The sequence below is a fragment of the Shewanella spartinae genome (genome assembly GCF_019457555.1).
Taxonomy (GTDB): domain Bacteria; phylum Pseudomonadota; class Gammaproteobacteria; order Enterobacterales; family Shewanellaceae; genus Shewanella; species Shewanella loihica.
Map to the genome: position 1 here is coordinate 1,032,847 of NZ_CP080418.1, position 115,343 is coordinate 1,148,189.

Sequence of the window (115,343 nt, forward strand, 5' to 3'; positions counted from 1 at the left end):
CTCAATGACGCGCTAGCTAGAGTGGTGATCTGGTTAAGCATTGGCCTGACACAAATAAGAAGTGAATATAAGAAGTGAATAAAAGTTAACCTGACTTTCCTTCGGCCAGGCTTTAGAGTCCAATAAAGCCTTTAGCTAAGGAAAGCTGATGATGACCTCCCCAGACTCTACCCGTAAGTCTCAGGCGCCTATGGAAAATATGGCAAAGACTAAGCCAGGTAAGCTAGTGCATACAAGTGCCGAGACAACCAAGACAACGAAGACAGCCAAAACGCCTGCTAGCTCCTCCTTGTTGCAAGACTTGGCCGAGATGGACACGGGTTTCGCCCTGCTGCAATCCATGGCACGCTCCAAGACGCTCACCATTATGGTGATCATCTTTCTGCTCGCAGGCGCGGGTTTTGCGTTGTTTCTAAGCAAGATGGCGGGGTAATACTCATGTTAGCGGCTAGTCTCACCGAACTCTTTATCTGGTTTATCTGGGAGATCTTACTCTCGTTTGTTCTCTATACCACGGGCGCCGTGGTGATTGGGCTAGTGACCTTTGGCCGGGTGCAGAAGCCCTTGTATTGGCCTGCCTTGTTTCATCAAGAGAAACGCCTGGCGAAAAACGATTTTTACGCCGTCTATATGGCAGGCTTTTTCTTCTATCTCTTGCTGTTTACCCTGCTGGTCTATCTGGGATAGGCCCGGATATCAAAGACAGATAGACCTATCCCCTCGCATTTTTGCTAATGCTTCGCAGCCGCTATCAAGTGTCGTAGCGGTTACGCTGCTCTGGCAGGTCACTGAGATACTGCACAAACTCCACTTCATAGCCGTTGGGGTCGATAAAGTAGACGTTGCGGCGGAAGGGATCTTCTTGTCCGGCTTTGTCCACCTCGAAGCCCGCCTTACCGAGTCTGGCGATCACGCCATCGAGGTCTTGGGTCACGAAAGCAAAGTGAGCCAGGCCTACCTGGTGTCCGCTTAAGTCGCGGTTTTCGCCTTCGCCATCATCGTTGAAGGCCAGGTATTGATAGTCATCGCCGAAGTGAACCCAGTTGCGTGGCTTGCCATACCAGGTTCCCTGACCGCCGCCACGTACCGACCAATGGGGGAAGGCGGCACGGTAGAAATTAAGAGCCGTTTCTATGTCGGTGACGACGAGATTTATGTGTTCTAAATGGATCATGATGCAATTCCTTCTCTGCTGGCTTGGTGTTATTCCGTTAATACGCTCAATCTAGTGCCTATCTGGGGCTAGCGCATGACTTGGGGCTGGCGCATGACTTGGAGTGAGCACTTAGGCGGCACTACATGCCGTATACATATTCCTGTTGTTTGGGGTAAGGCTGATCCCTGTGGCGCTGGCGTATGGCGCCGAGGGCATCTGCATACTGGCCGAGCATATGTAGGCTGTAGTCGATGCGCGCTCTTAACCCTTGCTCTCTGGCATCTATCTCACCCTCTCCCAGTACCTGCTCCACGTTACGAATGATCAGATGATCGGGAATGGGCACCAGCTTGTTGTTCTTCAAGGCATTCATCTTTAACTCGGCGATCGGGTAGGCGCCGCTGATGCCGCTGGTAACCGCGACCAAGAGGGCGGGCTTGTGGGCCGTATCCTGGTTGTCACACAGCAGCAGAAAGTTTTTCAACATGGGTGAGGCCATGCCGCCCCATTCTGGGGTGATCATAACCAGAGCGTCGGCTTGTCTTACCAGCGGGCTTATCTTGTGCCAGTCGCTCGCCTTAAGCGCTGCGCCGTTTCTGTCGCCATCCCAGAAGGGCAGGTCATAGCGGCACAGCTCAATATGTTGTATCTCACTGAATTGGTTAGCATGTTCGCTAAGGTAGCCGGCGACTCTGGCACTTTGAGAACCTGGACGTTGACTGGCACTGACGATAAGAAGTTTCATTATGTAAACCTTTTTATTTATTTAATGTTTTATACACTAAATGCTTTATTTAATTTTGTAAAGACTAAAATAAATAAAAAAGTTTACTTAATCTTTGGATCGGTAATAATGGTCCCATAGAAGTCCAGAGGAGACGGCGGGTGAGTAAGAAGACCAGCGACAAGATCATCGACCATATCAAGATTCACGGCCCCAGTACCGCCAAGGTATTGGCCGAGCTGTTTGCGTTGACCACCATGGGGGTTAGGCAACATCTGCAGGCCTTGGAAGAGGAAGGGATCTTGAGTTTCGAAGACAGAAAGGCGAGTCGCGGTCGTCCCGCCCGTTACTGGGGGCTTACCGAGAAGAGCTACAAGCTATTCCCAGACCGACACGACGATCTCACCAGTCAACTGATCGACTCGGTGCGGGTAGTCTTTGGTGACCAGGGGCTGGATCAATTGATCGATCACCGAGAGCAGGCGAGTCGGCGTTTGTATCAGGAGGCGCTGTCGCAAGCGACGGGTCTGGCGGATAAGTTAGCCGCGCTGGCCAAGCTCAGGACCCAGGAGGGGTATGTCGCCTCGGTCGAGGAGCAAGATGGCGTCTTTTGGCTGCTGGAAAATCACTGCCCCATCTGCGCCGCCGCGAGTCGTTGCGCCAACTTCTGCCGCTCAGAGCTGCAGCTGTTTCAAGAGCTGTTTAGCGAACTGGCGAGCATCAGCCGCGAGGAGCATATCATAGCGGGGGCCAGACGCTGTGCCTACAAGCTGGTGCCGCTCGCCTCTCACGCACCGACACAACAAGATGTCCGCTAAACGCGCCAGGCTGGATCGTTTTATCAGCCAGCATTGTCAGATCCCCCGCAAGCAGGTGCGCCTCATCCTGGCAAAGGGCCGGGTGAGTGTCGATGGTCAGGTGGTGCGCGATGCAGACTGTCAGATAGATCAATTCTCTCAAGTGATGCTCGATGGTCAGGCGCTGAGGCAGGAGCAGCCCATCTATCTCATGCTGCATAAGCCGGTTGGTGTGGTGAGCGCGACCAAGGACGATGAGCATAAGACGGTGATGGATCTCTTGCCCAACTATCAGGACAAGGGGCTGCATATCGTCGGGCGGCTGGATCTCAACACCTCGGGTTTGGTGCTACTTACCAACGACAGCCGCTGGTCGAAGCGTATCATGTCGCCGGAGCATAAGGTGGCCAAGCAGTATCTGGTCACCCTCAAGGCTCCCCTCACCCAGGCCTATGTGAAGGCCTTTGCCGAGGGCTTTTACTTTGCTTTTGAGAATATTACCACTCAGCCGGCCTTGCTTGAGATCCTCGAACCCCATCTGGCCAGGGTCACTCTGCATGAGGGGCGCTACCATCAAATCAAGCGCATGTTTGGCCGTTTTCGCAATCAGGTGATGGCGCTGCACAGGCTCTCCGTGGGTAACCTAACCCTGGATAAAACCTTGGCTGTAGGGGAGTATCGTCCGCTGACGCCACTGGAGGTGGCTAGCATATTCGGCTAAAAGCCAGCCATGCTTAGTACAAGATTTTGGGTTTGCCGCTTCACCTAGCACTAATTTCTGAGTTCAACAAGCCAAGTGCAAATGTGTGACTAATGGCTATATCGTTTGATGCAAATCATGTGTTATAAATATTAGATTACTAATATAAACAATAGTATCGATGAGCAATCAAACACTTAAGAAAATCAGCGAACTCGATGTGTTTTGTTTGATGGTGTTTAAAGTCATTTTTCAAACCGGACATGCCAACATAGCGGCTAAGCAACTTAATGTGTCAGCCCCTAAAATTAGCCGCTGTTTGAATATGTTACGTGCCACCTTCGACGACGAACTCTTCTACCGTCGTCAGCTCGGGCTCAAGCCGACGCCTATGGCGGAGTTTCTCTACGAGCCCGTGTGTCAGTTCTGTGAAGCCGTCCTGAAAATAGAACAGTCTATCAGCGAAAAGAGCAGCGAGCTGGCCAGTGAACGCCTGAGAGTCGCGGTTACCCCGAGTATCATGGCCAGCCTCTCTCTGGCTTTTTCCCGCAGCAACGCCAGAGATGCCTTTAGTCAGTTACAGTTTGTGATCTGGGGCGACGACTCAGCCGATCAGATCCATAACGGTGAACTGGATATGGGAGTGACGTTCGACGCCTGCAATGAGCATCCGCTGTCGGTCGAGGCGTTAGGCTGTCTGAGCGGTGTCTGTCTGGCCGCCAACGAGGAGCATGCCATCTGGTCCCAGAGCGAGCCTTTGACCCTGGAAACCGTCTGTCGTCACCGCTTTCTCTGCCTGGATGGCAAGGGCTTTAATGACAAGATTGACCCCCTTGAGGTGTTCGCTCGTCAAAACGGTGCCGACATCGACAGCATAGAAAGAGTCAGTTCGCGAGACGAGTGGTACAGCCATCTGCTGACCATGAACTCTGTGGCTTTCCTGCCTTGCTCTGAGGCCGAGATCTGCGGCGCCCTGCCGGGGATCCGCGTGGTGCGCCTGTCTGACCAGGAGGTGGGGCGACTTCACGGTGAAAGCATGTCGCCTCAATACCTGTTGCTGGAGAATCCGGCCGAGTATCGACGCTACTCGCTGGAACAGAGAGAATTAATTATTCAGCTTATCAAACAGCTACTCGTTAAATGTTAATTTCAAAATTTGAAATTTACGCTTTCAAATTTTGAAATTTCTGTTAATGAATCTTTAAATTACAGTCACAACTTGGACTCAATTATCTAACAATTTATCGTCACTCCCTTATATTTGAGGTACTGCAATAGCAGAAAATACCTATAAAGGGATATGGCGATGAAAAAAAATAAAATTACCTTATTAGCCATGGCACTCTTCTGTGCCATTGGTGTGAGCGCGTGTAGTGATGGTGAAGATGGTAAAGATGGAGCACCGGGTGAACCTGGTGTTCCTGGTACTCCTGGAACACCCGGTGCACCAGCGGGATCTACCGTTGATACTGTAGCCACTGCCGCAGACTTCAAACTAACTCTACAACCTGCCGATATCGTAGTAGTAGGAGCTGATGACTTCTCTATTAAGTTCACCGCGACGGGTAAAAATAGTAAAGGAGATGATGTTCCGTTTACTGGCCTAGAGAAAGTTGCCCTATATGTGACTAACCAAGTGGCTAACACCACTAGTAGTGGCGCTCCTATGCTCTGGTCGAACAATGCCCTGGCTAACGAATTTGGTTCTAGCATGTACTGTACGCCTACTGGTAAGGCTGCAGCGCGTGGCGGCGCCGAAGTCGATGCATGTACCTTGGTAGAAGATGCTGAAAATCCTGGTACTTACACAGGTACTTGGGAACATGATGGTAACGCACCTGTTGTGGTAGCCGATGGCGATCCTAACAGCATGTTCCGTGTCATGATCCGTACCTATGATGTGACCGACGCAACTGGCGTATCGATTTCCGACAAACTACTCTCTACTCCGCTCGATTTCATTCCTGCGACCGGTGAGATGGCCGTATCGGCGAAAGATTCGGTATCAAGCGCTGCCTGTATTCAGTGTCACAGTGAGTTGATGGGCTATGATGATGGCGACAAACGTATTGCTAACATCGGTGCTCACCATAACTATCAGAAAGTTGAAAACTGTATCGCGTGTCATAACCCTGCTTATGCCGCCGATCAGAACGATCCAGAAAAAGGCTTTAACCCTAACTTCAACGCAATGATCCACACCATCCACGCCGGTGGTCATCTTGCCGAGTGGGGCGTGTTAAAAGGTGATGCAGAAGAGTTTGCTGGCGTTCACTTCCCAGCAGAGCTGAATGAATGTACTACCTGTCACGACAATGGCAACCAGTGGAAAGAAAACGTTTACCGTGAAGCTTGTGTAGGTTGTCACGTAACCGTTAACTTCGAAACCGGTGAAGGTCACTCTGACTTCCAGCTACCACAGGCTGATGATTCTCAATGTATGAACTGTCACATTGGTAATCTGAGCCCAGAAGTGGTGCATAAGGTAGGTAACAGAGCGGTTGAGCAGGAACAAGTCGTCCTTGATTTCCAAGGTGTGACAGTGACTGACAACGGCGACGGTACCAGTGCATTGACAGTAACCACTAAGGTGACAGTCAATGGTGCGGCACCAGCCGATGGCTCTATGCTGGATCCTTACATGCCACGTCTATCTACCGGTCTGCTGATTGGTAATGTTGAACAAGGTGGTGCGCCAATCCGCGGATTAGGTATGCCAGTTAACGGTGTAGCGATCACAGGTGGCATTCTGACCACGACTAAGAACTTTGATTCAGCGCGTCTGACTGGTTCTATCTACGTGACTGCAGAAGTGATGATCTGTGGCGCGGGTGGTAAGGCTGCAATGTGTGCAGATGGCGATTACACAGAAGTATCTGCCAGCGCACCTGTTAAGTACTACAACCTGGACGACCCAGCCGTTGCACCTATGCAAGCCCGCATGAGCGATGCAGATCGCGTCACTGTGAGCGAAGCTAAGTGTAATAGCTGTCACGGCAACCTGACTCATATCAAGGCGCCACGCCATGGTGTGAGCGAGTTTACTCAGTGTATGGATTGTCACAACAACAGATACCCAGGTTCTTACCATGGTGCTGTTGAATATGACACAGGTGAAAAAGACGCCGACGGCAACCCAATCATGGCGCCAGTTGAAGGCCTAACCTTCGCCAACCGTGACCTGATGACTGTTGCTCACCGTTTCCATACTGGTACTTTCGGTGGTGGTATCTACCTAGATAAGAACCTGGAAACAGTTGGTTACCCAGCCCTTGCGACAGACTGTCAAGCTTGTCACAAAGATGGTGCAACCTTCTTCGCGGCCGACGGTGGTTTGACTTCTGGTAAGCGTTCAATTCAAGTGACTGCGACAGAGTACATCTCTCCAGTGGCTGAAACTTGCCGTACATGTCACATCAGTGCCTCTGCACTCGCTCACTTCGAGAGTAATGGTGCGACTGTACATGGTAAGCCAGATACAACTGCTGACCTGCCAGTCGAGTCTTGTGCAACCTGTCACGCCGAAGGTAAGACATACGGTGTTGATAAAGTTCACGCCGGTGGTGCTCACTAGACGCCAACAATAATAATTCTCGCTAATTGGGCATACCCCTGCTAAATGCCCAATGAGATAGCAGTAATCTTGGGGAACCTGATTTAGGTTCCCCTTTTTTATGCCCGGCTTTTGCTGTCATGCTTTGTATCCGTTTTGTATCCGTTTTGTATCCGTTTTGTATCCGTTTTGTATTCATTTTGTGTTGGCTTTCTCAGTCGCTCGCGCTGGACAGTCTAAATTCAATATCTTGGTCTATGCGACATCTTGGTCTATTCAGCATCTTGGACTAACTTAAATAGAGTCCATCAGCAGATCTCGGGGGCCGTAATTTGGCGGTCAAAGATACCTCTTCCAGCCTGTTCCTCATTGCGATAAAAGAGTCTTTTATTGCCCTCTTGCCCTTTATCTTCGTTAACTCGCTGTTGGCACTGATAGTCGCCCTGGTGGATGTGTGGCAGCCCAGCTGGCAGGGCAGTGCCGCCTACGCCTGGCTGAGTCAGTTTGGCCGTCTCCTGTTTAGTTTCTTTCCCTTGATGGCGCTGCTCTCGCTATCATTTCATTTTGCCAAGTATCTCCACGTCTCGGCTGTGGTGGTGGCGTCACTCTCCATCGGAAGTCAGATTGCCCTGCATATCCATGGCAGCGAGGCAATCGACCTTAGCAACGGCTTCGACTTTCTGTTTGGCGATGCCAGGGCGATTATCACGCCGATTCTGGTTGCTTACCTGCTGCAACGCCTCATGGCGATTAAGGCGCTGAACTTACTGCAAAGCACCAGCCTGAGCAGCTATCTTAAGCTGCACCTCAACCTGTTTATTCCCTTGATCCTCTGTTTCGTGCTGGTGACCACCGGCATCTACTGGGTGGGGGAGCTGCTGGACATGGTGCTGAGTCCGCTGGTGGATTCCCTTGCCGCCAGCAGCACACTGTTTCAGCTGTTTGTCAGGGTGCTAGCCACCCATGTGCTTTGGTGCTTCGGCGTCCATGGGGATATCGCCTATATGTTGGTGCTTGGGGTCGACAATGGATTGCAACAGGTCGCGCCTAATCTGACACTGTCTCAGTTTACCGATCTCTTCGTGTTGCTCGGCGGTAGCGGCGCCACTCACTCGCTGCTGATCGCCCTGTTTATCGCCTCCAAGGATAAGAACGCCGTCAATGTGGCCAAGTTGGCCTTGCCCTTCGCCCTGTTTAACATCAACGAGATCCTCATCTACGGTCTGCCAATCATCTTTAATCCCAGGTTGATGCTGCCCTTCGTGTTGGTGCCCCTGTTTAACACCCTGATAGGCACCCTGTTGATCGTCAGCGGCTGGGTGAGCTTCGCCGGTAACGACTTTGCCTGGATCACCCCCATCTTTCTCAATGGCTATGTGGCGGGTGGTACCCTGGCACTGCCCCTGGTGCAGCTCTTGTTGGTGTGCGCCGGGGTCTTTATCTATCTGCCTTTCGTGCGCCGCTATAGCCTGCTGGTGGGCAATAAGGGATTCGAGCGGGATCTGATCAAGCGGGTGCAGCTGCAGCAGGATATCGAGAAGATCAGTGAGCGAAACTATGCCCGTCAGCAGTCCGAGGATCTCGCCGCCAACCTTAACCTGGAGAAGACCATCAAGGCGGTGCTCAACGGTGAGTTGCTGCTCTATTACCAACCTAAGATCAGCCTGAGTGACAGGCGGGTCGTCGGCTATGAGGCGCTGCTGAGGCTGAGAAACGAGCGTGGTCAGGTGGAGGGCCCCTATTTTATTCCCGCCTTCGATCAGGCGGGGTATTCCAATTTGATCGACAGCTTCGTCATCCGGCGCCTGCGAGACGACCTACAGGCCTGGGCCAAGCAGGGCTTCTACCCCAGAGTCAGCATCAACCTCAATCCCAACAGTGTCCTGAGTCAGGATGTGCAGTCTATGCTGATCGAGCTGCTTGGCGACATGGCGGACAGAGTCGATATCGAGGTGCTCGAGTCTATGTTTGTGGCGGACCTCAATGCTGTCGAGGCCAGCATGGCTCACCTGCGCCAGTATGGTTTTTCCTTCGTACTCGATGACTTCGGCACGGGGTTTTCCAGCATCAGCCTGCTGAGCAAGATCACCATAGATGGAGTAAAGCTAGACAGGTCGATATTGGAGAATACCGGGCATCACAAGGGGCAGGTGCTCTATCGTCATACCTGCATGTTGTGTCGCAGCCTGGGCTTTAATTTGGTGGCCGAGGGGGTAGAGACCAAGGCCGAGGAGGCCTTCGTGGCCTCAGCCGGGGTCTCGACGGTACAGGGGTGGCTGTATGCCAAGGCGATGCCGGCCGCCGAGGCCAAGCGCTACGCCCTGCTGCAGGAGCGTTTCAGCGAGCAGGCTGCTGATTCAAGGGGAGACTCGAAGGCTGAGTTAAAGACAGAGGTAAAGGCAGGGTTAAAGGCCAATTCAAAGACTGAATAAAAGATTGAATAAAAGATTGAGCCAAAGGCTGAATAAAAGGCTGAATAAAAGACTGAGCCTGACGCCGAGCGGGCAACAAAAAGGGAGCCTAAGGCTCCCTCTCTTTATTAGGCGCGGGCGCGCTGCAATGTCAGCAACCACTTGCCGTAGATGAAGATCCCCACGGCCGAGATGGTGCCTATGGCAGCGATGATATACCAGGCCATGCCTATGTTGTGGCTGTTATAGAGCAGGGTCGTCAATGACTGCGCCGACTCACCCGTGTAGCTCACCAGGGTAGTAAAGGCTTCACCCTGAGGAATGGCGGCGATATCGCTGGCGCTCATGCCACGATCGAGCAGCAGCTCGCGAGAGAAGATCTCTTTCGAGGCGTACATCTCATACAGCTTAGGACCGAAGTAGCCTTCCAATCCCCAGCCTATCCCTTGTGGCAGCATCACAAAGCCCAGGTACATGGCCTTCTTACCCTTAGGGGCGATGTTACCCATAAACTCGTTCTTCTTGGGGCTGATCATCATTTCGCCGAAGGAGAACATGGCAATCGCCAGCACTATCATCCAGGCGGCGTTGGTGGCGCCGATAAGCACGAAGGCGATGATACTCAGCAGACAGCCCGCCAGCATGGCGGTGGTGATGCGGTATTTGGCGGTAAGCGCGGCAACCAGAAAGCAGCTAGTCATGATCATGCCGGCGTTGAGGTTTAGCATCCCCTCTGGCATCACCTTAGTGCCCGAGTTATCCAGGCCGAGCCAGAACTGCAAGATGCCGTTTGAGGTGCCCTCACTGCCAAACAGGCTGGTGACGATCACGCTGGTATCGACCCACTCGGCGATATGAATCGGCAAGACATCGAACAGGGAGTTAAACAGGAACCAGAAACCGGCGAACACCAGCATGTAGTAGATCACAACAGGCTTCTTCAGTTCATGCAGGGCATCTTTCCACAGGGCTTCTTGGGTGATCTCACCACTCTTGATCTTACGGTTGCGCTCGATGCGCTCCTCCTTTCCCGGCTCCTTGTAGGCGAGCAGGAAGAGGAAGTTGAGCGAGATGATGGCGGCGCAGGCGTAGAAGACATTGTCCCAGGAGAGCTGGCGCATATGCACGGCCACCAGAGGACCGAGGAAGCCGCCTATGTTGACTACCTGATAGAAGATCCCCCAGGCCATAGAGGTGTTTTGTCGGCCGGTGGAGAGTACCAAGGTGCCCTGAATGCCAGGCTTGAAGATACCCGTGCCGCCTGCCAGTAGGATGGCGCCGAAGAGGAAGCCCCAGAAGTTAGGGAAGAAGGCCATCACCAGGTAGCCGGAGATCTTGATCAGTGTCGAGGCGAAGATGGTTTCCTTGTAACCGACACGGTCTGAGATGCCGCCGGTAAACACAGGAATAAAGGTCTGCATCAGGGCCCACACCGAGATGATGACACCATAGTCGTGTAGGCTGATCCCCAGGCCGCCCTGAGAGACGGGCGCCTTGGCGTAGAGGCCGGCACTGGCTTTCACGCCATAGTAGGCGATACGTTCGACCAGCTCCATGCCGCCGACGATCCAGAAAATATAACTTAGGCTAGCAATGGAGGCCCACATTCCCAGCTGCTTAACTTCACGCAGATCATTATCTGCGTAAGCATCATTGGCGTCGCTCATACCCTTCCTTAATTTATCTTTTTTGTTGTGCTGCTTGGCTGCAACATCTCGTGTTGGTTTGTGATAAACACTCGCTATTGGGGTGATAGCTCGTCATTTGCCAGCACACTTTACCTAAAAATGACCTTAAAGACCAAAATCATTCACTGTGGGTCACACTGGTGTGAGCAGCAGGTAAAAAGAAGGCGAGCACTCCGGCTCGCCAAAAAGGGTGTGACAACTATGGATTTAGTTCAGGGTTAGGCTTTAGTGGTTCGGCTTCTGTGGTTATGTTTCGTTTAACAAGGCTAAAGAGGCCAGGCCTGCTCGCCATCGACGGCAACCGCTTGCAGATCCAGACCATAACAGTAATCTCCAGGGGCGTAGACATAGATGCTCTTTGGCACCGCTGGGTAGGCGAAGCTGGCGACCTGGGCCTTGGCGGCATCCGAGGTGGCCAGTCCCCACATCTGGTAGAAGTCGCGATAGTCGAGCCCGGTAGAGAAGCTCATGGCGATCATCAGAAAGTCGTTGTTGCTTAGCGCCTTGGCCGAAGCCAGGTCGAAACTGCCAAAGCCCAGTTGGTCGCGCTTGGCCAGCCAGCTGGCCTCGTCGGCCTGGGCGCGCTCGAATTCGCGCAGCAATATGTGCAGCCTGGCCAGCAGATGCCAGCCGTTTTGCAGCGCGCCCTGTTTCTGGGCGGCAATCATGGTCTGTAGCATGGTGGCCATGCCGTTCGACCAGCTGGTGAGCTTAGCCGCCTGCACATAGGCGAAGGGATCGGCTTGGCGTTGACTGGCCTGCAGTACATCGAACTCATCCTGAATCGACAGCCCCTGGCACTCGGGCAGCTTGCCGATTTCCAGATAGGCGCGGGACTTAGTGTAATAGGAGTAAGGGTTGGTGGAGGCGTGCCCTTCGTGACCGTCGAATCTCAGGCGTCCCCGCTCCAGGCCGTGGCCCAGCTCGTGGATGTCGCCATGGCCGGTTGGGCTGAATGACCAGGAGGCGTCGTAGGGGTTACCCGAGCAGCCGGAACCACAGGTGGGTTGGTCGGCGTTCATGTGTTTGACCATGTCGAGTTGATCCAGCTGCCAGCCCTTACTGGCGGCAAAGTTGGTTATCTCATCGACGCTGTCGATCCCCGGCCCCTTAAAGCCTGCCAGCAGGTGCGGATAGTTGTGGACAAAGGTGCTGATAGCCTCGCTCATCTTCTGCGGCGTTTCCCATCTGGGCTCATGGCTCATGGTCTCTTGCATCTTATTGAGCCGCGAGTGGACCTCGAAGTGCTCGGTTGCCAGCTCGGCCCAGTCGTAGTCGCCCTTGGCGAGTCCCTGAATGAAGGCCTGATCGTCCTTGTCGCTGCGCCAGAAGGGGTGCAGACCCACATGGCTAAAGGTAAATTCCACTGGCAGATCGTTAGCGCTAAATCTTATCTGCACCGGGCCGCCATAGGGAGAGGTGAGTGTGATAGTTTCCCCCGGTTTTATCGTTATGGCTGGCGATTGCAGATACTTGGGGCGGTTATAGCCCTTGCTGGCATATTCCTGGGTCGAGCCAGAACGCTGGGTATTGATGAAGACCTTGGTCTCTACCTGGCTGTTGTCGGTGCGTGTCACGCTAAAGGTCTGTCCCGGCAGGGCGTAGACGCCTGCGGCGCGAAACGGCGCCTTGCTGCTTAGTGCGACAGTCTTATCCACCGGCGTCACATGGGAGAAGTCGGTGCGGCTGAAGTTACCCAGATCCGCAGGCACAGGATTGAAGCGGCGGCTGTTGTATACGCTGCTGTCGGCAAAGAGCGCCTTAAGGTAGCTCATCGGCGCCGTGGTGCTGACATCCATGGGGTAGTCAATCTCGCTGCGATAACGATCGCCAAGCAAGATCAGGTACTTGTATAGCTGATACTCTGGGCTGTCGAAGATGGCCGTCTTCTCCGTGTCCAGGCGGTTGATGCTGCTGCGAATATGCGCCAGGGCGCTGCGGTACTCTTCGCTAAATTGGCTGTCGCAGGTGTCCGCGCAGTTGGCCAGGTTAAAGCTTGGGTTTTCGCTCTGCAGCAGTTCGAGCCAGAGGGCTTCCTGGCTCAGCGCCGGATTAGCCGCCTGCATGGCGAGATAGTCACTCCAATCCGCCTTGTCTGGGCTGAAGTAGTTGCCCGGGCCGCCTGGGCCCTGCATGGCAAAGCCCATGGCGCCCAGCACGGTTTGAGTCAGCGGCACGCTGTTCCAGGCGTGCATGTGCAGATAAAGCAGTGGGATCTTGGCCTGCTGTAGCGCCTCGAGTCTTGCCGTCACCTCGGCTTCATCGAACGCCTCGATGGAACCTGTGATCACCAGCTCGGCCTCGCTTAGGCAACTGGCCAGCTCGCTGGCGACATCACAGCGGCTTACCTGCCAGTTGGGGTAGTGACTGGTGAGCCAGTTTGTCACCCGGCTCTTGCTCCAGTCGCTGATGAGGAACAGGCGCACCTGCTTGGTCGCCGCCAGATTCGCTTGTGCTTCACCCGTCAACCAGGAAAGCAGACGCATCATGCTAGGCTCGAAGCCCAGGTTGTTGCCGCCCTGCATGCTAGAGATGATGTCTGTGCCGAAGGCGGCGTTGCGCTGACCACTTAGGTCGCTCGCCGCGGCAAACAGGCGCCCCTGATTGCCCCTAACCAGCTCGAAACTCTGCTTGAGGGGGAAGCCCTTGCTGGCTAGAGGCATCTGGATCATCTGTGAGTGTTGACCCGAATCATAGCTGACTCTGTCTGCCTGATAGATGGTGTTTAAGAAGCTCTTCTGGGCGCCGCGATAGTCTTGAATGAGCTTGAGGCCGCGGGCGATCACCTTAGGCTCAAGGCCCTCGATGAGGCTGGCATCGCCGCTCTGGCTGGCGGCGCTTATCTTGTCCTTGAGCTTGAGGGTTAGGCTGTCCTCACTGCTCAGGCCGGCCGCGTCCGTGACCTTGAGCGAGAGGACAATATCTTCATCCTGCAGCAGGTCACTGGCGTCCAGGGTGAGGGTGTCGCTGCTTAGCCCGCCGAGTTTAACGCTCGGCCCACTAGTCTGCTGCCACTGGTAGCTGGCCGTGCCCGGATTAAACAGGGTAACGCTTGCCGTGAGGGAGAGGGTTTCATGATTCCAGGTTTGTTGATCCGGGCCGAGCTCGACACTCGGGGCCTGGGCCAAGGGGGGCGTGACTGCGCCGCCGTTACCCGCATCCGTGTTGCTATCCTCTGAACCGCCGCAGGCCGTCAGCCCTAGGGCGATACAGGCGGGGAGTATCCATGGTTTCATTGTTACACCTCATTTTCAATTTGCGACATTCTGATAGCAAACGTCGCCGAAATCAAATTAAAATGAAAAATTATTCAATAAAAACAATGGTTAAGTCGATATTTTGACGTCTGCAATTTTTTGACACCAAGGTGCGGAACGGCATGAGCGAGGCAAACGTGATATCAAGCGAGCGGCTAAAGCTATACCTGTTTCTCGCCACCGCTTTCCATCTATCTCGCTTGACCTAAGTGAGGCCTAAGTCAGGCGTTAGCGAGCAGATGGGCCAAAAAGATGGGGCAAATGTGATCTACCACTAATTGGGTAAAGATATCTGCTGGCACTCTGCTGCAATAAGGGTTATTAGTTTAAGTATTATTAAGTTAACTATCTTTGCCCGATTCATCCGGCGTAAGTCTGGGGCGCAATTTTTGGTGGCCTAAATTAGGCCTGTGATTTTAGGTGCCATGGCTTTAGCAGCCGTGATGCCGCCTTGCCTAGATGCAATGAATTGGCAATAAAAGGAAGCGATTATGTCTGAATACAAACGCCAGGAGGCACATGAGATGACGGCAGCGTCCACCCAGGGAGCAGGCTTGATGGAGCGGATCAAGTCGGTAAGATTTCAATTAAAACTCAATATCTTCTTAATCATCTTCGCCTTCATCTTCCTCGGCTATAAGGGGATCACCGGTATGTTGGATGCGGGAGATGCCATAGGGGACCTCTACGGTCAGGGGATGCAGCATAGCATCCGGGCGGGTAAGGTGCTCAACGAGCTGGAGAAGGCCCGCAGCGGATTGCTGCTCGGCTTTCAGCATGATCCTGCCAATGCCTTTGCCGACATGCACAACCACCCCCTGAGCTTCCATATCGATGCCAGCCGCGCCTCGATTAAGACGTTGCACGACATCATAGATAATCAGATCTTGGCGTCGGATCTTGCCGATGATGAGCGCGCCGAGGTCAATCGCCTGGTGTCGCTTTTGGACAAGGTGACTCAGGAGGGCTTTAATCCCGCCATCCAGGCCTTGAGTCAGGGAGAATATAAACGCTCCAATCAGTTGCTGCTTGAGAAGATCAACCCGCTGTTTAAGGATATCACCGACCAGGCCCAGGCCTTCCTGGATATGCAGATCGCCGAGGCTAAGACTAGCTATCAGGCCTCACAGGAGACTGTCTCCCTCTACATCTGGCTGGTGGCCATCTTCTCCGGCGTCGCCATGCTTGCCATCAGTGTCAGCTCGGTATTTATCATTCGGCGGGTGAGCCTGTCTGTGGTGCAGCTGGAAGAGACGGCGGTGGATATTGCCGCTGGCGATCTCACCAAGCGTATTCGCCTCGGCGGCCACGATGAATTTGCCCATATCGCAGAGCATGTGAATCGCATCGCAAGTGATTTCCAGCAGGCGGTGACCAATACCCACGCCTCGACCTCACGCCTGGCCAGCGCGGCGGAAGAGAATGCCGTGGTATCGACTCAGACCCAGCGCAATGTGCTGGACCAACAGCAGCAGACTCAGCTGATCGCCACCGCCATCCATGAGTTTACCGCCACTGTGCGTGAGGTAGCCCAGAGCGCTGCCTCGGCCGCTACCGCTTCCCAGGATGCCAACGGCGCCGCTCACGGCGCCCAGGGCGTGGTGGATGAGAGTATCGCCGTGATTGAGGCGCTGGCCCAGGAGCTGAGTCGGGCCAGCGAGGCGATGACACTACTAGCCCAGCATTCCAATGAAATTGGCACTGTGGTGGACGTCATTCAGGCGATCTCCGAGCAGACCAACCTGCTGGCGCTCAACGCGGCCATCGAGGCGGCGCGGGCGGGCGAGCAGGGCAGGGGCTTTGCCGTGGTGGCCGACGAGGTGCGCTCTCTGGCCAAACGTACCCAGGATTCCACCGAGGAGATCCAGAAGATGATCCAGCGTCTGCAACAGGGGGCGCGGGACTCGATGCAGATGATGCAGAGCGGGACAGAGCAGGTGAAACTCAGCGTGGATAAGTCGCTTATGGTGCGCGATGCCCTGCAGCAGATCTTAAACAGCATAGAGGAGATCAACGCCCTCAACGCCCAGATAGCCACAGCCTCGGAGGAGCAGAGCTCGGTTACCGAGGAAATTAACATCAATATCACCAACATCAGCGAGATCTCGGATCAAACCGCCGAGGGCGCCAGACAGAGTAGCGATGCCACCGAGGATCTGGCCAGGCTGGCGGAATCCATGGAGGCGGATATCGCCCACTATAAGGTCTAGCTGAGGCGTTAAACGGCCCGGAAGAAAATCGCGGGTAAGAAAAAAGGCAGTCAACTGACTGCCTTTTTAGTATCTCAAACCGGATTAGCCTTCCAGCTTAGCCAGCTCGGATTTCTGCTCGCCTAGCTTGTCCATATCCCGTTGGAACTCAGCTAGCTTGGCGCGCTCCTTCTCGATAACCGCTTCCGGCGCCTTGGCCACGAAGCCCTGGTTATTGAGCTTGCCTTCGATACGCTTAGCTTCACCAACTAGCTTTTCAAGCTGCTTGTCGATACGCGCCATCTCGGCGGCCACATCGATAAGGCCTGCCATAGGGATCAGCAGCTCCATCTCGCCAACCAACTGAGTGGTCGACATAGGCGCAGTTTCACCGTCGGCCAGAATCGTCATCGACTCCAGCTTGGCCAGGGTGGCGAAGAAGGTCTGGTTTGCTTCGACGCGAGCCTTGTCTTGCGCGCTGACGCTGCGTAGCAGGGCATTGAGCGGCTTGCTTGGGGCGATATTCAGCTCGGCGCGGATGTTACGCACGGCAACGATCACCTGCTTAACCCACTCGAGATCCGCCATGGCGGCTTCATCTACCTTGTCCGCCTGATATACAGGGAACTCGGCCAGCATCAGGGTGTCACCCTCAACGCCCGCCAGCGGCTTAACGCGCTGCCAGATGGTCTCTGTCAGGTATGGCATCATAGGATGCAGCAGACGTTGCATGGCTTCCAGTACCGTCACTAGGGTGTGACGGGTACCGCGCTGCTCGGCCTCGGTGCCGTTTTGCAGTACCGGCTTGGTCAGCTCCAGATACCAGTCACAGAACTGGTTCCAGGTGAACTCGTATAGCGTGTTGGCCGCCAGGTCGAAACGGTAGTTTTCCATGTGCTCGTCAAACGCCTTAACCGTCTGGTTAAACAGGCCGACGATCCAGCGATCCGCCAGTGACAGCTGCATCTCGCCGTCAGCTTTTCCGTTTGGCGATTGCGGGCCACAATCTTGCTCTTCGGTGTTCATCAACACATAGCGCGACGCGTTCCAGATCTTGTTACAGAAGCTGCGGTAACCGTCCAGACGCTTCATGTCCCAGTTAATGTCACGGCCGGTAGAGGCCATGGCTGCCAGGGTGAAACGCAGGGCGTCGGTGCCGTGGGCCTCGATGCCATCGGCAAACTCTTTACGGGTGCTCTTCTCGATCTTGGCTGCCAGCTGAGGCTGCATCATGTTGCCGGTGCGCTTCTCAACCAGGGCTTCGAGATCGATACCGTCGATCATATCCAGCGGATCTAGTACGTTACCCTTAGACTTGGACATCTTGTTGCCCTGCTCGTCACGGATAAGGCCGGTCACATAGACCGTCTTGAACGGTACCTGCGGCTTGCCGTCTTCGTCTTTGATGAAGTGCATGGTCATCATGATCATGCGCGCCACCCAGAAGAAGATGATATCGAAACCTGTCACCAACACATCGGTCGGGTGGAAGGTCTTGAGGGCCTCGGTATCGTCTGGCCAGCCTAGGGTTGAGAAGGTCCACAGCGCAGAGCTGAACCAGGTATCCAGTACGTCTGGGTCTTGGCGCAGCACCACTGAATCGTCCAGGTTATGCTTGGCGCGCACTTCGGCCTCGTCGCGGCCGACATACACCTTACCGGCCTCGTCGTACCAGGCCGGGATACGGTGACCCCACCACAGCTGACGCGAGATACACCAGTCTTGAATGTCGCGCATCCAAGAGAAGTACATGTTTTCATATTGCTGCGGCACAAACTTGATGTCGCCATTCTCAACTGCTTCGATAGCCGTCTTGGCCATAGGGGCCACGGCCACATACCATTGGTCTGTCAGTAGGGGCTCGATCACTACGCCAGAGCGGTCGCCATAAGGCACCTTGAGGGCGTGTGGGTCAATCTTGCCAAGCAGGCCGAGTGACTCGAACTCGTCGACGATGGCGGTACGGGCCTTGAAACGGTCCATGCCGGCGAAGCGCTCTGGCAGGCTACCGTCGAGCTCATTGTTGGCGGTGCCGTCTGAGTTGACGACTTCTGCCTGGCTGCGGATGGCCGCGTCTATGGTCAGAATGTTGAACATAGGCAGGTTGTGACGCTTACCTACCTCATAGTCGTTGAAGTCGTGAGCCGGGGTGATCTTCACACAGCCGGTACCGAACTCCATGTCCACATAGTCGTCGGCGACGATAGGGATACGACGGTTAACGATTGGCAGCAGGATGAACTTGCCGATCAGCGACTGATAGCGCTCATCGTCTGGGTGCACCGCAACCGCGCTGTCGCCCAGCATGGTTTCTGGACGCGTGGTAGCCACTTCAAGGTAGTCTTTACCGTCGGCTGTAAGCGCGCCGTCGGCCAGCGGGTAGCGGAAGTGCCACATGCTGCCCTGTTTCTCTTTGTTCTCGACTTCGAGATCTGAAATCGCTGTGTGTAGCTTAGGATCCCAGTTAACCAGACGCTTACCACGGTAGATGAGGTCGTCGTTGTACAGGCGCACAAACACCTCTTGTACCGCGGCCGACATGCCTTCATCCATGGTGAAGCGTTCACGATCCCAATCGACCGAGGCGCCCAGGCGGCGCAGCTGCTTGGTGATGGTGCCACCAGATTGGTTTTTCCAGTCCCAGATACGGTCGATAAAGGTCTCACGGCCCAGGTCGTGACGGCTCTTGCCCTCTTCGGCCTCTACCTTGCGCTCCACCAACATCTGGGTGGCGATACCCGCGTGGTCGGTACCTACCTGCCACAGGGTGTTCTTGCCCTTCATGCGCTGGTAACGGATCAGGGTATCCATGATGGTGTCTTGGAAGGCATGACCCATGTGCAGGCTACCGGTCACGTTTGGCGGCGGGATCATGATGCAGTAATTGCCGTTCGACTCATCGCCGTGGGGCTTAAAGTATCCTTTCTCTTCCCAGTTCTGGTACAGAGCCTGTTCGATTGACTGTGGGTTGTATGTCTTTTCCATAGGAGCGTGTGCTTCTCAAACTAATTAATTTGGTTGTTGGGTCGTCAGGGGGATCCCTAACTCGCGATACTGGCGATAACGATCGCGCGCGGTCGCTTTCATGGCAGCATCGTTGGCAACGAAGTCGATAATCTGGCCAAAGTTTACCGCAAATTGCGGCGCTTGGTCTGCAAGATTAATCAGAAGGTGACGATTTTTATTTGGGCCCAATTTATCGAAGCCTATCTCCACCGGCGCGCCACCCGTCGGCCCTTCGCCCTTGAGGTTATGGGGCACAAATGCGCTGGGTTCAAATTGCCATAAAATTTCGTCAACTTCATAGGCCTGCTGCTGGTCGTTGCAGTGGATATACACCAGCTGTTGACCACGATACGCCTGCTCGGCGAGTCGGCAGGCGAAAAGATAGACACTCTCTTGCTCCGCCTTGGCAACATGGGTTGCGGCAGAACTGGCTTGTGGCATCAAGTAAAACAAGGCGTTAGGCATTATTTGGCTCTATGTCGCTCGTGTCTGGCTAGGCGTTGACGAAAGAGAGGATTTTACACTAAAAGTGAGTTGTTAAACCAGAGGGGGAGGGGATTTGTCGAATAACAAATTGGGTAATATTTTCGTGGTAGCGGTTAACTTTGATTGGTGTTTACCAGTTACTGGTAGCGTTAACCTTTATTTCAACCTATCACCTGCGGTGGGCTCATGTGTAAGCATCGCTTTTGGCCCAGTGAGAGAATGAGTTACTTCATTTTATTGTTTAAGCATCGCCCGATTTAGGTACTTGGATAGGCGGTTTTGAACCATAGCCTTATGGTTAATCAATTGCTTGGCAGCAGGCCTTTCGTGCAAACATTCTTTTGGCACGCAGCAAGTCCGTCCATGGATGCTCTGCGAAATCATCCATGATTTCGAAGGCCAAAAGCATGTTTACACCGAGTTATCTATCTCTTCGATTTGACCTTGTGAGCAGGTCTAGCCGTAAAATCATTATGGGAATGAGTATTTGTTGAATGTTTACTCTGCCCCCACTAATTTTATTAGCTGTGCGCAACGTGCTTGCCTTTGATTTCAATTTTGAACTCTGTGGCATATACCTGCCATTGGGCCCATGGTACCCGATTAAGGAAACCACCAAAATCAAAAAGCACCCCATTAAACCCCAAATTGGTGATTTCATCTAAGGGCCGCTCCGGTGATGGATGAGGCTTACCTTCGATGTTGTTATACCAGAACAACGCCACCTCTTTCGACACATTGCCAAGGTGCAATACCCCCTGATCAATGATCCAATCAGTATCGCTGGATTCAGCGTGCTCTTTGCTCATGAAGGCACCTTCGAACTCAATTGAAATTGAACTATCGCCTCTAGTAATCTTAATCACTGCGGCATCATGAAAGCTAAATTTATCGAATTCTGATGTGATCATAATTTTACAGCTAACTTCTGACTTCAGCGGGCAGCCGCAGGCTGTCCGCTGGAAGGATTTGTTAGGGCTGGCCGCAGTGTCGCGTGCAACATTGAAATGGTTTTTTCGTGTTTGTCTTTCCAGGTCCCGCACGAAGCGGCTTCCCCTGGACCAGCATCAGAGAACGCCATCATCACTCGCTCTGCCCACCCGCCACGAAATGCAAACCAATTGAATGACGCGATTTCTCGACCAGTTGATATTTCAATCACACTCGTTCGCGTTTTGAAAAAGTACGTCGAATCTTGTCTAGGACCATCCTGTAACAAGTAGGATGCTTTGGGAATTACCTTCTTTTTGACCTGAACCTGACCAGATACTGGGTCTGGTTCTGCTCTTTCAAACATCCAAGGTGCATCCTTGTAGGCGTAGCCGCCTTCAACGAATTGATATCCATAGTAAGACGGGGAATCTGGAAATACACCGTATCCGACGCCGATTCCTTCAACCCCCTGAATTGACTCCAGCACCACCACAGAGCCTTGCTGGCTACACTTTGATTTCAACACCGCGCGACCAGCCACGGCATCGACAAAGGGCAGTATCACCAGCAGCAAGGAAACCGCGAGAGCTGCTAAGAGTGGCAAATTGCGGTATGCCCATTTTCCGATAGCGCTAGCTAACCAGATATACGCAACGAAAACGAGTAGTAGACCAAGTCCGCCCATAGAGCCCTAACGCTTGCCTAACCGGCGCGAAATAGCAGGCTAAAATTAGCGACGAAGGAGCGCAAGCCTGCTGTTTTGCGTCCTTTGGTTTAGGCACTTGTTATAATTTTATTTTCGATTAAACCTTTGCAACATTACATCAAAGTCGACTACTGAGGTACCTGCAGATGTCGACGATAGATTCATAGACCTTGCCGATTCATTTACAACCCAGCTAGCACCACCTTTAGGTAATTGTGTTGAATAAAATTCGTAAATTTTGCGATAACCATACTTTGTCTCAAGCTCCGATATTACCGCCATAATATGATTATAAACGACCTTACCGAACCCAATAGCTTCATCTACTGGTGGAATATATCCTTTATGGATTACCTTATTTCTAAAACCTCGATCTTTGCTACTTAGTTCTGGTGGTAATTCACCAAGTGATGATAAGTAAAGGTACGTAAAGGCACCAAGTTGACGTTCTGATTGATTTGAAATTGTCTTCCACGCTTGGTCTGATAACTCTGATGTAATATTGGCATTCTGCATTTGGAATTTAATAAAGAACTCATAAAATCGCTCTAACGAGCTAGCAAACGACGATACTGACTCTCTTGTATAACCGTCACTTAAAGCATTCATACCCAAGTCATACAAAATTTCGTATTTTGCTGCACTCAACACTACCGAATACTCGTGACCTTTAGGACACCTGATTTCATGCACTCCGCTATCATGAAGCATATGGGGTGTCAGTCTAAAACTAAGAGACTGCCTTCCAGTACTATCGAATGCTTCTTGCATACAGTAAGGGCAAACATGATTTATCTGCACGAGGAGCCTCCCAAATTATAACAATTTATTAGTGAGACCTTGCAAGGTATTCTACCTTGTAAGGTAGGAGACCAAGCATGTAAATAAACGGGGCAGAGTAAACTTTTTAAGGGAGTAGATTGGCGCATGATGGTTGGCTTTTTCATTCCCTGAATGGCGTGGTCGATGTTTGATTCGATTTGGCCTAGCTCTGTCCTTGATTGGTAATACTTTAATGTATACGGTTGGTTGTAATCAACATGTTATGTCACATATTTGCCTGTTTTCTCTTGAAAATTAATAGATTTTATCAGGGATGATTCAGTGAGGTTAAATCGAAGAGATATTAGATATCGGGTGTAGATACGCCGGTGAGCTTCCGAAACAGGGATGTTTCGGCAGAGCCTACACGGACGTATTCACGGCGTCTCACAGGTGTATCTGCACCCTCCCCCGCCGGGCAGGCGTTAGGTTACAGCGAAGGTGCGACCTTCAAATCCACTAAACCAATGATAGTGACGCTCAGTGATACCAATCTAAATAGGGAATATTAAACCTTGAGGTGTTGTCACATATCCCCGCCGGGCAGACGTTAGATTGCCATTAAGGTGCGACCTTCAATTTCACTTAGCCAATAGCCACAACGCTATGCACTAACCTTCAGTTTCTGACATTAACCACAATGTCCTCCATTCCCGCTGGGTAGGCGGTTAGGTTAAATCGAAGGGCGTTGTTGAATTGACGGCTTTGTTGACGGGAGGGGGAGGTGAACTACACTTTTTAGGTACAGTTTCAGGTGAAGCGTAAACATAAAATTATAACGTTAAATCATGTGGTTAGTTAACGTGTCAATTAGCGTGTTAGCAAGCAATGCCCCTGTTATGGCGGGCATCAGTGTGATGCTTGAGTGCCTCACCCTACTAAATACCAATGAGGTCACTATGTTACTCAAGAAGATGATGATTAGCCTGCTTGTTCTTTCGGCCACTGTGTTAGTAGGCTGCGCAACCAAGAATCCGCCACAAGGCCTTGAGGCCAATGTCATGCAAGCCGACATGGTGTTCACCAATGGCAAGATCTACACAGTCGATGCCAGCAACTCCTGGGCCGAGGCAATTGCCATCAAGGGCGACAAGATAGTCTATGTAGGCAGCAATGAGGGAGCCGCGCCCTACGTGGGGAAGTCGACACAGGCAGTCGATCTTGCGGGTAAATTGATGTTACCAGGTTTCGTTGAGGGGCACTTTCATACCACCACCCAAGGGATCATATTGCATGGCCCGGATCTACAGACTGACTCCATGGAGGATATGTTGGCCAAGCTAAAGGCCTATGCCGATGAGAATCCTGAGCTTAACTTTATCAATGGCTGGGGCGTTCGCCCCAACACCTATGGCCCTGGGGAGCCGACGGCGTCCATGCTCGATGCCGTGATACCCGACCGACCCGTTTATCTATGGCAGGTGGATGGTCATTCCGCCTGGGTAAATACCAAGGCGATGGAGATGGCGGGCCTGAACAAGGATACGCCGGATACTGTGCCAGGGGTCTCCTACTTCGAGCGTGATAAGGAGGGCAACCCTACTGGTTATATCGTCGAGGTACCGGCGCAAGTTCAGATATTTAAGCATTTTGTCACTATCAATGATGCCTATATTCGCGAGGGGATGGCAACTTGGTTTCCTGAATATACCAAGGCGGGTATTACCGCCGTCCATGACTTTGGTTGGGCCGGGGTGGACCAGGATACCGCCATAGGCATTCTCAAAGATTTCGAGCAAGACGGCAGGCTAACGATTCGGGTATACGGCAGCTTCTATTGGAACGATGCCAGTATAGACCCTGTCCCCATCGCCAAGAAAATGCGCGATGAGAATCAGACGGGGCTGGTGCAGGTGAGCGCCCTTAAGATCAACATGGATGGAGACGATGATAAATACAGTACTCTGTTGGTCGATGGATATGCCGATGACCCTAAGGCAAGTCCTCCACCTGTGATCCCTTTCGATGTGATTAACGATGCCGCCGTGCGGGCTGATAAAGAGAAGCTAAATCTTATCTGCCACTGCTTCGGTGACATGGCGGTGCGTAAGTTTCTTGATGCGGTCGAGCTGGCGAAAAACAGCAACCCTGAGTGGAAGCGGCGCGCGGTGGCGTCCCATGCCATCTTAGTGCATCCCGATGACTATCCGCGTTTCAAGGCTCTTGATGCCACCTATGACACTACGGGTCAATGGATGGCGCTCGATCCATACACTGGGGTGATAACGCCCCAACGAATTGGCGAGGACCGGATGCAGCGACTCTTCCCCATCAAGGCAATACTCGAAGCCGGCGGTAACGTGTCGCTGGGCTCGGATTTCCCAGCGGCATCTTATGTGGCAGATTTTAGACCACTCAATGCCATCACCCAGGCGGTGACCCGGCAGATGCTGGGCGAGCCGGATATGTCAATCCTAGGCGGTGAACAGATGCGCCTCACGGTTGCTCAAGCAATCCGCGCCAATACCTATGGCGCTGCCTACGGCATAGGTAAGGAACAACTCTTGGGGTCACTGGAGACCGGAAAGCTGGCGGATCTTATCGTGCTGGATCAGAACCTGTTCGAGATAGACCCACACGAGATCTATAAGGCTAAGGTGCTGCTCACCATCATGGATGGTAAGGTGAGGTATAGAGACGGCATTTAGTTTCTTAGATAGCTCGTATCAATGCGCTCCCTATCGATAGCAATGAAGCTAAATCGAAGAGACGTTGGATACCGAGTGTAGATACGCCGGTGAGCTTCGAAAGCAGGGCCGAAAATGTTCCCGACATTTTTCGGCATTCCCTCCATCCGTGGAGGTCAGATGTCATCGACGAGCCTACAGGGAAGACTCTCGATATAAAGAGTTGGCGTGTAGCAGATGTATCTGCACATAAGCGCACCGCAGGTGATAGGTTGCCATGAAGGTACGGCCTTCAAATTCCCCGCAAATACAATTGTGGCCAAATCTTCCTCATCAATGGGCACCCAATGAGGTCAAATCGAAGAGACGTTAGATACCGAGTGTAAGCACACTTTTGGCTCTCGGCGGCATGGACGCCGCCGTGAAGCCTCCAGGGATGGAACCTCGGCGTGCCAAAAGAGTGCTTGCACAACCCCCGCCGGGCAGGCGATAGATTGCCATGAAGGTTCGACCTTCAAATCCACTTAGCTAATGACCGCGACGTTAACTGCTAACACTGATTTTTTCTCACATTAATTACAATGTGCCTCCCTTCCCGAATAGGCAATTCGCTAGATGCTAACCCCACGCCAACTGCTGCTTGGCCAAAGCCGCGCCGCTAGGTGTAAATCCCCAGCCGCGTATTGCAGCAAAAAAAATCCCCCGGGGTGGTGGGGGACTTGGGTGCCATTCAATCGTGGCAAAGGGAGCGCCTCTAACCTGATGAGTGTCTTGCCATCGAGCTAAAGGCCAAGGTTAACCATTAATGGAATTTTCTGCGGATGGCTAATGGGAGGAGCAGCAAGACCAGGTACCCCAGGCTACCGCCACCTGAACTCTCTTCTTTGACCTCGATTGAGAGGTTTGCGCTAGTGCTCAGTCCCATGGTGTCGGTAGCCGTGACCACTACGCTTGATTTACCCGTGACCTTGCTGCTACCGCTAAGTTGGCCTTGTGCACTCAGACTGATACCCGATGGTAGGCCAATGGCTGAGAAGCTAAGGGCATGACCATCCGCATCGGCAAATGCGCTAGCTAAATCGCGAGTGACCGCTTCGCCAGCTTTGAGTGACACCGCACCTAGGCCAGAAGCTGTTGGGGCTGAATTCACCTGGACGGTAGCAGACACAGAGGCTTTGGCACCTAAGGTGTCTGTAACTGTGGCGAGTACCTGATGTTCACCTGCCTGGGTGAGTTGCCCGTAAGCCATGCCGAGGGCATTCACCTCAAGCGCCGAGCCTTCATCCTTTGTAAAGCTGAAGTCTTGGCCCTCTGAATCGCTTACCGCATCGGCGAGGTTAAAGGTGATGTTCTCTCCTGGATTGATCCAATAGGTGTCTATGGCTTCAACGACTGGTGCCCTGTTAGCCAAGAAAGGCAAGCTTATGCTGAGTGTCATGTCATTACTGTCGGTCACCAGGATATCGAGTTCACCCGAGTCATGGCTTGTCGTGTCATAGGTGAGCACGCCCGACTCAGTTAGCTCGGCATCAGAAGGCAGGTTGGCAGAACTAAAGATGAGTTGATCATCATTGTCGGCGTCAAATACAAACTCGCTGATATTACGTTCGACTTTCTCACCTTCATTCGCTAGTAGGGGAAAGAGCGCAGAGGTCAAAACGGGGCTGGTCGCGAGATCGGCACGCATTAGTATGTTGGTGGAGTAATTAATGTTCGCGTTAAAGATCAGGTTTTGTTTTACCGAGTCGCCATAGGCTATCTTGCTGGTATTTAAGCCTGACACACCTAAATCCTCAGCCATGATGCTCTCTAGCTTTTTCCAGGCGCCGCTCTGTCTGTCGATAGCATAGCTGTTCAGACTATTATAATTGGCGTTTACGACGTAATCTTCAGATATGAAGGTTAAGTCATTGGAATAAAGCCCTGAAACAAAAGAGGTCGACATAAATGACAGGCTGAGATCGTCATTGATCTTATAACTCGATACTGCGGAGTCGTTTATAAAATAGATGTTCTTGCCGTTTGTGATGATCACTGCGTCGTTGGGGACCGAACCCGAAAGATCTATGCCATCTCCAAGATCGACGTCCTTGTTAGCTACATCGACATCGACATCGACGAAATAGAATTTAGCGTTTTCTCTGTCCCAGACATAGGGTTTTCCGTCGACGAAGCCTATGCTCCTATAGTAGTAATAGGTGTTAAAGAGGGCTGAGTCTAAGGTGTCGATAAAGGTTGGATTATTGTCCGCATCCAGGCTAAAAAATGCATAGCCGCCATCTTGTGACAGAAATGCCGCGACTCCACTGCTCGGGTCAAACTGGGCAGAATTGTTGTTACTTTGGTAGTAAAATGGATTTCCCGATACGGTCAGTGGTTTCACCTCTGTCGAAATGACCCCTTTATCATCGACCTTAAGGGCCATAAAGCGGTCATTTTGCGAACTCGGTGTAAAGTTAAAATATCTCCCCGCGAGGAGTATGTTATTGCCTTTAACGACGACCCTATCTATGAACGGCGATGCATTAATATCGAAACCCAATTGTTCCCATGTCGTAGAATAGAGTGGGGTTTGAGCGCTTGCGTCGGCGAGCATTGAATAGATGCCTTGTCTATCAATAGCAACAATGATATCGAGTGACTCGATAAAGGCGATTTGGGTTCTTGAATTACCAAATATTGGCATATTTTGTTGACCATCGGCGAGGGTATCTTTTTTGACAAAGTCATAAGCCGTGGAGCTGTTGGCAAAGAGTTCGGCCTTTTCATTCATCATTCTCCAGCCGAGTCCATCTGCGATTGCCAGTTGATTCAAATAGACACTGGTGGTGACTGTGTCTTCCAGTGAAAAAGAGGGTGAAGTACCGCCATTAAAGCGATAAATTTTGGCAAGATTATTACTTTGCTGAACAAATAACTTGCCGTCAATTAACCTGACTGACTTACTGCTTACATAGGTATTGAAAGTATTGTAGGTAGAATCACTGTAGCTGGTCGTTAACGTGTTATTGGTTTCATCTAAGTGGTAGACGTTAATATTACCACTCTCAGTGATAAATATATTCTTGGTATTAGGATCGAATTGGATGTAATCAATATTTTGGTAGGTGCCGCTCAGTGGAAGTCGGGCAATTTCGGTTGCCGATCCATTTATTGAGTCGATTTTGAGTGCAATTAATGCCGAGGTCGAGTCATAGGGACTGCCTTGGCCAAAAATGAGCAAAGTCTGGTTGGCTTCATCATATTCAACTCCTTCCACTCTTGAGGGGAGTTTATCGCTTTTGACCAGTATTAAAGGGCTAAGCTCGCCAGTAACTTTATCTCTCTTCGCAATAGATAGATTTCTTTGATAGCTACTCCACATAAAGAGATAGTTTCCATCGTCAGAGATCTGGCTCTGGGTACCATAATCGATAGACTGAGTACCTATGCTGGTATAGGTAAACTTGGTTTGCCACTCTTTATTCTCAGAATCTAAGGTCATCACCTCGATCTGATAGATATTGTCTTTTCTTTTCTTTAAATACATAAACTTAGCATCAGGACTCAAAGAGATATTGTCGCGGTTGCTATAGTAGTCCTCTTCACCGATGCTTTGCTTACCCATATAGCTTATGGTGTTGTCATCCTTTGCAAAAAAAGTATGCAAGTAATGATCGTCTATGCCTACTGCTAGCTTATTCGATGCATAGAATTGATAAATGTCATGAATATGACCTTCATTAACTATGCCTGTATTTTCAACGGCCAGTGCATGCTGCATATTTTCGGTGATAGCCGCCGTTTGAGCTTCGCTATAGACAACGCCGTAAGATTGAAATGAAGACAGTAGGCCGAGAGCAGCCAACCAACAGAGAGGTTTAGTGGTGATCATATGGGGCAACATCCATTTAAAGTAAAAATTCCTAAAGCACACCCAAAGTCATTGTGCTATTTATTCGCCGCTTATATTAGCGTTAGCGATTATTTTGAGCATTTCGCTTTATTGAATTAGTTGAGGAAATGAACAGAATAATTGAGCGAGAAAAATACATACTTATAAACAAAAGTGCAACATTTTTAATTAAACTTGTTAACTTTAGTATTAGCTTAATTGTATTCGAAGGTGAGTTCGATATGTGCCAAATGCCCTTGTTGCTGGATCTGCAATCGAACTTATTAAATTATCATCGCTCTGATTGGTTGAATTTTGTACACGCCAAAGAGGGATAGAAATTTATAAGTAATAAGGAAAGTCGAGAAAGTCTGAAAGGTGTGAAAACTAAACATTGGAGAGCATTCAATCCTTCACCACCTGAGTGGTAAACCTCTGCAGCGTGATGGTGTCACGCCAATAATCTTGGGGCCAGCCGCCTTTCTGTTTGAGGGCGGCGACGAAGTCCTTGGGATCTGACAGGCTCTGCCATACCGAGGGCAGAAACAGGGCGCGGTGGTGGCCATCATCCATGAGTAGGCCGTCGATGTTGGGACGCAGGCTGGAGCGCAAGGCCGCTTCCCCCTGGTTTACCATAGGCGTAAGCGGCGAGAGGATAGAGATATCTAAGGTGAGCGACTCGCGCTCTTCACTCCGCAGTGGGGCGAAGCGGCGATCCTTAAAGGCGGCGCCATAGGCGTTTTCGCAGGCGCACAGCCACAGGGGCTCACAGGCATCTACCCGGCCGATACAGCCCCTGAGTTCACCGGAAGAGTGTAGGGTGACGAAACAGGCGGCGGGGGTGAGCAGGGCCTCACTCTCGGGAGCCTCTGGTAGCGTCAATCCACCCTGTGTTAACCCGGCATCTATCACCTGCCACACTAGATCCAGCAGGCAGGCCTTGTCGCTGGCGGTCAGTTCAATAGAGGGCGAAGCTGGCATAGCCGACCACCTCCTCATCATCCCGCGGGCGGCGGGCCTGGGCGCGCGCGGTCACGTCCCCCGAGTTAGTGTGGGTAACGCATTTTATTCTCCAATTCATTAGCTTGGCATAGGCCAGCAGGCCGTTGAGGGCGTGACAGCCACAGGCCTGTTCCGGCGCCAGGTGTGGGTCGAGTGCCAGTATGTGGCTACGGGTGTCTGTGTCTATCCGGTTGGCATCCAGGTAGGGGTGATAGTGGCTGAGATCGCTGCTGACCACGATCAGGGTATCGCTATCGGCGACCGCCTGGATCAGCTGGCACACGGCCTCAGGGCTGGCGCCGCCCACCACCACGGGCAGCAGGATGAAGTCGTCCAGACAGAATTGCAGTAGCGGCAGTTCCACCTCCAGGGCGTGTTCTCTCTGATGGGCCATGTCGGAGGTGATGGCGAGACGGCGGTTGAGCAGCAGCTCTATGCCTACTCTGTCGATGGGGATCTCACCCAAGGGGGTGATGAAACTGTCGCTGCGGGGCAGGGCGCAGCCGTTGAGGCCCACATAGTGGCTGGGGCCTAACAGGACGACGCGCCGATAGCCGTCTGGGCGGTTGCGCAGCAGGTTTACCGCCTTGGCGGCCACCTCGCCGGAATAGAGATAACCGGCGTGGGGCAGAATGAGGGCCTTAGGGATAAGTTGAACGCTGGGAGCCTGGCCGAAATAGTGGGTAAGTTGCTGTGTGAGTAGTCCTGGTTCGGCCGGATAGAATCGCCCGGCGACGGCGGCTTGTCGGTACTTCATCTCTCTCCCCTAGCAGGGCGTCAACTATACTTTCAGTGTAGGTCAACGACAGGCAAACTCCCATGTTAACTGCACCACCGGCATACTTTCCGACCCAATATTGGCATGCCCTGGACGACGGGCGGGTGTGCTGCGACGTCTGCCCGCGCAAGTGCACATTGCGCGAGGGCAAACGCGGCGCCTGCTTCGTGCGCATGCACCATCAAGGCGAGATAGTGCTGACCAGCTATGGTCGCTCCTCGGGTTTCTGTATCGACCCTATCGAGAAGAAGCCGCTGAACCATTTCTACCCCGGCTCAAGCGTGCTGAGTTTCGGCACCGCCGGGTGCAACCTGAGCTGTCTCTTCTGTCAAAACTGGGACATGAGTAAGTCGCGCCAGATGGATACCCTGTGTGACAGCGCCATGCCTGACGAGTTGGCGGCTACCGCCCGTCGCCATGGCTGCAAGAGCATCGCCTTTACCTATAACGATCCTGTGGTGTTCATGGAATACGCCATCGATGCAGCCCAGGCGGCCCATGAGCTGGGGCTCAAGAGCGTGGCGGTGAGCGCGGGTTATATCTGTGAGGCACCCAGAATTGAGTTTTATCGCTATATGGACGCGGCCAATATCGATCTCAAGGCCTTTAGCGAGTCGTTTTATCACAAGATCTGTCACGGCCAGCTGCAACCTGTGCTGGAGACCCTGCTCTATCTCAAGCATGAGACCCAGGTATGGTTTGAGATAACTACATTGTTGATCCCCGGCGAGAACGACAGCGATGAGGAGCTCAATGCCATGTGTCAGTGGCTGGTGGAAAACCTGGGGCCAGATGTGCCGCTGCATTTCAGCGCCTTTCACCCCGACTTTAAGTTGCTGGACAGGCTGCCGACACCGCTGAGCACGCAGCAAAGGGCGCGGCGCATCGCCCTCAACCACGGCCTGCATTATGTCTATTGCGGCAACGTACATGACCCAGATTCCGACGCCACCTACTGTGTTAGCTGCCACAAACGCCTGATCGAGCGTGACTGGTATCAGCTCGGGCAGTATGCGCTGGATGAGCAGGGTGCCTGCCGATACTGCGGCGCGCCGCTGCCGGGACGCTTCGCCAGGGTGCGGGAGGATTTCGGCGCACGGCGGATCGCTGTGCGGATCCATCACGACTGAGGTGAATGGTTGAGATGATGCTTGTGGCTTGCTTGCGGCTTAGCTGGGGCTTAGGGCTCAGATGGGGCTAAGGGCTTTCGCGCCACACCGCGAATCGTCGGCCTGGCCAGGGGCATCGCCTTGCGCATGCTCTCCCGGGTGATCGACTCTATCTCGAAGCCCGCGCGGCGGATCTGCGCCTCCGTCTCGCGGTTGAGGTGGCAATTGCCGGCGATACGGCGCCAGATGAAGTTGAGCCTATCTTGCCAGCGGCGCCGCCTGGTACCCTTTTCTGCCGCGACATGCTCGAGAAACAGCAGGCGACCACCGGGTTTGAGTACCCGCCAGATCTCCGCCAGGGTCCCCGGCAGGTCATGGACCGTGCAGCACACCAGAGAGACAAACACCCAGTCGAAGCTTGAATCCTCACTGTCGATGGACTCTGCCGGGCAGTCCAGCAGGGTGATATGGCTATCTGTCAGTTCGGCGACGGCCTTCTCCAAGAGGCGCATCATGTCGATGTCGGGCTCAGTGAGCACCAGCTCCAGATCTGTGCGTTTCGGATAGAGGGGTAGGCTGGCACCGGTACCGGCGCCAATTTCCAGCACCCGGCCGCTGACCTGGCTAAGTAAGTTCCGGCGCCAGTCTATGAGACAGGCCTGCTCGGGCCCGCGCATGAAGCTGTCGTAACAATAGGCGATGATACGTGACATATCGGCCTCCCGTTCACACGCCGCGCCCACAGGCTCACGGCGGCATATGATGAATGGCTTATTTAAGTATGGGCGTTAGCGGCGAAAAGGGACACCCGCGCCGCTTAGCGCTAGGGAGGAGAGTTCTGCAGGTGTCCTGCGTCAGTTAGCTCTCGCTGGAGGAGATCAGTATGTCGAACCTGGGGTTGCTTCTCAGGTTGCTGAAGTCATCCTCGTTGGCGGCCACCTCCTTGAAGGAGACGCTGTTCTCGATAGCCTGCTCAAGATCCGACAGGGCGCGCTCCTCCTGGCCCAGACAGGCGAAGGCGCAGGCGCGCTGGTAGAGGGCGTGGGCATTGCTGCCGTCGACCTCGAGCACCCGGTTACACAGACTCAGCGCCCAGTTAAACTCGCGCATCTCCATGGCGGCATCGGCCTTGTAGGTCATGGCCTCGAGGTCACCCGGGCGTATGGTGAGGATCTCGTTATAGACGGCGATCTTCTGCTCTGGGGTCTGGGCACTTTGGGCGTGTAGCCAGAGGGTGTGGATCTCGTTGATGATCTCGATCTCGCGGTTGTTTTTGGTGATGATGCGGCTCTTACGCTTAAGGTCTTGCTCCAGTACCTTAAACTTCTCCTCGTATTGCTCTGTGATGGATTGCAGCTGCTCGGCCGCCAACTTGGCGGTGTTGGTCTTGATCTCTCTAAGCGACTGCCAGCCGATGAAGGCTATCAAGGATGCGACGCCCGCGATGATGTAGAAGAAGTAGGTTACCGTTACGTTGGCATAGTTCAGCGACTTGTCGGCCACCGCCAGCTCACGGTCGGTGATCTCCACCGTCAGGCGGCGCTCGAGATCTTGCTGCTCCATCCTCAATGCCTTGAGCTCATCCAGTATGTAACGTTCAACCAAAGGGCGGTCGAGGATAGGCGTCTGGGAGTGGGGCAAGGCTTCTTGTTGGGTTAAGGGCACTTGTTGCTTAGCCGCAGGTTCTTGTTTAGGCGCAGGCGCTTGAGCGGCGGCGAGATGAAAGACGGGGGCGAGGAGTAACAGCAGGCAAACGGTCAACGAACGTAACATAACAGAGTCCTTTGGCAGTAATCATATCTAATCCGGCACTTAGGCCGCGCTACCACACTAACAAGATATCGATGGCTATGCGAATCTGTAGCCGAATTAGTTGCCGAACTTGGTAGAGAATTAGCTGGTGAATTAGCTGGTGAATTAGCTGGTGAATTAGCTGGTGAATTAGTCGCTGAGCGATTTGATGAGTTAGCCACCGAATTTGCTGATGACTGCCAATATCGACCGCCGAGAGGATGGGAGAGGAGATTCGGTGTTAAGGGAAACTTGATGAGCTAAAAAAACCGGCAAACGTCCCTGTTGCCGGTGGTTGGTTAAACGACTGCGTTAGTCACCACTCGCCATTAGCGCTGGCGGCGTCTAAGGCCTGAGAGGCCAAGCAGTAGCAGGGTGAAGTAACCCAGGCTGCCGCCACCACTCGATTCACTCGGTGGCTCGACAGGTACAATTGGCGCCGCTGTCACAGCGACGGTAAATAGCGTCTCTGTGCTGAGCTCCCCATCGCTGGCCGAGATGACGATTAGGTATTCGCCGCTGGCGGTAAAGTTCATCTCAAGCTGAGTGCCATCTAAGGTGAGCCCTTCGACACCGGTCGCCGATAGCGTGAGGGTATCGCCCTCGGCGTCGCTAAAGACCTGGCTGAGATCTAGGCTGACCACTGCGCTGCCCTGTTCGCTTAGCTGGGTCTCAAGGTCGGCAATCGGATTGGCCAGCACGGGCGCGGTGTTTTGCGGCACCTCAACCGGCTCTAGGCCTTTTACCTTGATCAGGGTGGCGCCTATGTTGCGCTTAAGCTCGCTTGTGGTGCCCATCTCGAGCAGGCCATAGTAGGTCTCGCCGGCTTCAAGCGGCTGCAGACTTAGGCTGTCATCCAGATAGCCGTTGACCGACAGGCTCACGTCGAAGCGCTCATCCTGCGCCACCTGGCTTGGGGCCGTGATGTCGAAGCTCGCCTGGTTGCTGTAGTTCACGTGAGTGATCTCCAGAGTCACCTCGTCGGCCTCATCTTCGACCCTGCCCTCATAGTTGTGGGCAAATATCCAATAGTTGCCGGTTGGCGGGTTTTCTAGGACGCAGCGCTCCTTAGAGTCCACCTCGCCGCTCAGACAGAGCAGTGAATAGTACATCTCATAGGCATCAGGCATGCCGTCACCGTTCTCATCTATGCCGACATAGAGATCCATGTCGGGTGAGGTGGTGTCGGTTATCTCTACCACCAGGCGTTTGGTGTAGGGCTTGACCACGGTCGGCACGCTGAAGATCACCTCAGGATTCGAGTGTGGGCTGCCACGCTCGGCATCGTTAGAGGAGCCAATCGCGCTGCCGGTGAAGGACTGGGCCTTATACAGGCCGAAGCCCTTGACCTGGAGAGCATTACTGCCCGAGGTGAAGATATCTTCGATCACCAGCTGGTTGTCGACATTGTTCATCTCGGCAGAGACTTCCTCGGCCACCTGACCCGCCTTGAAGCCTATGGTGGCCTGCAGGTGGGTGTCGCTCATGCTGGTGTCGGCATTGTTAAGCTTGATGTAGCCGTGCACCCACTCATCCACCAAGTTGATGTTGGCGGTCGCCTTGATGGTGAGCACCTGAGATTCCCCCGCGTTGAGGGAGAAGCTCGACGGAGTGATCTCCAGGGTGAAGCCTGGGTTGAGATATTCATACTCGGCGCTCCAGCTGCTGGCCTGGGTCGCGGTGACGGTGCGGGTCCAGCTGCAGTTGGAGATACACTGGTTTTGCACCATGGAGCTGGTGTTGAGCGCACTGGGATCGCCGCCCATCTCAGGGTTGGCCGCCAGGTATCCAGCCTTGTCGATATCCAGCAGCAGGCCCGCCTTCAGCGCCTGGTTGATACGCAGGCTGCCCGCGCCCTGGTCGAAGAAGTCGGAGCGTTCTAGGGTGCCATCATAGTCATCGTCCTTGTAGGTGGTCTGATGGGCGGTGCTCATGAAGGCCGATTGTGCCTGAGCCGGTGTCCAGTCTGGATGCGCGGCCTTGAGCAGGGCATAGGCGCCGGTCACATGGGGCGTGGCCATAGAGGTGCCGGACAAGCTGGCGAATGGAATATGGCCAATCTGCCCTTCGAACAGCCTGTCTTCGGCGTTGGCGGCGTAGATATCGACCCCAGGCGCGGCGATATCTGGCGAGAAGATATTGGGATAGGGCAGGTTAGGCCCGCGAGAGGTGAAGACCCCGGCGATATCCCCCAGGCTGGCGTTTCTGGTGGTTTCCGTGGCTTCAATTGTCGCCTGGTGCCCTTCACCGCTGGCCAGCCACTGGGTCAGACGCTCGCCATCGGCGGCACTGAGCTGAATGGCAGGCAGAACATGGTTGTCATTGTGCAGCGAATCTACGCCATCAGGCATGTTTATCAAGATCATGCCGCCGGCGCCGCCTTCCTTAACATTGATCCCCTTGCGTACCCGCGCGTTGGTTCCGCGTTCACAGACGACGATCTCACCGTCGAAGCTGCCGGCCTCGAAAGGGTCGGTGCACTGGGCGTTGTCAGAATCGATGCTGGCCGCCAGAACCACCTTGCCGCTCACCCCTTTGGTCACGCCAAAGCCCATCATGTCGTCTGGCGGCGTCTCGCCGCCGCTCATGTTGGTGAGGGATTTCTGTTTAAACTCGAGATCGTGGGTATAGGCGGCGACCGTCGTCACCCAGGGGGCGTTTCCCGGCGAACCTATGGTGCTGGCGCTTGGGCCCGCATTCCCCGCGGCCACGGCCACATGAATTCCCGCCTCGCGGGCGTTGAGGAAGGCTTCGGCGTCGATGGAGGACCAAGGGTCTTTGGCCGAGCCGCCCACAGAGTAGTTGAGCACCTGTACTCCGTTTTCTATGGCATGTTCAATCGCCTTGAGGGTAAATTCCGGATAACAGGAGCCGGCATCGTCACACACCTGGTAGGACACTAAGTTGGCATGGGGAGCTACGCCGCTGATGGCGTCAAATTCGAAGGCGCTCTTTTCGGCGATGACTGTGCCATCTTCCTCCTGCACCTGCAGATAGAAGTTGACGTCGTGCAGTATATTGCCCGACGCGGTAGAGGCCACATGGGAGCCGTGTCCGTTGAAGTCATAGCCCACCTTGACCTTGTTGGCGAGATCCTCATAGGCGGGATCGTCCAGGCTGTCGGCCGTATCTTGACGATATTGGATAAGCTCGGGATAGCTGATGATGCCTATGAGTTTGCCGTTACAAAACTGGCTATACTGCTGGCAATCCCCTAGGTATTGACCGTCGCCTAGGGGGTTCTTGTGCTGGTAGCCATCGGCGCCCACCTCGGCAAAGGAGGGGTGATTGGCGTTGATCCCTGTGTCCATCACGCCGACGATAACCCCTTCCCCTTTTGTTGCCTCGACGGTTTCATTGCCCTGCCAGACCTGCTTGGCGCCGATGAACTCGGGCCCGGTGGAGGTTTGAATAAAGTGGAGGCCTATGGGCTCGACACTCAGAACCTCAGGGTCTTTGGCTATGATGTCGGCCTCACCCGGCTTAAGCTTTACCGCCATGGCGTTGACGATCAGCTGGTATTCCTGGGTCGGGGTCAGAATACGTTTGAGTTTGCCGTTTAGTCTCTGCTTGACCTTGGCTTGCTGCTGTTTCAGGTAGCCTCTGTATTGCAGGCTGGCCTTAGACTGGCTGTTCAGCAGACCAGATGCCTGCTTGTTTGACTGGTTGACTTGAATATTGGTGGCGGCAAAGCCCGCCAGCGAGCCATCATAGCTGGCGACCGGGGCCTCTTTGAAGCGGACGAAGTACATGCCGTCGCTGCGTTGTTTATCGGCGCGTTCGAGTTTGAGTTTTTCTTGGCCGGGAATAATGGTTTGCAGTGGCTTGGTATCATCGCTAAAGCTTGCGGCGCCAGGGTTGGCATAGCAAGCGCTGGCGATGGCAACCGAGAGTGCACTCAGTAACAAATTTCTACGACTTGATTTCATTTGAATACCTTAATAGTGGCGAGAAGCGGGATAGCCAACATTGGCTATCCCAATCATGTGAAGACTCAGGAGCTGCCTAGCGGCGGCGACGAACCATGGCCGTCAGTCCCAGCAGTAGCGATAGCCAGCCCAGGGCGCCACCATCGTCGCTTTCCGGTGCCTGGCTCGCCTCAATCTGCAGCGTGTGGCTAACCTCATGCTCACCGTCGGAGGCAATGATGGTCAGAGGATGACTGCCTTCGCTGTCGACCTGGCCGGTTATCTGGGTGCCAGAGATGCTCAGGGCGGCGAAGCTGCTGCCTTCGACCTGGTAGCTCAGGCCATTGCCTTCCATGTCGGTGAACAGGCCGCTCACATCCAGATTGAAGCTGGCTGATGAGCCAGATTTGAAGCTCAGTGGTGCGACTTTCAGTGACGCTGCAACTGCTTCATTCAGCTCGGGTGCCATGTCATTGATGTCCTGTACCATGACGGTCAGGGTCTCGGTTTCGCCTATGCTGTTCCCGCGCTGAGAGGTGACCTTGACTTCGAACTCGCGGTTGTTCTCGAAATCCAAGGCCTCAGGATTGGCCACATAGAGCTCGAAGGTCTCCTGATTGATGGCAAACGGTGTACCGACAAGGGTATTGGTAATATGTAGTTCGAAGGCCGTATATGAACTCGAGCCCGAGGTAAAGAAGCCCTGGGTATCGAGGGCTATCTCGCCGACGACTGTGCCAACCTCAGCATTTTCCTCTACGCTAAACACCTGTCCGGCTTTGGCTTTTGCAATTGCCGAACCGTCATCGTCCACCAGGGCGTTGTAGCCTATCTGCATGAAGTCGTCGTTAAGGCTCACCACCATGAAGCCCTTAGGCTCGGGCAGCCTGCCAAAACCACCTAGCTCAGAGGTACCCACAGAGGCGATATAGACTTCCTCACCAGGCTGAGCCGTATAGGTCTGCTCGAAGGCCAGATCGCCGACCACCTGGTCGTCCGCCTTACCGGCGAAACCTATCTTGAGCGAGCGATCGAATACGGTTTCAGAGCACACCTCTTCGCCACTGAACCAGTCAAGGTAGCAAGATTCTTCCGTGGTGTAGCTGCCGCCCTTGATGGGGTTGAACTGAGTGATAGGCTCATATTGCGCCTTGCCTGTGTGACGGTCGGTTTCGATATGGAAGCCAAAGTTTTGGTCGAAATCTTCGACGCTATCCAGCTCGTGGTGGAACATATCTTCCAGACAGACCTGCGACACGATATTTCTCCCGTTGTTGGCAAAGAAGGTCGGCAGTGTCGATTCCTTATAGCGGCCTGTTGGGTTTGTATAGTCGTAAGGCAGGTTGAGATCGATCACATAGGTAGTGGGTTGTCCCTTGTCGTTGAGGGCGACAAAGGGTTGGTTCACCTTCTGTGCGTCATCATAAATGTAGGCGCCTTCGAAGCTCTTGTCCCAGCCGTTCTCCTTGACCGTGGCTTCATAGAAGAGGTCATAGGTAAACAGGCGCGGTCCACGCTCGAAGAAGTTGGGCAGAGCCACATCCGCTGGTTGAAACAGGCTGACGGCAATATTGAGTTTCTTACCGGTCACGCTGCACTGGGCGTCATCATAGATAGCGCCACCGACCGCCTTTATCATGTGCCCCTTCAGCCCCTGTAGCTTCTCGGGCAGGGTCGGGTTTTGCAGCAGCAATGGGTAGGCCTGGTAGGTGGTTGGCGTGTTCGACTCGTTAACGAACGACGCCACATAGCCCTGATAGTTCAGTGAGCCAGATTCGGTATCTGGATAGAGTTCGCGGCCCCAATTCAGGTGCTCCCATTCTGTCTGTCCCAGATCTGGGTTGTAGCCCAGGTAGTTGGGGTACTCGATGGCGTTGGGTTTCTTGGTGATGCTGGTGTTGCTGCGCGCCTTCACCATCCAGCCCAGGTTGATCTCGGGCTGATCATCTGCGCTCAGACTGATGTAGCCGTTAAGCTCGGTGGCCTTGAGGTTGGCATCCACATGGTCGCCTGTACCCATCAGTGGCCACTGGGGCAGCTTGTCGCCCGCTATGGTCAGGGTGAGCGGAAGGATCACGCTCGAGTGCGCCGGAATGTTCACGCTCTCGGGCAGGCTCAGAGTCAGTGCCTGGTAGCCGGCCTTGTCCCCGGTCATCTTGTAGGAGATCTGGTAGGTTTGCGCCGTATCTGAGAGGTTTCTCAGGGTGATGCGCTTATGCAGCGTCATGCTTTGGGCGACCTCATGCATGCCGAACTGCACATAGGGCTGGTTGCTGCTGGTTTCCCAGGCAACGATAGGCGAGGCGATGGCGTTGGTGAGGTTTTCGACACCATGGCCCATGGCATAAAGCTCTGCTGGGGTCACGCCGTCACTTTCCAGGATTGAAGAGATGTCGGCGGTATTGGCCAGCAGGGCCTTGATCTCGGCGGGGCCGAAGCCTGGATGTTGGCTCTTAATCACGGCTGCCGCCGCCGCGATGCGCGCCGCACCTGTGAAGGCGCCGCTACGACTCCCCAGCTTGGCGGCGGTCTCATCTGGGTTAGAGATCTTGGCGACTGGCTGCTCATCGGTAAAGGTGACTATCTCAGGCTTAAGGGCCTGGGAGCCGCGCACTGGGCCCATAGGTGCCCAGTCTGGAATGACCTTGCTCACGCCATCTTCGCCATGGTTGACGGCGCCGACGGTAATGGCCGAGGTGGCGCTACCTTCGCTGGAGATCCAGTTGCGGTGTTTCGCTTCTGCATTGCCAAATAGCGAGTAGAGGCCAAGGTTTCCTGCGTGGGTCACTACCGTCATGCCTTGAGCCGAGACGCGTTCGATCAGCATCTGTAGCAGGCTAGGGGAGGCGTTGCCGTCGATGTCGAAGAAGGCGCCCGCGCCCGCCGCGTCGATCAAGACGATATCCAGATGGTCGCTGGTGTCGCCATCCTGGTTAGGATCCATGGCATGTTCGAAGGCCGAGACAATGGAGTTAAGGCTGGGGCCAGAGGCCGATACCCTGCCGTTCTTCTCCATCACGTTATACACCTTGTAGGCGTGTAGTTTGGCGCCCGGCGCGAGCTGATGCACTATACTGGCGATCTCAGTGCCCGTGCCTGTGGGGTAGACCCAGCCATTATAGGCTTCATATTCTAGGTTTTGATCGATTGGGTTGGCATCGTTGCCATAGTTCTCGCTGACAAAGTCCCAGCCCCCGGCCACCACCTTTGTGGGGAAACCTGCGTACTCGATGGCCCCATTTTCAAGGGCTTCAAGGTAGCTGCCAGCCGGTGGCGGCGTTTCGGGGTCATTGTCTTCACCATAGACGCCAGAGCCGCCGAAGATTGGCAGGGTATAGTCGATACCAGTAGAGATGATGGCGATGCTGACGCCTGTGCCTGCGGTCTCTTTACCTGTGTAGGGGCTCATCAGCTCGATATCTTGTTCGCTGAGACTGCTGCCGTCTTGGCTGGCGGTGCGTGTGCGAGCCTGGGCTGTCGAGGCCTGCTCGCTAAAGAGCTGCTCGCCGTGGAAGGTTTGGGCGATGGCATCCAGCGCACGGATCTTGGCCAGTGCATCTTGCTGCACCTCGACGGTGACCGTATTGGCCAATAGATGGCTGCTGCCCACTAGGCGTGCCTGTGGGTCTATGGCCTGGATCTGCTTAAGCAGCTGTGCCTGTTGGCCGAGTGCTTGCTGGGCGCTAAGTTGGCCAGCGGCTTTTTCTGTCTGTGCCAGTGAGAAAGTGTAGGTCGCCCTGGTCTGCGCCTGATCCACGCCAAAGGCTGAGATCGATTCTGTCTTGGCCTGTAGGGCGCTGGAGAGAATGGCGGTCGAGACGCACAATGCTAGGGTGCATTTGGTAAATTTCATGTCCTTTCCTTCTTGTTATTGTGTGCTGTCGAGTCAATGGATTTTGACTGTCACAATTTAATAACGTGAAGGTAATAAGCGCACAACGAAGGGCGTCTCGATTATTCGCCGTTTTTTGCTCTATGAGGGCATTTTTTATCTCTTTAAAATATCTAATCCAAATTAGATCAATTAGTTAAATCTATTCTGTCACCAGCTTGTAACCGAAGACATCGGCCTCGTTGGCCAGTTTTAGGGTGACCAGAAAGGAGTGGCCATCCGCCGGCGAGAGGCCGAAAAACTTGCGCACCGCATCTGGGGCAAAACTTTGCACTAACTCAGGCTTGTGGTTATTGTCGGCAAGTGAGATACGCATGATGGCGTCGCGCTCGGCATCGCGACTCAAGAAGTAGAGATAGCCCTGCTCATAGTAGAAGGCGCCATAGTCATACTTGGCTAACTTGTCGGTGATCAGCGTCATCTTGTCTGTAGTGCGATCCAGGTGCCAGATGCCGTTCTGATCGAACTTGGACAGATAGAGATGGTTGGCGTCCTTCCCCTCGATGGCGTAGACACCTTGCTGCTGGGTGATCTTTTCAAGCTCGCCAGATTTGACATTCAGCTTATAGATGCCGTTTTTTTCCTTAGCGAAGCCTTTGAAGTAGAGGGCTTCACCATCCGCCGACCAGCTCAAGTTATCGGCCTCGATCCCCTGGATATCGATGGCGCGAAAGCTCTCAGATTCTATATTGCCTATGTAGAGGGTGCGGCCCGTGTCGGAGATGATATTGACCGCAAAGTCGCTGCTCACGGGGGAGATGGCCGGCACGCCGACATTACCGAGAGAGTGGGTGATGTTCTTGCTGCTCACCTTATTGTTGCGCCAAATCGACCAGAGGGCGGAGCGGTTGGAGAGAAACAGGATATCGCCAGTGGCCTTGGCATACTTGCCATACATGTCGCGGGAGGAGGAGGAGATGCGCCTGAGCTGCTTGCCATCACCGTAAGCCTGCTGGGTGATGTACTCCTTGGAGATATGTTCGGTCACATAGAGCATGGCTTGTGTGTCAGACAGGCTGATGCTGCTGGGGAGGCCAGATTGCGCCAGCGGTGCCAGCTGGCTGCCGTCCTTATGAATTCGGGAGATGATGGCCGCCGCGCCGTCGAGATTGTTGACGTAAAACAGCTGCTCGCGGGCCGAGTAGTCGAAATCGACTATGCTGGGACTGTTTTGGATAAGCTCTCGTTCACTGCCATCCGCCGTCTGTAGGATCAGGCTGAGCAAGTTGGAGGCCGCCCGCTCGCGAATAAAGGCCAGCTGGGTATCCTGGTCCAGCCATTTGGGGGCGTAGTCTATCTCGTTCTTGTCGGGAAAACTCACCTGCTGATGCTCGGCCGTATCGAAGTTGTAGGCCATCAGGGCCACGCGGTCCTGCATCTTCTTGGCGTAGAGCAGGCGCTTGTCGTCGACTCCGGACCAGGAGACGATGCGCTTATAGGGGATATAGAAACAGTCGGAGGCGATGAGTTGGTCTGTGTTATCCAAAAGGTTTCTCACCCTGACCTGACAGCCTCCGGCCGGGTCGAGACGCACATAGGCCAGCTTCTCATCGGAGCGTGACCAGGCGGGGGAGGCCTCTTCGTTGTTCTCGAAGGAGATCAGGGTCAGCGGCGCATCGACCTGACTCAGCTCTTTGATATAGATCTTGCCGCTCAGGGAGTTGTCGCGCCACTGCATGGCCAGTCGCTGGCCGTCATGGGACACAGCGATATGCTCCTCGACCCCGCCATAGTTGGTCACCTTTAGCTTGGTGGGAGTAGTGACTGGCCGTAGTTGGCTGATCTGCACGGGTTGCTCGTCGGTAACCTCGCTCAAACCCAGCCAAAGGAGCAGAGCTGTTATGAGTGAAATCGCGATAATGGCTGCGTAGCGAAAATAGCGTGTATACGAGCGAGTCGGGCCTGAGGTCGTATGGCTGTCGATGGGCTGCACCGTCAGGGTGAGTTGATAGCCGAGTTTAGGCAGGGTATTAAACACCTCCTCTTCGACCCCCAGATCCTTAAAGGTTTTTCTCAGTACCCAGATGCCGTTGGTGAAGCCCTTCTTGCCGACCCCTTCGTTGCCTAGCCAGATGGTGTCGATCGCCTGTTGGCGCGAGACGACATTGTCTGGACTGTCGATGAAGAGCATCAGGAGTTCGAAGACTTTGGAGGAGAGTTTTATGCTGCTGTTTGCGTGTTTTAATGACATTAACTTGCAGTCTAATTCGCATCCGCCTATCTGGTAGCTGAGCTTGGTCATTAAATGAGGGTCCGTACATTATTGTTATTCTTATGTGAACATCATAGGGGGAGAGTCGAGTCTGGCTCAAGAGTCCTTGAATAGTTATTATTACAGAATCTTCTAACATACTGTTTCTTAAATGGTTTAAAAGGTTACAATTTGCTACAAAGCGCTAAAGCGGCCGCCAGTCGCCATCTCAGAGCCAGGCTGACCTACACTGAGTAGATAGGTTTGCTGGGCATTTGGGCCCCAACGGAGTGACAGAGATGGATAGACGATATCTTTTAACGGCCTTTAGCTACGCCCTGCTGGGGCTAGCCTTGGGCCTCTACATGGCGGCCTCCCACGACCATGGGCAGCTGGTGACTCACGCCCACATCATGATGATAGGCTTTCTGATCTCCTTCAGTTATGCCCTCTGTTATCGCCTCTGGCTAGCGGCCTCCTCGGGGGCGCATTCGGGGAAACTGGTCACGGCGCAGTTCTGGTTGCATCAGCTGGGTACCATAGGGGTCGCCATCGGCCTGTTCCTGCTCTATGGCGAGTTTGTGGCACTGGAAGTGGTTGACCCTTTCCTGGCGATCGCCTCCTTTAGCGTGTTCGGCGGTGTCTTGTTGATGATGGTGCAGCTGCTTAAGGCCAGGCAGTTGGACTAAGCAGGCGGGCTAAGCAAGGGGCTAGACTTCTAAACAAACCCATTTAGGAAGAGTCAATCCCATAAAAAAAAGGTGAAGCAGTGCTTCACCTTTTTTGCGTTAAACACAGTCTTATGCCGTGTTTAGAAGAGTGGATTACTCGCCCTGTTCAACGCCTGCACGGTTGATCAGGAACTGAGTCAGTAGCGGTACGGGACGACCCGTTGAGCCCTTGTTGGCGCCACTGTTCCATGCGGTACCGGCCACATCAAGATGCGCCCAGTTGTACTTCTTGGCGAAGCGTGACAAGAAGCAGGCTGCTGTGATGGCACCGGCAGGACGACCACCCAGGTTAGTCATGTCGGCAAACGGGCTTTCCAGATGCTCCTGGTACTCGTCCCACAGCGGCATGCGCCATGCACGGTCGCCACTCTGCTCGCCGGCGTTCAGTAGCTCGTGCGCCAGCGGGTTGTGTGAAGAGAAGAGACCCGAGGCGTGTTTACCCAGTGCGATCACACAGGCACCGGTAAGGGTTGCCGTGTCAACGACCAGCTCAGGGTCGAAACGCTCTACATAGGTGAGCACGTCACACAATACCAGACGGCCTTCGGCGTCGGTGTTGAGCACTTCGACTGTCTGGCCCGACATAGTGGTCAGGATATCCCCTGGACGGTAGGCGTTGCTCGACGGCATGTTTTCACAGCCCGCCAGGATGCCCACTACGTTGATCGGCAGCTTCAGCTCACACAGGGCCAGCATGGTACCGATAACGCCTGCGGCGCCGCCCATGTCATACTTCATCTCATCCATGGCTTCGCCAGGCTTGAGTGAGATACCGCCCGAGTCGAAGGTAAGACCCTTACCCACGAGCACGATTGGCTTCTCAGTGCTGTCTACCGCGCCCTTGTATTCCATGACGGTCATGACCGATTCGTTATGGCTGCCGCGGCCGACGGCTAGGTAAGAGTTCATGCCCAGCTTGGCCATCTGCTCTTCGCCTACCGTGGTGACGGTGAGGTTTTCATGGTTTTCGGCAATCTGACGTGCCTGAGAGGCCAGGTAAGCCGGATTACAGATGTTTGGTGGCATGTTGGCCACGTCACGACATAGCTGGGTACCGGTCGATACGGCCATGCCGTGCTCGATGGCGCGCTCACCCACAGTGAGTTCGCGGCGGGTCGGTACATTGAAGACCAGCTTGCGCAGCGGACGACGGGTTTCGCCCTTACGGGTTTTGAGTGCGTCGAAGCTGTATAGACTATTTTGAGTCGATTCAACGGCTTCGCGTACTTTCCAATAGGTGTCACGGCCCTTAACGTGCAGTTCGGTCAGGAAGCAAACGGCTTCCATTGAACCTGTGTCGTTTAAGGTGTTGATGGTTTTAGTGATGATCTGCTTGTACTGGCGTTCGTCTAGTTCTCGTTCTTTGCCACAACCTACAAGAAGGACGCGTTCACTCAACACGTTGGGCACATGATGCAAAAGTAGCATCTGACCCGGCTTACCCTCTAAGTCGCCGCGGCGAAGTAAGTTGCTAATGTAGCCTTCACTGATTTTATCCAGTTGCTCAGCAATACCAGAGAGGCGTCTAGGTTCATAGACACCAACGACAATACAGGCCGAACGTTGTTTTTCCGGGCTGCCGCTCTTAACGCTAAACTCCATGAGCTCTCCTAGATTCTTAAAGACAAATATTATTATTTATTAGATAATGTCTGCTTGTGTCCAAAACGGACCTAAAATTGGTACACCAATGTTAATTTTTCAGGTGTTTTTCTGCCATTTTTAGTTAAAGGCTGGTCACAAAACTACCAAAAGTAGACAGTCTACATGAAAAGTGGGCTGATACCAGCATAAATATAAGTTTAGGGACTGGATCCTGCCTGTGATTGTATTTAGATACTTGATTCGTGAAGTTTTAAAAGCGCAGATGGCAGTGCTTTTAGTACTGTTAGCTATTTTTATTAGCCAACATTTTGTTCGTGTACTCGCTGATGCATCCGATGGCGAGTTTCCCGCCTCTCTGGTGATGACCCTTCTAGGCCTTAATCTTCCCTATCTTGCCGTGCTTGTGGTGCCTCTGAGTCTGTTTTTGGGGATCCTGGTGGCCCATGGCCGTATGTACGCCGAAAGCGAGATGGTGGTCTTCCACAGCGTCGGCGTGAGTGAATGGTATGTCACCCGGGTAACCCTGCTGCTCGCCGTCGCCAACATGCTGTTTACTGGCTTTTTAGCCATCTATGTCACCCCCTGGGCAGAAGAGACCCAAAACCGTGTGCTTGAAAATGCCCAGTCGGAGGCAGGCCTGGCGGCATTGACTCAGGGACGCTTCCAGACCAGTCCTAACGGCCGCGCGGTACTCTTCGTTGAGCGTATCGGCCGCGACAATCAACTGGATAAGGTGTTCGTGGCACAGCTGCCAGACCCGGAAGATGGCGCCAGCCAGTCCAATATCGTTGTGGCCCAAGGGGGCAGCGTGATCGAGGATGAAAGCGGCGAGCAGCGCCTCAAGCTCAACGATGGTATCCAGTACCAGAGCAAGCAGAACCAGCTCGATTATCAGGTGGTGCAGTTTGCCGGCTACGAGATGCAGATCAAGGAGCAAGAGGTGGATCAGCGCCGCCGCAAACTGTCGGCCTTGCCAATCGACCAGCTGCTGGATACCGAGGGACCCGAGGCCGTGGCCGAGTTCCACTGGCGTCTGGCCATCCCGCTGGCGATCCCTTTCATGACGCTGATCGCCGTGCCCATGGCGCGGGTGAATGTGCGTCAGGGCAAGTTTGCCAAGATGTTCCCGGCGATCTTGCTCTATCTGGGTTATTTCGGCTTGATGATCGCCGGACGTAAGGCGCTCGAAGATGAGGTGATTCCAGCCTATCTCGGCATGTGGTGGATCCATGCCTCGGCGCTGTTTTTAGGGATGTTGCTGCTGAGTAAGGAGCGCCCCGCGGGGGCTAAGCTTTCTGGCTTGCTAAAGCGTAAGAAGGTGGCGGCATGAGAATTCTAGATTTATATATCGCCCGTGTCCTGCTGAGCACCTCGGCCCTGTGTCTGCTGGTGTTAACTGGCCTGTCAGGCATCATCAAGTGGGTGGATCAGATTCGTCTGGTGGGACGCGGTACCTACACCATGGTGGATGCCGGCATCTATGTGCTGTTTCTGATCCCGCGGGATATCGAGATGTTTTTCCCCATGGCGGTGCTCCTCGGGGCGCTGATCGGCATGGGCATGCTGGCGTCGAACTCAGAGCTGGTAGTGATGCAGTCGGCGGGCCTGTCTCGCTTTCAGATCACCCTGTCGGCGATGAAGACGGCGGTGCCGCTGATGCTCTTGGTGATGGCCCTGGGGGAATGGGGCGCGCCGGTGGCCGAGCGTCACGGCAAGGAACTGCAGGCGGTCAAACTCTCAGGCGGTAGCCTGTTTAAGTCGAGCCGGGGGATCTGGGCCAAAGATGGTGACCTGTTCGTCAACATAGGCGAGATAGAGGATATCAACAGCCTGCACAATATCGTGCTCTATGAGTTTGACGATAAGCTGAATCTGGTGGGCACCATAGAGGCGCGCCGAGGCGTCTACTCTAAGGACCATTGGCGCCTGCTCGATGTGCGTCAGACCAAGATCACCCCAGAGCAGGTGAGCCTGACGGATCTCACCCTGTATCGCTGGGAGTCGACCCTGACCCCGGATAAGCTGAGCGTAGTGTCGGTAAAACCCGAGGCCTTGTCGATTCAGGGGCTGGTGGATTATCTCGAGTACCTGAGGGTGAATAACCAGGATTCGGGCCGCTATGAGCTGGCACTATGGCGTAAGATCATGCAGCCGATCACTGTGGCCGTGATGATGCTGGTGGCGCTGTCATTCGTGTTTGGTCCGCTGCGTACCGTGACCATGGGGGCGCGGGTGCTGCTGGGTGTCGTCGCCGGTTTCAGCTTCTATATCTGTAACGAGATCTTCGGCCCCATGACCCTGGTTTACGGCTTGCCGGCCGTGCTGGGCGCCGTGATGCCGCCGCTTATCTTCAGTAGCGCGGCGATCTACTATATTCGCCGCTAGGCTATTTCTATTAAAGATGAGCCCAATAAAAAAGGACCCTTAGGGTCCTTTTTTAATGTTTGCGATGAAATTACACGCCGTGCCAGTTGCGCATCTGGTTGGCTTCCTTGGAGAGCACCACCACTTCCGAGCGGGTCATCATATCCTGTAGTGCCAGCTTGTCGCCGTTGATCAAGATCCACAGGTTACCTATGCCAAGCAGCGACCAGACGAGACGGGCGGTGGCGGTGATCATGCTCAGGCTCTGGCCGTTAGGGTGTTGGATCTTCAAACGCCAGGCGCGCATGCCCAGGGTCTGGCCGCCATAGCTCCAAAACAGCACATAGAAGAGACCGACGCAGAAGGCGATCCAAAGCTGATATACACCCTTGTAGAGCGGTGTGCCGTTCAGCAGATCTGAGACATGTTCGAAGCCATTCATGGCCAGCAGGCCACTGCTGGTGAGGGCGGTAAAGATACCGAAGCCTATGGCTCCGGCCACCATGTAGACGGCGACCGCCAGCAGCAGGTCGTACACTATCGCGCCCAGGCGGCGAAAGAAGCCGGCTCTGGGAAAATTGGCATGTTCAATATTAGACATTCAGGGCCTACATCATCTGGTAAAAGGCGAAAATGGGTGGCTTATTCTAGCGAACTTGGCCTTAGCTTTCATCCTGTGCGCTTTCATCTCGAATAAAGTGGATGTCGCTAAAGCCGAAGCGGGCGAACTCCTTCTGGCGATAGTCTTTCACCGCCTGGGAACCCTTGGAGGTCATGGCGACCTGAGCCTCCATGGCGAGGTAACGGGTCAGATCGATTCCCTCGGCCGCGGCCACGGCTTCATAGATGTCGTGAAACTTGTCATAGACGAAGTTGATCTCTTTGTATTGATTCTTAAAGGTATAACCGACTCTGCGGGCCATAGCATTCTCTTAAAGTAGCATTTTCTTAAATAGGTATTCTTTTAAAATAGTTTCTTTAGTCCTGATAGGCATAGCCAAGGTTATCTGCGTCGATGGCATACACCATGTAGCAGGCATCTTCCGGGTAGCTGCCTAAGGATTTGTCGATTATACGCGATTTAAAGCCCAGACGTTGCCAATATGTGTGGGCGCCACCCACGGCCACTAGCGAGATGCTATCCAGCGCCTTATCTTTGGCCTGTTCGATGAGGCGATTAAACACGGCCGCGCCGGCCCCCAGGCCCCGCGCCTTGGCGGAAAAGGCGATATCGTGCAGGTAGAGGGTCTCCTGCTTGGGCGCCGCATCGAGTACCTGCTCCAGACTCGGCGGCAGGTCGCGCTGCCAGGGGTGCGCCAGGCAATAGCCTATGACGGCATCATCTTGCGTGACCACAAAACAGGTTTGGGGGGAGAGGCGGGCCTTGCTCTGCAGGGCGGCGAGGGACTCGGGCTCGATGTTGGGATAGCACTCATCCTGAATGGTTAATATGGCTGGCCAATCCTGGGCCTGTATCTCTCGTATTTGCATTACTAATGTTTCTAATTTCGAGGGGCTGGAGCCCTTAAGGGGGCGTTGGGACAAAGGATAGATGTTCGCACAGCTTTTAGGCCTTATCAATGGCGTCGGCAAGGGGGTTAAGATTAGTAAAAACAAATGTGAATATTGGCTATTTACTCAATTATTCAGTCTGTTATTCTCTAATCTCGGTGGCTCGCCTGCCTTGGCAAGTCGTATCTTGTCTGAGCCGCCCATCTAGGAATACTAGCAATATCCGTTTAGGACTATCAGTTAAGAACTATTCGTTTAGGACGAGCTGTTTAAAAACCGGCGTATAGCAATATACGTGCGCGATATTAAGCGGGCCTTAAATCCCCACGAGGGGTTTTGGCATTATCTCATGGAGAGAGACAGTGGATTTTTTACTGCTTACCGATAACTTACCCTACAGCCTAGCGCTGGCCTTGGTGATCCTCTTGGGCCTGGTAGAAGGCTTCTCTATGGTCTTTGGCCTCAGCCTGTTTGGCCTGCTGGACGATCTGACGCCCATGGAGGTGGACGCCGACGTCGATACCGGCGTGTCTGGCGTCACAGGCGTAGCCGGCTGGCTCTGCCTGGATCGTCTGCCGTTGCTTATCTGGCTGGTGCTGGCGCTGACCAGCTTCGCCATCGCCGGCTTTGCGATCAACTATCTGGCAATCTCGTTTCACGGCGCTTTGCCGGCGCCCCTAAGTATTCCGCTGGCCATAGTGCTCGGCGCATTTTCCTGCCGTATCCTCGGCGCCCGTCTTGCCAATCTGCTGCCCAAGAATGAAACCTCGGCTGTCTCGGTAGACGAGCTCAGCGGTCTGGTAGGCGTGGTGACCTTAGGCTGTGCCCGCAAGGGATTTCCCAGCGAGGCCGTGGTGAAAGATACCTATCAGCAGAAGCATTATGTGTTGGTGGAACCCGAACTGGCGGGCGAGGCCTTCTCTCAGGGCACCTCTGTGGTGCTGCTCAATCGCAATGGCCAGGTCTGGTCAGTGGTGCAATTTAACGATGAAATTTAGGCAGCCTTGTTGCCGTAAAACCTGCTTATAACAAGCTTAGATTAAGGATGAAACATGAACGAAGTTGAAGGAATAGGCGTGTCATTGGGTGGCAGCTTTGTGTTTATTGCCGCTGGCGCTGTGTTAATCGGTATCTTGGTGATCGGCATGATCTTCGCCAAGTTGTATCGACGGGCCTCGAAAGAGACCGCCTTTGTGAGGACAGGTTTTGGCGGCGAGAAGATCATCAAAGATGGTGGCGCCATAGTGCTGCCCGTGCTGCATGAGACCATAGCGGTCAACATGAACACCCTGCGTATCGAGGTGGAGAAGATGCAGAAAGATGCGCTGATCACCAAAGATCGCATGCGGGTGGATGTGCGCGCCGACTTCTATCTGCGCGTGGCGCCGAGTGTCGAGGGGATCTCCATGGCCGCGCAAACCTTAGGTACCCGCACGACCCGGGTCGAAGAGGTGAAGAAGCTGATGGAGTCTAAGTTTGTCGACGTGCTACGTGCGGTGGCGGCCGAGATGACCATGACTGAGATGCATGAGCAGCGCGCCGACTTCGTGCAGCGGGTGCAGAACAACGTCGCCAACGATCTGGAGAAGAACGGTCTGGAGCTGGAGTCTGTCTCTCTAACAGGTTTCGATCAGACCGACTTACAATTCTTCAATGAAAATAATGCCTTCGATGCCGAGGGGCGTGCGCGCCTTGCCAAGATCATCGAAGAGAAGCGCAAAGAAACCAACGACATCGAGCAGGAAAACCGCATCAAGATAGAGCAGCGTAACCTGGAAGCCGAGAAGGAGTCGTTGGAGATCGAGAAGGCGGAAGAGGAAGCGCGTCTGGTACAGCAACAGGCGCTGGAATTTAAGCGCGCCGAGCAGAAGGCGGAGATCCTCAAGAAGCAGGAGCAGAAGAGCCGCGAAGAGCGTGAGGCGGAGATCGCCAAGGAGCGCGCGGTAGAGACGGCGCAAATTGAGAAGACCAAAGATATCGAAACTCGCGAGATCGAGAAGCGTAAGGCGATCGAGCAGTCACGTATTCAGCAGCAGCGCGATATCGAGGTGGCTGAGCAAGACAAGCAGATCGCGGTGGCGCAGAAGTCGGAAGAGGAGTCTGCCGCCCGCGCCAAGGCGGCCGAGGCCGAGAAGCTCAAGGTAGAGAAAGAGGAAGCGGTTATTACCGTGCGTCAGGTGGCCGAGGCTAACCGTCGCAAGGAGATCGAGGTGATCGATGCCCGCAAGGAAGCCGAGCGTGATGCGGTGGGCGTGACGGTCGAGGCGGAAGCCGAGAAACGCGCTGCCGAGGATAAGGCCAGCGCGATCCTTACCGAGGCGAAAGCGGCGGCGGATGCCAAGAAGCTCAAGGCTGAGGCAGACGAGAAGGTGTACGCGGTCGAGGCGGCCGGTAAGCAGGCATTGCACGAGGCGGAAAACGTGCTCAGCAGCGAACAGATCGAACTGCAAAAAGCGCTGGCCATGCTCAAAGCCTTGCCGGAAGTGGTGGCTCAGGCGGTCAAGCCGCTGGAGAACATTGAAGGGATCAAGATCCTTCAGGGCTACGGCACCTCGGGGGCGACTCAGGGCAATGGCGAGACGGTATTGAGCCAGGGCGGTATCGCCGAGCAGGTGACCTCTGCGGCGCTGAATTACCGCGCCAACGCACCAATCGTCGATGCCATGCTCAGAGAGCTGGGCATGGTGGATGGCAAGCAAGGCGGACTCAACGACCTGCTTAAAGGCCACAACATGATCACCCAGGAGATGCTGGGCGCCGGCGAGATTAGCGACGAGGGCCAAGGGGCGCACTCTCCCTTGAACGGTAAGACGCCGCGCGAGGGCGATGCCGCCAACTAGGCGACATGACGATGACGAGTCAGCTTGCAGAATAAAGCTGTCGGTAATAGAAGGAAAAAGGCTAGCGCATTGCGCTAGCCTTTTTGTTTGTCAGGTGGTTTAACCTAACTTAACTGCACTTAACTTAAGTAGCGCTGCTCCAAATGACGCTTGAAATGAACCGGGTTAAGCACCTCGCCGGTCACTTGCGTCACCAGCTCATCTGTGGTCAGGAGCGATCCTTGAGACCAGATGTTTTGGTTGAGCCAATCCATAACTTGGGTGATATTGCCCTGCTCAATCAGGCTGTCGATATCGCCCTGCGCCTTGACCATGCTCGCCTTAAACTGGGCCGCGTACATGGCGCCCAGGCTGTAACTCGGGAAGTACCCTAGCTCGCCTACAGGCCAGTGGATATCCTGCATGCAGCCGTTGCGATCGTCCCCGCGGGTGGATAGCCCCAAAAGGCTCTGCATCTGATTGTCCCAGAACTCGGGAAGGTCGGCGACCTGCAGACTCTTGTCGATTAGGCCTTTCTCCACCTCATATCTCAGCATGATGTGGCAAGGGTAAGTCACCTCGTCGGCATCGACCCGGATAAGACCAGGTGTCACACGCTGCACCAGGTGTGTCAGGGACTCCTGAGTGAGTTGGCTGCCCAGATGATGATTGATCTTCTCGGCAAGCAGGGCGATCATCGCCGGGCTTCGGGCGAGCTGCATCTCGAAGAACAGGCTCTGACTCTCGTGAAGCGCCATGGAGCGCGCCAGCCCAACAGGTTGGCCGCGCCAGTCGATGGGCAGTCCCTGCTCGTAGCGGGCATGGCCTACCTCGTGGATGGTGCTGTAGAGGGAGGTGATAAAATCGGCTTCATCATAGCGGGTGGTGATGCGCACATCGCCGGGCACCCCGCCCGAGAAGGGGTGGCTGCTGGTGTCCAGGCGCCCCTGATTGAAATCGAAGCCTAGGAGGCGCATCACATCCAGGTTGAGCGCCTGCTGAGACGCCGCGCTGCTGTGGGGGATGACCACTTTCTGCCAGCTCTGCTGTTTGGCTTGCACCTGCTGGATCATCTCGGGCAGCCAGGTTCTCAGCTCGCCAAATACCTTATCCAGCGCCGCCGTTTGACAACCTGGCTCAAACTTATTGAGCAGGGCGTCATAGGGGGAGAGTCCCTGAACATCGCCGAGGATCTGTGCCTCTTCGCGCACCAGGGCGATCACCTTCTCCAGATTTGGCCGAAAGCCCTGCCAGTCGTTGTCTTTGCGTTGCTGACGCCAAGCATGCTCACAGGCGTAGGTGAGCGCCGTCTTCTGCTGCACCAGCTCGCCGGGCAGGGCGGTGGCCTGCAGCGTGTGATAACGCATCTCTCTCAGGTTGGCCTTCTGCGACGCGGTTAAGGCCTCTTCGCCTGCCGCGGCTAATCCATCCACCAGACCTGGGGCGGTCTTGAGTGTGTGAATATGCAGAGCCAGCTCGGCCATCGCCTCACCCCGTCCTTGGCTGCCGCCACTTGGCATCATGGTGGCCTGGTCCCAGTCGCCCAGGGCTTGCAGGTGCTGGAAGTGATGGATCTGTTTAAAGGCGGCGCACAGGGCGTCGTAGTGCGGCGTCGCCGAATCTTGCTTGTTTGCTGTCATAGTGGCTGTCGACCTTAAGTAAACCTGGCTGACATGCTAACACGAGAATGGCCGAAAACGAGTGTTGATATGCGAGTGTCGATAAGCAGGGCCGTCCTGGTTAAGACGGCCTGTAACAGAAGGCGAGCTAAAGCGTGTTTAGGCTTGCAGCAGTGCCAATGCGGGTTGGCGGTTGCCCGGATAGAGGCGATAGGCCTTATGGTGTTTGATGCAGCTGGCTTTCTTGTCGCCCTGGCTCAGCAGCAGCGCGTGCTTAACTGCATACTGGGCGATCAGCTGCTCGTCGGCGCGCATATAGAGGGTGATGGACTTGATAAGCTTACCCTCGACCAGATGCTGCTCATACTGCTCGACCGAGATCACCAGGCTGTTTTGACCGTCGCTGTCGAGCCTGAGCTTGCCGCTCACCTCACAGTCGAGGATGACCAGCCAACCCTGGGCTTCGAGGTCGGTAATCAGCGCAAGCAGCGACTGACCTACCTCGGCGTTTTCCATGGCCGGTAGGTATTGGGTTTCAATTCGTTGCAGCAGCTGGGGGAGCTGGGCACCGGCGCCCTTGCTGCGTCCTTCTCGGATCCAGCGGGTCAAATCATCGGCCACCAACTTGGAGAAGCGTCGCTCCTTGAGTGATTGCACCATCCAGTTGCAGAGGAAATGGCTCTCTGCCGCCGGGGTCTTGATGCTGCCTGGATTGGCGTTACGCGCCGCCAGGTCGGCGAGGCCCGCCTGGGCTAATGCCACTAGGGCCTGGTTGTAGCTTTGCTCTGTCATTGCGTCTCCACGCAAAAGAAAAAAGGGATGCGGCGCTGAGTATACCCTATCGGCGCGCTTATCAATATCGGCAGCATAAAGAAAACCGCTGCGGCTTGTGGCTACGCGGCGGTTTGTCTAACTGCAAGCCCTGGTATTTGCTTGGGCTGTCGGCACTAATATTTGCTAGCGCTGTAGGGACTAATCTTTGCTGGCGCTGTTGGCACTTTTGCCTACTGGGGGATGAGGCTCGCCGCGGTAAGGATCAGTTTAGGCTCGGCGCGCACCTTGTAGTTAGGGTTGATGTATTGAAAGTGCACCAGTCCCGTCTTGTCCGTGATGTAGACCGCGGGCACCGGCAGCACCAGGCGGGACTCGCCGGCGGCGTTCCTCCACAGCTTGTTTTTCAGTTGCATCTTGGCCATGTATCTATCCGAGATGGTCTGACTGGTGAAATAGGCCAGGCCGAAGGCGCGCATGGCGTTGAGGTCTGCATCCGAGACCAGGGTGTAGTTGAGATCGTTCTTGGTCATGGAGGCGCGCAGCTCATCCGGTGCATCGGGCGAGATGCCGATTAGTTGAAAGCCCATCTTGAGGAGATCGCCTTCGATCGCCTGCAGCTGACCCATCTGGGCGTTACAGAAGGGACACCAGCCGCCGCGGTAGAAGAAGAGCACGCTGGGCTTCCCCTGGAGCATCTGCTGCAGATCCACAGACTTGCCCTTAAGATCCTTTACCTGAATCGAGGGCACAGTCTGTCCATTCAGTAGCGGCGAGATAGATGTCGGGCTTTCAGCTATCGGCTTAGCTGATGCGGAGGGGGTGATGAGCGCCAGGCTCATCAGGGTAAAGAGTAGGGTGCTCAGCAGGGCGCCAGCGCGTGAATTTAGTGTCTTGGTCATAGGGTGGCCTTCTCGTGATTGTTTTATCTGTCGAACAGACCCAGGCGGCGGCCGTAAACTTTCACCCTGATGTGGAATTAATCGATGCGAACAAAAAAGGCACTGTTAAGTGCCTTATTTGATTAGATAATAATTCTGTGACCGTACGTCGATTATTTTTGCTTCTTTATTTTCGCGTTGGATGAGTTCTTCACCTTTACCCGGCGAGACCCCATGTTCTTCTCGGCGATCACCTGGGCACCCACGTTGTCGCTGCGCTGCTGTTTCTTGGCGAAGCTGCGACGCTTCTGCAGCTGTTTGATCAAGAGATCGCGACTGCCCACCTCATAGCCTGGGATGGTGATGCGGCGGATCTTATTGCCGATCAATTTCTCGATGTCGGCTAAGGTACGCTCCTCCTCACGGCTCACCAGCGAGATGGCGACGCCAGTGCGACCGGCGCGGCCGGTACGACCGATACGGTGAACATAGTCCTCAGCCAGGAAGGGCAGGTCGAAGTTGACCACATATTCCAGCTCGGGGATGTCCAGGCCGCGGGCGGCGACCTCGGTGGCAACCAGGGCGCGCACCTTGCCCTCTTTAAATTCTCGCAGCGCGCGGCGACGATTGCCCTGGGCCTTCTCGCTGTGAACCACGGCAGAGGGGATGCCGTCCAGGTTGAGTTCCTTCACCAGGACGTCGGCGGCCTCACGGGTGGCGGTAAATACCAATACCTGTTGCCAGTTCTTCTTGCCGATAAGCTCAGAGAGGAGTTCACGCTTGCGGCGCTGCTCCACTGGGTAGACCACCTGGCTGACGGTCACCGCCGTGGTGTTTTGCTTGTCGACGGCAATCAGCTTAGGCTTGACCAGCATCTCGTTGGCCAGCTGCTTGACGGCGCTCGAGAAGGTGGCGGAAAACAGCAGATTCTGACGGTCGCGATTAACCTGCTGCAGGATCTTCTGGATGTCTGTGATGAAGCCCATATCCAACATGCGGTCGGCCTCATCCAGTACCAGGAAGTCGACGTTAGACAGGTTGAGGTTACAGGCTTGCAGGTGCTCCAGCAGGCGACCCGGGGTGGCCACTATGATGTCGGCGCCTTTCTTTACCTTAGCCGCCTGGGTATCCATCTTGACGCCGCCATAGACGGTCAGCACTGAGATAGGCAGGTAACGGCTGTACTGCTTGATGTTGTCGGCCACCTGAGCCACCAGTTCGCGGGTGGGGGCCAGGATTAGCGCGCGGGTGTTGGAGCGCTGAGTGTCGCTTGGGCTATCGAACATCTTCTGCAGGATAGGCAGGGCGAAGGCTGCCGTCTTGCCGGTACCCGTCTGGGCGCTGGCGAGCACATCCTGTCCGCGACGGATCGCCGGGATGGCCTCTTTTTGAATGGGCGTCATTTTTTGGTACCCACATTCTGAGATGGCGTGCAAAATCTCGGGAGCAAAACTGAAAGATTCAAATCTCATGGGATATCCTGTTGTTTACCTTTTAAAATAACGACATATCAAATTGAGTTTAGTCCAGACTCGAGCTGTACCTTAACCCATTACCACCCTGGGCCACAAAGGCGGCCGCGGAGTATAGCAAAATTTTCGGTTAAAACCTGCACTTTTATCTGCCGCAATTATCGCCGATGCCGACAATTTGGGTCAATTTGACACTTAAGCGCGCTGAACTAACCTTATTAAGTTAACGTTTGGAGGTTGTCACAGGCATGGAGGCTTAGGTGTATATTTGGTATGCCCCAACTGCGAGGCAGCATCCTGCTTTGGATGAGGGGATGTCATGTCGATAAATGTCTTGATCGTCGATGATTCACTGAGCGCCTGCCGCGTGCTCAGTCGTCACTTTTTGCTGCTGGATGTGGACAAGGTGGAGTTCTGCCGCGACGCCCGCAGCGCCATTCGAACTTTAAGCAAATATAGCGATGACTACCAGATAGTGGTGGTAGACCTGCACATGCCCGAAGTCGACGGCATAGAGTTTCTGATGCGTCTGAGTAAGATGGAGTTTAAGGGGGGGATCATCATTGCCTCTGGCATGGAGTCGCGTATCGTCGAGGCCGCCTCCCAGCTGGTGGAGGCCTCCAAGCTCAGGCTGCTGGGCGCCCTGATGAAGCCAGTTACCACAGAGCAGCTCAGGGTCTGTGTCGAGCGTTATCGCCTGATGGCCTTCCAGGGCAACGGCGTGCGCCACAAGGGATTGATGAGCATCGACGAGATCCGCCGCGCCATCAACTCCAATAAGATCATTCCCTATTATCAGGCACAGGTGGATATCGCCAGCGGCAAGATAAAGGGGTTCGAGGTGCTGTGTCGTCTGCAGCAGGGCACTCGCTTGCAGTTGATCACTCCAGATAAGTTTATCGATGTGGCCGAGTGCAACAACGCTCTCAACAGCCTGACCACTAAGCTGCTGAACAATGCCATCCCTGAGTGGGCGCTGATCAGCCAGTTTGAGTCGTGCAAACAGTGCCACCTGTCGATCAACCTGACCCCCAAGCAGCTTAATCAGAGCGGCTGGCATACCCGCCTGATGCAGTATTGCGAGCAAAACCTCTTGTCACCGTCGCGCCTGACGGTGGAGATCACCGAAAATCAGGTGCTGGATAAGCAGCGTCAGCACTCCACCATCAGCCAGCTGAGGATGAACCGTATTGGCGTGGCCATAGACGATTTCGGTACCGGTTATACCAATCTCTCCCAGCTGTGCACCCTGCCTATCAGCGAGTTGAAGCTGGACCGCAGCCTGGTTCATGGCATACATAAAGATCCTGTCTCCCAGACCATACTGAAATCTATGCAGGCGATCAGTGGCAAGCTCGGCATTCATCTGGTGGCCGAGGGAGTAGAGGATATCCATGACCTCAACTATCTGGAGCAGATCGAAGATATCTCCTTGCAGGGCTATCTCATCTGCCGTCCTAAACCCTACAGCGAGCTGGTGCGCTGGCTAAAGGCCCGCGAGCGCCTGGTTCAGGCCTAAACAAAAACAGCACCTTAGGGTGCTGTTTTTTTATGGGGCAAATGCCCCTGTCTTAAAAGGCCAAGGCTTTAAATGGCCTAAGTTTTAAATGGACAAAGCTTTATATAGCCAAAGTTTTATATAGCTTTGGTCGCCTTGAGTAGCCAGTCGAGCTCAGCGCCCTGCATCAGCGGGCTCAGGGTCTCTCTGACTCTCTGATGGTAGCCATTGAGCCAGTTGATCTCGGCGTCATTCAGCAGCTGCTTATCGATAAGACGAGTGTCGATCGGGATAAGGGTGAGGGCATGGAACTCATACATCTCACGCTCGGCGCCGGCCAGAGCCTCGCAGGCCTGCACTGTGATGAGGTTTTCGATACGAATACCAAAGGCATCGGCGCGGTAGTAGCCCGGCTCGTTCGACACCACCATGCCCGGCAGTAGGGCGACTGCATTGCTGTTCTTGGCGATGCGCTGTGGCCCCTCATGGACGCTGAGGAAGTGGCCCACGCCGTGGCCCGTGCCGTGGTCGTAATCGAAGCCGTGTTGCCACAGGTATTGACGGGCGAAGCCGTCGAGCTGTTGGCCCGTGGTGCCCTTAGGGAATCTGGCCTGATCCAGGGCGATATGGCCCTTCAGTACCAGGGTGACCATCTTACGCTGCTCGTCGGTGACCTCGCCGATGGCGATGGTGCGAGTGACGTCTGTGGTGCCATCCAGATACTGGGCGCCCGAGTCCACCAGATAGATGCTGTCCATGGTCATCATAGCCGGGGTGCCATTGTTGTGGTTGTAGTGGCACATGGCGGCGTTTGCACCGGCGGCCGAGATGGTATCGAAGCTTGGCTCGCGATACTGGGGATCTTCCAGGCGGAAGCTCTCTAGCTTGTCGGCCAGGGTGCCTTCGTCGTAGAGACGCTGGGCGGCCACCTCGACGTCGAGCCAGGCGAGGAAACGGCTCACGGCCACGCCGTCGCGAATATGACAGGCGCTAAGACCGGCGAGTTCGGCCGGATTCTTCTGTGCCTTGGGCAAGGCAACCGGATCTTGCCCGGCGATCAGCCTGGCCCCGGCTTGCTTTGCCGTGAGCTGCATCCAGGCGTTGGCGCTGTCTGGGTCGGCCAGTAGCTTGATGCCATCGAACTTAGATAGCACGCCTTCGAGTTCGGGCTCGGCCATGAAGTTGACGCCAGCACCCACATGGGCCTGGATCCCCTCTGGCAGTTTGGCGAGATCGGTAAAGAGTGTCATCTCGCCATTCTTATACAGCAGGGCCGTGCCTAAGACCACGGGCAGACGAGGTACGTCGTTGCCGCGGATGTTCAGCAGCCAGCAGAAGGAGTCCAGCGCGCTGATGAGCGCCACATCGGCACCGGCTGCGGCCACGGCTTTGCCAATCTGCTCACGTTTCACGGCGCTGCTGACGCCGGCGCTCTGCTCACTAAAGAGGGTGATTGGGGCGCTGGAGGCGGCGGGACGCTCTTGCCAGTGGCGATCGATAGGATTGTCTGTCACCGCAACCAGCTCAATACCGGCGCGCTGACACTGGGCCTCAGCCTGTTGTTGCCAGCTCAGGGTATGCAGGCGTGGGTCATAGCCGATGCGAGCGCCTTCGCTTAGCTGGGCGATGAGCCAGGGGATCTGCGGCGTGTCGGTGAGACTCTGATAATCGAACTGAGCACTGTCTACCTGCTGCTTGACCTGAACCGTATAACGGCCATCGACGAAGATGGCGGCGCTTTCTTTGAGCACTATGGCCATGCCCGCCGAACCGGTAAAGCCGGTGAGCCAGTGGAGTCTTTCGTTACGCTCGGGGACATACTCGCCCAGATATTCGTCGGCCCGGGGCACGATGAAGGCATCGAGGGTTTGGCTGAGCATGTCACTTCTTACGGCGTCCAGACGTTGTGCGGTTACAGATGTCATGAAGTCTCCTTTAGTACCCAATTACGGGGCCATCTAAGCGTGGCCTTCTGGGCTTGAGCGAATAGGCTTGGCCCTATCTTCAGAGGTGAGATATTGGCTGAGTTGCCGCCGATTATCGCAGCTCGGCGGGTGAGTTGGAAGGGAGGCGCGAAAAAGCTGAGCAAGGGCGGCGTAAAGTCTGGTGTGAGTCGCTAGGTTTCCTGTGGATATTGAATCAGATAGCGCTGAGGGGCAGAGATACAGCGCGCAATATCCGCCAATATCCGCTTTCCAGGCTGGTAAAGTTCGCCGCGAGTCAGTATTTTGCTTATAAGTGAACGATTTGTGATTAGGGGCAGTTGACCTTTTGAGCACAAATTTTGTTTTCAAGATGAAGCCTAGGGGCAGCGTCTGTATCATATTTCTACTGGGTTATCGCTTATTTAATTAGCGTACTAGATTGCAAGTGCTCTGCCTTGCCTAGAATGAATACAGAATGCTGCAAAATGAACACAGAAGATCAGTAGATCCTAATTTTATGCCAAGAAATGTATGGGTATTAACCCTGGCTCAGGCCTTTGCCATGAGTGCAACCCCCATGATGATGTTGCTCGGCGGCCTGATTGGCGCTGAATTAGCGCCAACTCCGGCATTGGCCACTCTGCCGATTGCTATCATGGTGATAGGTGTGGCCGTCTCTGTGGTGCCTGTTAGTCGTTTGATGCGTCGCTTCGGCCGCAAGAAGATCTTTCTGCTGGGCAGTGGCTTGGGGGCAAGCGGGGGGCTCCTGGCGGCCTTCGCCACCCAGGCACAGCTATTTGTGCCTTTCTGTCTCAGTGGTTTGCTCTTGGGCTCTGCCGGGGCGATAGTGCAGCAATACCGCTTCGCGGCCATGGAGTCGGTGGCAGCGCTCGATAGTGCCAAGGCGGCCTCCCGGGTCTTGGTCGGTGGGCTGGTGGCCTCCATCATGGGGCCGGAGCTTGCGGTACTGGGTGAAAACCTGTTCGCCACGCCTCATGTGGGTGCCTTCCTGTTTCTGATCTGTGTCTGTCTGATGGCGGGGCTGGTGCTCTGTTTCTATCAGGAAAATCGCCAGGACAAACCGGCCCATGCGGCATCCCATCAGACCGTGCGTCCCCTTGGCAACATCTTGCTGCAGCCTTCAATCTGGACCGCCATCGGCGCGGCGACCATAGGCTATGGCATGATGAGCTTCATCATGACGGCCACGCCCCTGCATATGCATCACATGGAGCACTATTCCCTGGCCGATACCAAGTGGGTGATCCAGAGTCACATCATCGCCATGTATTTTCCATCGCTGTTTAGCGGCTATCTGGTGGCCAAGTTTGGCACCAGCCGCATGATGCTGGTGGGCCTGGCGGCCTATGGGGTGACCATTACGGTCGCCTTGCTCGGGAGGGAGCTGTTGAACTACTGGGTGGCCCTGGTGCTGTTAGGCGTCGGCTGGAACCTGCTGTTTGTGGCCGGAACCGTCTTGTTGCCGCGTTATTACCACAGTGAAGAACGCTTTAAGGTTCAGGCCTTTAACGATGCCTTCGTCTTTGGTTCCCAGGCCCTAGCCTCCTTGAGCGCCGGCTGGGTGCTGCACTGGTTAGGCTGGGAGGTGATGCTGCTCACCTGTATCCCGCTGCTGGCCATTCATCTCCTCCTGATGGCCTGGGGGCGGGTGCCCCTGAGGCTGGCAAATGAGCAGAAAATCGATGAAACCTGATAGGCCTTGATGGAAATTCAATCAAAGCAAGGTGTTAGTCGCATTTTATATAGCCTTAGTTGATGGTTTTTGTGATAAAATTTAGCGATACACAACTCTTCTACTCATCGCGCCGAGAGGCTCTCGCTGTGATGAGCTAGTCGGCTACGGAGCTCGTTATGCAATCCCTGACCATAGATATTGGCGCGACTACCGCCCTGTTCGAAATTGAGACTCAGGGGCGCACCGAGCAATATAAAATCGCCACCGGCGAGCACTTCACCCTGGCCGACCTCAACCGCCATATCGCCGACATCGAAGCCGACTATGGCCTGAGTGACTATGCCTTAGGGGTGGCGGTGCCCGGACTGGTGAAGCAAGATACCTTGATCGCCTGCAAGGTGGCACCCAAGCTCAACGGCCTGTCGCTGGCCAAGCTCAAGACTCAGGCCCGCTTTAGCCTGCTCCACAACGATATCGATGCTGGCATGCTGGCGGTCTGCGACCCTAAAAATGCCTGCGAATTGCTGCTGATGAGCGGCGCCGGCATAGGCATGGCGATCGCCATTAAGGGCGAGCCGTTTCTCGGCGCAGGCGGGGTAGCCGGCGAACTGGGCCATTGCCGAGTGATGAGTGAAGGGGGCGAGTACAGCCTGGAGCAGCTTGCCAGTGGCGAGTCGATTCGCATACGCGGCCTCAAGAGTCCGCAAGAACTCTACCGCGCCGGTAGCTATCTGGGGATGGGCATCGCCTGGGCCATCAATCTGCTGAATCCTAATCGTATCTGGCTTGCGGGCCCTATGATGAATCAGCCGGACTATTATAAGGGCTGTGTCGAGTCCCTGAGACAACTGGCGCTGACGGCGCCGCTGGGGGATGTGAACATCGCCCGGGTCGATGATATGGAGACCCTGGTGTGCCGCGGCCTCAAGGTACTGCTAGCCCAGCACGCCGAGTGAAGACCTAACTCATAACGTCATAGCTCCTAAAGCCAACAGAAGTAAAAACATTATGAGTAAAAGCATTGCGAGCAAAATCAGAACGCACTAATTCGATTTAGTCTTTATTCAGCTTTTACATTTGTCGATTAGATTGCGTTAGCTCTTGAGTCCCCCCTAAGCCTTGCCTGCCTACCTTGAAGATTTTTCTTTCTGTTAGCTACTGCTTTTTTGTATACATTATGCTAAAAAGGCTGCCTATCATTCTTCTTTTCCATGGTGGTTGCAGGCATGCCCAGGCGATCGTCATCAAAGGTGTTAACTATGAGTGTAAATACCACAGGCTTAAATTCTACGATGGGTGTTGGCGGCTCGACGCCCGAGCAGGAGCTGGCCAAGCTGTCCGATATGACCCAAGGGGTCGAAGGGATCTCGGCGCAGGAGTACCGGGCGCGCATCGACAAGGCGCAGCAGCTGATGCGTCAGCAGGGCATTGCGGCCATCTATCTCAACGCCGGCACTAACCTCTACTACTTTACCGGCACGCGCTGGTACGCCAGTGAGCGTATGGTGGGGGCCATATTGCCCGCCGAGGGTGAGCTTGAATATATCGCTCCCGCGTTCGAACTCGACACACTTAAGGGCTACATGGTTATCGAGGGGCGGGTGAACTGCTGGCATGAGGATGAGAGTCCCTATGGCTTGTTCGTTCAGCGACTCGGTGAACTTGGCATAAGCCAAGGCAAGCTGGCGATGGATGAGTCGGCGGCGTTTTTCATCTTCGATGGCGTGCGTCAACTGGCGCCGGCATTTGAATTCGTTAACGGTAAGACGGTTACCGCCGCCTGTCGCATGATCAAGTCTGAGACAGAGCTAGCCCTGTTGCAGCGCGCCAAGGATTTGACCCTTGAGGTGCACAAGGCCGCCGCACGCATCCTGCATGAAGGGATCACAGTCGGCGAGGTGGAGAGCTTTATTCACCAGGCCCACAAAGCCGTGGGTGCTCCTGCAGGCTCCTATTTCTGTATCGTGCTCTTTGGTGAAGACTCGGCCTATCCCCATGGGGTTAAGTCGCCTAAGGCGCTCGAGCTTAACGATACCGTGTTGATCGACACCGGCTGTCAGCTACACGGCTATAACTCAGATATTACCCGCACCTATGTCTACGGCACGCCGAGCGAGCGTCAGCGTCAGCTGTGGCAACTGGAGCAAGATGCTCAGCTAGCCGCCTTCGAGGCCGCTAAGGTGGGGGCACCTTGTTCAAGCGTAGATCGCGCCGCCCGCGACGTACTCGAGCAGGCGGGTTTCGGCCCAGGTTATGACCTGCCGGGTCTGCCCCACAGGACGGGACATGGCATAGGCCTAGATATCCATGAGTGGCCCTACTTGGTGCTGAATGACCATACGCCGCTGGCCCCAGGCATGTGTTTTAGTAACGAGCCCATGCTGTGTGTGCCGGGCGAGTTTGGGGTGCGCCACGAGGATCACTTCTATATGACACAGAGCGGCCCGAAATGGTTTACCCAACCGGCTCACTCTATCGATAACCCCTTCGGATATTGATATCAATCGTAGTAAATAACTGAGCATGCTAGCTTGTTAAAACGTTCGATAACTGCGTTACTATTTTTGATTGTAGAATAACTACTTATCGAAAAATTTCGCCTTGTTCTCGAACGTTTTTGCTACGCTATTTCTGATCACTTATTTCCGTGATTGGTATGATACAAAAAACGCGCCCTAGGGCGCGTTTTTCATGTCGTAAGTCACTGTCTCTACCTATCTATGCTAATCAACTCAACATCGAAGATAAGCACTGAACCGCCGGGGATCTTGCCTGCGCTACGGTTGCCATAGGCCAGACTGCTGGGAATAAAGAAGCGGGTCTTTTCCCCTTCGACCATCAGCTGTACCCCCTCGGTCCAGCCCTTGATGACGCGATTAAGCGGGAAGGCGATAGGCTCGCCGCGCTCGACCGAGCTGTCGAACACTGTGCCGTCGATTAGTGTGCCGTGGTAGTGAACCGTCACGGTATCGCTGGCCTTGGGATGAACGCTGCCGTCACCCTTTGCCAAAATCTTGTACTGGAGCCCCGAAGCGGTCTCGATAACCCCTTCTTGTGTCTTGTTCTGGGCTAGAAAAGCTTCGCCCTTGGCGATATTCTCCTTGGCCGCCTTCTGATTGTTCATGCTGGTAAAGAAGTAAAACAAGACGCCGGCGATCACCACGACTGCTAATATCATTCTCATCTTTGATTTTCCTATAAAAGTTCGGCCTTCATCATAGCCAATTGTGCCCTATGGGTAAACGAGGAGGGCTCATCTGGATCAATAGGCTAGTTAACCCCTAGCTGTGTCAGCAGGGCTTGCCCTTGAGGTGATACCAGAGCGCCTAACAGGCTGAGGTTGATGATCACCGTCAGCCAGAGCACAACGCGAAAAGCACGCTTACTGGACTTGTGTCTCAAATGCTGCTGGCCCAGCATGGCCCCCGGCCATCCACCCAGTAGGGATAACCAATGCAGACGACTCTCTTTAATGCGCCAAGTGTCTTGCCTGGCGGCACGTTTGTCGATGGCGTAGCTGGTAAAAGTGATGAGGCTTATGACGACGTAATAGATGAAGACTGCTATTGGTAGTCGTTGCAACAGACTAGCAAGTAGTAGGCCGATAAACAGTGCAATCATCAGCAGGAGGCGTAGTTTATCGGCTAGGGTCCATCTCGTCCCTTTTTGTCTGATCTTTCCCCCATGAGGGCGCTTGGAGCTTGATGTCTTGGGGCCTGTTGTTTTTCCAGGCCCGCTTATGCTTTGCCTAGGTGTTGCACTGTGACTGTTAGGACGATTTTGTCTCATTGATGCTCTTGCGTTAATTTGGGCAGTGGGTTTTATATCACTTAGAAATAGGTGATCTCCAGTTCGTATAGCGTCGCGTCGTCATCATAAGAGTCATATTTCGCCACCAGCGAAAAGTTTTTTTCATAAATATCGACGCTGTCGAATTCATCGTTAGCCTGTTCGAATTGCGCAAGCAGCTTATCCTTTTGCGATGGAACCGCCATCTTATCGCATAGCACGGCAAGATCCGCATCGTCTGCTTGTGGATAAATACCTGAAGCTAGTCTAACCCTATGTAAGGTGTCGCCGTCGAACTTAAGCTGCAGATGGTTACCTAGCAACCACCATTCGCCATCGCTCGAGATAGCTAATTTCGCCATGCTGGGATAGGCCTTTTGCAGTTGCTGCAGGCTAGGACGCTCACCGACAAACGAAGGGGTGAGCTGTTTTAGCAATGGCTGGAGCGCCTCCTTGTTGGCTTGTTTTCCTCGCAGCGTCAGCTTCGTCTTGTCTTGATAGAGGCTAAAGCCGGTCAATTGAGATTCGGACGTCGCTTCGCCGCTCTGGAGATAGGTATCAAAGTTAAGGGTCAAGCGCTGCTTGCCATCACTGAGGTTGAGGTGGTCGCCCTGTCGCTGGGCTTGGTTGGCGCCCATGGTGCGAATGACTTGTGAGATGGGCGTGCGATAGGCGATCTCACCGTTAATTAACCAAGGGGCACCGTCGAATCCGTCGCGATAATCGATAAGGTTCTGGCCGGTATTGTTCAGTGGGCTGAACTCTGTCGAGATGGCGACGAGCCGCTCTTTGGTAAACACAAACCAGAGCTGCCTACCGTAACCCCAGGCAAAATCTTGCGCGCTAAGCGGTAACTCTATGCTAGCGGGGCCGAGTAAATCATAGAGGGCTTCGGGACTTATGCCGAGTTTGGCGCCATATACGCCATTGTCTAACGATACTAAAGCGGGAGGCAGGCTCTTCGCCGCCGCGAGTTTTGCGACCGATTGAGGTTTGGGGGCCTCAAAGGTGTACTCGAAGCGAGACTGGTGAATTTCATAGCCCTTGCTGTCATAGGCGGCTGCTGTTTGTGACAGGCTTTTATCATGCTCACAGAGACGATATAGCTGTGCTTCGAGATGGGTCTTTAACTGAGTGACCTTAACCATCTCCTGGCTGGAGCGTTGAGAAAGCTTCTTCTCCTTCATCTTGCTGACAATATGGTTGGTCACCTGGGTGAGAACAATGACTTCGGCGCCTCTGCCTGTCGCTTGTTGAGTTAACTGATTCAACGCTGATTTAAAGGCTTCGCTCTCCAGAGGTTTAGTCTCTGCGGGATACTTTTTACTCGTAAGAGTCAGCGATATCGGTGCTAACGTCGTCTCGATACAGTTAGGCTGCTTGTCTAAGATGCGGGCACTTTTATTGCCATCATTATCTGAGGCTGAGGCGTTAGCCGTGAGGCAAAGATATCCCAATAAAAGGGTGTAGCTAGATATTGTCCTTAATGTCGCTCCCATGTGGCGCTTCCCTGATGCCAAAGTATGCCACTAACTTGAGAGACAGAGGCTAAATTGTCAAGTTTTCATAGGATTATCGACAGTGCCATGCGTTTGCTTGCTGGGTGGCGTAGGTAAACCACCCAGCAAATCTGTGTTAAAGCGTGGCTAGGCTTTTGAGGGTTTGAGGGAGATCCACAGCTTGATGTGGCCCTTGACCACCACCACATCGTTCTCATCCAGGGCGGTAACCTTGACCAACATGTCGCCCTCGACCCACTGCTCGGGCGTGACTTCGGCGATGCAGCGGATGTCGCTGCCGGCCTTGGCGGTGTAGTCGACGCTCATTCCCTTGGGGATCCAGCGCAGGTGGGCAGGAATTGACGCCTCGGCCATGGTGCCCATGGCCATCTCCAGGCCATTACAGATGGCGATGACGTGCACTGTGCCTATGTGGTTCTGCACCGCCTTGCGCTTTCGCACCAGCACCTGGCAGTAGTTGGGTCTCAGCTCTGTGACCAGGGGCTTAACGGTGGCGAAGTAGGGCGCCATGCGTGACACCATGAGGGAGAAAAACTTATGGCCCAGTGGCCACTTGGTCAGGCGGTGGTAGAGGGCCATCACTCGTGTCGGTTTGTTATTCATTGGCTTACTCGTTATTAAAATGCTTTGCTGGTTTAAGAAAAAGCTTGTCTGGTCAGATGAGTCGTTAGACTAGCCGAATAACAAGTGGTTAACAATAGCGCCGTGATTTGACCGTCTAAACCAAACTTCATTTTCCTTTGGCTGCGCCGGGCGCGTATAATCGGGCGCTAAGGCTTTTGGCTTAAAGAAAATCATTAACTTAAGGATCTTGAGTGAAATATCTGCTGACTTATTTCAAAGGGATGGCCATGGGGGCCGCCGATGTGGTGCCCGGCGTTTCCGGGGGCACCATTGCCTTCATCACGGGGATCCTCGACCCCCTGCTCAACAGCATACGTAAGGTTAATCCCAGCCTCATCGGCGTGATCCGCCAGCAGGGGCTGAAGGCCGCCTTTATGCATATTAACGGCCCCTTCCTGATCGCCGTGTTCGGCGGTATCCTCACCAGCATCTTTACCCTGGCCAAGCTGATCACCTATTTGCTGCATAGTCATCCGATACCCGTGTGGTCCTTCTTCTTCGGTCTCATCATCATCTCTGTGGTGCACATGCTCAAGCAGGTGAAGGGCTTCTCTGTGGGACGCCTGGCCCTGTTTGCCCTGGGCGTGGCCTTCGCCTGGGGGATCACTGTGCTGCATCCAATCGATATGCAGATGACCTATCTGAATGTCTTCATCGGCGGCAGCATCGCTATCTGCGCCATGTTGCTGCCGGGGATCTCTGGCAGTTTCATCCTGCTGCTACTCGGCCTCTACACCTCGGTGCTGGGCGCCGCCAAGAGCCTGGATATCCCCGTGTTACTGACGTTCGCCAGTGGCTGTGTGGCAGGCTTGCTTTCATTCAGCCATCTGCTGTCGGCGCTGCTGCGTAAATATCATGATGCGACGCTTATATTCCTCACCGGCTTGATGCTCGGCACCCTAGGTAAGATCTGGCCCTGGAAGCAGGTGCTCACCTGGCGTGAAAACTCGGCGGGCGAGCAGGTGCCGCTGCTGGAACAGAACCTGTCGCCCATGAATTTTGAGCAACTGACCGGGCAACCGGCACAGCTTGGGCTGGCCATCTGCGCCATGTTGGCGGGTATCGCGCTGGTATGGGCGCTGGAATATTTTGCCGGTGACAATGCTGCTAGCACTAAAAGTAAGAATACCGCTAAAAACTAGGTGTGGGGGCGAGAGATGAATAAGTGGATACTGCTGATGGTGCTTGGTTTGAGCGCCTGTTCGACCGGGATAAACATGAGTGTGACGGCTGAGCCAGAGCCTCAAGGGGATCCGCTGGAGGTCAAAGACCCCATGTCACAGGATAATCAACGCATCATAGACGATGCCAAGCAAGATGGCCGCCTGGATCAGTACCTGAATCCGTAATCTGTGGCGGCCCCTGCTTAGGCTAGATTTTAGTTTAGGCTAGGTTTAGCTTTGGGCGGGCCTAGCCTGCCTGACGCGAGTTATCGACGGTTTTCTTGTCGTAGTATTCGAACGGAAATTGATTGCGGATGCGCTGTATGATGGCATCGCTGACGTTAGCCGACACATGTAGCCTGACGCTGCCACTCTTCTCTGCACGTACTACACAGGTCAGTTTCTCACTCTTGGCGATGGCTTTACATTCCCGCTGAAACTTCTCCGGGATCTTGCCCTTGTGGGAGATGAGACGGCCATCTTTAAAATGCATTTCAAAAAGGCTTAAGCCACGTTTGCCTGAGAAGATCAGCTTGTAGATCAGAAAGAGGCCCACCAGGATAAAGGCGATTTTCAATAGGGTTTCAGTCATAGTCACTCCTTAGCGTTATAGTTTGAAGATACTCCCGGCTAAGGGTTTTTCCTAGCGGCTTAGATCAAATTTTTAATAAACTGGCTATACTCTTCGAAGGAGTTTAATACGTTAAGGAAAACACTATGCACCTGTCTAATGCCCGCCGCTGGGAAAAACTCTGTCATCAGCAAGCCAATATTTTGCAAGGGTTGTCGCAAACCTTTCCCGAGCGCGCACAGGCGCATCAGGAGCTAGTGAATTACTGGCGCGCCCTGGCCGAGCGAGTCCGCCGGGGTGAGAGCCTGAAGCTGTAATGTAAGAGATTGTCGAGTTTAGGAGTAGATTGACCTTAAACTCGCAAATATACCCCTAATAAAAAACCGCCGATGAAGGCGGTTTTTTTACAATCACTTGGTTGGGGAGGAAGGGGTTAGAAGGCGTAGCTGGCGGTGGCCAGAATGGTGCCTTCGTTCTTCCATGGACCGTCCTTGATCTCGTTGTCGCTGCTCAGATTAGTGTCTAACCAGGCCAGCGATAGGCCGACACCGCCGATCTCGGTGGAGACGCCGATGGAGTAGTCGACATAGTTCTCACCCCAGTCTAGGTCTGCACCGTCGCCATAGTTGTAGCCCACGTGAGCATCTATGCTCCAGTTCTCGATAAACTCGTAGGAGTAGTTCAGCTCGCTGTAGTGCAGAGACACATCGGCATTGGCGTAGTCGTTGGTGTACCACTGGGCGAAGTGGAAGTCGGCAAAGTAGAAGCCCAGTGAGGCCTCGAGGTACTTAGTGCTCTCATCCTGTCCCGGATAGGTGTAGTAGGTCAGGGTGAAGTCATATTCCACCGCATCGTCTTCACCGAAGGCACCGGCGTAACCGGCATAGAAGTCGACTTCGACATCGGCATCATAACTTTCATCATCGACATTACTGCCCCAGGCACCGATGAAGAAACCACTTTCCATGCTGTAATCTATGCTGGCTTGAACGGCAAAATCGCCTGCGGTTTGTGAGATACCGCGGAAGCGGTAATCGTTGGTGACGCCAATTTCTCCCGAGACTTCAGCCTGTGCCAAAGGTGTGATTAGCGCGGTTGCCAAGGTTAAGCCAGCTAGCTGGGCTATCCGTTTCTTATTAAATTTTTTATACACGGTGGTTTCTCCATTTCACTTGGTTGACACCGATCCGGTTAGCGAGCTATCCGGATCAGATTAAGCCAAACAACAGCTAGGTAGCTGAGACTACATGGCAATGATTTTTGTTATTTTTGCTCAAATACGACGTAAATCTTGCGACAGTCCTGCAGCACTCGCCATACGCCCTTAAAACCGGCGGGGATGACGAAGCGATCTCCCTTGCTGACCGTCAGGCTGTTGCCTGCTTCATCAATGATCTCGCTGCTGCCCGATAGGATCTCGCAATACTCATGTTCGCTGTAGTTGACCTTCCAACTGCCGACCTGGCCCTGCCAGATCCCGGCGTGAAATTGATCGCAGGGGCTGGAGTAATGGTTCTCCAGTTGCTGCTTAGGCTCCCCGCTTAATACCTTTTCCGGTGCCACCTCATAGTGTTCCGTCTTAACCTTATGCTGGCCAAAGTTGATGATGGCATCAATAGTCTGTGTCATTTCTGCTCCAATTTACAGATAGACTTAAGGCGCAGCGAGGCGCCTTAAGCTTAGTTTATTTCATGGTCGGCATGACAAATTCTGCCTGACTGCCCTTGCCCTTGGGCCAGCGGGCTGTGATCGCCTTGCGCTTAGTATAGAAGCGTACGCCGTCTGGACCATGCATGTGCAGCGGGCCGAAGAGGGAGCGCTTCCAGCCGCCGAAGCTATGGAAGGCCATAGGCACAGGGATGGGCACATTGACCCCAACCATGCCGACCTGCACATGGTGGCAGAAGTGTCTCGCCGCCTCGCCGCTCTGGGTAAAGATGGCGGTGCCGTTACCAAACTCGTGTTCGTTGATCAGGGTCAGCGCCTCGGCATAATCCTTCACCCGGACGATGGCCAGCACAGGGCCGAAGATCTCTTCCTTGTAGATGGTCATCTCTGGGGTGACGTGGTCGAACAGGCAGCCGCCGAGGAAGTAGCCCTGCTCGTGATCGGCTACACTCAGTTGACGACCATCGGCCAGCAGGGTCGCCCCTTCGTTCACGCCTCTGTCTACATAACTGCGTACCTTGTCGAGATGCTGCGCCGAGATCAGTGGTCCCATCTCCATCTCGCCTTCCAGGCCGTTACCGACCTTGAGCGCCTGGATCTGTGGCAGCAGTTTCTCTACCAAGGCATCACCCACTTCGCCGACGGCCAGCACGACAGAGATCGCCATGCAACGCTCGCCGGCACTGCCATAGGCGGCGCCCATCAGGGCGCTGACCGCCTGGTCGAGATCCGCATCTGGCATCAACAGCATGTGGTTCTTCGCGCCGCCCAAGGCCTGTACACGTTTGCCGTGGGCCGCCGCCGTCTGATAGATATATTCGGCGATCGGTGTGGAGCCGACAAAGCTCACCGCCTGAATGTCCTTGTGTGTCAGCAGGGTGTCGACCGCTTCCTTGTCGCCGTTGACCACGTTAAATACGCCATCCGGCAGGCCTGCCTCGGTGAGGAGTTCGGCCATGCGCATCACAGAGGTCGGATCCTTCTCCGATGGCTTCATGATAAAGGTATTGCCCGCAGCGATGGCGATGGGGAACATCCACATAGGCACCATCACAGGGAAGTTAAAGGGGGCGATGCCGGCTACTACGCCCAGGGATTGGTTGAGTGTCCAGGCATCGACGCCGCCACCGACCTGCTCTGTGTGCTCGCCCTTGAGCAGATGAGGGATGCCACAGGCAAACTCCACCACCTCGAGGCCGCGGATGATCTCGCCCTTGGCATCGTCGAGCACCTTGCCGTGTTCGCGGGTGATCATGGCGGCCAGCTCGTCCATGTTGGCTTCCACCAGGGCCTTAAACTTAAATAGAATGCGTGCGCGGTTTAGTGGGGTCATCTCTGACCAGGGGCCGTGGGCCTTCTTGGCCAGTTCGATGGCCGCATCTACCTCGAGCGCGCTGGCCAGGGAGACGTTGGCCTTGTGCTCGCCGGTGGCGGGTTCGAAGACGGCGGCGCTGCGGGCGCTGGGCTGTGTGTGCTGGCCGTTAATGTAGTGGTTTATCTGCTGCATAGCGCGTAATTTCCCTGCAAAAATCTCTAATGTGTCTTGGTTATTCTGGGTTAGCCAACTGTGGTGATGGCATCGCTTAGGGTGTTGACCATCTGGTCTATCTGGGCCTCGTCGACGATCAGTGGCGGCGATAGGGCGATGGTGTCGGCGGTGGCCCTGACCAGGGTGCCGTTCTTGAAACAGGTCTCGAAGATGCCGAAGCCGCGCTTGCCTATGCCTTTATCGCTCGGGTTGAACTGGATACCGGCTACCAGGCCTGTGTTACGAATGTCGATAAGGTTCGGCAGTCCCTTGAGGCTGTGGACCGCTTTTTCGAAGTAGCCTTCCAGCGACTTGGTGCGCTCGAACAACTGCTCCTCCTGATAGATATCTAAGGTAGCGATGGCGGCGGCCGCAGCTACCGGATGGCCCGAATAGGTGTAGCCATGGTAGAGCTCGATGGCGCCCTCTGGGGCATCCATGCTGGCATCATAGATGGCATCGTCGATCAGCACGGCGCCCATGGGGATGGTGCCGTTGTTGAGCGCCTTGGCTGTGGTGATCATATCCGGTGTGACGCCCCAGCGCTGGCTGGCGAAGGCGTCGCCCACACGGCCAAAGCCGGTGATCACCTCATCGAAGATCAATAGGATGCCGTACTTACGGGTGATCTCTCTCAGACGCTTGAGATAGCCCTGAGGCGGTAGTATGACCCCGGCCGAACCCGACATGGGCTCGACGATCACCGCGGCGATATTCTCGGCGCCATGTAGGGCAACGAGCTGCTCCAGTACCTCGGCCTTTTCTGCGCCGGTTTTCGGCAAGCCCTTACAGAAGGCGTTTTGCTGGATATCCAGAGTATGGGGCAGGTGGTCGACCCCCTGCAGTAGCTGCTGGCTGAAGGTACGGCGGTTACCGCCTATGCCACCGACCGAGATACCGCCGAAGCCGACGCCATGGTAGCCAAGTTCACGACCGATGAAACGGGTACGGGTCGCCTCACCACGGGCTCTGTGGTAGTTGAGGGCGATCTTCAGCGCCGTGTCGACCGACTCAGAACCTGAGTTGGTGAAAAATACCTTGTTGATCCCTTTGGGGGCGATGGCGGCGAGACGCTCGGCCAGTTCGAAGGCCAGTGGGTGGCCCATCTGGAACGAGGGTGCGTAGTCCATCTCGTGGATCTGTTTGCTGACCGCTTCGGAGATCGCCTTGCGACCGTGTCCGGCATTACAGCACCAGAGACCGGCAGTGCCGTCGAGTACGGGACGGCCGTTTACATCCTTGTAGTACATCCCCTCTGCCTGTGCGAGGAGGCGGGGACTTTGTTTAAACTGTCTATTGGCGGTAAAGGGCATCCAATAGTGTTCCAGCGTGCCTGTTGCTACCTGGTCAGCTTTATTAAAATCTTCCATATCATCTACCCTGGTTCTGTGTAATTGTTGTTTTAGTGAGTGGTTGATATTCGCTATGCTATGTCAGAAATAATGAACATGAAAGCTTTTTGTTCATTATTTATAGCAAAAAATAACTTTTTGTAAAAAATATTGAAATTGATTGAGGGTTGAGCGTAATCTAGGGCAGGCACAATCGCGCCAGAGAGGGCGTGGACGTGCATTAGCATTGACGCTAGAGCAATTATCACCCGTTAAGAGGTCAGAATGAGTACTCCACAAAATCGCGAACAATGGCAAGAGATGGCGGACAACCTGGTGATTCAGGGCCAGGCATTTATCAATGGCGAATACTGCGCCGCCGATTCGAATGACACCTTCGACTGTATCAGCCCTATCGATGGCAGGGTGCTGACCCAGGTGGCCAGTTGCGATCTGCTGGATGCCAACCGCGCCGTTGCCAATGCCCGCGAGGTGTTTGAGCGCGGCGACTGGTCACAGCTGCCGCCGGTAAAACGCAAGCAGGTGATGATTCGCTTCGCCGATCTGCTAGAGGCGAACAGGGACGAGCTGGCCCTGCTGGAAACCTTGGATATGGGTAAGCCTATCCGTTATTCCGGCGCCGTCGATGTGGCGGGCGCGGCTCGCGCCATACGCTGGTCGGGCGAGGCGGTGGATAAGATTTACGATGAAATTGCCCCAACGGCTCATAACGAGATCGGCATGATCACCCGTGAGCCCGTAGGTGTGGTGGCGGCTATCGTGCCCTGGAACTTCCCACTCTTGATGGCCTGCTGGAAGCTGGGCCCTGCGCTGGCCACAGGTAACAGCGTGGTGTTAAAGCCCTCAGAAAAGTCACCGCTGACCGCCATTCGCATGGCGCAGCTGGCGATAGAGGCGGGGATCCCTAAAGGGGTGCTTAACGTGTTGCCAGGATTTGGCCATACCGTGGGTAAGGCGCTGGCGCTGCACATGGATGTCGACACCCTGGTGTTTACCGGCTCGACCAAGATAGCCAAGCAGCTGATGATCTATGCCGGCGAGTCCAACATGAAGCGTGTCTGGCTGGAGGCCGGGGGCAAGAGCCCGAACATCGTCTTCAACGACGCGCCGAACCTTAAAGAGGCGGCGATTGCCGCGGCCTCGGCCATCGCCTTCAACCAGGGCGAGGTCTGCACCGCGGGCTCGCGTCTGCTGGTGGAGTCGGGGGTGAAGGAAGAACTCATTAACCTTATCGAAGCCGAGATGCAGGCCTGGCAGCCGGGACACCCGCTGGATCCTGCCACCACCTGTGGCGCCGTGGTGGATCAGCAGCAGCTGGAGAATGTGCTGCGCTATATTCGCGCCGGGGTGGCCGAAGGGGCGCAGCTGCGTCAAGGTGGTCAGCAGGTGCTGGCCGAGACAGGCGGTGTCTATGTGGCACCGACCATCTTCGCCAACGTGAAGAATGAGATGACCATCGCCAAGGAGGAGATCTTTGGCCCTGTGCTGTCGGTGATCACCTTCGATGGCATGGAGGAGGCGATTCGTATCGGTAACGATACCATCTATGGGCTGGCGGCCGGTGTCTGGACCTCAGATATCAGCAAGGCCCACAAGACGGCCAAGGCGCTGCGTAGTGGCATGGTGTGGATCAACCACTATGACGGTGGCGACATGACGGCGCCCTTTGGTGGCTATAAGCAGTCGGGTAACGGCCGCGATAAGTCCTTGCATGCCTTCGACAAGTATACCGAGATCAAGGCGACCTGGATCGCGCTCTAGGAAAGCCTTTCAGGGAAAGCCCCTGTCTTAGCGGCAAGCAACCCGCTATACAAAACGCTTTAATCACAGCCCTTTAGCAATAAAGGGCTTTTTTTATGCCAGTTTGTTAGCAGGGTTAAAATAAGTCACTTGTCCTTGGCCCCTCCCATCGTATATTGTCTTTACAGATAAGCGTCATACTATTGATAAGAGGGGTGGGCAGATGCTGATTAGCCCCCACATTGGGAGTCATTATGGAATTGGAATACCCGTTAGTTACCACCGCCTGGCTTGAGGCGAATCTGTTTGAGGGTAATCTGGTGTTGCTCGACGCCAGTATGCAGAGTGTGGTGGGCAAGGAACCCATACTCTATGAAGAGTTTGTCTGTATTCCCCGGTCGCAAAAGTTTGATATCGAACAGGTGTTTTGCGATACCACTTCATCGCAGCTGCACGCCATGCCGACCCCTGAGCAGTTTGAGCAAGGGGCCACGGCGCTTGGCATAGACAGAGACAGCCTGGTGGTGATCTACGATAACCAGGGGATCTACAGCGCGCCGCGCGCCTGGTGGATGTTTAAGCTGATGGGCCATGAGAATGTCTATGTGCTCGATGGTGGCCTGCCCCAGTGGCTCAGCGAGGAGCGCATGACCAGCGAGAGCTATCAGCCCACGGTAATAGATGAAGAGTCTGTGCCCTATGTGGCGGATTTCCAGCCGGGCCTTATCTGTGACGCCAACTATGTGCTCGAATCCCTGGGAGGCGACAGCGTTATCTTGGATGCGCGGGCAGCGGGGCGTTTCGCAGGCGAAGTCAGCGAGCCTCGACCCGGCGTGCGCTGCGGTCATATTCCCGGCTCGGTAAATCTGCCCTTTGGTGAGCTGCTGCGCGAACATAGGATGAAGCGGGTCGAGGACCTGCAGGCCATGTTTGAGCAGCTGGTGGGCGAGCAGGAAGCAGAGCGGATCTTCAGCTGCGGCTCAGGCATTACCGCCTGTATCCTGATCTTAGCCTCTGTGGCCTCGGGACATGACAAGGCGGTGCTCTACGATGGCTCCTGGGCCGACTGGGGCAGCAATGCCGATTTGCCTATTGAGCAAGGGGCGTAGTCGTTACTAACAGAAAAGGTGCCTAGGGCACCTTTTTTTATGCTGACTATTTTAGGCTTTAGGCTAAAACAGGTCTTTCAGCCTGTGATACAGCATGCCCGCCGCCAACATGGGGGAGCGAAATCTCGGCCCGCCGGGGAAGGTCATGTGTTGTACCCTGTCGAAGATATCGAACCTTTCGGCCTGAGCCGTCAGGGCTTCGCCGATGAGCCTGGCGGCCATATGGGTGGCATTGACGCCGTGGCCGGCATAGGCCTGGGCGTAGAGGATGTTGGGGCAGTCTGGCAGCCGGCCAATCTGTGGCAGGCGGTTGGCGCCTATGCCTATCATGCCGCCCCATTCATATTCTATCTTCACCCCCTTGAGCTGGGGGAACACCTTCTCCAAGTTGGGGCGCAGCGCCGCGTCGATATCCTTGGGATCTTTACCCGAATAGGTGCACAGGCCGCCAAACAGCAGGCGATTGTCTTGGGAGAGGTGGAAATAGTCGAGATCGATACGCATGTCGGCGAAGGCCATGTTTTGCGGGATAATCTCATCGCACATCTCCTGGGACAGTGGCTCGGTGGCCAGCAGATAACTGCCGGCGGGCAGCACCTTACCGCCTATGTAGTCGTTGAGTTCATGGCCGATATAGGCGTTACCGGCGAGTACCAGGTAGCGACAGTCGACACGGCCATGCTCCGTATGTACGCAAGGGCGCTCGCCCTTGACGATTTTGGTGGCGGCGCTGTATTCGAACATCTTGACCCCCAGGCTGCGAGCCACCTTGGCCTCGCCCAGTGCCAGATTGAGGGGATGCAGATGGCCGCTGTTCATGTCGACCAGGGCGCCGCAGTAGAGATCTGAGCCGATCACCTCGCCAAGCTGGTGCTTCTCCAGCAGCTTAAAGCCCTCGCGTCCCTGATGGAGCATCTCCTGATAGTCGGCGGCGAGCTCCTTCATGTGTCTGGGCTTGGTGGCCAGGTCGCAGTAGCCCATCTGCAGGTTACAGTCGATATTATGTTTGGCGACGCGGTTACGCACTATCTCAACCGCCTCGAAGCCCATCTGCTCGATGGCCGCGACGCCTTCGGAGCCTATCTCGTTGCGAAACTGTTCGACATTATGGCCTATGCCGCGGATCAGCTCGCCGCCGTTACGGCCCGACGCCCCCCAGCCGATCCGTTTCGCCTCCAGCAATACCACCTCGAAGCCTCTCTCGGCCAACTCGATGGCGGTATTGATGCCGCTGAAACCTCCGCCGACGATGCAGATATCGGCGCTGATCCGCTCGGTGAGTTGCGGCAGGGCTTCCAGGGCATTGGCGGTGGCATGATAGAAAGAGTCGGGATATTGGTCACTGTGGACAGGGCGCTTGGTGGTCATTTGGGCTCCGAGTGAGGGTTTTATTCTTGTTATTCGACTAAATTGGCCAGAGTAAGTATACTTTTGACCCTTGAGTTGGTTATAATTCACACCTGTTGATTATATTTAACATGCTTTTTAGTTTGATACAAACTAGTATGGAAAATTGTTTCTTCCTGAGTCTTGTTGGATAGGAGATGTTTTTTGGATATAGGCGCAAATCTCAAAGCTGTTCGTAAAATGAAAGGGTTATCGCAACGCGAGTTGGCCAAGCGTGCCGGCGTGACCAACAGCACCATCTCCATGATCGAGAAGAACAGCGTCAGTCCTTCGGTGAGTTCCCTGAAGAAAGTCTTGTCGGGTTTGCCTATGTCTCTGGTGGATTTCTTCTCTATCGAGGAGAGCATGCCTACCGAGCAGAAGGTGGTCTACCGCTCCGGCGAGCTGCTGGATATCGGCGATGGTAACCTGGACTACAAGTTGATCGGCAGAGATTACCCCAACCGCGCCATGTCTGTGATGAATGAGGTCTATCCACCTGGGTCGGATACCGGTGAAGAGATGCTGCAGCACGAGGGGGAAGAGGCGGCCATGGTGATCGAGGGTCAGCTGGAGATCACCATAGGCGATGAGGTCTATGTGCTCAGCGAGGGCGACAGTTACTACTTCAACAGCGAGCTGCCCCACAGATTCCGTAACCCCTTCGACAAGCCGTGTCGTATCGTCAGCGCCACCACGCCGGCAAACTTCTAACTAAGCTTTCCTGTTAGGCTGGGCATCGCCCGGCCTCTGCAAACCCCTTCCGCTTTACTGAAACTCCAGTGACACTGCCTGCGCCGCAGCATGTGCGCCTTTTCCTATGGCCGCGAGGCTGAGTCGCCTCCTGTCCCATTTTGTAAATAATTTTGTCCATTAAGGCCGCCGAGCCAAAATCTCAAGCGGACTTTTCTGTGGGAGCTGGTTCACAAAAGCCGTGACCTGATTTTCGCCTATTTTTGGCTTTACATTAATTTTAATTGCCTTTTAATGTTGTTTTAATTGGCTTTTATTCTAATTGTTATTCTATTGTATATTTTGTTTTCAGCGGCCTATTGCCTCGTTCATTATTTCAGTGTAGTGTGTGAAAAAATGAACATTGATTGAAGTCTGTTCATTGCTATAACTATAAGAAGACGCAACAAAGCTAAAGGTGAACTATGTCCGATGAAGGACTTGCTGTTATCGGTGTCACGGCCTGTAATCAACAGATAGGCCTGCACCCATTCAATATCGTTGGCGAGAAATACCTGCTGGGTATTGCCGATGCCACCCAAGGCTGGCCTTTGGTGATCCCCGCGCTTGGCCATTGTCCGGCCGAGACGATATTGCCCAGACTCGATGGCCTGCTGTTCACCGGTTCGCCCTCCAATATCGAGCCCCACCACTACGACGGTGTGGCGAGTGACCCAGATACCCTACACGATCCCAAGCGCGACGCGACCAATCTGCCACTGCTAAAGGCGGCGATTGACGCCGGCGTGCCTGTGCTGGCCATCTGCCGGGGATTTCAGGAGATGAATGTGGTGTATGGTGGCAGCCTGCATCAGAAATTGCATGAAGTTGGCGACTATATTGAACACAGAGAAGACAAGACGGCTGACGTCGAGGTGCAATACGGCCTGTCTCATCCGTTGAAGATAGAACCGGGGGGATTGCTCCACGAGGCTTGGGGCCGCAATTTGGCAGAGGTGAACTCTGTGCACACTCAAGGTGTTGACCGTTTGGGTGTTGGATTGCGGCCAGAAGCCTATGCCCCCGATGGATTAATCGAGGCGTTTTCGGTCAAAGATGCGAAAAATTTTGCGCTGGGGGTGCAGTTCCACCCCGAATGGAAGGTGTTAGAGAACCCTTTCTACCGCTCGATTTTTAGCGCCTTTAGTCAAGCCTGCCAAGCCAGAGCAGCTCAACGCAAGAGATAGTGAAGCATGAAGAAGTTAATCGATTATTTGAAAGCCAATAAGATCACTGAGGTCGAGTGTGTCATCAGCGATATGACGGGTATCGCCCGCGGCAAGATAGCACCGGTCGATAAGTTTATCGACGAGAAGGGGATGCGTATGCCCGAGAGTGTGCTGCTGCAGACGGTGACCGGCGACTATGTGGATGACGACCTGTACGACAGCCTGCTGGACAAGGCGGATATCGACTTCGTCTGTGTGCCCGATGAAAATGCGGTGTTCATGTTGCCCTGGACGGTCGAGGCCACCGCTCAGGTGATCCACGACACCTTCGATAAGATGGGTAACCCCATAGAGTTGTCGCCCCGTAACCTGCTCAAGAAGGTGCTCAAACTCTATGAAGATAAGGGCTGGAAGCCGGTGATCGCCCCCGAGATGGAGTTCTATCTGACCCACAGAAACTCAGATCCCGATATGCCATTGATTCCACCTGTTGGCCGTAGTGGTCGCAAGGAGTCGGGCCGTCAGTCGTTCTCTATCGACGCCGCCAACGAGTATGACCCGCTGTTCGAAGATATGTATGACTGGTGCGAGGCCCAGGGACTGGATATCGATACCCTGATCCACGAAGAGGGCACGGCCCAGATGGAGATCAACTTCAGCCATGGCGACGCCCTGTCGCTGGCGGATCAGGTGTTTGTGTTTAAGCGTACCCTGCGTGAGGCGGCGCTCAAGCATGACGTTTGCGCCACCTTTATGGCCAAGCCAGTCACCGACGAGCCGGGCAGCGCCATGCATATTCACCAGAGTGTGGTGGATATCAAGACAGGCAAGAACATCTTTACCAATGAGGACGGCACGAAAAGTGCTAAGTTCCTGTGCTACATAGGCGGCCTGCAGAAGTATATTCCCGAGTTGTTACCGCTGATGGCCCCGAACGTCAACTCCTTCAGACGATTCCTGCCGGGCACCTCTGCGCCGGTTAACCTGGAGTGGGGCGATGAGAACCGCACCTGTGGTCTGCGGATCCCCGAGTCGTCACCTCAGAACCGTCGTATCGAGAACCGTATCGCAGGTGCCGATGCCAACAGCTACCTGGCCATCGCCGCTACTCTGTTGTGTGGTTACATGGGCATGGTGGAAGATGTGAAACCATCGACGCCGGTACAGGGACGCGCTAACGAGAATCGTCAGGGGATCAGCCTGCCGCTGACGCTGGAAGAGGCGCTGGCGGTGATGTCGGAAAGTTCGGCGGTCAGGGAATATCTGGGTGACACCTTCACCTCAGGTTATATCGCGGTGAAGCAGGCGGATCTGGAAAACTTCCGCCGGGTGATCAGCTCATGGGAACGTGAGTTCCTGCTGCTGACCGTTTAGCCTTTTTGCACCAGATTGGGGCAGGGCCGGCGACAAAATGAAGCAAGATTGCCGGGGGGATTAACCCCCTGGTGGAGTCATGGGTAACTAACCGGTGTAATTAGATATAAATTCATATTGATGGTGAAATTATTCGATTTTACACTAGCGATGAATGTTAAACAGGTTCGATGCAGTTGTAAGCTGTAGCATTGGCAATAATAACAATGAAAGCCGTCACAAGCGGCAATGCAATGGCAGTAATCATCAGACTACTGGCAAGCTAACAAGGAGATAGCATGAAGCTTTTAAAGAAAATGACAACACTCGCTCTGGTCACCGCCGGGGTATTTGCAAGCTCTGTCGCCAGTGCTGAAGAGGTGGTTAGGGTCTATAACTGGTCTGATTATATCGCCGAAGACACCTTGGCTAATTTCGAGAAAGAAACAGGCATCAAGGTTATATACGATGTGTTCGATAGCAACGAAGTGGTCGAGGCCAAGTTGCTATCGGGTCGTTCAGGCTATGATATCGTGGTGCCGTCAAACAACTTCCTGGCTAAGCAGATCAAGGCGGGCGCCTTCCAGAAGTTGGATCAGTCACAGCTGACCAACCACAAGAACCTTAATCCAGAGCTGATGAAGCAGCTGGAAACTGCCGATCCACGTAACGAGCACGCCGTGCCGTATCTGTGGGGCACCACAGGTATCGGATACAACGAGGCCAAGGTGAAGCAGGTTCTGGGTGAAGACGCGCCAGTCGATTCTTTGGAGCTGATCTTCAATCCTAAGTATGCCGAGAAAATTGCTAAGTGTGGCTTCTCGCTGCTCGATAGCGCCGACGAGATGCTGCCGATGGCAATGATCTACCTGGGGCTGGATCCTAACAGCACTAAGAGTGAAGACTATGCCAAGGCAGGCGAGGTGATGGCGAAGATCCGTCCCTTCGTGACCTATTTCCACTCATCACGTTACATTACCGATCTGGCCAACGGCGACATCTGTGTGGCATTCGGTTACTCGGGCGACGTCTTCCAGGCCGCCGCGCGCGCCGAAGAGGCTGAGAACGGTAATGTGATCGGCTATGCCATCCCGAAAGAGGGTTCTAACCTTTGGTTCGATATGTTGGCGATCCCTGCCGATGCCAAGAACGTGAAGAACGCTCACACCTTTATCAACTACCTGCTGCGCCCAGAGGTGATTGCCCCTATCACCAACTATGTGGCGTATGCTAACCCTAACGTGCCGGCCCAGGAGCTGGTGGATGAAGAGATCCGTAACGACGCGGCTATCTATCCGACCCCTGAAGTGCTGTCACGTCTCTATGTGGCCGATGTACGTCCGATGAAGGCCCAGCGCGCCATGACTCGCGTATGGACCAAAGTCAAATCTGGCATGTAATGCCTACACTTGAGGGCAAGTTCGCTTGCCCTCCATTTCTTAGATCATCTTAACTATTGCAGTAGGTGCCTTAGCGGTGCTTTTTGTGGAGAAGTATTATGGCTAGCAATTCGGGCGTCACCAACAAACCGACAACAAAGACGCAAGGAGAGGTGTTGCTGAAGATAGAGAGAGTCAGCAAGCTATTTGACGATGTTCGTGCAGTGGACGACGTCTCGCTAAATATTAATCGTGGGGAAATTTTTGCACTGCTTGGCGGCTCAGGTTCGGGGAAATCGACGCTGCTTCGCATGTTGGCCGGCTTTGAGAAGCCGACCGAGGGACGCATATATCTCGATGGGCAAGACATCACCGACATGCCGCCCTATGAGCGTCCTATTAATATGATGTTCCAATCTTACGCCCTGTTCCCACACATGACGGTGGCGCAGAATATCGCCTTCGGCCTCAAGCAGGACAAGATGCCCAAGGCCGAGATTGAGCAGCGGGTGAAGGAGATGCTCAAGCTGGTTCACATGGAGCCTTATGCCAAGCGTAAGCCGAACCAACTCTCAGGCGGTCAGCGCCAACGTGTGGCCCTGGCCCGTTCACTGGCCAAGCGTCCAAAGCTTTTGCTACTGGACGAGCCCATGGGGGCGCTGGATAAGAAACTCCGTACTCAGATGCAGCTCGAGGTGGTGGACATTCTCGAGGCGGTTGGGGTGACCTGTGTGATGGTAACCCATGACCAGGAAGAGGCCATGACCATGGCCGAGCGTATCGCCATCATGAACGATGGCTGGATCGCCCAAACCGGTTCGCCAATGGATATCTACGAGAGCCCGGCTAACCGTATGGTGGCCGAGTTTATCGGCAGCGTTAACCTGTTCGAGGGCGATATTGTCGAGGATGAGGTGGATCACGTGGTGATCAATGTGGCCAACATTCCTCAGCCCTTCTACGTGGGTTACGGGGTGTCGACCAGTGTGGATACTACCCAGGTGTGGGTGGCGATTCGTCCCGAGAAGACCCATATCAGCCGCGAGCAGCCAGAGGATGCGCGTAACTGGTGCGCCGGTAAGGTGGAAGATATCGCCTACCTGGGGGGCATCTCGGTTTACTACATACGCCTGTGTAATGGACAGCTCATTCAGTCTGTGATGACCAACAGTGACCGCCGCGCCGACTCGCCCACCTGGGAAGAGGATGTCTTCGTCAGTTGGGAAGCGACCAGTGCCGTTGTACTGAGATCTTAACGGGGGCGTTATGAAGAAGTCATTGAAGTTTCGTTTGCCTAAGGGGCAGTGCTGGACGATAGGCGTGCCCTATTTCTGGCTGCTGATGTTCTTTGCCTTGCCGTTTGCCATCGTATTGAAGATCAGTCTGTCGACCCCGGCCGTGGCGATTCCGCCCTATGAGGCGCTGTATCAGTATGCCGACGAGTCGCTGCAGATCATGCTCAATCTGGGCAACTATATTCTGATCTTCGAAGATCATCTCTATATCAATGCCTATCTGGGCTCGCTCAAGATGGCCTGTGTTACCACCATCGGCTGTCTGCTTATCGGTTACCCCATGGCCTATGCCATTGCCAGGGCGCCTAAGCAGCATCAGACAGTGCTGATCCTCTTGGTGATGTTGCCATCCTGGACCTCGTTCCTTATCCGGGTATATGCCTGGATGGGCATCTTGAGTAACAACGGGGTGATCAATAACCTGCTGATGTGGCTGGGGGTGATCTCAGAGCCGATTCAGATGCTTAACACTAATTTCGCCGTCTATATCGGTATCATCTACACCTATCTGCCCTTTATGATCTTGCCGCTGTACGCCAACCTGTCACAGCTCGATGGCAGCCTGCTCGAGGCCGCGGCGGATTTGGGGTCACGTAGCCTCAATACCTTCTGGAAGGTGACGCTGCCGCTGTCGAAAGGCGGCGTGATTGCCGGGTCTATGCTGGTGTTTATTCCTGTGGTCGGGGAGTTTGTGATCCCTGAACTATTGGGCGGTCCTGATTCGCTCATGATAGGTAAGGTGCTATGGCAGGAGTTCTTCAACAACCGTGATTGGCCGGTCGCTTCGTCGCTCGCCATCGTGATGTTGGCACTTCTGATCATCCCTATCACCCTATTCCATCGTTATCAGTCCAGAAGTATGGAGAAGACGATATGAGCAACAGACTAAGAAAATTGAGTTTCTCCACCCTGATGCTCTGGGGCGGGATGTTTTTCCTCTACGCGCCCATGTTCATCCTGGTGTTCTACTCGTTCAACGAGTCTAAGCTGGTGACGGTTTGGGGTGGCTTCTCGGCCAAGTGGTATGGCGAGCTGTTCCGCGACGACCAGATCCTCGATGCGGTGGCGACCAGCTTAAAGGTGGCGTTCTTCGCCTCCACCATGGCGGTAATTCTCGGCACTATGGCGGCCTTCGTGATGACACGCTTCGCTCGCTCCTGGGGCAAGATGACATTGTCGAACATGATCACCGCGCCCCTGGTTATGCCAGAGGTGATTACGGGTCTCTCGCTGTTGCTGCTATTCGTGCATATGGCGGATCTACTGGGCTGGCCCGCCGAGCGTGGCATGTTGACCGTGTGGATCGCCCACTCGACCTTCTGCGCGGCCTATGTGGCCGTGGTGGTCTCATCCAGGTTGCGTGAGCTGGATATGTCTATCGAGGAGGCGGCTCAGGATCTGGGCGCGACGCCGCTCAAGACCTTCTTCCACATCACAGTGCCTATGATCTCGCCGGCGCTGATCGCGGGTTGGCTGCTCTCCTTTAGCCTGTCGCTGGATGACCTGGTGATTGCCAGCTTCGCCTCGGGACCGGGGGCGACGACCCTGCCTATGGTGGTCTTCTCCTCGGTGCGCATGGGGGTCTCGCCTAAGATCAACGCCTTAGCGACATTGATCATACTGATTGTCTCGCTAATCGCCTTCATCTCCTGGTATCTGGCCCGCCGCGCCGACAAACGCAGCCGTATGGTCAGCGACTAGGCTCGCAGCGTTAGCTCAAGACGACAGGCGGCTGCGCCGCGGCGCCTGTCAACCCAAGCCATTATTATAACGATTCAGGGTGAATGATATGACCTGTACACCTCATGCAAATTCCTATTATGCGGCGTCAGCCAACACCAAGGCGCTGCGCGACAAGTTAAGCGATAACATAGAGACCGACGTCTGTATCATAGGCGCCGGCTATACCGGCCTCTCTTCGGCGATCCATCTGCTGGAGGCGGGCTTTAAGGTGACGGTACTAGAAGCCGCCAGGGTTGGCTTTGGCGCCTCAGGGCGTAACGGCGGTCAGATAGTCAACAGTTTCAGCCGGGATATCGACACCATAGAAAAGGTTGTGGGCACAGAGCAGGCCAAGTTGTTTGGTCAGATGGCCTTCGAAGGTGGCCGCATCCTCAAGGGGATGGTGGCTAAATACAACATCCAGTGCGATCTGAAAGATGGCGGCGTGTTTGCGGCGCTAAACAAGAAACAGATGGGCCATCTCGAGGCGCAAAAAGCGCTGTGGGAGAAGCATGGTCATCTGGGGCACCTAGAGCTGTTGGATGAGCAGGGCATTCGCGACGTGGTGGATACCGAGCGTTATGTCGGTGGTTTGCTTGATAAGAGCGGCGGTCATATTCATCCGCTTAACCTGGCGCTGGGTGAGGCCGATGCGGTGGAATCCTTGGGTGGACAGATCTTCGAAGATTCGGCCGTTGTTCGTGTCGATCAGGGCGAGAATCCTGTGGTGCATACTCAGGAAGGCTCGGTGAAGTGTAAGTTTGTCATCGTCGCCGGTAACGCCTACCTCAAGGGACTGCTGCCTGAGCTGCAGGCCAAGTCTATGCCCTGTGGTACTCAGGTGATCACCACAGAGCCGCTTGGTGAGGAGCTGGCGCACTCGCTGCTGCCCCAGGACTACTGCGTCGAAGATTGTAACTATCTGCTGGATTACTTCAGGCTCTCGGGCGACAAGCGTCTCATCTATGGCGGCGGCGTGGTCTATGGCGCGCGGGATCCTGCCAACATTGAGGCGATAATCCGTCCCAAGATGCTGGCGACCTTCCCGCAGCTTAAGGATGTGAAGATAGACTTTACCTGGACGGGTAACTTTTTGCTGACCCTGTCGCGCCTGCCGCAGGTTGGCCGTATCGGCGGGAACATCTATTACTCTCAGGGCTGTAGCGGCCATGGGGTGACTTATACCCATTTGGCGGGGCAGATACTGGCCGAGACCATCAATGGCCAGGCGAAACGCTTCGACGCCTTCGCCCAGTTGCCCCATTACCCCTTCCCGGGCGGTCACCTGCTGCAGGTGCCGTTCTCGGCTATCGGCGCCTGGTACTACACGATGCGCGACAAGCTGGGCGTCTAGCCAAGTTATAGCCATTAAAAAGCCCGCTCGATGCGGGCTTTTTTGTGTAGGTTCATGCTTGCTTGAAAGAGCAATCAGAGTGCCGATGACTGTTTCTAGTTACTGCTTCTTGCTGGTCATGTTCCACAGCACGCTCTGGTCGCTGCCCATTATGGTGGTAGGCATCTGGCCGTTCCACTGCTGGGCGCGTACATAATCCACCAGAGTCTGAGACTCTCTCAGCGCCTCGGCCTTCTTCTTGATAGCCTCTGCTTCGGCGATACCCTTGAGGCGAATCGCTTCGGCTTCGGCAATTGCCTCGGTCTGAATGGCGTAAGCCTTACCGTCGGCGGTGGCCTTGGCGGCGTCACGCTTGGCGTTCGCCGTGTTCACCTCACGCTGGGCCTCCAGGTTCTGCCGCTCCAGACGGTGTTTCTCGGCGGCTGCGAGGTTTTTCTCTGTCTGTTTGGTCTCGATCGACTGGATATATTTCTGAGGTAGGCCAAGGTTTTCCAGCTGGGCCGAGTCCAGCTTGACCGGGTACTCTTTCATCTCTTCGACAAGAAAATCTTCTATCTGGGCGATCACTCGGCTGCGGTTTTGGATGATCTCCTCGGCCTTGTAACGCGCCAGGGCATCCTTAGCGGCGGATCTCAGCTTAGGGTCCAGGATGCGCGACTCGAACTGACTCAGGCCGCCATAGCTCTTAAACAGGTCGAAGGCCTGGTCGCGATTGACCGTCCAGTTGATGGACACCTCGGCGGTGACCGGCATCTGTTCGTGGGTCGAGGCGTTGAGCTTTTCGACATTCTTGCGGGTACGTATCTCTAAGACCTCGACCTTGTCGACGAAGGGGATCTTCACGTGTAGGCCGGGATTGACCTGTTCTGTGGCCTGGCCGAAACGCTTGATGATGCCCACATGGCCCTCATCGACCGTGTACATGGTCTGGCTGAACAGGACGAGGGCGAAAAGCAGGCCGGCGATTAACACCAGGGCGCCTTTGCCTTTGGTCTTTATCGTCGATAGGTTGGCGATATCCTTAGGTAGTGTGGTCATTATCTCTCCTTGTGACTGTGTCTCTTGGCGGCAATCTTGGGTTGGCGATAGGTGTTACGCCTAGGTTGCGCCAGAGTTAAGGTGCTGAGGATATTACGTTATTTACCCTTTGAGTCAAGGGAGAGGAGGGCGTTAGTGACTGAGGAGCTGGTCGAACTCTTTGAGGGGGAGCGGCTTGCTGAACATATAGCCCTGGCCCTGTTCGCATTCCAGCGCCACCAGTTTTTGCAGCTGCTCGGCATCTTCTATGCCTTCGGCGATAAGCTTGAGCTTGAGGGACTTGGCCAGATGGATCACCGCCTTGACGATATCCAGGCTCTGCTCATCCCCCAGCATATCCTTGACGAAGGATTGATCTATCTTGAGGGTGTTGACCGGGAAGAACTTGAGATAGCTGAGGCTGGAGTAACCTGTGCCGAAGTCGTCGATGGCGATGCTTAGCCCCAGGGAGGAGAGGGTATTGAGCACGTTTAATGCCTCGTCGAAATCATACATGAGGGAACTCTCTGTCACCTCGAGCTCGAGGAAGCTGCTATCGAGCCCGGTGAGCTCCAGCACCTTGGCCACCGAGTCGCAAAACTCGGGATTGGTGAACTGTTTGGCGGCGATGTTGACGGCTATCTGCAGCGGCCGACCTCTTTTCTGCCAGGCCTTAGCCGCCATACAGCTCTGTTTGAGGATGATCTCACCCAACTGATGGATGAGGCCTGTCTCCTCGGCAAGGGGGATAAAGTCCAGCGGCGAGATCAGCTTGCCGCTAGGGTCGTGTAATCGGGCTAGTGCCTCCGCGCCTATGATCTCTTTGGTCTTGAGATCGACCTTAGGTTGGTAGTAGACCTCAATTGCTTCCGTGTCGATGGCGGTGCGCAGCAGGGTGACCAGCTCGTGGCGCTTCGTCAGTTCCTGCTCGAGATCCTCGGAGAAGTAACAGAAGCGGTTGCGCCCCAGATCCTTGGCGCGGTACATGGCAGCGTCCACATGGGTCATCAGCTCCTCGGCCCTGAGGGCGTCCGAGGGGTAGATGCTGATCCCGACGCTGACCGACAGGGTATATTCCTGGCCGTCGATACGAAACGGCGTGTTGAGGCTGCGGACGATATCTGTGGCGATAGAGTCCACCTGGCTGGTGGCGGTGAGCGAAGGCAGCAGCAGGACAAACTCGTCGCCGCCGATGCGCCCCAGGGTGGCGTTGGGGTCGATGAGGGACTGCAGTCGTTTCGCCACCTGCTTGATCACCTGATCCCCATAGCTGTGGCCCAGGGAGTCGTTGAGGTATTTGAAGTGATCTATGTCGATCAGCATCAGGGCGACGCTCTTGTCATAGGAGTCGGCCACGGCGCAGGCGTGGTTGATTCTGTCATGCAGCAAGATGCGATTAGGCAGGTCGGTCAGCTGATCATGGTTGGCCAGGTGGCTCATCTTCAGCGACATGGCCACAGACTCACTGCAGTCGTGAAAGACTATGATGCCGCCTGTGACCTTGCCTTCACTGTCTGTGATGGGGGCGGCGGAGTCTTCAATCTGGAAGATGGTGCCATCCAAGCTGTTGAGCTGACAGTTGAGGGCCATGGCGACGTTGCGTTTCTCCTTGATGGCGATGGTGACCGGATTGGGGCTGCGGTATTTGGTCTTGGCATCGCACAGATCCATCACCTGTTCGATATGCAGGCCGATGGCGTCGCGACACACCCAGCCGGTGAGGCGTTCTGCGATGGGATTCATGAAGGTGATCATCGCCTCGCTATTGGTGGCGATGACGGCGTCGCCGATGGCGTTGAGCATGATCTTCAGGCGCCGATTCTCGGTATCCAGTTGGCTCTTGGCCCGCTTGATGGAGGTGATATCCGTCAGGGTCAGCAGCATGCCTGCCACGTGTCCATCTTGTTTCCTGATGGTGAGATGGGCCTGGGCATAATCTATCTTGCCCGGGGTATCTTCCAGGGCAACCTCGAACTGATGCTTAGGTTTGTTGCTTGCGATGCGGGCCAGTATCTCCTCATACAGGGCCTTAGGGAGCAGGCTAGAGGCGGGCTTACCCAGTGCATCTTGGGGGATAGTGCCGAACCATCTGCCGTTATAGTCGTTATGAAAGCGGTTGAGCAGATCCTTGGACCAATAGGAGATGTAAGAGGGGATCTGATTGACCAGGGCCTGCATATCCTGGCGCGCCTCTATGATGGTCTGCTCCTGACGTTTGAGCAGCAGATGATTCTTGACCCGCAGGCGACAGGTGGCGAGATCGATAGGCTTGTGGATGAAGTCTATGCCGCCCGAACTGAGGGATTTATATTCGAAGCTGCTCTCGCTGTGGGCGGTCACGAAGATCACCGCGCTGTTGCAGGTCTTGGGGTTATTCTTCAGGCGCTTACACATCTCGAAGCCATTCATCTGTGGCATCTCGATATCCAGCAATATGATGGCGGGTTGATGTTGCTCGGCCTTATCCAGCGCGTCCTGACCACCCGTACTACAGATGATCTCGGCCAGATCTGTGAGGGATTGCTCCAGCAGATGTAGGTTGGCGCTCTCATCGTCGACAACTAATATTTTTTGTCGAGTCTCTACATCGTTGCCGAAAAGCATAGAAGAATTCCTTTTCAAATCTGCCGCCTATATTCATCTTAGCCGACTATAATCAGTTTGCTTAAGGTTTTTGACGCTTAATAAAGAAAACCAGATTAAATACTACTTTTTAGCTAGTTAACTGCGAGTAAATGACCATAGTCTCCGATAGAGCGCCGCGCAGTTTATCGCTTATGCTGAAAGCGTATTGGCTGATTAACAGTGTGTTACTGAGGCTGGATAGTAAAAGGAGTTATAGTCCATGGTGCGACAGATTTCACGCTTATCTTCTCTCTTTGGCGGACGCTCACTGCTGCTGGCCGCCTCCATGCTGGTGCTTGTGGTGGCGCTTGTCATCATCGCCAGCTTCGAATCTCAATTAAATCAGAATATTGTTGGTAATCTGCATTCGGATCTCGAGGCCCAGAGCGAGCAGGTCAACAACCAGGCCCAGGACAGGCTTAATCGTTACTTCAACAACCTACGTTTTCTGTTTGAGACCCCGCCTATCTCCGGCCTCTCCCGGGCCAGAAATAATCAGGGGATCGATCCTGTGGACGAGACCCGCTATGACCAGTGGCGTCACCGACTGGAAACTATCTTCGTTGCCTTTTTACAGAACAACCGAGAATATGAACAGCTGCGCATATTGAGCAGTGATGGCATGGAGCTTATCCGGGTAGACAGGCGCGGCGGCGCCGTGCAGGTGATAGATGATACGAATCTACAAAATAAGCAGGGGCGGGACTATTTTCAGGCCAGTAAAGATCTGCAGCAGGGGGAGATCTATACCTCGCCCATCAACTTAAATCGTGAGTTTGGCAAGATAGATTATCCCTATCGCCCCATGTTGCGCCTGGCGACGCCGATCTTCGATGACAACGGCGGTCGCTTCGGCCTGCTTATCGTCAACATCAATGCCAACGACTTACTCTCCTCTTTCAAGCGCCTGGTGCCTGCGCCCATCGAACTTGTGCTGACCGACAGCGATGGCTATTTCTTGGTCCATCCCGATGAGGAGATGCGTTTTAGCCGCGACCTGCATCCAGACCTGGTGTGGGATAAACATTATCAGCAGAGCAAGACACTTAAGCGTAACTTCGAGTTGGTGCTCGACAGCTATCACGATAATAAGCCCTATTATGCCTATCTGCGCGCCATTACGCTCTCTAACGATGCCCAGAGCGGTCGGCTTACCGCGACCCTAATGGCGCCCAAGCAATATGTGCAGGAACTCGCGGTCTCCCGGCGCATCAGTGTTTATAGCTTCATGTTGGCCGTGGGGGTCTTGTTTCTGTTTGTGGTAATCATACTGGGGCGCAGCGCCCGTAGCAGTCAGGCGCTGGCCAAGGAGAAGGCGCAGTCGGCGGCGATCATCGATGGCTCCAAGGATGCCATCATAGGAGTAGGCACCAGCGGCGTGGTCAACAACTGGAACCGCGCCGCCGAGTTACTGTTTGGCTATGACGCCGACTATGCCAAGGGCCACTTTATCAATCAGCTGGCGCTTTTGCCCGAGGTCGACCTGGCGGCCTTGGTCTCAAAGGCTAATCAGGGTAACAAGACACTTAATCTGGACGCCGAGCTGCCGCTGAACGAGGGGCGCATCGTCGATCTCTATGTGTCGGTTTCCCCCATCTTGGGGGAGAATAAGCATGCCCTGGGCGTGGCCATCATCATACGCGATGTCTCCATCGAGAAGCAGGCCGCCAAGAAGATCCAGCTGGTGAACGCCGAGCTCGAGAAGAAGGTGGCGATAAGAACCCAGGAGCTGCAGAAGGCCAGCCTAGTGAAGAGCAGTTTCATCTCTAACATCAGCCATGAGATGCGCACGCCGCTAAATGGCATAGTAGGTACCCTAAATCTGGTGCGTAAAGACTCGCTTACCGAGCGCCAGGCGAGGTACCTCGAGATGGCCGAGGTGAGCGTTAATACGCTTTCTGCGCTGATTAACGATGTGCTGGATCTCTCCAAGATAGAGGCGGGCAAGCTGGATTTAGACATGAGCAGCTTCAATCCCCTCAACCTGATCGAGAGTGTTTGCAGCAGCATGGCGGTGAAGGCGCAGGAGAAGGGGATAGAGTTTGTCATCGATGTGGTCGACCTTCGCTGTCAGAGCATAGACAGCGACCCCCACAGGATCACTCAGATCCTCACCAATCTGATAAACAATGCCATCAAGTTTACCGACCATGGCTATATCAAGGTCAGGGCCCACAGCCGCCTGCGAGAGACGGGGGAGCTAGAGTTTATCTGTGAGGTGTCTGACACAGGGATAGGGATCGCCGAGGAGAATCAGGCCAAGCTGTTTACCGCTTTCTCTCAGGCCACCTCGAGTATTGCGGCCCAGTATGGTGGCACAGGGCTGGGACTCTCTATCTGTAAGGAACTCAGCGAATTACTCAACGGCAAGATGAGTTTCGAGTCCCACAAAGGGCAGGGGAGCTGCTTCATCTTCACCATGGTGTTGCATCAGGGCGAGTTTAAGCTGATGGCGCCCGAGGCGCTGCTGCACGAGATGACCTGTAGCGTCTTGCTGGTGAATGAGGCGCAGCAGGCCTGCGTCGAGGCGGCAATTGCCCGGCTCGGTGGTAAGCTGCTACCGGGCTCGCCCATACGCGACTGGCTCAACCAGGATGCTCCCGTACCCGATGTTCTGCCCCACGTGTTAATAGTGGAGCAGCGTCACTCCCTGCTTACCGATCTCGATAGTCTCTGGCCGACACTGACGGCGACCCATAAGCGATTGCCGCGAGTATTGGCGTTTCAAAAGAGCGCCGATGGCAATAAGGCGCTGAGAAATATTGAGCTCGAGTATCTCAATAACCCGCTGCTCTTCTCCGAGTTTATGCAGAAGTTTGGTGCGCCCAAAGTGAGTTCTGGCGTCGAACATGTTCATCCCCAAGTGACTCCGATAATCTCTGAGGAGGAGGCCCATCGCATCAAAGGTGCTCGGGTGCTGGTGGTCGATGATAATGAGATCAACATAGAGGTTGCCCTGGGGATCTTGTCCGAGCTGCCGCTGGAATTTGTCAGGGCCATCAATGGTCAGGAGGCGCTGACCAGACTGAGGGAGTGCGAGCAAGAGGGGCAGGGCGTGCATTGTATCTTGATGGACTGCCAGATGCCTATCCTCAATGGCTATGACTGCACCCGGGCGATCCGCGCTGGGGAGGCGGGCGAGGCGTTTGTCGATACGCCGATTATTGCCATGACGGCCAGTGCCATGATGGGCGAGCGTGACAAGTGCATCGAGGCGGGCATGAACGACTATATCACTAAGCCTATCGTGGCTGAGCGTTTACAGGAGAAGGTGGTCGATTGGCTGATCTCTGTCTGTGAGTTTGGTGACTTGCCTACTTTAGTTGAGGCTGCGCCTCATGAAGAGATCCAGGTGAAGGATGAGGACTATGTCTGGAACCGTCAACTGGCCCTCAGCCGATTGATGAACAATGAGGTGCTGTTCGCCGAGATCTGCCAGATGTATCACGACACTTCGCCGGCACAAGTTGGCGAGCTGGAGGAGGCGATCGCCGCTAAGGATTATGAGAAGGTGCGTCAGCTCAGCCATGGTCTCAAGGGACTATCCAGCAGCATAGGCGCCATCCAGCTGCAGGAGCAGTTTTTAAGCCTGGAGATGGAGGCGAAGATGAAGAACTGTGATAAGTTGAATCTACTCTTCGGGGTGATAAAACCTTGCTATGCCAAGCTGATGGAGCGGCTGCAGGAGACGCTCGAGCCCAAGGGTGAGGTACAAAACGCGTCTGCCCAGACTTAGGGAGTTTCAATAAAAAATGCCGATAGGTAGATAATGGAACAGAATAACGATATGTCTCCATTAGTTTTTTCTCGTAAGGGGAGAATTCTGATCATCGATGATATGCAGGTCAATATCATCATACTTAGGCAGCTCTTGAGCCAGGAATATGAGATAGCCACGGCTCTGAGTGGTCAGGAGGCGCTCGCCCTGTGTCATAGTTTCAAGCCGGATCTCTTGCTCCTGGATATCGAGATGCCAGGGATGTCCGGCTTCGAGGTCTGTCGCCGTTTGAAATCTGAACCTGGCACCCAGGAGATTGCGGTGATCTTTGTCTCGGCTCATCATGACGAGGAGCAGGAGGTGAGCGGCTTTATGCTGGGCGCAGTGGACTTTATCCATAAGCCGCTCAATGCCGTGATCACCCAGGCCAGGGTTAAGAATCAGATGCTCTTGAAACGTCAATCGGATCTGCTGCGCTTCATGCTTAAACAGGAGGCGACTCGCGGTGTTTCGAGCTAGGCGCGTCGAGCTAGGTATGTCGAGCTAGTTTTAGTGAGAATAAGCTGAGAGAGCCCGAATAACAAAAAAGCCTGCAAGATGCAGGCTTTTTTGTTTGAATTGGTGGCCCCTCACAGACTTGAACTGTGGACCTAACGATTATGAGTCGTGTGCTCTAACCAACTGAGCTAAGGGGCCGACTTAAGATAGTCGTCACTATCGAAAGCGCAAAGAAGTATACGAGGTTTAAAAGCGCTTGTCACCACCGATCTGGCAAGAATTCTGAACTTTGAATTCAACTGCTTATCTGTTGTTCAATCGGCTTATAAGCAGGGGCATAAAATATAAAAGCCAGCACTGTGGCTGGCTTTTCTGCTCTGTTTTAGACGCTGTCAGTGAGTCTATTCATCCAGGAAGGATTTCAAGATCTCTGAGCGAGACGGGTGACGCAGCTTACGCAGCGCCTTAGCCTCGATCTGACGAATACGCTCACGGGTCACGTCAAACTGCTTGCCCACTTCCTCTAGGGTGTGGTCGGTGTTCATATCGATACCGAAACGCATACGCAGTACCTTGGCTTCACGGGCGGTCAGGCCGGCGAGCACTTCGTGGGTGGCGTTCTTCAGGCTCTCACCGGTGGCGCTGTCCAATGGCAACTCGAGGGTGGTATCCTCGATGAAATCACCTAAATGCGAATCTTCATCATCACCGATAGGGGTTTCCATTGAGATAGGCTCTTTGGCAATCTTGAGTACCTTGCGGATCTTATCTTCAGGCATCAACATGCGCTCGGCCAGCTCTTCAGGTGACGGCTCGCGTCCCATCTCTTGTAGCATCTGACGGCTGATACGGTTGAGCTTGTTGATGGTCTCAATCATATGCACCGGGATACGAATGGTACGTGCCTGGTCGGCAATCGAACGCGTGATCGCCTGACGGATCCACCAGGTTGCATAGGTCGAGAACTTGTAACCACGACGGTATTCAAACTTGTCTACCGCCTTCATCAGGCCAATGTTACCTTCCTGGATCAGATCCAGGAACTGTAGGCCACGGTTGGTGTATTTCTTCGCGATAGAAATTACCAGACGCAGGTTAGCCTCAACCATCTCTTTCTTAGCGCGGCGAGCCTTGGCTTCACCGATAGACATGCGACGGTTGATATCCTTGATGGCGGCAATGGCCAGACCGGTTTCATTCTCGATGGCGTCGAGCTTGGCGCGGCAACGTTGAACGTCTTCGGCAACCATCTCCAGCCCTTCGGCATAAGGCTTCTTGGCGGCAATCTCTTCGTTGAACCATTCGATGCTGCTCTCGTTAGAGGTGTAGACCTTAACGAAGTTCTTCTTCGGCATCTTGGCCTGCTCGACACACAGCTTCATGATGAGGCGCTCTTGAATACGCACCTTGTCCATCATTTCGCGCATGTTCTTCACCAAGCGGTCGAACTGCTTAGGCACCAGACGGAACTCTTTGAAGATCTCGCCAATGTCAAACAGAGCGGCAGTCGCTTCTGGATGCTCACGACCTTTAAGCTCAATCACTTTTAGGGCTTTTTCGTGTGCTTCACGCAGCTGGGTGAAACGCTCGCGCGCTTCTTCCGGATCCGGGCCTTTTGGCGAATCTTCTTCATCGCCGTCTTCGTCCTCGTCATCGCCCTCGTCATCTTCGTCGTCGAGATCGTCGTCCGACAATTCTGAGCCGATATGGGTCGCCGTCGGCGCCATGTCTTCGGCATTAGGGTCAACAAATCCAGAGATAATGTCTGATAGTCTGACTTCTTCAGCTTCGTAGCGGTCGTACTGCTCAAGGATCATGGCGATCGCTTGAGGATATTCGGCTACAGACGCCTGAACCGTGTTGATACCTTCTTCGATACGCTTGGCGATTACGATTTCGCCTTCGCGGGTCAGAAGTTCTACCGTACCCATCTCGCGCATGTACATACGCACGGGATCTGTGGTACGACCCAGTTCTGCTTCAACCGTAGCCAGAGCCGCGGCAGCTTCTTCGGCAGCATCTTCATCGGTGCTGTCTTCAGACATCATGATCTCATCGGCATCCGGCGCCTGCTCATAGACGCGAATACCCATGTCATTAATCATCTGGATAATATCTTCGATCTGGTCAGAATCGACCATATCTGCAGGCAAGTGATCGTTCACTTCTGCATAGGTTAAATAACCTTGCTCTTTACCTTTGGCAAGCAACAATTTAAGTTGCGACTGCGGAGTTTGCTCCATAGATATCATCCAAGTTGGGTAACTGTTACAACGACGGGCATTGTGTGCCGCGCAAATCGTCAATTATAGCCGTGTGCACTGTGCTGTGCTAGTCCAAGTGTTTACTTTGTGAGACAAATTTTGCTCTAAGCTTGCCCTTGGATTACTGCGATGAGCTTTTTAAGTTGCATCCGCTCTTCTTTAGTATGGTGCTGTTTTAAGCTCAATTCCTGATAACGTTGCTCAATATATTGATTGTTCAACCAAATCAGGGCTTTTTTGAACTCTTGCTGAAGGTTTTCATCCGCCACTTGATGCTCCCATTGGGCTAATTTCTTCAGGGTGTCTAGCTGTTCGTCACCCCTGAACTGTTCAAGTAGTTGTGCGCTGTTGACCTTCTCGGCGCGAGTTCTGTCGAGTAAGAGGCTGAGCAAATCTATGCCAGCCATCTTGATATGTTTTAGCGCAGGCTGCACCGGCAGGTTATTGCCTAGGTGCGGGTGCTGTACCAACAGGGCGATGGCTAATCGCAGTGGGGTACCGCGTCCCTTAAGCGCTTTGTTTTGCAGGGGCTTATTTGCATCAATGCGTTTAAAGCCGAGCTTACGCTGCAATTCTTCTGCACTGTTCATGCCGAGCTTATAGGCCAGATTCTCGAGTAATAGGCTCTGCAGAACTGTGTCTTGTACTTTCTCTATCAGGCTCATGGCCTGTTTGGCCAGGGTGCCCTTGTCCGTGCCATAGCGGCTGGCTAAGGTATCGAACAGAAATTCCGGAAGTAGTTTGGCCTCGGCAATTAGCTGCTCGAAGGCCGGTTTGCCTATCTGACGCACCAGCGAGTCGGGATCTTCCCCCTGAGGCAAGAACATAAATTTTACCTGGTCGCCGGGCTTGAGCAGTGGCAGGGCGGTTTCAAGCGCCCGCCAGGCCGCCTCGGTACCAGCCTTGTCGCCGTCATAGCAGCAGATCACCTCTTTGGCGCTGCGCAGCAACAACTGAAATTGATCCGCCGTGGTCGAGGTGCCGAGTGATGCCACCGCATAGTCGACGCCAAATTGCGCCAGGGCCACCACGTCCATATAGCCTTCGACAATCAGGATCTGACTGGGATCCCTGTGTCTCTGTTTGAGTTCATACAGGCCATAGAGTTCATAGCCCTTATGAAATATGGGCGTTTCCGGCGAATTCAAGTATTTCGGCGTGCCGTCACCTAAGACTCGGCCGCCAAAGCCAATTACTCGGCCGCGGCGATCGCGAATGGGGAACATGAGACGGTCGCGGAACCTGTCGTAACGCTTGCCGCTGTCGTTCTCAATCACCATACCTGCGGTGAGTAGCTTGTCCTGGGCATCCTGGTTTTGTCGGTAACGTCCCAGCAGACCATCCCAACCATCGGGGGCGAAGCCGATGTTGAAATGCTCGATCACCTCATCGGAGAGGCCTCGATGGGCGAGATAGTCAATGACTTTCTGCTTGTCCGTGTGCTGTTTCAGCTGGCTTTGAAAGTAGCGGCTGGCCTCTTCCATCAGTTGGTAGAGGTCACGGCTTAAGCCTTCGTCGCGGCGTTTGCCTGTGCCTTGCTCTCTGGGGACTTCCAGCCCTAAACGGCCGGCGAGTTCCTCGATGGCATCGACAAAGTCGAGCCTGTCATATTCCATGACGAAATCGATGGCATTGCCATGGGCGCCACAGCCGAAGCAGTGATAAAACTGTTTGTCTCTGCTGACGGTAAAAGAGGGTGACTTTTCGCTATGGAAGGGGCAACAGGCAGAATGATTTTTGCCCGCCTTTTTCAGGGGGACCTTGGCGTCGATGAGATCGACTATATCGGTGCGAGCTACAAGCTCATTGATAAACTCACGAGGTATCGCCATTGCTGTATAAATGCCGCCTTTTCGCGAAATTAAACCGAAAGAGTAGAAACAAACAAGCCGTGCGTAGGCACGGCTCATTCATACATTGAACTTAAGATTACTTGAGTTTTGCCTTGATCAGTGCGCCAATTGACGCCATGTCGGCTCGCCCTTGTACCTTAGGTTTCAATGCTCCCATTACTTTGCCCATATCCGCCATGGATGATGCGCCTACCTCTTGGATAGTGGCATCGACTAGCTCGGCAACCTCTTCTTCAGAAAGAGGCTTAGGCAGGAAAGTCTCGAGGACTCGAATCTCTCCGGCTTCTGCTTGGGCTAGTTCGTCACGACCTGCTGCTTCATATTGAGCGATAGAATCGCGACGTTGTTTAACCATTTTGGTTAAGACAGCTATGGCTTGATCATCATTCAGCGTCTCGCGGTTATCCACTTCGATCTGTTTGATGGCAGCCAGCGCCATACGAATCGTACCCAGACGCACCTTATCTTTGGCGCGCATGGCTTCTTTCATCTGGTCTTTTAGCTGATCAACTAGGCTCATAAGAGATTAGTATAAACGTACGCGACGCGCGTTTTCGCGAGAAAGCTTCTTAGCAAGACGCTTAACTGCAGCAGCTTTAGCGCGCTTACGTGCAGTAGTTGGCTTCTCGTAGAATTCACGAGCACGAACGTCGGCTAGGATACCAGCTTTTTCACAAGAGCGCTTGAAACGACGTAGAGCTACGTCAAATGGTTCATTCTCACGTACTTTAATAATTGGCATACGCCATCACCCCTTAGGTGTAGTTTGTATTGAGTTAATTTCTTAACCCAAGTTAATTTAAAAATGGTGCGGAATTCTATACCGACTGTCGACCTTTTGTAAACCCCCTTGTGGCGATCCTTTCGGGATCCTTTTTCGGGGCAACGTCCTTAAGTTTAGCATTTCCTTGTGTCTATATCGTGACCGACCAGTTGAGGGCGCCTGGTGCATGCCCCATCAAGTCTGGGCTCGGCCGGGATCGTCGGGCGATACTAGGTGAGTGTGCAATCCATTGGTATTTCCGCGGGCAAGCAGGTAAAATTGGCCGCCACTTTATTTAGCGTGATGAGGAAAAATGCGAGTTTTAGGTATAGAGACATCTTGTGATGAGACAGGTATCGCCGTCTATGATGACGAAAAAGGCCTGTTATCTCATGCACTTTACAGTCAAGTGAAACTACACGCCGATTACGGCGGGGTAGTGCCTGAGCTCGCATCGCGCGACCATGTGCGCAAGATCATCCCGCTGATAAGGCAAGCCCTGAAAGAGGCTAACTGCACTCAAGATGATATCGATGCCATCGCCTATACCAAGGGCCCTGGCCTGGTGGGCGCCCTGTTAGTGGGGGCCTGCGTCGGCCGCTCGCTGGCCTTTGCCTGGGGCAAACCCGCGGTGGGCGTGCATCATATGGAAGGCCACTTGCTGGCGCCTATGCTGGAAGAGGATGTGCCGGAATTTCCATTCCTGGCGCTGCTGGTCTCAGGCGGTCACTCTATGATGGTGGCGGTCGAGGGGATAGGTCGCTATCAGGTGCTGGGCGAATCTGTGGATGACGCCGCCGGTGAAGCCTTCGATAAGACGGCTAAGCTGATGGGGCTGGATTATCCTGGTGGACCAAGACTCGCCAAGCTGGCGGCTCAGGGCGAGCCTAACTGCTACCGTTTCCCGCGCCCGATGACAGACCGTCCAGGGCTGGACTTTAGCTTCTCAGGCCTGAAGACCTTTGCCGCCAATACCATCGCCGATGAGCCGGACGATGAGCAGACCCGTGCCAACATCGCCCGCGCCTTCGAAGAAGCCGTGGTCGACACCTTGGCCATCAAGTGTAAACGCGCCCTGAAACAGACCGGCTATAACCGTCTGGTGATCGCCGGTGGCGTGAGTGCCAACAGTCGTCTGCGCGAGAGCCTGGCGGAGATGATGCAGGGGCTCGGTGGTAGGGTCTACTACCCGAGGGGCGAGTTTTGTACCGATAATGGCGCCATGATCGCCTATGCCGGCATGCAGCGACTCAAGGCCGACCAGCTAGAACCGCTAGCGGTGAAGGGAATGCCCCGGTGGCCGCTGGACTCGCTACCGCCGGTCTAATCAACTCGCTCCTTATCGTTGCGCCAAAAGCCCTTCCTACGAAGGGCTTTTTTGTATTCGTTGAACGTATGATTTTGCTTAAGCGAAAGGCTGAGATAACTGCTGAGCTATTGTATGGGTTAGCTATTGTGCGGGTTAATTGGGATAAGACTTAGTTGCCGTCGGTGCGCTTTTTGCGCGATACCTTAGACTCTTCGCCCTTGAGCAGGCGATGAATGTTTTCCTTGTGGCGTATGATGATCAGCAAGGAGAGCATGGCCACGGGCACGGTAAAGCGCTCGTCGAAATACCAGGTGTAGGCGGGGGCCAGTAGGGCGGTGACTATGGCGGCCAGTGATGAGTAGCGGCAGATCAGTACCACTATGACCCAGGTGGCGATCAGTGCCAGAGACAGATCGGCACCTATGGGCGCCATGGCGCCGAAGGCGGTCGCGACGCCCTTGCCGCCCTTAAACTTAAAGAAGATGGGGAAGATATGGCCCAGACAGGCGGCGATGGCGATCACCCCGAGGGATACTGCATCGACGCCGAGACGGAAGGCGACATAGGCGGGCACCGCGCCCTTGAGCATATCGAACAGTAACACCATGGCGGCGGCGCTGGCGCCACCGATACGCAGCACATTGGTTGCGCCTGGATTGCCTGAGCCTTGGCTACGAGGATCGGGTAACCCTCTGAGTCGACAAACTAGCACGGCACTGGATATCGAGCCTGCCAGGTAGGCGGTCAATATCATCGCTAGAGTCAGCAGCGTTAAGCTCAAATTGGTTTCCTTATCCTTCTTAAGGTATTATCCCGCCCTAGTTATTGAGGCGGCTGACTAAACCTTGTATTTTACGCACTGGTTGATTGGCCATGTAATGATAACGGGCGATTTTGGCATCCGTATTCCTATCCCTGATTCGTTGTCATTACAGTCGCTTATCCTACTTGGGTTTTCGGCTGCACGAAAGGGGAAATCACAGATATCTGTGTGATCCGGGGCATTATAACCATATTGGTCCTTGTAGCTTATTAGACCTCTTCTATTACCTAATTTTTTGCCTATCGGGAGGCATCATGGACAAGGTACTTATATCACAGCTGAAAGTCGAAACCGTGATCGGTATTTACGAGTGGGAAAAGCAGATCCATCAAAACCTGCTGATCGACCTCGAGATGGCCTGGGACAACAGCCTGGCGGCTGCCAACGACGACTACCAACATGCCCTGTGTTACGAGACCGTCTCTAACCGGCTCACGGCCCTGATCACCGAGAAGCCGATTGAACTCATCGAGACGGTAGCGCAGATCTGCGCCGACTGTGTGATGGATGAGTTTGACGTGCCTTGGGTGAAGGTGAGGGTGATGAAGCCCGGCGCCGTGCCCAGCGCGCAGGCCGTGGGTGTCGAGATAGAGCGAGGTCATCTGTAACCTTATGGCACGCATCTTCATCAGTATCGGCAGTAATATTCACCCTGAGGGCTATTTTAACGCCGCCCTCAAGGCCTTAAGCACCCATTTCGATAACCTGTGCCTTTCCAGCGTATTTGAGAGCGAGGCGGTTGGCTTCGATGGCAGCAATTTTCTTAACATGGTGGTTGCCGCCGATACCCAGCTTGGTATCGCCGAGGTGGTGGCGCTGTTTAAACAGATAGAGTCGGATAATGGCCGGCTGCCGGGGGCAAAGAAGTTTAGCCCTCGCACCCTAGATCTCGACCTGTTGCTCTATGACGACTTGGTGACCGAGACGCCCATAGTGCTGCCGCGCGCCGAGATCACCACCAACGCCTTCGTGCTCTGGCCGCTGGCGGAGATCGCCCCCGAGCGGGTCCATCCCGTGGCGCAGCTTTCTTATCAGACCCTATGGGACAATTATGATAAGTCGCAGCAGAAGCTGTGGCCTGTCGAATTTCAATGGTCTTATTAATTTCATTAGCCGACCCAAATCGTAAAGGATAATCATGGATATTTTTCAGGTAATAGTCTTGGCCCTTATCCAAGGCCTGACTGAGTTTTTACCTATCTCTAGCTCTGCCCACCTCATCTTACCCGCCCAGCTGCTTGGCTGGCAGGACCAGGGGCTGACCTTCGACGTAGCGGTTAATACCGGCTCCTTGTTGGCCGTGGTGATCTATTTTCGCCGTGAGCTCTTCTCCATGTTTACCGCCTGGACCGGCAGCCTGGTGACGCGTCAGCAGACCCAGGAGAGCAAGCTGGCCTGGTGGATCATTCTGGCAACCATTCCCGCGGTGATCTTTGGCTTTACCGCCAAAGACTTCATCTCGACTCACCTGAGAAATATCGAGGTGATCGCGACAACGACTATCGTGTTCGGTCTGCTGCTGTGGTGGGCGGATAAGTTAAACCGTGAAGGCTTTAGCGAGTTTCAGGTGGGCTGGAAGAAGGCGCTGCTGATTGGCTTCGCCCAGGCGATGGCGCTTATCCCTGGTACCTCACGTTCGGGTGCGACTATTACCGCAGCCTTGGCGCTGGGCTTGAGCCGCGAGGCAGCGGCGCGCTTCTCGTTTCTCATGTCTGTGCCCGTCAGCCTGGGCGCGGCCATCTTGGTGGTGAAAGATCTGCTCTCCAGTCAGGAGGCGATCGATTATCAGGCGTTGATCCTGGGGACGGCGCTGTCGTTTGTGGCCGCCTATCTCTGTATCCATTACTTCCTGAAGATCATCAGCCGCATGGGGATGACGCCTTTCGTTATCTATCGCCTCGCCTTAGGGGCTATCCTGTGTGTAGTGATTTTTGCCTGATAGCCGCGAAGTTAAGTTATTAAGAGAGCCCTATGAATAGTCATTACTTGTGTCCCCTCTGCCAGGCGCCGCTGTTGGTGCACCAAGGCAGCAAGGGGCTGCACTGCGCCAACAAGCACCATTTCGATAAGGGGCCGCAGGGTTACTGGGTGTTCAGTCAGCCCAAGAAACCCCATATCGATTCACGGCAGTTGATGCGTGCCAAACACTTCCTGTTGGAATCGGGTATCTTCGCCCCCGTGGTCGAGGCCATTCAGCGTCAGCTAACTGAGCTATTGCCTAGTGATGCCACGCTGTCGCATCTGGATGTCGACAGCGGCGAGGGCTACTACCTGCGGGCGCTGGCTGGTGTGTTTAACGCGCTTGGCCAATCCTTTGAACAGACAGGTGTCGCCGAGGCGGAGAATGCCCTGTTTGTGGCGGCGAAGGCACAGCCCGAGGCCAATCTGATTCAGAGTCAGCTCAAGGCTCTACCCTTCGCCGATGCCAGCTTCGATCTGGTGAGCCTGTTCGATAAGCCGCTTAAAGGCAAGGAGCCCCTGCGGGTGCTTAAGCTTGGCGGCACCTTTATCTGGTTATCGCCGGGCCCGCGTCACCTGTGGCAGATTAGAGAATTTATCTATCCTAACTTAACCGAGAAAGGCGGTGAGCCGCAGCAGCCAAAAGGTGTCACCCTGGTGGCGAGCGAGCGCATTACTTATTCCCTGGCGCTCAGCGGCGAGCAGGCGCTGACGTTGCTGGAGATGACCCCCTTTGCCTGGCGGGCCAACGATAAGATAAAGCGGCAGATCGCCCAGCAGGAGTTTGCGGCGCTGGAGATAGATCTCTATCTCACCCTGGCGACGAAAGATGCTTAGGTAAAAGTACATTTATTCACCACTAGAAAATCCCGGCGGCTCGGGTTACCCTTTGAGCCAAACCTTTAACTCGATTTTTGGAAAACCGTTTTGATGATGCGTAAATTGCTGTTGCTCATCTTGAGTCTCGCACCACTGCAGTTACTTGCTAATGTATATTCCCTGCCGGCCAATGGCGGCCGCCTCATCGGTGAGCTGCAGACCCATGTGGTCGAGAAGGGCGACTACTTCAAAACCATCGCCGATAAATACAATATCGGTATCTTGGAGTTGATGGAAACCAATCCTGGGGTGGATCCTTTCCTGCCGACTCCGGGCACCCAGTTAGTGATCCCCACCCAGATGCTGCTGCCGGACGTGCCGCGCAAGGGCATAGTGATTAACCTGCCGGAGCTGCGTCTCTACTATTTCCCTAAGAATGGCCGCGAGGTGCATGTTTTTCCTGTGGGCATTGGCCGTATCGGCCGCGAAACCCCAGAGATGACCACCAAGATCAAGGCGCGTATCCCTAACCCGAGCTGGACGCCGCCGGCAAGTCTGCGCGCCGAACACCTGCGTGAGCGCGGCGAGGTGTTGCCGCCCGTGGTGCCTGCTGGCCCGGATAACCCACTGGGTAAGTACGCCATGCAGCTCTCCTATGGCGATGGCAGCTACCTGATCCACGGCACTAACAAGGATTTTGGTATCGGTATGCGCGTCAGCGCCGGCTGTATCAGACTCAACCCAGATGATATCGAGTGGCTGTTCCACCAGGCTAAATATGGCGATAGCGTGCGGGTGATCAACCAAACGGTAAAGATTGCTACTGAGCCCGATGGCCGTCAGATCATCGAGGTGCATTCGCCCCTGTCTAAGACGGAAGATCAGCCCCGTGAGAAGGTGATCAGCCTGAGCAGCAAGGTGGTGAAATTTATCAGCCAGGATAGCGTCGATAACACCAAGGCAAACGATGCCCTGCTGACCCAGAACGGCATCCCTATGGTGATCTCACATCCACCGCTAACGGCGGCTCAGGATTTAGAGATCACTCCCTAGATTTTAGAAGCTTAGATTAGCAGCTTAGGTTTGATTGATTCGTGTTAAATCATTAAGGCGTCCATAGGGCGCCTTTTTTGTGGGCGTTTTTTTAGTGGAGGTCTGGATTGAGTGTCTTAAATAGCCGTGCGTGACTAGGTGCTAAAGGCTAAAACGAAAACTAAGATACAGTCGGTTTAGAAAGCTTAGAGGAAAAGCTTAAAGGATGAGCTGAGTTCGAGAAACTTGAGATGAAGAGTGGGGATGACGAGCTTAGGAGAGAATTGAAAGTTAACGCAGTGGGGGAAAACATATCGGCAACACAGACGTGTTGCCGATACAGACAAATTACTTCTTGTAAGATTTCCAAAATCATTGTTTTTCGTTGTTTTACTTAAATTGAGTTTGTGTAATAAATTACATTGTTTTCAATCGGATATGGTTAAAGTTTGTCTCTTGTTGTTCGCTTGAATTCCCCTAGGTATACTCAGGTGTGTGTCACTATGCGTGTCACTAAAATGGGGAATGAGATGGCAGAGAACAAACTCACAGCAGCCAAAATTGATAGGTTAAGAAAGGAGATTCAAGATAAGCCGAAATCTGTCGCAGATGGCTTAGGTTTGTCTATTCGATTCACGCCTTCCAATAAACCTGAAGCCAATGCACTTTGGTTGTTTAGGTATAGGGTTGGTGCTAGAACCACTAGCCCAAAGCAATTAGCCTTAGGTAAGTACCCCGATTTATCGATAGCTGCCGCTCGTAAGAAGCGGGATAAATGCCGTCAGTGGTTAGCTGAGGGGTTAGACCCGGCAATAGAGCTAAAGCTAGGAGAAGCTCAGACGTTAAAGCCAATAACGCTTTGGGATGCTGTTAATTATTGGATTGATAATTATGCGGTAGACAACCGGAGAAATGCGGAAGTAAACCGTCAACAGCTTCATAAGTGGATACCTGAGCGCGTTAAAGTTCTCCCTGTTGATAGGCTTAAAACCCACAATATGTTAGAGATTTTCCCAAAGGCTCGGGTAAAGCAATATCCTGTCGCGGCATTCACTGTGCTCTCCAATTTAAAGTTGATTCTCAAGTATTGTGCTAAGCGCGGTTATGCTAAAGCGAGTGCTGATATTTATGAGATTGACGTTGAAACCATTGGCGCACGCACCCCTATCAGTAAATCTAGAACACTGATCAAAGATGGTAATTGGCAAGAACTACGAGATCTAGTCAATTGGGTCGAGGCTAAGTGTTGCCTTCCTTATTACCAACACATGCTTAAGCTACTGTATTGTTTTGGCTGTAGAACTAACGAAGTCAGATTGTCGCAAATTGCCGAGTGGGATTTAGACGCCAGGATATGGACGGTACCTAAGTCGAATAGCAAAACTAAGACGGAAATTAAGCGCTGCATTCCCGTTGCACTTATACCTTGGATAGAGAGCCTCATAGAAGATGCTAAGGCGCAGGGGAGTGACTATTTGCTCGCAGAAGTTAAAACAGACAAGGCTGTGGCTGTTTGGGGGGGATCGATATACAAAAAGTTAGGGCATCAAGAGAAATGGACTCTACATGATATTCGAAGAACAGTAGCGACGGGTTTAGCGGATTTAGGTGTTATGCCTCATGTCATCGAGTCACAGCTTGGGCATGTGTTGAAAGGTGTGGCTGGTATCTATAATCGCAGCGACTATCTGGTAGAAAAGGAGGCAGCGATGGAACTTTGGTTGGAAAGACTAGAAATTATCAGGGGGACTTCTGACAATATTGTTTTCTTGCACAGTGCGATACGTGGTTGACCTATGCAAAAGCTTAGTCTTAGCTGATCGTGAATTGTTAACAAGCCTGCTTTAAAATCGCTTTAGCTTTGGGGCTCAATGGACTGACCCTCAGTATTATAGTATTTCGGCGACATCTTTATGCTCAAGTACATTGAAGGTTCAGAATAGAGGTTCCCGTTTTTTGAACAGCCAGGATGGGGGACTATTGGGTGGTTTGGGGTCTGTAAGGCTGCTCTAGCTTCTTGGCTAAAATTTAAGATTTTTCTAGTGCCGCATTTCAGGCACACTTCTTTACCTGCTCGTGTTTTTATGATCATTAGGCGTATCTCTAGTGCCTTTAGTTTCTTCATTTTAGTGCGGTACGATGGAGAAATTACCCTAAATATATGATGCATTAAGCGACATTTTCGGCTTTGCTCTAATTTATCAATCTGTATAGCGACCAGAGCTTCGTCATCTAAGCTTTCGACAGGGGCAATTGAGCCGCAATCAAAGCACCACCCCAGCTTGCGATTCACTGATATTTTTTCATTGTTAGCCGTTAGATAGTATTTGGGTCCCCAAGTCACCGAGGATAGGCAGGAAAACTCGCATTGGGTGCACTTTATCTCTGACGCTAATGCCATTCTGATTCCTTAAAAGTATCTTTAATCGGTGCAAGGAGTTCTCTTAGTTATACTGCCGCTCATTATTTATACATTCAATTCTATTTGTCGCTCTAAATTTTACTGGTTGTGGCAGGGATTTTTAATGTTGTTTTTATTAGATAAGTTTGAACAATACTAGGTGATCAGGCTGTTGATAACAAAGGTTTTTCTCTTGATTTGTGAAGCGTGAAAATAAAAAGGAGGATGTTCTTCTGTATTGTCATTTTTTTACCCTTTAAAAGGAAAAATTATGAGCAACTCTGAAATTAAGCCTCAAGCCGAATCCAAGCGTAGACCTCCACCGCTAGCCAGTTCAGACGAGCGCAAGAGAAGGGCAGCCAAAAAGAAAGAGTCTATTGATGCAAGGAATGAGCGGGTTATAGAGGAGCAGCTCAGGCAATTAGTTTATGTACTTAAAACGTTTGACGATGTGATTATTGATACGTGTAGCCGGTTGGATGTGTCCAGAGAAGAGCTATTAGCCAAGGCTTTCCAAGCCAATAAGCATCTGCTTGAACCTGTTGGTAACTCCGAAGAAATTAGCATCATTTACTCTTTGAAAGATAGGGTTCTCGCAAAAGAAATCCCCCTTCCTGACATAAACTCACTTGCCTTTTCTAGCCCAGATTTGCCATCGATGCAGTTAATCTTACTCGATTTATTGTTCGCCTTTTGGCGGGTTATTGCTCAAGCCGAAGACCTAGGTCAAAGCCTGGGGTCGGTCATCAATGATGGAGCCCGCAAGAAACACCAACGTATTCAAAACAGCATAAATAAAGAAGGTACAAAGACAAAAACGACATTAAAACACGAAGAAAAGGCTGATGAATTTATAGCTGAGCTCCTAGAGGCTGAGGGTACTCGCTATGTTAAGCAGATGTCGATTGCGCACCTTGCAAGGCGCTTAGATAAAAAGCTTGACGATATAGATATATCTATTCGCTCTTATGAAAAAGCAATAAAAGTGGTTTTAGCTAAACGGGGTATAGAGAAAGGACGAAAGGCTAAGAAGAACAGGATAAGCACAAATTAAACGTAAAAGACACATTACGCCCTTATGCGTTTTTTTTTAGTCATTTTCTCCCATACAGTGTGCACAAACATAAACCTAGTAAAACTGGCAGGAGAAAAAATGCATAAATTTGAACCATTACCTCGTCTGCTTACACAGCAGCAGGTTTGCGAGTCTATCGGCGTAGGGCGTACATGGCTATGGCGAGCTGAAAATGAGGGGCGTTACCCTAAAGGCATTCGCTATAGCAAGCGGTGCGTTAGGTATAGAGCAGATCTACACGATCAGTTTATTAACGGTAAGTTTGGGGAGGCTGCAAATGATGATTAATAGCAATTTCGAAGTTGGTATCGGCGACTTGGCGATAAACATGGATACCCTGCCTAAGTCCGCACCTTTTGCACACGAGTTATTGTCTAACATGCATAAGAAACATAGGCAGATCATGCTGTTTTGGTTGAATGGCTATTCAACGTCTCCTATGGGATACGGCATAGCTGACGTTGAGGTGATTAAAGAGGATGGCTATGTCAGTGAATTACGAAATGGCTACCTTATTGATTTTAGCGTGGCTCAATGCGGTAAGCTTAGTAAGCACTACATGACACCTGAGCAAATAGACCTGTTTCTCAAAGAGCCTCTCGCCATGAAAGTCTCAGTGTGGAGCAAGCTCAATGATGAGAAATTACAGCGTGATAGCCAGCAGTTGAAAAGCATCAAGTTGCGACGCGGTTTTGGCTGGATTATGGAGAAGCTGGGCATTGAAAACCCAATGGATTCAGCCAATGACGATTGACTCTCTTAGAGCATGACAAAAAAATATGGCTCCTTTGAAGGAGCCATTTTTCTATCACTTTTAAGGTTAACAGTTTGCCGACCACAACCTTATCAAGCGCATGGATTATAGCATGGTATTTGAGCTAACCAATTACGTTAATGCACTGAATTTATTTGTTTTACTGCTAGCAAACAACCTGAAACATCATTTTAGGGATTGTAAGCCTAACTTTTGTAGTCTTAGATGGCTTGTAGCCTGTGTGGCACCTATCGGTGGGCTATGTCAGCCGCCTCTTCAGCGGGGGTATTTAATAATATCTCCCCGCTTTTTGGGGAGGTGTTATGTATGTTAGCGACTCGCCGGTTATTGATTGTTTAGGGGCAACCTGGTCAGTCAATGCTAAACCCTCGGGGATATATCCCTCAATGGCTAAACGGTTTATCAGTCAATTCTTAATTATGCTGAGTCATTATAAACGAGTGCATGTGCTTCGCTTTGACCTGCACCAGCGGGATTACAATCCAAATAACAAGCGGATCACTGTATTCAATAGGCGATTATTTAAACGATTAAAGAAGAGGTATTCCATAAAGAAGCTCGGCTATTGCTGGGTGCGAGAACAGGAGCTTGCTCAAGCGCAGCATTATCACTATGCGCTCTTTATGGATGGGCGTATCGTGCAATACCCGCACAAGGTGTTAGAGATGGTCAATCAGGTTTGGGAGGATATGGCGGGTACCTGCTTTACACCTAAAAACTGCTTCTACAACGTCAGTCGCGATGACTTTGAACAAATCCAGGCTGTGGTATACCGCATAAGCTACTTTGCCAAAGCCGTTGGTAAAGGCTGCCGCCCTCCGCAGACTAAGGATTACTCAACCAGCAGAATTGAGCTTAAGCAATGACTCAAAGTCAGGGGGCGAATAAAAGGGATGTTTTTCATCCAGAAGAAGGTTTGATAAGTCCATTCTTTGGTTGTTCTTTGAGGTGGCGAGGTAGATCGCGGTATTTAAATATCTTAATTGAAGATGCTGGTGGAATGCTCTCGTTGATAATTTATTAAGGCAAATCAAACAACTTGTATCCATTCATTGCTCCACTAGCTTCAACGCCGTAGAATCCAGCTCTACACCAATGAATACCAGTTAATTCGATTCAAAGTCGTTTTTATGAGTGAACACATGACAAATACTAGTTTTTCCCAAACTGCCGCTTTTATCTGGTCTGTAGCAGATCTCCTTCGCGGCGATTTTAAACAATCCCAATATGGTCGTGTGATCCTGCCGTTTACTCTGCTGCGTCGCCTCGAGTGTGTGCTTGAGCCAAGCAAAGACGCCGTGGTTGCCGAATTTGATCGTATTAAGCCTATGAACTTGCCGGAAGAAGCGCAGGAAAAGTTCTTACTACGTGCAACTCAATCACCAGCACAACCCGATGGTTTGTCGTTCTTCAATACCTCGCCAATGAACCTTGGCAAGATGGGACAAAGCAACATCAAGGCGAACCTTGAGAAGTACGTGCAGTCATTCTCCAAAGATGCGCGTGAGATCTTCGAGCACTTCAAGTTTGATGAGTTTGTTGGTCTGCTGGAAGATGCCAACCTGCTTTACAAAGTGGTGAAGAAGTTTGCCACCACCGACCTAAGCCCAAACAGCATTTCCAACCACGATATGGGCTTGGTGTTTGAAGAGCTGATCCGCCGCTTTGCGGAAAGCTCGAATGAAACTGCTGGTGAACACTTTACCCCGCGTGACATCGTGCGCCTGACGACCTCTTTGGTGTTTATGGAAGACGATGAAGCCCTAACCAAAGATGGCATCATCCGTACCATCTATGACCCAACAGCGGGTACAGGCGGCTTCCTCTCTTCAGGCATGGAATACGTGCACGAACTCAACCCGAAAGCGGTGATGCGTGCGTTTGGTCAGGAGCTAAACCCAGAGTCCTACGCTATCTGTAAAGCGGATATGTTGATCAAAGGGCAAGACGTTAGCCGTATCAAACTAGGCAACACCCTATCGAATGACCAACTGCCAGTCGACAAGTTTGATTACATGCTGTCTAACCCGCCGTTCGGTGTCGATTGGAAAAAGATTGAGGGCGAAATCAAAGATGAGCACGAGCAAAAAGGCTTTGATGGACGCTTTGGCGCTGGCTTGCCGCGTGTATCTGATGGCTCGCTGCTGTTCTTGATGCACCTTATCAGCAAGATGCGCCCAGTCTCTTGGCAAAAGGAGAAAAATGTTGATAACCAAGTCACAGATGGCGGTCGTATTGGCATCATCCTAAATGGCTCGCCGCTGTTTACTGGCGGTGCAGGTAGTGGTGAAAGTGAAATTCGTCGCTACATCTTAGAAGCTGACCTGCTTGAAGCCATTGTCGCGCTGCCAACCGATATGTTCTATAACACAGGTATTGCGACTTATGTTTGGGTTCTGACCAACAAGAAAGACCCTGAGCGTAAAGGCAAAGTGCAGCTTATCAATGGTGCCAACTTAAGCCACAAAATGCGTAAGTCGCTAGGTTCTAAGCGTCACTTCCTGACCGATGATGAAATCCGCGCCATCACCAAGAACTTTGGTGAGTTTGTTGAGGTGGACACCCTGACCGAAAGCGGCAAACCACTGACCGCTAAGATTTTCGATACCCATGAGTTTGGCTACCGTCGCCTGACTATCGAGCGCCCATTGCGTTTGTCTGCACAAATCACCGATGAAGCGGTGGAATCACTGCGCTTTGCACCTAAGCCATTTAATGCTGTGATGCAGTCCGTTTATGAGCAGTTTGGCACAGAATGGGATGACAACACTTATGGCACACTGATTGAAGTAGAAGCCGAAGTGCGTGCACTGATCAAAGCGGACTTCCCAGAGCTGAAAGAAAAGCAAATCAAAGACGTACTGGACAGAAAACTGTGGTTAAGCCAAAAAGCCTTGATGGATGATGCCAAAGCCCTGCAAGTTGCTATTGGTGAAAACGCTGGTGGACAGGCTCTTGGTGGTAGGTATCAGCAATCTGACGATTTCAACCAGTTTGAGCTGACTTTGAAAGGCGTGTTCAAGACTACTGGTATCAAGTTCGACGCCAAGCAGAAGAAACAGTTCATTGATGCAATCACATGGAAGAACCAAGACGCGGAGCCTGTGATCAAAAAAGTGCTGAAAGAAAACGCGCAGCCGCTATACGGGGCATGTGCCTACGGCGGCTCTTTGAAAGAGTACAAAGGCAAAGTGGTTGAGTTCCAACAAGATGGCGACCTGCGTGATAACGAGAACGTGCCGCTTGATCCAAGTGTCACCACCATTCGCTTGATTGAGAGATACTTTGAACGCGAGGTGAAACCACACGTTGCCGATGCATGGATTAACGCAGACAAACGCGATGATAAAGACAATGACATTGGTGTGGTGGGTTATGAAATCCCATTCAACCGCCATTTCTATGTCTATCAGCCGCCGCGTGATTTGGCAGAAATTGATGCCAATTTGGACGATTTAAGTAAAGACATTATGAAGCTACTGCAAGAGGTACATTCGTAATGGGCAAGTATCAAGCGTATCCAGAATACCAACATAGTAACGTTCGGTGGCTACCTGATTTACCACAACATTGGGGTGTTGAACGCATCAAACGGATGCTAAAACTCAAAAGAACTCTAGTGGGTAAAAAATCCTCTGAGTATCAATTACTATCTCTTACTCTTAAGGGAATCATCACTCGTGATATTTCAACGGGGGAGGGAAAAATCCCAGAGAGTTTCGATACATACCAAGAAGTAGAAAAAAATGATTTGGTTTTTTGTCTGTTTGATATGGATGAGACTCCACGTACAGTTGGCTTGTCTGCTTTAGATGGGATGATCACTGGTGCGTACAACGTATATGGATGCTTAGATAAGTGCTATCCAGCTTATGCTAACTATTACTTCTTGCACATTGATAAATTCAAAGGTCTGCGTCCTTTTTATACTGGTTTAAGAAAGGTTGTTCGCTCTGAATCGTTCGACAATATTGAAATGCCATGTCCTCCGTATGAAGAACAAACCCAAATCGCTAATTTCCTCGATCACGAAACCGCCAAGATTGACACCTTGATCGAAAAGCAGCAGCAACTGATTAAGCTGCTGAAAGAGAAGCGCCAAGCAGTGATCAGCCATGCGGTGAGTGCTAAGGACGGGGAAAGAACCGCAAAACTATCATATTTCATTGATTTGTTATCGGGGTACGCATTTCCAAGTAGTGGATTTAAGCAAGAGCCCAGCGATGCTATTTCACTTTTGAGAGGAGTCAATGTGGGTGTTGACCATATCAAATGGAATGAAACAGTTTATTGGCCTGCGAGTGATGCTCCAAAGTTGAAAGAGTTCGTGCTTGAAGAAGGTGATATTGTCTTTGGTATGGATCGTCCGTGGATCTCATCTGGCGCACGCGTTGCTGAGATAAAAAACAGTGATCTACCGTGCTTTTTGCTACAACGAGTCGCAAGGATAAGGAGCTTAGAAGGA

89 protein-coding genes and 1 tRNA gene (1 of these 90 running past the window's edge) are annotated in these 115,343 nt (G+C 53.6%); 46 read left to right on the plus strand and 44 right to left on the minus strand.

Features of this window, described 5'->3' with window-relative positions:
- The first annotated feature begins 148 nt into the window (after nt 1-148).
- Together K0I31_RS04625 and K0I31_RS04630 are read left to right on the plus strand one after the other, a co-directional pair.
- Complete coding sequence (locus K0I31_RS04625; protein ID WP_258406573.1) at nt 149-433, plus strand: hypothetical protein; 285 nt, start codon at nt 149-151, stop codon at nt 431-433.
- A gap of 5 nt (nt 434-438) precedes the next feature.
- Nucleotides 439-687: a hypothetical protein gene (locus tag K0I31_RS04630; protein WP_011864717.1), complete on the plus strand. Its 249-nt coding sequence runs from the start codon at nt 439-441 to the stop codon at nt 685-687.
- A gap of 64 nt (nt 688-751) precedes the next feature.
- On the opposite strand, the gene K0I31_RS04635 is transcribed toward K0I31_RS04630, so the two are convergent.
- Together K0I31_RS04635 and K0I31_RS04640 are read right to left on the minus strand one after the other, a co-directional pair.
- Nucleotides 752-1,174: a VOC family protein gene (locus tag K0I31_RS04635; protein WP_220080062.1), complete on the minus strand. Its 423-nt coding sequence runs from the start codon at nt 1,172-1,174 to the stop codon at nt 752-754.
- A gap of 121 nt (nt 1,175-1,295) precedes the next feature.
- Nucleotides 1,296-1,901 carry an NAD(P)H-dependent oxidoreductase gene (locus K0I31_RS04640; RefSeq protein ID WP_220080063.1) on the minus strand — a complete coding sequence of 202 codons (606 nt, stop codon included), beginning with the start codon at nt 1,899-1,901 and terminating at the stop codon, nt 1,296-1,298.
- Between the two features lie 140 nt (nt 1,902-2,041).
- On the opposite strand from K0I31_RS04640, the gene K0I31_RS04645 reads away from it, so the two are divergent.
- The 5 genes from K0I31_RS04645 (at nt 2,042) to K0I31_RS04665 (ending at nt 9,362) form a co-directional block, all read left to right on the plus strand.
- The gene (locus K0I31_RS04645; RefSeq protein ID WP_220080064.1) at nt 2,042-2,698 is read left to right on the plus strand and encodes a helix-turn-helix transcriptional regulator; all 657 of its coding nucleotides are present in this window, start codon (nt 2,042-2,044) and stop codon (nt 2,696-2,698) included.
- Nucleotides 2,688-3,398 carry a pseudouridine synthase gene (locus tag K0I31_RS04650; RefSeq protein WP_220080065.1) on the plus strand — a complete coding sequence of 237 codons (711 nt, stop codon included), beginning with the start codon at nt 2,688-2,690 and terminating at the stop codon, nt 3,396-3,398. The genes K0I31_RS04645 and K0I31_RS04650 overlap by 11 nt, the downstream gene beginning before the upstream one ends.
- 211 nt (nt 3,399-3,609) lie before the next feature.
- Nucleotides 3,610-4,524 carry a LysR family transcriptional regulator gene (locus K0I31_RS04655; protein ID WP_258406632.1) on the plus strand — a complete coding sequence of 305 codons (915 nt, stop codon included), beginning with the start codon at nt 3,610-3,612 and terminating at the stop codon, nt 4,522-4,524.
- A 159-nt stretch (nt 4,525-4,683) separates the two neighbouring features.
- On the plus strand, nt 4,684-6,951 hold the full coding sequence (locus K0I31_RS04660) for an OmcA/MtrC family decaheme c-type cytochrome (protein WP_220080067.1): 2,268 nt from the start codon (nt 4,684-4,686) through the stop codon (nt 6,949-6,951).
- 311 nt (nt 6,952-7,262) lie between these two features.
- Nucleotides 7,263-9,362: an EAL domain-containing protein gene (locus K0I31_RS04665; protein ID WP_220080068.1), complete on the plus strand. Its 2,100-nt coding sequence runs from the start codon at nt 7,263-7,265 to the stop codon at nt 9,360-9,362.
- A gap of 107 nt (nt 9,363-9,469) precedes the next feature.
- Here K0I31_RS04665 and K0I31_RS04670 read toward each other — a convergent pair whose 3' ends face one another.
- Nucleotides 9,470-11,008, minus strand: a complete 1,539-nt coding sequence (locus tag K0I31_RS04670; RefSeq protein ID WP_011864725.1) for an MFS transporter — start codon at nt 11,006-11,008, stop codon at nt 9,470-9,472.
- A gap of 287 nt (nt 11,009-11,295) precedes the next feature.
- A complete protein-coding gene (locus K0I31_RS04675) occupies nt 11,296-14,265 on the minus strand; it encodes an ImpA family metalloprotease (RefSeq protein WP_220080069.1) in 2,970 nt (989 codons plus the stop codon).
- 512 nt (nt 14,266-14,777) lie between these two features.
- Between K0I31_RS04675 and K0I31_RS04680 the strand changes: the two genes are divergently transcribed.
- Nucleotides 14,778-16,496, plus strand: coding sequence for a methyl-accepting chemotaxis protein (locus K0I31_RS04680; RefSeq protein ID WP_220080070.1), 1,719 nt, complete (start codon nt 14,778-14,780; stop codon nt 16,494-16,496).
- Nucleotides 16,497-16,580: 84 nt separating this feature from the next.
- Here the strand turns inward: K0I31_RS04680 and K0I31_RS04685 are convergent, their stop codons facing one another.
- The 5 genes from K0I31_RS04685 to K0I31_RS04705 all read right to left on the minus strand — a co-directional run bounded on the left by K0I31_RS04685 (nt 16,581) and on the right by K0I31_RS04705 (nt 22,407).
- Nucleotides 16,581-19,460 carry a valine--tRNA ligase gene (locus K0I31_RS04685; RefSeq protein WP_220080071.1) on the minus strand — a complete coding sequence of 960 codons (2,880 nt, stop codon included), beginning with the start codon at nt 19,458-19,460 and terminating at the stop codon, nt 16,581-16,583.
- Between the two features lie 24 nt (nt 19,461-19,484).
- Entirely contained in the window at nt 19,485-19,946 is a 462-nt protein-coding gene (locus K0I31_RS04690; protein ID WP_144200916.1) for a DNA polymerase III subunit chi, read from the minus strand.
- Nucleotides 19,947-20,488: 542 nt separating this feature from the next.
- Nucleotides 20,489-20,878 carry a hypothetical protein gene (locus K0I31_RS04695; RefSeq protein WP_220080072.1) on the minus strand — a complete coding sequence of 130 codons (390 nt, stop codon included), beginning with the start codon at nt 20,876-20,878 and terminating at the stop codon, nt 20,489-20,491.
- A 23-nt stretch (nt 20,879-20,901) separates the two neighbouring features.
- Entirely contained in the window at nt 20,902-21,585 is a 684-nt protein-coding gene (locus tag K0I31_RS04700; protein WP_220080073.1) for a hypothetical protein, read from the minus strand.
- A 108-nt stretch (nt 21,586-21,693) separates the two neighbouring features.
- Complete coding sequence (locus tag K0I31_RS04705) at nt 21,694-22,407, minus strand: hypothetical protein (protein ID WP_220080074.1); 714 nt, start codon at nt 22,405-22,407, stop codon at nt 21,694-21,696.
- An 860-nt stretch (nt 22,408-23,267) separates the two neighbouring features.
- Here K0I31_RS04705 and K0I31_RS04710 point away from each other — a divergent pair.
- Nucleotides 23,268-25,076, plus strand: coding sequence for an amidohydrolase (locus K0I31_RS04710; RefSeq protein ID WP_220080075.1), 1,809 nt, complete (start codon nt 23,268-23,270; stop codon nt 25,074-25,076).
- A gap of 781 nt (nt 25,077-25,857) precedes the next feature.
- Here K0I31_RS04710 and K0I31_RS04715 read toward each other — a convergent pair.
- The 3 genes from K0I31_RS04715 to amrB all read right to left on the minus strand — a co-directional run bounded on the left by K0I31_RS04715 (nt 25,858) and on the right by amrB (nt 30,688).
- Nucleotides 25,858-28,929 (minus strand): putative Ig domain-containing protein, encoded by a 3,072-nt coding sequence (locus K0I31_RS04715; RefSeq protein WP_220080076.1) that lies wholly within the window; start codon nt 28,927-28,929, stop codon nt 25,858-25,860.
- 405 nt (nt 28,930-29,334) lie between these two features.
- Complete coding sequence (gene amrA, locus K0I31_RS04720; RefSeq protein WP_220080077.1) at nt 29,335-29,910, minus strand: AmmeMemoRadiSam system protein A; 576 nt, start codon at nt 29,908-29,910, stop codon at nt 29,335-29,337.
- A complete protein-coding gene (amrB, locus tag K0I31_RS04725; RefSeq protein WP_220080078.1) occupies nt 29,888-30,688 on the minus strand; it encodes an AmmeMemoRadiSam system protein B in 801 nt (266 codons plus the stop codon). Before amrB ends, amrA begins: the two co-directional genes overlap by 23 nt.
- 62 nt (nt 30,689-30,750) lie before the next feature.
- Here amrB and amrS point away from each other — a divergent pair, with 62 nt between their 5' ends.
- Nucleotides 30,751-31,839 (plus strand): AmmeMemoRadiSam system radical SAM enzyme, encoded by a 1,089-nt coding sequence (amrS, locus tag K0I31_RS04730; RefSeq protein ID WP_220080079.1) that lies wholly within the window; start codon nt 30,751-30,753, stop codon nt 31,837-31,839.
- A gap of 50 nt (nt 31,840-31,889) precedes the next feature.
- On the opposite strand, the gene K0I31_RS04735 is transcribed toward amrS, so the two are convergent.
- The 5 genes from K0I31_RS04735 to K0I31_RS04755 all read right to left on the minus strand — a co-directional run bounded on the left by K0I31_RS04735 (nt 31,890) and on the right by K0I31_RS04755 (nt 43,600).
- Complete coding sequence (locus K0I31_RS04735) at nt 31,890-32,531, minus strand: class I SAM-dependent methyltransferase (protein ID WP_258406574.1); 642 nt, start codon at nt 32,529-32,531, stop codon at nt 31,890-31,892.
- 145 nt (nt 32,532-32,676) lie between these two features.
- Nucleotides 32,677-33,591: a tetratricopeptide repeat protein gene (locus tag K0I31_RS04740; protein ID WP_220080081.1), complete on the minus strand. Its 915-nt coding sequence runs from the start codon at nt 33,589-33,591 to the stop codon at nt 32,677-32,679.
- A gap of 347 nt (nt 33,592-33,938) precedes the next feature.
- Complete coding sequence (locus K0I31_RS04745) at nt 33,939-37,538, minus strand: S8 family serine peptidase (protein ID WP_220080082.1); 3,600 nt, start codon at nt 37,536-37,538, stop codon at nt 33,939-33,941.
- A gap of 76 nt (nt 37,539-37,614) precedes the next feature.
- Nucleotides 37,615-41,370: a S8 family serine peptidase gene (locus tag K0I31_RS04750; RefSeq protein WP_220080083.1), complete on the minus strand. Its 3,756-nt coding sequence runs from the start codon at nt 41,368-41,370 to the stop codon at nt 37,615-37,617.
- A 181-nt stretch (nt 41,371-41,551) separates the two neighbouring features.
- A complete protein-coding gene (locus K0I31_RS04755) occupies nt 41,552-43,600 on the minus strand; it encodes a winged helix-turn-helix domain-containing protein (RefSeq protein WP_220080084.1) in 2,049 nt (682 codons plus the stop codon).
- A gap of 299 nt (nt 43,601-43,899) precedes the next feature.
- On the opposite strand from K0I31_RS04755, the gene K0I31_RS04760 reads away from it, so the two are divergent.
- Nucleotides 43,900-44,289 carry a TonB-dependent receptor gene (locus K0I31_RS04760; protein ID WP_220080085.1) on the plus strand — a complete coding sequence of 130 codons (390 nt, stop codon included), beginning with the start codon at nt 43,900-43,902 and terminating at the stop codon, nt 44,287-44,289.
- Nucleotides 44,290-44,424: 135 nt separating this feature from the next.
- On the opposite strand, the gene pepA is transcribed toward K0I31_RS04760, so the two are convergent.
- Nucleotides 44,425-45,933: a leucyl aminopeptidase gene (gene pepA, locus K0I31_RS04765; protein ID WP_011864744.1), complete on the minus strand. Its 1,509-nt coding sequence runs from the start codon at nt 45,931-45,933 to the stop codon at nt 44,425-44,427.
- A gap of 220 nt (nt 45,934-46,153) precedes the next feature.
- Here pepA and lptF point away from each other — a divergent pair, with 220 nt between their 5' ends.
- Both lptF and lptG read left to right on the plus strand, forming a co-directional pair.
- Nucleotides 46,154-47,266 (plus strand): LPS export ABC transporter permease LptF, encoded by a 1,113-nt coding sequence (lptF, locus tag K0I31_RS04770; protein WP_220044479.1) that lies wholly within the window; start codon nt 46,154-46,156, stop codon nt 47,264-47,266.
- A complete protein-coding gene (gene lptG, locus K0I31_RS04775; protein ID WP_011864746.1) occupies nt 47,263-48,321 on the plus strand; it encodes an LPS export ABC transporter permease LptG in 1,059 nt (352 codons plus the stop codon). The genes lptF and lptG overlap by 4 nt, the downstream gene beginning before the upstream one ends.
- A 70-nt stretch (nt 48,322-48,391) precedes the next feature.
- Here the strand turns inward: lptG and K0I31_RS04780 are convergent, their stop codons facing one another.
- The 3 genes from K0I31_RS04780 to K0I31_RS04790 form a co-directional block, all read right to left on the minus strand.
- A complete protein-coding gene (locus K0I31_RS04780; protein WP_011864747.1) occupies nt 48,392-48,901 on the minus strand; it encodes an RDD family protein in 510 nt (169 codons plus the stop codon).
- 61 nt (nt 48,902-48,962) lie between these two features.
- Nucleotides 48,963-49,223 carry a DUF2960 domain-containing protein gene (locus K0I31_RS04785; RefSeq protein ID WP_011864748.1) on the minus strand — a complete coding sequence of 87 codons (261 nt, stop codon included), beginning with the start codon at nt 49,221-49,223 and terminating at the stop codon, nt 48,963-48,965.
- 55 nt (nt 49,224-49,278) lie between these two features.
- Nucleotides 49,279-49,791, minus strand: a complete 513-nt coding sequence (locus tag K0I31_RS04790; protein ID WP_220080086.1) for a GNAT family N-acetyltransferase — start codon at nt 49,789-49,791, stop codon at nt 49,279-49,281.
- Nucleotides 49,792-50,174: 383 nt separating this feature from the next.
- Here K0I31_RS04790 and K0I31_RS04795 point away from each other — a divergent pair, with 383 nt between their 5' ends.
- Together K0I31_RS04795 and K0I31_RS04800 are read left to right on the plus strand one after the other, a co-directional pair.
- Nucleotides 50,175-50,810 carry a YqiJ family protein gene (locus K0I31_RS04795; RefSeq protein ID WP_220080087.1) on the plus strand — a complete coding sequence of 212 codons (636 nt, stop codon included), beginning with the start codon at nt 50,175-50,177 and terminating at the stop codon, nt 50,808-50,810.
- A gap of 54 nt (nt 50,811-50,864) precedes the next feature.
- On the plus strand, nt 50,865-52,652 hold the full coding sequence (locus tag K0I31_RS04800; RefSeq protein WP_220080088.1) for a flotillin family protein: 1,788 nt from the start codon (nt 50,865-50,867) through the stop codon (nt 52,650-52,652).
- A 119-nt stretch (nt 52,653-52,771) separates the two neighbouring features.
- Here the strand turns inward: K0I31_RS04800 and K0I31_RS04805 are convergent, their stop codons facing one another.
- The 4 genes from K0I31_RS04805 to K0I31_RS04820 all read right to left on the minus strand — a co-directional run bounded on the left by K0I31_RS04805 (nt 52,772) and on the right by K0I31_RS04820 (nt 57,374).
- Nucleotides 52,772-54,271: a carboxypeptidase M32 gene (locus K0I31_RS04805; RefSeq protein WP_220080089.1), complete on the minus strand. Its 1,500-nt coding sequence runs from the start codon at nt 54,269-54,271 to the stop codon at nt 52,772-52,774.
- 138 nt (nt 54,272-54,409) lie between these two features.
- Nucleotides 54,410-55,042, minus strand: a complete 633-nt coding sequence (locus K0I31_RS04810; protein WP_220080090.1) for a DUF2913 family protein — start codon at nt 55,040-55,042, stop codon at nt 54,410-54,412.
- Nucleotides 55,043-55,254: 212 nt separating this feature from the next.
- On the minus strand, nt 55,255-55,923 hold the full coding sequence (locus tag K0I31_RS04815; RefSeq protein WP_220080091.1) for a peroxiredoxin-like family protein: 669 nt from the start codon (nt 55,921-55,923) through the stop codon (nt 55,255-55,257).
- A 152-nt stretch (nt 55,924-56,075) separates the two neighbouring features.
- Complete coding sequence (locus tag K0I31_RS04820; protein WP_220080092.1) at nt 56,076-57,374, minus strand: DEAD/DEAH box helicase; 1,299 nt, start codon at nt 57,372-57,374, stop codon at nt 56,076-56,078.
- A gap of 319 nt (nt 57,375-57,693) precedes the next feature.
- Here K0I31_RS04820 and K0I31_RS04825 point away from each other — a divergent pair, with 319 nt between their 5' ends.
- Complete coding sequence (locus K0I31_RS04825; RefSeq protein ID WP_011864756.1) at nt 57,694-58,893, plus strand: EAL domain-containing response regulator; 1,200 nt, start codon at nt 57,694-57,696, stop codon at nt 58,891-58,893.
- A 116-nt stretch (nt 58,894-59,009) separates the two neighbouring features.
- Here K0I31_RS04825 and K0I31_RS04830 read toward each other — a convergent pair whose 3' ends face one another.
- Nucleotides 59,010-60,797, minus strand: coding sequence for an aminopeptidase P family protein (locus tag K0I31_RS04830; protein WP_220080093.1), 1,788 nt, complete (start codon nt 60,795-60,797; stop codon nt 59,010-59,012).
- Nucleotides 60,798-61,314: 517 nt separating this feature from the next.
- Between K0I31_RS04830 and K0I31_RS04835 the strand changes: the two genes are divergently transcribed.
- The 3 genes from K0I31_RS04835 to K0I31_RS04845 all read left to right on the plus strand — a co-directional run bounded on the left by K0I31_RS04835 (nt 61,315) and on the right by K0I31_RS04845 (nt 64,991).
- On the plus strand, nt 61,315-62,511 hold the full coding sequence (locus K0I31_RS04835; protein WP_220080094.1) for an MFS transporter: 1,197 nt from the start codon (nt 61,315-61,317) through the stop codon (nt 62,509-62,511).
- 158 nt (nt 62,512-62,669) lie between these two features.
- Nucleotides 62,670-63,449, plus strand: coding sequence for an ROK family protein (locus K0I31_RS04840; protein WP_220080095.1), 780 nt, complete (start codon nt 62,670-62,672; stop codon nt 63,447-63,449).
- Nucleotides 63,450-63,752: 303 nt separating this feature from the next.
- Nucleotides 63,753-64,991 carry a M24 family metallopeptidase gene (locus tag K0I31_RS04845; RefSeq protein ID WP_220080096.1) on the plus strand — a complete coding sequence of 413 codons (1,239 nt, stop codon included), beginning with the start codon at nt 63,753-63,755 and terminating at the stop codon, nt 64,989-64,991.
- Nucleotides 64,992-65,203: 212 nt separating this feature from the next.
- On the opposite strand, the gene bamJ is transcribed toward K0I31_RS04845, so the two are convergent.
- From bamJ to K0I31_RS04865, 4 genes are all read right to left on the minus strand, one after another.
- A complete protein-coding gene (gene bamJ / locus K0I31_RS04850; RefSeq protein WP_220080097.1) occupies nt 65,204-65,677 on the minus strand; it encodes a BamJ family beta-barrel-assembly machinery protein in 474 nt (157 codons plus the stop codon).
- An 86-nt stretch (nt 65,678-65,763) separates the two neighbouring features.
- Entirely contained in the window at nt 65,764-66,114 is a 351-nt protein-coding gene (locus K0I31_RS04855; RefSeq protein ID WP_220080098.1) for a DUF1294 domain-containing protein, read from the minus strand.
- Nucleotides 66,115-66,323: 209 nt separating this feature from the next.
- Nucleotides 66,324-67,553 carry a hypothetical protein gene (locus K0I31_RS04860; protein WP_220080099.1) on the minus strand — a complete coding sequence of 410 codons (1,230 nt, stop codon included), beginning with the start codon at nt 67,551-67,553 and terminating at the stop codon, nt 66,324-66,326.
- Between the two features lie 375 nt (nt 67,554-67,928).
- Nucleotides 67,929-68,405 carry a hotdog fold domain-containing protein gene (locus K0I31_RS04865; RefSeq protein ID WP_220080100.1) on the minus strand — a complete coding sequence of 159 codons (477 nt, stop codon included), beginning with the start codon at nt 68,403-68,405 and terminating at the stop codon, nt 67,929-67,931.
- A gap of 212 nt (nt 68,406-68,617) precedes the next feature.
- On the opposite strand from K0I31_RS04865, the gene K0I31_RS04870 reads away from it, so the two are divergent.
- Both K0I31_RS04870 and K0I31_RS04875 read left to right on the plus strand, forming a co-directional pair.
- Nucleotides 68,618-69,568: a polyprenyl-phosphate transporter gene (locus tag K0I31_RS04870; protein WP_011864765.1), complete on the plus strand. Its 951-nt coding sequence runs from the start codon at nt 68,618-68,620 to the stop codon at nt 69,566-69,568.
- Nucleotides 69,569-69,583: 15 nt separating this feature from the next.
- Nucleotides 69,584-69,775 (plus strand): hypothetical protein, encoded by a 192-nt coding sequence (locus K0I31_RS04875; protein ID WP_220080101.1) that lies wholly within the window; start codon nt 69,584-69,586, stop codon nt 69,773-69,775.
- A 61-nt stretch (nt 69,776-69,836) separates the two neighbouring features.
- Here K0I31_RS04875 and K0I31_RS04880 read toward each other — a convergent pair whose 3' ends face one another.
- Nucleotides 69,837-70,181 carry a DUF3634 family protein gene (locus tag K0I31_RS04880; protein WP_011864766.1) on the minus strand — a complete coding sequence of 115 codons (345 nt, stop codon included), beginning with the start codon at nt 70,179-70,181 and terminating at the stop codon, nt 69,837-69,839.
- A 125-nt stretch (nt 70,182-70,306) separates the two neighbouring features.
- Between K0I31_RS04880 and K0I31_RS04885 the strand changes: the two genes are divergently transcribed.
- The gene (locus K0I31_RS04885; protein ID WP_011864767.1) at nt 70,307-70,477 is read left to right on the plus strand and encodes a hypothetical protein; all 171 of its coding nucleotides are present in this window, start codon (nt 70,307-70,309) and stop codon (nt 70,475-70,477) included.
- 116 nt (nt 70,478-70,593) lie between these two features.
- Here the strand turns inward: K0I31_RS04885 and K0I31_RS04890 are convergent, their stop codons facing one another.
- The 4 genes from K0I31_RS04890 to aptA form a co-directional block, all read right to left on the minus strand.
- Nucleotides 70,594-71,313: a TorF family putative porin gene (locus K0I31_RS04890; protein ID WP_011864768.1), complete on the minus strand. Its 720-nt coding sequence runs from the start codon at nt 71,311-71,313 to the stop codon at nt 70,594-70,596.
- Nucleotides 71,314-71,423: 110 nt separating this feature from the next.
- Entirely contained in the window at nt 71,424-71,789 is a 366-nt protein-coding gene (locus tag K0I31_RS04895; protein ID WP_220080102.1) for a cupin domain-containing protein, read from the minus strand.
- A 55-nt stretch (nt 71,790-71,844) separates the two neighbouring features.
- The gene (locus K0I31_RS04900) at nt 71,845-73,335 is read right to left on the minus strand and encodes a CoA-acylating methylmalonate-semialdehyde dehydrogenase (RefSeq protein ID WP_220080103.1); all 1,491 of its coding nucleotides are present in this window, start codon (nt 73,333-73,335) and stop codon (nt 71,845-71,847) included.
- A 50-nt stretch (nt 73,336-73,385) separates the two neighbouring features.
- Entirely contained in the window at nt 73,386-74,726 is a 1,341-nt protein-coding gene (aptA, locus tag K0I31_RS04905) for an omega-aminotransferase AptA (RefSeq protein WP_220080104.1), read from the minus strand.
- A 246-nt stretch (nt 74,727-74,972) separates the two neighbouring features.
- Between aptA and K0I31_RS04910 the strand changes: the two genes are divergently transcribed.
- Together K0I31_RS04910 and K0I31_RS04915 are read left to right on the plus strand one after the other, a co-directional pair.
- Nucleotides 74,973-76,469: an aldehyde dehydrogenase gene (locus K0I31_RS04910; protein WP_220080105.1), complete on the plus strand. Its 1,497-nt coding sequence runs from the start codon at nt 74,973-74,975 to the stop codon at nt 76,467-76,469.
- A 239-nt stretch (nt 76,470-76,708) separates the two neighbouring features.
- On the plus strand, nt 76,709-77,557 hold the full coding sequence (locus K0I31_RS04915) for a sulfurtransferase (RefSeq protein ID WP_220080778.1): 849 nt from the start codon (nt 76,709-76,711) through the stop codon (nt 77,555-77,557).
- 63 nt (nt 77,558-77,620) lie between these two features.
- Here the strand turns inward: K0I31_RS04915 and K0I31_RS04920 are convergent, their stop codons facing one another.
- Nucleotides 77,621-78,925: an NAD(P)/FAD-dependent oxidoreductase gene (locus K0I31_RS04920; RefSeq protein WP_220080106.1), complete on the minus strand. Its 1,305-nt coding sequence runs from the start codon at nt 78,923-78,925 to the stop codon at nt 77,621-77,623.
- A gap of 183 nt (nt 78,926-79,108) precedes the next feature.
- Here K0I31_RS04920 and K0I31_RS04925 point away from each other — a divergent pair, with 183 nt between their 5' ends.
- The 8 genes from K0I31_RS04925 to K0I31_RS04960 all read left to right on the plus strand — a co-directional run bounded on the left by K0I31_RS04925 (nt 79,109) and on the right by K0I31_RS04960 (nt 87,947).
- Complete coding sequence (locus K0I31_RS04925) at nt 79,109-79,657, plus strand: cupin domain-containing protein (protein ID WP_011864775.1); 549 nt, start codon at nt 79,109-79,111, stop codon at nt 79,655-79,657.
- Between the two features lie 443 nt (nt 79,658-80,100).
- Entirely contained in the window at nt 80,101-80,862 is a 762-nt protein-coding gene (locus K0I31_RS04930; RefSeq protein ID WP_011864776.1) for a gamma-glutamyl-gamma-aminobutyrate hydrolase family protein, read from the plus strand.
- A 6-nt stretch (nt 80,863-80,868) separates the two neighbouring features.
- On the plus strand, nt 80,869-82,218 hold the full coding sequence (locus K0I31_RS04935; RefSeq protein WP_220080107.1) for a glutamine synthetase family protein: 1,350 nt from the start codon (nt 80,869-80,871) through the stop codon (nt 82,216-82,218).
- A gap of 278 nt (nt 82,219-82,496) precedes the next feature.
- Nucleotides 82,497-83,597: a polyamine ABC transporter substrate-binding protein gene (locus K0I31_RS04940; RefSeq protein WP_220044501.1), complete on the plus strand. Its 1,101-nt coding sequence runs from the start codon at nt 82,497-82,499 to the stop codon at nt 83,595-83,597.
- 98 nt (nt 83,598-83,695) lie between these two features.
- On the plus strand, nt 83,696-84,832 hold the full coding sequence (potA, locus tag K0I31_RS04945) for a polyamine ABC transporter ATP-binding protein (protein WP_011864779.1): 1,137 nt from the start codon (nt 83,696-83,698) through the stop codon (nt 84,830-84,832).
- A 10-nt stretch (nt 84,833-84,842) separates the two neighbouring features.
- Nucleotides 84,843-85,748 carry an ABC transporter permease subunit gene (locus K0I31_RS04950; RefSeq protein WP_011864780.1) on the plus strand — a complete coding sequence of 302 codons (906 nt, stop codon included), beginning with the start codon at nt 84,843-84,845 and terminating at the stop codon, nt 85,746-85,748.
- The gene (locus K0I31_RS04955) at nt 85,745-86,572 is read left to right on the plus strand and encodes an ABC transporter permease subunit (RefSeq protein ID WP_011864781.1); all 828 of its coding nucleotides are present in this window, start codon (nt 85,745-85,747) and stop codon (nt 86,570-86,572) included. The genes K0I31_RS04950 and K0I31_RS04955 overlap by 4 nt, the downstream gene beginning before the upstream one ends.
- A gap of 88 nt (nt 86,573-86,660) precedes the next feature.
- The gene (locus K0I31_RS04960; protein WP_220080108.1) at nt 86,661-87,947 is read left to right on the plus strand and encodes an NAD(P)/FAD-dependent oxidoreductase; all 1,287 of its coding nucleotides are present in this window, start codon (nt 86,661-86,663) and stop codon (nt 87,945-87,947) included.
- Between the two features lie 99 nt (nt 87,948-88,046).
- Here the strand turns inward: K0I31_RS04960 and K0I31_RS04965 are convergent, their stop codons facing one another.
- The gene (locus K0I31_RS04965) at nt 88,047-88,985 is read right to left on the minus strand and encodes an SPFH domain-containing protein (protein WP_144200997.1); all 939 of its coding nucleotides are present in this window, start codon (nt 88,983-88,985) and stop codon (nt 88,047-88,049) included.
- Nucleotides 88,986-89,117: 132 nt separating this feature from the next.
- The gene (locus tag K0I31_RS04970; protein ID WP_220080109.1) at nt 89,118-91,568 is read right to left on the minus strand and encodes an EAL domain-containing protein; all 2,451 of its coding nucleotides are present in this window, start codon (nt 91,566-91,568) and stop codon (nt 89,118-89,120) included.
- A gap of 241 nt (nt 91,569-91,809) precedes the next feature.
- On the opposite strand from K0I31_RS04970, the gene K0I31_RS04975 reads away from it, so the two are divergent.
- Nucleotides 91,810-95,325, plus strand: coding sequence for an ATP-binding protein (locus tag K0I31_RS04975; RefSeq protein ID WP_220080110.1), 3,516 nt, complete (start codon nt 91,810-91,812; stop codon nt 95,323-95,325).
- Nucleotides 95,326-95,376: 51 nt separating this feature from the next.
- On the plus strand, nt 95,377-95,826 hold the full coding sequence (locus K0I31_RS04980) for a response regulator (protein WP_220080111.1): 450 nt from the start codon (nt 95,377-95,379) through the stop codon (nt 95,824-95,826).
- Nucleotides 95,827-95,926: 100 nt separating this feature from the next.
- On the opposite strand, the gene K0I31_RS04985 is transcribed toward K0I31_RS04980, so the two are convergent.
- From K0I31_RS04985 to rpsU, 5 genes are all read right to left on the minus strand, one after another.
- Nucleotides 95,927-96,003: transfer RNA gene (locus tag K0I31_RS04985), tRNA-Ile, on the minus strand.
- Between the two features lie 203 nt (nt 96,004-96,206).
- On the minus strand, nt 96,207-98,048 hold the full coding sequence (rpoD, locus tag K0I31_RS04990; protein WP_220044506.1) for an RNA polymerase sigma factor RpoD: 1,842 nt from the start codon (nt 98,046-98,048) through the stop codon (nt 96,207-96,209).
- Between the two features lie 125 nt (nt 98,049-98,173).
- On the minus strand, nt 98,174-99,901 hold the full coding sequence (dnaG, locus tag K0I31_RS04995; protein ID WP_144201037.1) for a DNA primase: 1,728 nt from the start codon (nt 99,899-99,901) through the stop codon (nt 98,174-98,176).
- A 97-nt stretch (nt 99,902-99,998) separates the two neighbouring features.
- Nucleotides 99,999-100,442 (minus strand): GatB/YqeY domain-containing protein, encoded by a 444-nt coding sequence (locus K0I31_RS05000; RefSeq protein ID WP_011864803.1) that lies wholly within the window; start codon nt 100,440-100,442, stop codon nt 99,999-100,001.
- Nucleotides 100,443-100,448: 6 nt separating this feature from the next.
- Entirely contained in the window at nt 100,449-100,664 is a 216-nt protein-coding gene (gene rpsU / locus K0I31_RS05005; RefSeq protein ID WP_006080725.1) for a 30S ribosomal protein S21, read from the minus strand.
- A gap of 334 nt (nt 100,665-100,998) precedes the next feature.
- On the opposite strand from rpsU, the gene tsaD reads away from it, so the two are divergent.
- On the plus strand, nt 100,999-102,012 hold the full coding sequence (tsaD, locus tag K0I31_RS05010; RefSeq protein ID WP_011864804.1) for a tRNA (adenosine(37)-N6)-threonylcarbamoyltransferase complex transferase subunit TsaD: 1,014 nt from the start codon (nt 100,999-101,001) through the stop codon (nt 102,010-102,012).
- 151 nt (nt 102,013-102,163) lie between these two features.
- Here tsaD and plsY read toward each other — a convergent pair whose 3' ends face one another.
- Nucleotides 102,164-102,775 carry a glycerol-3-phosphate 1-O-acyltransferase PlsY gene (plsY, locus tag K0I31_RS05015; RefSeq protein ID WP_011864805.1) on the minus strand — a complete coding sequence of 204 codons (612 nt, stop codon included), beginning with the start codon at nt 102,773-102,775 and terminating at the stop codon, nt 102,164-102,166.
- Between the two features lie 296 nt (nt 102,776-103,071).
- On the opposite strand from plsY, the gene folB reads away from it, so the two are divergent.
- The 11 genes from folB to K0I31_RS05070 form a co-directional block, all read left to right on the plus strand.
- Entirely contained in the window at nt 103,072-103,425 is a 354-nt protein-coding gene (gene folB / locus K0I31_RS05020; protein ID WP_011864806.1) for a dihydroneopterin aldolase, read from the plus strand.
- A gap of 4 nt (nt 103,426-103,429) precedes the next feature.
- Nucleotides 103,430-103,921, plus strand: a complete 492-nt coding sequence (gene folK, locus K0I31_RS05025) for a 2-amino-4-hydroxy-6-hydroxymethyldihydropteridine diphosphokinase (protein WP_011864807.1) — start codon at nt 103,430-103,432, stop codon at nt 103,919-103,921.
- Nucleotides 103,922-103,955: 34 nt separating this feature from the next.
- Nucleotides 103,956-104,756, plus strand: a complete 801-nt coding sequence (locus K0I31_RS05030) for an undecaprenyl-diphosphate phosphatase (RefSeq protein WP_220044510.1) — start codon at nt 103,956-103,958, stop codon at nt 104,754-104,756.
- Nucleotides 104,757-104,788: 32 nt separating this feature from the next.
- Nucleotides 104,789-105,613 carry a putative RNA methyltransferase gene (locus K0I31_RS05035; protein ID WP_220080112.1) on the plus strand — a complete coding sequence of 275 codons (825 nt, stop codon included), beginning with the start codon at nt 104,789-104,791 and terminating at the stop codon, nt 105,611-105,613.
- A 93-nt stretch (nt 105,614-105,706) separates the two neighbouring features.
- Nucleotides 105,707-106,648: a L,D-transpeptidase family protein gene (locus K0I31_RS05040; RefSeq protein ID WP_220080113.1), complete on the plus strand. Its 942-nt coding sequence runs from the start codon at nt 105,707-105,709 to the stop codon at nt 106,646-106,648.
- 509 nt (nt 106,649-107,157) lie between these two features.
- A complete protein-coding gene (locus tag K0I31_RS05045; RefSeq protein ID WP_220080114.1) occupies nt 107,158-108,420 on the plus strand; it encodes a tyrosine-type recombinase/integrase in 1,263 nt (420 codons plus the stop codon).
- Between the two features lie 879 nt (nt 108,421-109,299).
- The gene (locus K0I31_RS05050; RefSeq protein ID WP_220080115.1) at nt 109,300-110,082 is read left to right on the plus strand and encodes a hypothetical protein; all 783 of its coding nucleotides are present in this window, start codon (nt 109,300-109,302) and stop codon (nt 110,080-110,082) included.
- A 298-nt stretch (nt 110,083-110,380) separates the two neighbouring features.
- A complete protein-coding gene (locus tag K0I31_RS05055) occupies nt 110,381-110,857 on the plus strand; it encodes a hypothetical protein (protein ID WP_220080116.1) in 477 nt (158 codons plus the stop codon).
- A 323-nt stretch (nt 110,858-111,180) separates the two neighbouring features.
- Nucleotides 111,181-111,744 (plus strand): YagK/YfjJ domain-containing protein, encoded by a 564-nt coding sequence (locus K0I31_RS05060; protein ID WP_220080117.1) that lies wholly within the window; start codon nt 111,181-111,183, stop codon nt 111,742-111,744.
- Between the two features lie 276 nt (nt 111,745-112,020).
- Nucleotides 112,021-114,378 (plus strand): type I restriction-modification system subunit M, encoded by a 2,358-nt coding sequence (locus K0I31_RS05065; protein ID WP_220080118.1) that lies wholly within the window; start codon nt 112,021-112,023, stop codon nt 114,376-114,378.
- Nucleotides 114,378-115,343, plus strand: partial view of a restriction endonuclease subunit S gene (locus tag K0I31_RS05070; RefSeq protein ID WP_220080119.1) — the 5' portion only. It continues 327 nt past the right edge of the window; 966 of the gene's 1,293 nt are visible here — the first part of the coding sequence; its start codon is at nt 114,378-114,380; the stop codon falls past the right edge of the window. The genes K0I31_RS05065 and K0I31_RS05070 overlap by 1 nt, the downstream gene beginning before the upstream one ends.

Excerpts from the sequence above, each read along its gene's own strand:
- K0I31_RS04625 (WP_258406573.1), top strand. The coding sequence starts at position 149 with ATGATGACCTCCCCAGACTCTACCCGTAAGTCTCAGGCGCCTATGGAA.
- K0I31_RS04630 (WP_011864717.1), top strand. The coding sequence starts at position 439 with ATGTTAGCGGCTAGTCTCACCGAACTCTTTATCTGGTTTATCTGGGAG.
- K0I31_RS04635 (WP_220080062.1), bottom strand. The coding sequence starts at position 1,174 with ATGATCCATTTAGAACACATAAATCTCGTCGTCACCGACATAGAAACG.
- K0I31_RS04640 (WP_220080063.1), bottom strand. The coding sequence starts at position 1,901 with ATGAAACTTCTTATCGTCAGTGCCAGTCAACGTCCAGGTTCTCAAAGT.
- K0I31_RS04650 (WP_220080065.1), top strand. The coding sequence starts at position 2,688 with ATGTCCGCTAAACGCGCCAGGCTGGATCGTTTTATCAGCCAGCATTGT.
- K0I31_RS04655 (WP_258406632.1), top strand. The coding sequence starts at position 3,610 with ATGGTGTTTAAAGTCATTTTTCAAACCGGACATGCCAACATAGCGGCT.
- K0I31_RS04660 (WP_220080067.1), top strand. The coding sequence starts at position 4,684 with ATGAAAAAAAATAAAATTACCTTATTAGCCATGGCACTCTTCTGTGCC.
- K0I31_RS04670 (WP_011864725.1), bottom strand. The coding sequence starts at position 11,008 with ATGAGCGACGCCAATGATGCTTACGCAGATAATGATCTGCGTGAAGTT.
- K0I31_RS04675 (WP_220080069.1), bottom strand. The coding sequence starts at position 14,265 with ATGAAACCATGGATACTCCCCGCCTGTATCGCCCTAGGGCTGACGGCC.
- K0I31_RS04680 (WP_220080070.1), top strand. The coding sequence starts at position 14,778 with ATGTCTGAATACAAACGCCAGGAGGCACATGAGATGACGGCAGCGTCC.
- K0I31_RS04685 (WP_220080071.1), bottom strand. The coding sequence starts at position 19,460 with ATGGAAAAGACATACAACCCACAGTCAATCGAACAGGCTCTGTACCAG.
- K0I31_RS04690 (WP_144200916.1), bottom strand. The coding sequence starts at position 19,946 with ATGCCTAACGCCTTGTTTTACTTGATGCCACAAGCCAGTTCTGCCGCA.
- K0I31_RS04695 (WP_220080072.1), bottom strand. The coding sequence starts at position 20,878 with ATGATCACATCAGAATTCGATAAATTTAGCTTTCATGATGCCGCAGTG.
- K0I31_RS04700 (WP_220080073.1), bottom strand. The coding sequence starts at position 21,585 with ATGGGCGGACTTGGTCTACTACTCGTTTTCGTTGCGTATATCTGGTTA.
- K0I31_RS04710 (WP_220080075.1), top strand. The coding sequence starts at position 23,268 with ATGGCGGGCATCAGTGTGATGCTTGAGTGCCTCACCCTACTAAATACC.
- K0I31_RS04715 (WP_220080076.1), bottom strand. The coding sequence starts at position 28,929 with ATGATCACCACTAAACCTCTCTGTTGGTTGGCTGCTCTCGGCCTACTG.
- amrA (WP_220080077.1), bottom strand. The coding sequence starts at position 29,910 with ATGCCAGCTTCGCCCTCTATTGAACTGACCGCCAGCGACAAGGCCTGC.
- amrB (WP_220080078.1), bottom strand. The coding sequence starts at position 30,688 with ATGAAGTACCGACAAGCCGCCGTCGCCGGGCGATTCTATCCGGCCGAA.
- amrS (WP_220080079.1), top strand. The coding sequence starts at position 30,751 with ATGTTAACTGCACCACCGGCATACTTTCCGACCCAATATTGGCATGCC.
- K0I31_RS04735 (WP_258406574.1), bottom strand. The coding sequence starts at position 32,531 with ATGTCACGTATCATCGCCTATTGTTACGACAGCTTCATGCGCGGGCCC.
- K0I31_RS04740 (WP_220080081.1), bottom strand. The coding sequence starts at position 33,591 with ATGTTACGTTCGTTGACCGTTTGCCTGCTGTTACTCCTCGCCCCCGTC.
- K0I31_RS04745 (WP_220080082.1), bottom strand. The coding sequence starts at position 37,538 with ATGAAATCAAGTCGTAGAAATTTGTTACTGAGTGCACTCTCGGTTGCC.
- K0I31_RS04750 (WP_220080083.1), bottom strand. The coding sequence starts at position 41,370 with ATGAAATTTACCAAATGCACCCTAGCATTGTGCGTCTCGACCGCCATT.
- K0I31_RS04755 (WP_220080084.1), bottom strand. The coding sequence starts at position 43,600 with ATGTCATTAAAACACGCAAACAGCAGCATAAAACTCTCCTCCAAAGTC.
- K0I31_RS04760 (WP_220080085.1), top strand. The coding sequence starts at position 43,900 with ATGGATAGACGATATCTTTTAACGGCCTTTAGCTACGCCCTGCTGGGG.
- pepA (WP_011864744.1), bottom strand. The coding sequence starts at position 45,933 with ATGGAGTTTAGCGTTAAGAGCGGCAGCCCGGAAAAACAACGTTCGGCC.
- lptG (WP_011864746.1), top strand. The coding sequence starts at position 47,263 with ATGAGAATTCTAGATTTATATATCGCCCGTGTCCTGCTGAGCACCTCG.
- K0I31_RS04780 (WP_011864747.1), bottom strand. The coding sequence starts at position 48,901 with ATGTCTAATATTGAACATGCCAATTTTCCCAGAGCCGGCTTCTTTCGC.
- K0I31_RS04785 (WP_011864748.1), bottom strand. The coding sequence starts at position 49,223 with ATGGCCCGCAGAGTCGGTTATACCTTTAAGAATCAATACAAAGAGATC.
- K0I31_RS04790 (WP_220080086.1), bottom strand. The coding sequence starts at position 49,791 with ATGCAAATACGAGAGATACAGGCCCAGGATTGGCCAGCCATATTAACC.
- K0I31_RS04800 (WP_220080088.1), top strand. The coding sequence starts at position 50,865 with ATGAACGAAGTTGAAGGAATAGGCGTGTCATTGGGTGGCAGCTTTGTG.
- K0I31_RS04805 (WP_220080089.1), bottom strand. The coding sequence starts at position 54,271 with ATGACAGCAAACAAGCAAGATTCGGCGACGCCGCACTACGACGCCCTG.
- K0I31_RS04810 (WP_220080090.1), bottom strand. The coding sequence starts at position 55,042 with ATGACAGAGCAAAGCTACAACCAGGCCCTAGTGGCATTAGCCCAGGCG.
- K0I31_RS04815 (WP_220080091.1), bottom strand. The coding sequence starts at position 55,923 with ATGACCAAGACACTAAATTCACGCGCTGGCGCCCTGCTGAGCACCCTA.
- K0I31_RS04820 (WP_220080092.1), bottom strand. The coding sequence starts at position 57,374 with ATGAGATTTGAATCTTTCAGTTTTGCTCCCGAGATTTTGCACGCCATC.
- K0I31_RS04825 (WP_011864756.1), top strand. The coding sequence starts at position 57,694 with ATGTCGATAAATGTCTTGATCGTCGATGATTCACTGAGCGCCTGCCGC.
- K0I31_RS04830 (WP_220080093.1), bottom strand. The coding sequence starts at position 60,797 with ATGACATCTGTAACCGCACAACGTCTGGACGCCGTAAGAAGTGACATG.
- K0I31_RS04835 (WP_220080094.1), top strand. The coding sequence starts at position 61,315 with ATGCCAAGAAATGTATGGGTATTAACCCTGGCTCAGGCCTTTGCCATG.
- K0I31_RS04840 (WP_220080095.1), top strand. The coding sequence starts at position 62,670 with ATGCAATCCCTGACCATAGATATTGGCGCGACTACCGCCCTGTTCGAA.
- K0I31_RS04845 (WP_220080096.1), top strand. The coding sequence starts at position 63,753 with ATGAGTGTAAATACCACAGGCTTAAATTCTACGATGGGTGTTGGCGGC.
- bamJ (WP_220080097.1), bottom strand. The coding sequence starts at position 65,677 with ATGAGAATGATATTAGCAGTCGTGGTGATCGCCGGCGTCTTGTTTTAC.
- K0I31_RS04855 (WP_220080098.1), bottom strand. The coding sequence starts at position 66,114 with ATGATTGCACTGTTTATCGGCCTACTACTTGCTAGTCTGTTGCAACGA.
- K0I31_RS04865 (WP_220080100.1), bottom strand. The coding sequence starts at position 68,405 with ATGAATAACAAACCGACACGAGTGATGGCCCTCTACCACCGCCTGACC.
- K0I31_RS04875 (WP_220080101.1), top strand. The coding sequence starts at position 69,584 with ATGAATAAGTGGATACTGCTGATGGTGCTTGGTTTGAGCGCCTGTTCG.
- K0I31_RS04880 (WP_011864766.1), bottom strand. The coding sequence starts at position 70,181 with ATGACTGAAACCCTATTGAAAATCGCCTTTATCCTGGTGGGCCTCTTT.
- K0I31_RS04885 (WP_011864767.1), top strand. The coding sequence starts at position 70,307 with ATGCACCTGTCTAATGCCCGCCGCTGGGAAAAACTCTGTCATCAGCAA.
- K0I31_RS04895 (WP_220080102.1), bottom strand. The coding sequence starts at position 71,789 with ATGACACAGACTATTGATGCCATCATCAACTTTGGCCAGCATAAGGTT.
- K0I31_RS04900 (WP_220080103.1), bottom strand. The coding sequence starts at position 73,335 with ATGCAGCAGATAAACCACTACATTAACGGCCAGCACACACAGCCCAGC.
- aptA (WP_220080104.1), bottom strand. The coding sequence starts at position 74,726 with ATGGAAGATTTTAATAAAGCTGACCAGGTAGCAACAGGCACGCTGGAA.
- K0I31_RS04910 (WP_220080105.1), top strand. The coding sequence starts at position 74,973 with ATGAGTACTCCACAAAATCGCGAACAATGGCAAGAGATGGCGGACAAC.
- K0I31_RS04920 (WP_220080106.1), bottom strand. The coding sequence starts at position 78,925 with ATGACCACCAAGCGCCCTGTCCACAGTGACCAATATCCCGACTCTTTC.
- K0I31_RS04930 (WP_011864776.1), top strand. The coding sequence starts at position 80,101 with ATGTCCGATGAAGGACTTGCTGTTATCGGTGTCACGGCCTGTAATCAA.
- K0I31_RS04935 (WP_220080107.1), top strand. The coding sequence starts at position 80,869 with ATGAAGAAGTTAATCGATTATTTGAAAGCCAATAAGATCACTGAGGTC.
- K0I31_RS04940 (WP_220044501.1), top strand. The coding sequence starts at position 82,497 with ATGAAGCTTTTAAAGAAAATGACAACACTCGCTCTGGTCACCGCCGGG.
- potA (WP_011864779.1), top strand. The coding sequence starts at position 83,696 with ATGGCTAGCAATTCGGGCGTCACCAACAAACCGACAACAAAGACGCAA.
- K0I31_RS04950 (WP_011864780.1), top strand. The coding sequence starts at position 84,843 with ATGAAGAAGTCATTGAAGTTTCGTTTGCCTAAGGGGCAGTGCTGGACG.
- K0I31_RS04955 (WP_011864781.1), top strand. The coding sequence starts at position 85,745 with ATGAGCAACAGACTAAGAAAATTGAGTTTCTCCACCCTGATGCTCTGG.
- K0I31_RS04960 (WP_220080108.1), top strand. The coding sequence starts at position 86,661 with ATGACCTGTACACCTCATGCAAATTCCTATTATGCGGCGTCAGCCAAC.
- K0I31_RS04965 (WP_144200997.1), bottom strand. The coding sequence starts at position 88,985 with ATGACCACACTACCTAAGGATATCGCCAACCTATCGACGATAAAGACC.
- K0I31_RS04970 (WP_220080109.1), bottom strand. The coding sequence starts at position 91,568 with ATGCTTTTCGGCAACGATGTAGAGACTCGACAAAAAATATTAGTTGTC.
- K0I31_RS04975 (WP_220080110.1), top strand. The coding sequence starts at position 91,810 with ATGGTGCGACAGATTTCACGCTTATCTTCTCTCTTTGGCGGACGCTCA.
- K0I31_RS04980 (WP_220080111.1), top strand. The coding sequence starts at position 95,377 with ATGTCTCCATTAGTTTTTTCTCGTAAGGGGAGAATTCTGATCATCGAT.
- rpoD (WP_220044506.1), bottom strand. The coding sequence starts at position 98,048 with ATGGAGCAAACTCCGCAGTCGCAACTTAAATTGTTGCTTGCCAAAGGT.
- dnaG (WP_144201037.1), bottom strand. The coding sequence starts at position 99,901 with ATGGCGATACCTCGTGAGTTTATCAATGAGCTTGTAGCTCGCACCGAT.
- K0I31_RS05000 (WP_011864803.1), bottom strand. The coding sequence starts at position 100,442 with ATGAGCCTAGTTGATCAGCTAAAAGACCAGATGAAAGAAGCCATGCGC.
- rpsU (WP_006080725.1), bottom strand. The coding sequence starts at position 100,664 with ATGCCAATTATTAAAGTACGTGAGAATGAACCATTTGACGTAGCTCTA.
- tsaD (WP_011864804.1), top strand. The coding sequence starts at position 100,999 with ATGCGAGTTTTAGGTATAGAGACATCTTGTGATGAGACAGGTATCGCC.
- folB (WP_011864806.1), top strand. The coding sequence starts at position 103,072 with ATGGACAAGGTACTTATATCACAGCTGAAAGTCGAAACCGTGATCGGT.
- folK (WP_011864807.1), top strand. The coding sequence starts at position 103,430 with ATGGCACGCATCTTCATCAGTATCGGCAGTAATATTCACCCTGAGGGC.
- K0I31_RS05030 (WP_220044510.1), top strand. The coding sequence starts at position 103,956 with ATGGATATTTTTCAGGTAATAGTCTTGGCCCTTATCCAAGGCCTGACT.
- K0I31_RS05035 (WP_220080112.1), top strand. The coding sequence starts at position 104,789 with ATGAATAGTCATTACTTGTGTCCCCTCTGCCAGGCGCCGCTGTTGGTG.
- K0I31_RS05040 (WP_220080113.1), top strand. The coding sequence starts at position 105,707 with ATGATGCGTAAATTGCTGTTGCTCATCTTGAGTCTCGCACCACTGCAG.
- K0I31_RS05045 (WP_220080114.1), top strand. The coding sequence starts at position 107,158 with ATGGCAGAGAACAAACTCACAGCAGCCAAAATTGATAGGTTAAGAAAG.
- K0I31_RS05050 (WP_220080115.1), top strand. The coding sequence starts at position 109,300 with ATGAGCAACTCTGAAATTAAGCCTCAAGCCGAATCCAAGCGTAGACCT.
- K0I31_RS05055 (WP_220080116.1), top strand. The coding sequence starts at position 110,381 with ATGATGATTAATAGCAATTTCGAAGTTGGTATCGGCGACTTGGCGATA.
- K0I31_RS05060 (WP_220080117.1), top strand. The coding sequence starts at position 111,181 with ATGTATGTTAGCGACTCGCCGGTTATTGATTGTTTAGGGGCAACCTGG.
- K0I31_RS05065 (WP_220080118.1), top strand. The coding sequence starts at position 112,021 with ATGACAAATACTAGTTTTTCCCAAACTGCCGCTTTTATCTGGTCTGTA.